The 100,053-nt window shown below is 66.9% G+C and carries 71 protein-coding genes and 1 riboswitch; of the genes, 38 read left to right on the plus strand and 33 right to left on the minus strand.

The features are described 5' to 3' along the window. Window positions 1-1,041, plus strand: a 1,041-nt coding sequence (locus VF167_04075) for a hypothetical protein (GenBank protein HEX6924576.1), incomplete at its 5' end; no start/stop codon positions are given. A gap of 33 nt (window positions 1,042-1,074) precedes the next feature. On the opposite strand, the gene VF167_04080 is transcribed toward VF167_04075, so the two are convergent. Next, window positions 1,075-1,950, minus strand: coding sequence for a PmoA family protein (locus VF167_04080; GenBank protein ID HEX6924577.1), 876 nt, complete (start codon window positions 1,948-1,950; stop codon window positions 1,075-1,077). Between the two features lie 259 nt (window positions 1,951-2,209). Here VF167_04080 and VF167_04085 point away from each other — a divergent pair, with 259 nt between their 5' ends. Further along, window positions 2,210-3,094, plus strand: a complete 885-nt coding sequence (locus VF167_04085; GenBank protein ID HEX6924578.1) for a DNA-formamidopyrimidine glycosylase family protein — start codon at window positions 2,210-2,212, stop codon at window positions 3,092-3,094. Window positions 3,095-3,142: 48 nt separating this feature from the next. Here VF167_04085 and VF167_04090 read toward each other — a convergent pair whose 3' ends face one another. Then, window positions 3,143-3,934, minus strand: coding sequence for an NIPSNAP family protein (locus tag VF167_04090; GenBank protein HEX6924579.1), 792 nt, complete (start codon window positions 3,932-3,934; stop codon window positions 3,143-3,145). 321 nt (window positions 3,935-4,255) lie between these two features. Here VF167_04090 and VF167_04095 point away from each other — a divergent pair, with 321 nt between their 5' ends. Then, window positions 4,256-6,931 carry a PVC-type heme-binding CxxCH protein gene (locus tag VF167_04095; protein HEX6924580.1) on the plus strand — a complete coding sequence of 892 codons (2,676 nt, stop codon included), beginning with the start codon at window positions 4,256-4,258 and terminating at the stop codon, window positions 6,929-6,931. A gap of 43 nt (window positions 6,932-6,974) precedes the next feature. Here the strand turns inward: VF167_04095 and VF167_04100 are convergent, their stop codons facing one another. From VF167_04100 to VF167_04135, 8 genes are all read right to left on the minus strand, one after another. Next, window positions 6,975-7,742: a FadR/GntR family transcriptional regulator gene (locus VF167_04100; GenBank protein ID HEX6924581.1), complete on the minus strand. Its 768-nt coding sequence runs from the start codon at window positions 7,740-7,742 to the stop codon at window positions 6,975-6,977. Continuing rightward, window positions 7,739-8,251 carry a cupin domain-containing protein gene (locus VF167_04105; protein HEX6924582.1) on the minus strand — a complete coding sequence of 171 codons (513 nt, stop codon included), beginning with the start codon at window positions 8,249-8,251 and terminating at the stop codon, window positions 7,739-7,741. Before VF167_04105 ends, VF167_04100 begins: the two co-directional genes overlap by 4 nt. A 32-nt stretch (window positions 8,252-8,283) precedes the next feature. Then, window positions 8,284-9,840, minus strand: coding sequence for a hypothetical protein (locus tag VF167_04110; protein ID HEX6924583.1), 1,557 nt, complete (start codon window positions 9,838-9,840; stop codon window positions 8,284-8,286). Beyond that, window positions 9,837-11,003, minus strand: a complete 1,167-nt coding sequence (locus VF167_04115; GenBank protein HEX6924584.1) for a hypothetical protein — start codon at window positions 11,001-11,003, stop codon at window positions 9,837-9,839. The genes VF167_04110 and VF167_04115 overlap by 4 nt, the downstream gene beginning before the upstream one ends. 65 nt (window positions 11,004-11,068) lie before the next feature. Further along, the gene (locus VF167_04120) at window positions 11,069-12,277 is read right to left on the minus strand and encodes an enolase C-terminal domain-like protein (GenBank protein ID HEX6924585.1); all 1,209 of its coding nucleotides are present in this window, start codon (window positions 12,275-12,277) and stop codon (window positions 11,069-11,071) included. Window positions 12,278-12,560: 283 nt separating this feature from the next. Continuing rightward, window positions 12,561-14,732 carry an alpha-glucuronidase family glycosyl hydrolase gene (locus VF167_04125; GenBank protein HEX6924586.1) on the minus strand — a complete coding sequence of 724 codons (2,172 nt, stop codon included), beginning with the start codon at window positions 14,730-14,732 and terminating at the stop codon, window positions 12,561-12,563. A 96-nt stretch (window positions 14,733-14,828) separates the two neighbouring features. Continuing rightward, window positions 14,829-16,070: an enolase C-terminal domain-like protein gene (locus VF167_04130; protein ID HEX6924587.1), complete on the minus strand. Its 1,242-nt coding sequence runs from the start codon at window positions 16,068-16,070 to the stop codon at window positions 14,829-14,831. A gap of 168 nt (window positions 16,071-16,238) precedes the next feature. Further along, window positions 16,239-16,394: a hypothetical protein gene (locus tag VF167_04135; GenBank protein HEX6924588.1), complete on the minus strand. Its 156-nt coding sequence runs from the start codon at window positions 16,392-16,394 to the stop codon at window positions 16,239-16,241. A 305-nt stretch (window positions 16,395-16,699) separates the two neighbouring features. Between VF167_04135 and VF167_04140 the strand changes: the two genes are divergently transcribed. Further along, entirely contained in the window at window positions 16,700-17,950 is a 1,251-nt protein-coding gene (locus tag VF167_04140) for a tetratricopeptide repeat protein (protein ID HEX6924589.1), read from the plus strand. Window positions 17,951-18,084: 134 nt separating this feature from the next. Beyond that, the gene (locus VF167_04145) at window positions 18,085-18,921 is read left to right on the plus strand and encodes a helix-turn-helix domain-containing protein (GenBank protein HEX6924590.1); all 837 of its coding nucleotides are present in this window, start codon (window positions 18,085-18,087) and stop codon (window positions 18,919-18,921) included. Between the two features lie 192 nt (window positions 18,922-19,113). Here VF167_04145 and VF167_04150 read toward each other — a convergent pair whose 3' ends face one another. Then, window positions 19,114-19,737: a hypothetical protein gene (locus tag VF167_04150; GenBank protein HEX6924591.1), complete on the minus strand. Its 624-nt coding sequence runs from the start codon at window positions 19,735-19,737 to the stop codon at window positions 19,114-19,116. 199 nt (window positions 19,738-19,936) lie between these two features. On the opposite strand from VF167_04150, the gene VF167_04155 reads away from it, so the two are divergent. Continuing rightward, the gene (locus VF167_04155) at window positions 19,937-21,481 is read left to right on the plus strand and encodes a methyltransferase (GenBank protein HEX6924592.1); all 1,545 of its coding nucleotides are present in this window, start codon (window positions 19,937-19,939) and stop codon (window positions 21,479-21,481) included. 101 nt (window positions 21,482-21,582) lie between these two features. Then, window positions 21,583-21,855, plus strand: coding sequence for a hypothetical protein (locus VF167_04160; protein HEX6924593.1), 273 nt, complete (start codon window positions 21,583-21,585; stop codon window positions 21,853-21,855). A 17-nt stretch (window positions 21,856-21,872) separates the two neighbouring features. On the opposite strand, the gene tssI is transcribed toward VF167_04160, so the two are convergent. From tssI to tssB, 10 genes are all read right to left on the minus strand, one after another. Next, a complete protein-coding gene (gene tssI / locus VF167_04165) occupies window positions 21,873-24,050 on the minus strand; it encodes a type VI secretion system tip protein TssI/VgrG (GenBank protein HEX6924594.1) in 2,178 nt (725 codons plus the stop codon). 30 nt (window positions 24,051-24,080) lie between these two features. Continuing rightward, window positions 24,081-26,825: a type VI secretion system ATPase TssH gene (tssH, locus tag VF167_04170; GenBank protein HEX6924595.1), complete on the minus strand. Its 2,745-nt coding sequence runs from the start codon at window positions 26,823-26,825 to the stop codon at window positions 24,081-24,083. Between the two features lie 13 nt (window positions 26,826-26,838). After that, window positions 26,839-27,852 carry a type VI secretion system baseplate subunit TssG gene (gene tssG / locus VF167_04175; protein HEX6924596.1) on the minus strand — a complete coding sequence of 338 codons (1,014 nt, stop codon included), beginning with the start codon at window positions 27,850-27,852 and terminating at the stop codon, window positions 26,839-26,841. Continuing rightward, window positions 27,834-29,672, minus strand: coding sequence for a type VI secretion system baseplate subunit TssF (gene tssF / locus VF167_04180; GenBank protein ID HEX6924597.1), 1,839 nt, complete (start codon window positions 29,670-29,672; stop codon window positions 27,834-27,836). Before tssF ends, tssG begins: the two co-directional genes overlap by 19 nt. Beyond that, on the minus strand, window positions 29,665-30,150 hold the full coding sequence (gene tssE, locus VF167_04185; protein ID HEX6924598.1) for a type VI secretion system baseplate subunit TssE: 486 nt from the start codon (window positions 30,148-30,150) through the stop codon (window positions 29,665-29,667). The genes tssF and tssE overlap by 8 nt, the downstream gene beginning before the upstream one ends. Beyond that, the gene (tssA, locus tag VF167_04190; GenBank protein HEX6924599.1) at window positions 30,147-31,964 is read right to left on the minus strand and encodes a type VI secretion system protein TssA; all 1,818 of its coding nucleotides are present in this window, start codon (window positions 31,962-31,964) and stop codon (window positions 30,147-30,149) included. Before tssA ends, tssE begins: the two co-directional genes overlap by 4 nt. A gap of 12 nt (window positions 31,965-31,976) precedes the next feature. Further along, window positions 31,977-32,687, minus strand: coding sequence for a type VI secretion system accessory protein TagJ (locus tag VF167_04195; GenBank protein ID HEX6924600.1), 711 nt, complete (start codon window positions 32,685-32,687; stop codon window positions 31,977-31,979). A gap of 21 nt (window positions 32,688-32,708) precedes the next feature. Next, the gene (locus tag VF167_04200) at window positions 32,709-33,191 is read right to left on the minus strand and encodes a type VI secretion system tube protein Hcp (GenBank protein ID HEX6924601.1); all 483 of its coding nucleotides are present in this window, start codon (window positions 33,189-33,191) and stop codon (window positions 32,709-32,711) included. 96 nt (window positions 33,192-33,287) lie between these two features. Continuing rightward, window positions 33,288-34,769 carry a type VI secretion system contractile sheath large subunit gene (gene tssC / locus VF167_04205; GenBank protein ID HEX6924602.1) on the minus strand — a complete coding sequence of 494 codons (1,482 nt, stop codon included), beginning with the start codon at window positions 34,767-34,769 and terminating at the stop codon, window positions 33,288-33,290. Beyond that, window positions 34,756-35,280, minus strand: coding sequence for a type VI secretion system contractile sheath small subunit (gene tssB / locus VF167_04210; GenBank protein HEX6924603.1), 525 nt, complete (start codon window positions 35,278-35,280; stop codon window positions 34,756-34,758). Before tssB ends, tssC begins: the two co-directional genes overlap by 14 nt. Window positions 35,281-35,623: 343 nt before the next feature. On the opposite strand from tssB, the gene tssK (VF167_04215) reads away from it, so the two are divergent. Next, window positions 35,624-36,976 (plus strand): type VI secretion system baseplate subunit TssK, encoded by a 1,353-nt coding sequence (gene tssK / locus VF167_04215; protein ID HEX6924604.1) that lies wholly within the window; start codon window positions 35,624-35,626, stop codon window positions 36,974-36,976. A 7-nt stretch (window positions 36,977-36,983) separates the two neighbouring features. Here the strand turns inward: tssK (VF167_04215) and VF167_04220 are convergent, their stop codons facing one another. Continuing rightward, window positions 36,984-39,035 (minus strand): hypothetical protein, encoded by a 2,052-nt coding sequence (locus tag VF167_04220; protein ID HEX6924605.1) that lies wholly within the window; start codon window positions 39,033-39,035, stop codon window positions 36,984-36,986. A 215-nt stretch (window positions 39,036-39,250) separates the two neighbouring features. Between VF167_04220 and tssK (VF167_04225) the strand changes: the two genes are divergently transcribed. The 6 genes from tssK (VF167_04225) to VF167_04250 all read left to right on the plus strand — a co-directional run bounded on the left by tssK (VF167_04225) (window position 39,251) and on the right by VF167_04250 (window position 48,535). Further along, window positions 39,251-40,576, plus strand: a complete 1,326-nt coding sequence (tssK, locus tag VF167_04225; GenBank protein HEX6924606.1) for a type VI secretion system baseplate subunit TssK — start codon at window positions 39,251-39,253, stop codon at window positions 40,574-40,576. Between the two features lie 82 nt (window positions 40,577-40,658). Then, the gene (locus VF167_04230; GenBank protein HEX6924607.1) at window positions 40,659-41,402 is read left to right on the plus strand and encodes a DotU family type IV/VI secretion system protein; all 744 of its coding nucleotides are present in this window, start codon (window positions 40,659-40,661) and stop codon (window positions 41,400-41,402) included. A gap of 40 nt (window positions 41,403-41,442) precedes the next feature. Then, window positions 41,443-44,844 (plus strand): ImcF-related family protein, encoded by a 3,402-nt coding sequence (locus tag VF167_04235; protein HEX6924608.1) that lies wholly within the window; start codon window positions 41,443-41,445, stop codon window positions 44,842-44,844. Then, window positions 44,844-45,443 (plus strand): hypothetical protein, encoded by a 600-nt coding sequence (locus tag VF167_04240; protein ID HEX6924609.1) that lies wholly within the window; start codon window positions 44,844-44,846, stop codon window positions 45,441-45,443. Before VF167_04235 ends, VF167_04240 begins: the two co-directional genes overlap by 1 nt. After that, a complete protein-coding gene (locus VF167_04245; protein HEX6924610.1) occupies window positions 45,440-47,119 on the plus strand; it encodes a protein kinase in 1,680 nt (559 codons plus the stop codon). The genes VF167_04240 and VF167_04245 overlap by 4 nt, the downstream gene beginning before the upstream one ends. Before the next feature lie 42 nt (window positions 47,120-47,161). Continuing rightward, complete coding sequence (locus VF167_04250) at window positions 47,162-48,535, plus strand: FHA domain-containing protein (GenBank protein HEX6924611.1); 1,374 nt, start codon at window positions 47,162-47,164, stop codon at window positions 48,533-48,535. A gap of 32 nt (window positions 48,536-48,567) precedes the next feature. Here VF167_04250 and VF167_04255 read toward each other — a convergent pair whose 3' ends face one another. Continuing rightward, on the minus strand, window positions 48,568-49,275 hold the full coding sequence (locus VF167_04255) for a CsgG/HfaB family protein (GenBank protein ID HEX6924612.1): 708 nt from the start codon (window positions 49,273-49,275) through the stop codon (window positions 48,568-48,570). 448 nt (window positions 49,276-49,723) lie between these two features. Between VF167_04255 and VF167_04260 the strand changes: the two genes are divergently transcribed. Beyond that, window positions 49,724-51,010, plus strand: coding sequence for a DUF5723 family protein (locus VF167_04260; GenBank protein HEX6924613.1), 1,287 nt, complete (start codon window positions 49,724-49,726; stop codon window positions 51,008-51,010). 79 nt (window positions 51,011-51,089) lie between these two features. Here the strand turns inward: VF167_04260 and VF167_04265 are convergent, their stop codons facing one another. Further along, window positions 51,090-52,214 (minus strand): LacI family DNA-binding transcriptional regulator, encoded by a 1,125-nt coding sequence (locus VF167_04265; GenBank protein ID HEX6924614.1) that lies wholly within the window; start codon window positions 52,212-52,214, stop codon window positions 51,090-51,092. Window positions 52,215-52,940: 726 nt separating this feature from the next. On the opposite strand from VF167_04265, the gene lgt reads away from it, so the two are divergent. Beyond that, on the plus strand, window positions 52,941-53,801 hold the full coding sequence (gene lgt / locus VF167_04270) for a prolipoprotein diacylglyceryl transferase (protein HEX6924615.1): 861 nt from the start codon (window positions 52,941-52,943) through the stop codon (window positions 53,799-53,801). A gap of 182 nt (window positions 53,802-53,983) precedes the next feature. Beyond that, window positions 53,984-54,910, plus strand: a complete 927-nt coding sequence (locus VF167_04275; protein ID HEX6924616.1) for a hypothetical protein — start codon at window positions 53,984-53,986, stop codon at window positions 54,908-54,910. A 15-nt stretch (window positions 54,911-54,925) separates the two neighbouring features. Here VF167_04275 and VF167_04280 read toward each other — a convergent pair whose 3' ends face one another. The 4 genes from VF167_04280 to VF167_04295 form a co-directional block, all read right to left on the minus strand. Next, window positions 54,926-55,825: a hypothetical protein gene (locus VF167_04280; GenBank protein ID HEX6924617.1), complete on the minus strand. Its 900-nt coding sequence runs from the start codon at window positions 55,823-55,825 to the stop codon at window positions 54,926-54,928. Then, a complete protein-coding gene (ppk1, locus tag VF167_04285; GenBank protein ID HEX6924618.1) occupies window positions 55,822-59,004 on the minus strand; it encodes a polyphosphate kinase 1 in 3,183 nt (1,060 codons plus the stop codon). The genes VF167_04280 and ppk1 overlap by 4 nt, the downstream gene beginning before the upstream one ends. Window positions 59,005-59,053: 49 nt before the next feature. Then, on the minus strand, window positions 59,054-61,630 hold the full coding sequence (locus VF167_04290) for a BamA/TamA family outer membrane protein (protein HEX6924619.1): 2,577 nt from the start codon (window positions 61,628-61,630) through the stop codon (window positions 59,054-59,056). Window positions 61,631-61,743: 113 nt separating this feature from the next. After that, on the minus strand, window positions 61,744-62,880 hold the full coding sequence (locus tag VF167_04295) for a DUF4956 domain-containing protein (GenBank protein HEX6924620.1): 1,137 nt from the start codon (window positions 62,878-62,880) through the stop codon (window positions 61,744-61,746). A 118-nt stretch (window positions 62,881-62,998) separates the two neighbouring features. Between VF167_04295 and VF167_04300 the strand changes: the two genes are divergently transcribed. Continuing rightward, window positions 62,999-64,732, plus strand: a complete 1,734-nt coding sequence (locus tag VF167_04300) for a RecQ family ATP-dependent DNA helicase (GenBank protein HEX6924621.1) — start codon at window positions 62,999-63,001, stop codon at window positions 64,730-64,732. Between the two features lie 62 nt (window positions 64,733-64,794). Further along, window positions 64,795-65,871: an O-antigen ligase family protein gene (locus VF167_04305; protein ID HEX6924622.1), complete on the plus strand. Its 1,077-nt coding sequence runs from the start codon at window positions 64,795-64,797 to the stop codon at window positions 65,869-65,871. A gap of 169 nt (window positions 65,872-66,040) precedes the next feature. Here the strand turns inward: VF167_04305 and VF167_04310 are convergent, their stop codons facing one another. The 5 genes from VF167_04310 to VF167_04330 form a co-directional block, all read right to left on the minus strand. Continuing rightward, window positions 66,041-67,189 carry an acyl-CoA dehydrogenase family protein gene (locus VF167_04310; protein ID HEX6924623.1) on the minus strand — a complete coding sequence of 383 codons (1,149 nt, stop codon included), beginning with the start codon at window positions 67,187-67,189 and terminating at the stop codon, window positions 66,041-66,043. Continuing rightward, entirely contained in the window at window positions 67,189-68,766 is a 1,578-nt protein-coding gene (locus VF167_04315; GenBank protein ID HEX6924624.1) for an amino acid adenylation domain-containing protein, read from the minus strand. Before VF167_04315 ends, VF167_04310 begins: the two co-directional genes overlap by 1 nt. Then, window positions 68,763-69,017 (minus strand): acyl carrier protein, encoded by a 255-nt coding sequence (locus VF167_04320; GenBank protein ID HEX6924625.1) that lies wholly within the window; start codon window positions 69,015-69,017, stop codon window positions 68,763-68,765. The genes VF167_04315 and VF167_04320 overlap by 4 nt, the downstream gene beginning before the upstream one ends. Before the next feature lie 68 nt (window positions 69,018-69,085). Continuing rightward, on the minus strand, window positions 69,086-71,686 hold the full coding sequence (locus VF167_04325) for an SGNH/GDSL hydrolase family protein (GenBank protein HEX6924626.1): 2,601 nt from the start codon (window positions 71,684-71,686) through the stop codon (window positions 69,086-69,088). An 81-nt stretch (window positions 71,687-71,767) separates the two neighbouring features. Further along, on the minus strand, window positions 71,768-73,786 hold the full coding sequence (locus VF167_04330; protein HEX6924627.1) for a nucleoside-diphosphate sugar epimerase/dehydratase: 2,019 nt from the start codon (window positions 73,784-73,786) through the stop codon (window positions 71,768-71,770). Window positions 73,787-74,411: 625 nt separating this feature from the next. Then, window positions 74,412-74,499: riboswitch (cyclic di-GMP riboswitch) on the plus strand. A 66-nt stretch (window positions 74,500-74,565) separates the two neighbouring features. On the opposite strand from VF167_04330, the gene VF167_04335 reads away from it, so the two are divergent. The 19 genes from VF167_04335 to VF167_04425 all read left to right on the plus strand — a co-directional run bounded on the left by VF167_04335 (window position 74,566) and on the right by VF167_04425 (window position 100,005). Then, complete coding sequence (locus VF167_04335; GenBank protein HEX6924628.1) at window positions 74,566-76,284, plus strand: hypothetical protein; 1,719 nt, start codon at window positions 74,566-74,568, stop codon at window positions 76,282-76,284. Window positions 76,285-76,487: 203 nt separating this feature from the next. Beyond that, entirely contained in the window at window positions 76,488-77,492 is a 1,005-nt protein-coding gene (locus VF167_04340; GenBank protein HEX6924629.1) for a sulfotransferase, read from the plus strand. A 519-nt stretch (window positions 77,493-78,011) separates the two neighbouring features. Next, a complete protein-coding gene (locus tag VF167_04345) occupies window positions 78,012-79,700 on the plus strand; it encodes a hypothetical protein (protein ID HEX6924630.1) in 1,689 nt (562 codons plus the stop codon). Between the two features lie 551 nt (window positions 79,701-80,251). Further along, window positions 80,252-82,105, plus strand: coding sequence for an ABC transporter ATP-binding protein (locus tag VF167_04350; protein ID HEX6924631.1), 1,854 nt, complete (start codon window positions 80,252-80,254; stop codon window positions 82,103-82,105). A gap of 101 nt (window positions 82,106-82,206) precedes the next feature. Further along, window positions 82,207-83,103, plus strand: coding sequence for a glycosyltransferase family A protein (locus tag VF167_04355; GenBank protein HEX6924632.1), 897 nt, complete (start codon window positions 82,207-82,209; stop codon window positions 83,101-83,103). Between the two features lie 9 nt (window positions 83,104-83,112). Next, window positions 83,113-84,198, plus strand: coding sequence for a hypothetical protein (locus VF167_04360; GenBank protein HEX6924633.1), 1,086 nt, complete (start codon window positions 83,113-83,115; stop codon window positions 84,196-84,198). Next, window positions 84,195-85,217: a glycosyltransferase family 2 protein gene (locus VF167_04365; GenBank protein ID HEX6924634.1), complete on the plus strand. Its 1,023-nt coding sequence runs from the start codon at window positions 84,195-84,197 to the stop codon at window positions 85,215-85,217. Before VF167_04360 ends, VF167_04365 begins: the two co-directional genes overlap by 4 nt. Window positions 85,218-85,259: 42 nt before the next feature. Further along, window positions 85,260-86,480 carry a glycosyltransferase gene (locus tag VF167_04370; GenBank protein HEX6924635.1) on the plus strand — a complete coding sequence of 407 codons (1,221 nt, stop codon included), beginning with the start codon at window positions 85,260-85,262 and terminating at the stop codon, window positions 86,478-86,480. A gap of 18 nt (window positions 86,481-86,498) precedes the next feature. Next, complete coding sequence (locus VF167_04375) at window positions 86,499-87,284, plus strand: hypothetical protein (GenBank protein ID HEX6924636.1); 786 nt, start codon at window positions 86,499-86,501, stop codon at window positions 87,282-87,284. Window positions 87,285-87,291: 7 nt separating this feature from the next. Next, window positions 87,292-88,416, plus strand: coding sequence for a glycosyltransferase family 4 protein (locus VF167_04380; protein ID HEX6924637.1), 1,125 nt, complete (start codon window positions 87,292-87,294; stop codon window positions 88,414-88,416). After that, the gene (locus VF167_04385; GenBank protein ID HEX6924638.1) at window positions 88,400-89,542 is read left to right on the plus strand and encodes a glycosyltransferase; all 1,143 of its coding nucleotides are present in this window, start codon (window positions 88,400-88,402) and stop codon (window positions 89,540-89,542) included. Before VF167_04380 ends, VF167_04385 begins: the two co-directional genes overlap by 17 nt. Further along, window positions 89,532-90,569 (plus strand): GNAT family N-acetyltransferase, encoded by a 1,038-nt coding sequence (locus VF167_04390; protein ID HEX6924639.1) that lies wholly within the window; start codon window positions 89,532-89,534, stop codon window positions 90,567-90,569. Before VF167_04385 ends, VF167_04390 begins: the two co-directional genes overlap by 11 nt. Before the next feature lie 52 nt (window positions 90,570-90,621). Beyond that, complete coding sequence (locus tag VF167_04395) at window positions 90,622-91,935, plus strand: hypothetical protein (protein ID HEX6924640.1); 1,314 nt, start codon at window positions 90,622-90,624, stop codon at window positions 91,933-91,935. A 7-nt stretch (window positions 91,936-91,942) separates the two neighbouring features. After that, window positions 91,943-92,983 carry a hypothetical protein gene (locus tag VF167_04400; GenBank protein ID HEX6924641.1) on the plus strand — a complete coding sequence of 347 codons (1,041 nt, stop codon included), beginning with the start codon at window positions 91,943-91,945 and terminating at the stop codon, window positions 92,981-92,983. A gap of 26 nt (window positions 92,984-93,009) precedes the next feature. Continuing rightward, complete coding sequence (locus tag VF167_04405) at window positions 93,010-94,230, plus strand: glycosyltransferase family 4 protein (GenBank protein ID HEX6924642.1); 1,221 nt, start codon at window positions 93,010-93,012, stop codon at window positions 94,228-94,230. 40 nt (window positions 94,231-94,270) lie between these two features. After that, complete coding sequence (locus VF167_04410; GenBank protein HEX6924643.1) at window positions 94,271-94,900, plus strand: sugar transferase; 630 nt, start codon at window positions 94,271-94,273, stop codon at window positions 94,898-94,900. Beyond that, a complete protein-coding gene (locus tag VF167_04415) occupies window positions 94,897-96,777 on the plus strand; it encodes a NeuD/PglB/VioB family sugar acetyltransferase (GenBank protein ID HEX6924644.1) in 1,881 nt (626 codons plus the stop codon). Before VF167_04410 ends, VF167_04415 begins: the two co-directional genes overlap by 4 nt. 59 nt (window positions 96,778-96,836) lie before the next feature. After that, a complete protein-coding gene (locus tag VF167_04420) occupies window positions 96,837-97,487 on the plus strand; it encodes a polysaccharide biosynthesis/export family protein (GenBank protein HEX6924645.1) in 651 nt (216 codons plus the stop codon). Between the two features lie 7 nt (window positions 97,488-97,494). Continuing rightward, entirely contained in the window at window positions 97,495-100,005 is a 2,511-nt protein-coding gene (locus VF167_04425; protein ID HEX6924646.1) for a polysaccharide biosynthesis tyrosine autokinase, read from the plus strand. Window positions 100,006-100,053: the final 48 nt, after the last annotated feature.

Consider the following 100,053-nt stretch of genomic DNA (forward strand, 5'->3'; position numbering starts at 1 on the left):
CGCTTCGTGAGCCGGGGCGGCAAGGGGTGGATCACGGTGGCGCTGGGGGCCTGGGTGCTGGTGGGGCTGCTGGGGGAGAGCGGCGGCTGGGTGGAGGTGGTGCGCAGGGGCACCGAGCAGGTCGCGGTGCGAGAGGCGGTCGACACCGGGAGCGCCGAGACCTCCGGCAGGGGCGCGAACGCGAGCCCCGGGACTGCTGGAAGCGCCCGGACCACCGGGACCCCGACCCTGTCCCCTACCGCAGTGGCCGGCACCGACACGGCCCCCTCCACTCCGCCCGCGCTCGCCGACACCCCTGACTCGGCCAGTACCTCCGATACGCGGAGCGAGCCGACCGAGGGCCCGCGTCCAGCCTCACCGGAGGATACCTCCCCCGGTACGGAGGACACGTCGGAGGCTGAAGCTCAGGGGGAAGGCGACGCACCGGCGGCCGCCGGAGCCGCTTCGGACCGGCCCTCCGCCGGAGCCGTAGCCGATACGCCGGTGGCCACCCGGACGCCGGCCGAGACGGCGGCGGCACCGCCCGAGCGCGGCGGGAATGCTCCATGGGCGTCGGTGACCCTCGACGACATCAGGCGCGACATCAACTTCGACGCCCTTCCTCCCGACGGTGGCGTGGTCACACCCATCGCGGCCGAGGGGACCGAGCCGGATCGGTTCATCGCCGAGCAGCTCGATTGTCTGCAGCAATGGCTTCCCGAGTGGGAGCCAGCCCAGGTGCGGGACCCGGTGCAACGCGCGAGGAACATCCTGGACGTCGCCGCGGCGGCCGACCTGTACCAGATGGAGGCGATCGAGAGCCTGGTCCCGCACATCGTGTTCGATCAGCTCCGCGACGAATTTCCGGAGGATCAGCTCGTCAAGATCCTCTACTGGATCGCGATGCACCCGGACGAAGGGGATCCCCCGGCGGTCGACAAGCTGAGTCTCGTTTGCCTCGACGCATACGGCACCGTCAACATGGACGAGTTCCGCCTGCGCACCGCCATCTACGCCGTGAAGCTGCTCGGCCGGCTCACCGGCTTCATCACCCCGCGCTGATCGGCGCTGAGCGCCGAAGCCGCTGACCGCAGGCTATTCGCTCCCGCCCGCGTAGTCGTTGTAGAGATCGGCGATGCGAGCCTCCTCGGTCGTCCCGCCGTGCACGATCACCCGGTAACGCAGACGCAGCGGCTCTCCCTCGGCGAAATCGAGATGGCCTTCCTCCATCCAGTTGAAGGGGGTCGGAGAAAAGAAGCCGTAATCGCGTGTGAACCACGGCGGCGGCGACCAGGGGTTCGCGGGGTGGTTGAAGATCGCCAATCCCTCAACGACCCCATTGCGCGACCCGTAATAGTCGGCCCACTCCGCCACCTGCCCGAAAGTCCCCTCCTCGCTTTTCGCTCCGCGCGAGTTCACCAGCGTCCCCCCGCTGTCCACCGACAGAGCGGGTACCATCCGGGCGGAGAAGAGCGAATGGTTCGTCTGCTCGATGCGAACGTCCATCAGGGGGACGAGGGTGATTTCGAAGTCGATGACGTTGACGTCCTCGCTGGGACTGGAGATCCGGATCGTGCGCTCGTCCCGGAAGGGCGACTCAGCACCCGGCCGGCTCCAGAGGTTGCTCTGGGTGATGACGACTTCTTCCCCCTCCGCCTCCACGATCCGGGTCTCCTGTGCGACGATCTGCCCGCGGCTCAGCGAGTCCTGCCAGTAGTTGCCCCCGTTGACGCGGTCGGATCCGAAGAAGAGCGAATGATGGTGCGGGTAAGGCTCGGAGGTCTCGGTGGTGACGCTCTGACCGCTGCGCGGCCCGACCACCGGGTAGAAGTAAGGGTACTTCTGGTCCCGGGCATATCGGTACTCGGTGAGCAGCTCACCGTCGACCGTCACGCGGATGCGATCCTCGAGCTGCTCGGCGCGAAGCGTCCGGCCGCTGCCGGCAGCGGGCGCGCACGCCGGGAGCAGCAACAGGACCGCACCTGCAATTACTCCCTGACGGAAACGCACGCGGTTTGTCGGGGACAACTCTGGAGGCATGGTCGGCATCGATCTACACTCTCTGACAGGCGAGGGGTGGCGTGTACAGAGTATCCGGGTAGGTTCTGAAGATGCCCCGCCGGTAGGGAAGGGGCGACGGTCGGACATGGATTCGGTCCCGCACGGAACGGGGATTCTAGTCCCACACCCCACGATCCGACAACCGCGACGCCACGGCTCGCTCTGCCAGATGCCTGAGTTCCCCGAGATCTCTCTGTACCTGCACGCTCTCGAGCCGCGGGTCGTGGGCGAGGTCCTGGAGCGCGTCCGCATTCGCTCGCCCTCCCTCCTGCGCACCTTCGACCCGCCGGTCTCGGCGTGCGAGGGGAAGCGCGTAATCGGGCTGCGGCGGATCGGCAAACGAATTGTCTTCGCGCTCGAGGACGACCTCTTCCTCGTCCTGCACCTGATGATCACGGGCCGCCTGCAGTGGAAGAGTGCCGGGTCGGCGATCCCGAAGAAGGTCGGTCATGCGGGGCTGGACTTCGGCTCGGGCACGCTGCTCATTACCGAGGCCTCCAGCCACAAGCGGGCCTCGCTGCACGTGCTCCGCGGAGAGGAGGCGCTGGCCGCGCTCGATCCCGGCGGAATCGATCCTCTCGCGGCCGATCGGGCGGAGTTCGACGCTGCGCTCGACCGGGAGAATCACACCCTCAAGCGGGCACTCACCGATCCGCATCTCTTCAGCGGCATCGGCAACGCGCACTCCGACGAGATCCTTCACCGCGCCCGCCTCTCTCCTTTTCAGCGAACGCGGGACCTCGACGAGGAGGAACGGCAACGCCTCTACGAAGCCGTTCGGACCTCGCTGCGAGAGTGGGCGGATCGGCTGATCCGGGAAGCGGGTGACGAGTTCCCCACCCGGGTCACCGCTTTCCATCCCGCCATGGCGGTACACGGGCGCTTCCGGCAGCCGTGCCCGGTCTGCGGCACCCCCGTGCAGCGCGTGGTCTACGCAGACAGAGAGTTCAACTACTGTCCGGGTTGCCAGACTGGCGGCCGGCTCCTGCGCGACCGGGCGCTGTCGCGCCTCCTGGGCGAGGATTGGCCGAGCCGGGTGGAGGAGATCGAGTGAAACGGGCGCGGGCGCGACCATTCCATGCGCCAGCGCCCGCCGCGAGCTCTAGATCTGCGAGTACTGAGTGGGCCGCAGGATCTCGTCCGTGATGTTGGAGACGGTGTCGGCGAAGTAGCTATCGCCAGAGAGCCGACGCCACTCCGGATCGTTCTGGAAGGTGGACCAGGCGGCGTCACGCGCGGCCATGTCCGGGAAGGTGAGCATGTAGGTCAGGTTCGGCATCCTGGGGCCGATGACGGTCTCTCCGAAGAAGACCGGTGTCAGACCGGTTCGTCGGAAGATCTTGATCTCTCCTCCGCGCTCGTTGAACATCTCGATCTTCCGTAGCGCCGCGGCGTCGTTATGGCTCTCGTATCGGCGCAGCTCGAAGATCCGCGGTGATCGCTCGGCCGCGGTGGCGGGCGCCTCGAGCCGGGGCATGTCCGCGAAGGCTCGCAGAAGGGAGCTTTCAACGCGAACGAAGGCGGGGTCCCCGAGCGGTGCATCCAGCACCTCCGCTCCGGCCTGGCGGTATTCGCTATCCGCCATGAGCCGCTCGCGCAGGGTCACCACCGACTCGAGCGTCGGGTGGACGAGCAGGAGGATGATCGTCGGACGGTTCTCACCGTACGTGACCGTGAACGCCCCGACCGGCCCGACCCCCGCCCGGTTCATGGCGGGAATGGCCACCTCGCCCAGAAATCTTCCCATCGCCCGTTGCTTGGGCCCGGGAATCGCCTGGTAGCGGCGGATTTCGAAGTACTGGCGCTCGTCCTGTCGGGCTGCAGCGGCGGAGATCCCGCCGAAGGGCGCCAGACCGGCCACGGCGGAGGCGCTGAGGAAGTCGCGTCGATTCATCCTGAGCTCGGCTTCGTTCGAGAGAAAGGGCAGGAAGCGATGATCCGCCGAAGACCGGCGCGGGCGCGCACAGGATAACACGCTGGCGGTGGACACGCCACTGGAGTCCACGGGACTTCCGCGGGCCGAGCTGACCTCAGCCGTCGACCAGGCATCCGCCGCAAGGAGATCCTGTTGAGCGCTGGGTCCACGTCCGGGCCGCGCGCAGACTCGCAAGTGCATCCTGCCCGGCATCGCTCGATCATGGGCTGTCGCCCGTTCGGCCGCGGGCCTATCATGGAAGCTCCGCCCGCAAGGTCCGAAAAGTTCGTCCTGTTGCCCATGCTTCTCCGCCTACTTCGCTTACCGCTGCCGGCGGCGGCGATTCTGGTCTTGCTCGCCGCTCCGCTGTCCGGGCAGAGTGACCGCTCGATCCCCATTCCTGCCCTTCCCGACTCCACCCGTTCGCGGATCCTCGGGGAAATCACGCCGCCGGCCGGCTTCGAGCTGACCATCTTCGCTGCACCGCCTCACCTCACCTACCCGACCTGTCTCTACCCGGCTGACGGAGGCGTCGTCTACGTCTGCACCGACCCCAACCTGCTCTTCGGGCGCGAGCGTTATCTGGGACGCGTGTTACGGTTCGTGGACGCGGACGGCGACGGCATTGCCGAGCGCTACACCGTCTTCGCGGACAGCCTCGACAGCGTGCGCGGGATCACCGTGGTGGGCGACGAGGTCTTCCTGATGCACGCCCCGGTGCTCGCCGCCTACCGGGACAGCGATGGCGACGGTGTCGCCGACTCCCGCCGGGTGGTGGTCGAGGGGCTGGGCTTCGGGCTCGATGACCGGAACGGCGACCACACCGCGAACTCGTTGCGGCTGGGCCTGGACGGCGCCATCTACGTGGCGGTGGGCGACTACGGATTCCTGCGCGCGACGGGCACCGATGGCAGGCAGATCTACCTTCACCGCGGCGGGGTCATTCGCGTCCGCCCGGACGGGACGGAGCTCGAGATCGTCGCCCGCGGGACCCGCAACATCTTCGATCTAGCGCTGGATTCCCACCTGCGGATCTTCACCCGCGACAACAACAACAACGGGCAGGGCTGGAATTCGGTCTTCCACTACCTGCCGGTGGGTGCCGACGCGGGCTATCCCTCTCTCTTCCGCAACTTTCGGGAGGAGATCCACCCGGTGCTGGCCGACTACGGCGCCGGGGCGGCCACGACCACGCTCTGGCTGGACGAGCCGTCGTATCCCGCACCACTGTCGCGAGGGCTCCTGTCCGCCGACTGGGCCCTCAACCGGATCTTCCACCACCAGGTGACTCCGGTGGGTGGGACGTTCCGGATCACCCAGGAGGAGGTGATGACCGTTCCGCGGCCGGTGGACGCGGAGGTGGGGCCGAACGGCTTCCTGTATGTCGCCAGCCTCTCAGGAGGATCCTACGACTATGCCGGCGAGCACGTGGGGTACGTAGTGCGGCTGCGTCCTTTGAGCACGCCCGCGCCACACCCTTCGCTGGACGATGCGGACGAGGCCACCCTGGTGAACGCCTTGCTGGCTCCCTCCCAATCCCGGCGGCTGCAAGCCCAGCGAGCGATCCTCGACCGCGGCGCGACCGCGGGATTGCGGCGGCGCCTGGAAGCGGCGGTCTCCGAACGCGATGCGCCGGTTGCGGGCCGCATCGCGGCGCTCTTCACGCTGAAGCAACTGACAGGACCCGCGTCGCATGCGACCCTGCTGCGCGCGGCCGAAGATCCTGCGTTGCGGGAGGCAGCCCTGCGTGCGCTGGTGGACCGACAGAGTGAGCTCGGGGGCGTGCCCCCATCGCTCTATCTCGAGGCGTTGAGTGATTCCTCTGCGGCCGTTCGCCTCCAGGCGATCCGCGGCCTCTCCCGCCTGGTGCCACCCGAGGCCGCGGGCGCGCTGATGCGCGCGGCCGTCGACCCTGACCCGACCGTCGCGCACGTCGCCCGCAACGAGCTCGCGGCGCTGGGTCCCGCTGCCGTCCCTGCGGCGCTCAACGCTCTCGATAGCGGAGATCCCTCGGCGCGATCGGCAGCGCTGCAGGTGCTCTCGCGGCTGCATGCGCCTTCAGTCGTAACCGAGCTCGCCCGGCGGTGCGATGGGGTGGATGCAGAGGCCCGAGTCGAGATCCTCGGCGGTCTCGCGCGGCTCTATCATCGCGAGGGATTCTGGGACGGAGCGTGGTGGGGAAATCAGCCGAGCACGGAAGGGCCCTACTTCGCACCCGTGGAGTGGTCGGAGAGCCCGCGCATCCGGACGCGCTTGTTGGAGGGGATCCTGGAGGCGGAGGAGGAAGTCCGCACCTCTCTGCTCGAGCGCTTTGAGCGCGAAGGCGTACTCCCGAGGGAATCCTCGACTTTGCTCCAGGTCGCCGCACAGGCGAATCGCAAGCAGTACGCCGAGCTGGCGGAGCTCCTCCTGGGCGGCCGGGAGTTGGCTCCCGTGGCGCTGAAGCGGCTGGCTCAGCTCAGCTCCGCGCAGCCGGCCCTGCGCGAGGCGGCTGTGCGCGTCGTTACCGCCCTCCCCTCGCCACCCTTGGAGGCGGCCCCGCTCCTGGCCGAGGCCGCCGCCGCTAACTCGCTACCGGCTGCACTACGCGCCCGTGCGCTCACGGCCGTCACCCGTACCACACCGGCGGATCACGACCGCGTAACCGTCGCCTTCGCCGCAGTAATACCCTCCCTCCCCGATCACCCCGAGCTGCTCCAGGCCTGGCGGCGCTACGTGGGCGATCGTCAGCGGGCCGAAGAGCTCGATCATTTCCTCGCTCTCGCTGCCGGCGGGGATGAGAACATCCGCACGCTCGGTTTTGCGGTGCTCGTGCAGGTAGCCGCCCTTCCCCGAGTCGATGAGAGGATCAGAGACCGCGCCCGGGACGCTATCGCGGCAGGGTGGAAGGATGCCGAGGCCGCCGCCGCGCTGCAGCGGGCCATCCGGCTCATGGAGGCAGAGGATCGCTACCCGGAGCAGCTCGGAGGAGGTTGACGGCGAGGCAAAGCCAATCCCGGGCGCCCTACTCTGTTCCCCCTTACCCTACCGGCACAGCCTCCGGGTCCCAGCGGTTGATCACCTCGCGAACCCCCTCGAGGTGCGCCTGCATGCGGCTAACCGCGAGCTCCTCGTCCCGATGCTCCAGCGCGTCGAGGATCCCGAGGTGCTCCTCGTAGTCGCTCTGCGGTGAGCCGTAGATGTTCAGGATCGAGCGCTGTTCCCGCTGGAAGTGCTGGCGCAGCACGTACAGCAGCTGCGCGAGCACGATGTTCCCGGAGGCTCGGGCGATCTCCTGGTGGAACGCCATGTTGGTGGCGCTCAGAGCTCTCGGGTCGCCAAAGCTGTCGGCCGCCTTCGCGAGCAGCGAGCGCATTCTGGCGAGGTGCGCCTCGGTGGCAGATGTTGCGGCACACCTTGCCGCCTGTACCTCGATCGGGAGGCGGGCCTCGATGAGGTCGAGCAGGAGCTTCTTCTGCAACGGCCCCCCGTACGCCCTGCTCGCCAGCAGCAGGGCATCCTCGGCGCGCCTCACGTACACGCCGGAGCCGTGGCGGATCTCCACCAGACCCATCGCTTCCAGCTTCTTCAGCGCCTCGCGGAGGGTGGGATGACCCACTCCAAAATGGCGGGCCATCGCCATGATGGCGGGAAGGCGATCGCCCTCCCGGTACTCTCCCCTCAGGATGGACCTGCGGATCCGCTGCGCCAGCTCATCCGGGAGCGACTGCCGCGGAGCGCTGGCGGAAGTCCATCGCCCGCTTCGCCCCGTCGCTCGCGTTGCTGCCGCCCTCCGCGAACGGCTCACTGGCGTCTCGGTCGCCCCCAGTTCACGGCGTTTTCGGGATAATCCGGCTCACCGTTCATTCCCGGAGAGGTCCACATCATCTCCAGGAAGGTGACCGGCTCGGTCCCGCCGTTCTTGATTGCATGCCATTGGTTCGGCGCCAGGAAGAGAGCGGCGCCCGCCTCCAGGCGCTCGGTGGCGGGATCGTCCTCCTTCAGCTGCACCTCCAGCACACCCTTCTCCACCACCAGCAGCATCTCGACCGGCTGGGAATGCGGCCGTGCGGGATACGGATTCAGCCCGGGCTCCATCGTCACCCGCCGGAGGCCCAGACTGAGCAGAGTGGAGGTCGGCGCCTGGAAGTAGACCTGCATGCTCCCTTCCTGGCTATCGATCGTGCGCAGATCCGCCGCGCGCACGATGCGGGTCCCCATCAGCTCGGGCTTCCAGTAGGCGGGCAGTTCGGATGCGGCCAGGACCCCACCCACACCGAGTGCCAGGAAAATCGCGATACGGTTCCGTCGCTTCATGATCGTTTCTCGACTCATCGGGTGAGTTCGGGTCACTCCTCGGTGCCCGTCGCCTGATACGCAGGGGCAGCCGCGCCTGCCTGCTTCAGCTGGTTCAGCGTGTAGTAGATCCGCGTGTTGACCATCGGGTTACCCTCGGCATCGACGAGCCCTTTGAGGTTGAGCTCGTAAACATAGCCCGGGACCAGCTCGGCCAGCCGAAGGCTCACCTTCCGTCCATCTTCCGAAACCTGGACGTCCTCCACCGCGACCGGCTGCTTGTCGTGCTGCGGCGACCCGTAGTTGATGCTGTACTCGTAGTAGTACCGCTGGAAATCATACGTCGCAGCCTGTGATGCCACCTGCCGATCGACCGGCTTGGTGAACGTCAGATCAAAGCCGTGCTCGGTGAGGTTCATCCGGAGGATCTCCATGGGCATCTCGCCCGTCCACACGATCCTCGTGATTCCCTCCGCACCGAGCCAGCCGTGATCGGTGTGACCGACCCAGAGGGATCCGTCGGGGGCAAAGGCAAGGCGGTTGCTGCCCAGACGGAGCGGCTCGCCCTCGATGAACGGCGCCACGGCGCCCTGGAGCTGGTGGTTTACTTCCTCCAGCATCACCCGCATGATCACGGGGTGGTTCATCTCACCCACGAACATCTGCCCCTCGAACGGACCGAACTTGCCGCCCGTGTAGTCGAACACGGGCTGCGTGGGCGAGTTGGCCAGCACGCCCGTGGGGAACTGCACGATCTCCTTCACCCGCATGCGATCCAGCACCGGCACCGGGATGGCTAGAGGGATGGTGGTGATCCCCTCCTCCCAGGCCAGGCTCGGTGGATGGCCGTGAAACCCATGCGGCTGCACATGGAAGAGCTTACTCGTCCCCAGCCAGTCGCCCTGGTTGTCGGTGACGAACAGGTTCCCTTCGCGGTCCAACGCCAGACCATTGGGGGAGCGGAAGCCGCTGGCCCAGGGAATGGTCTTCCCGTCCGGGGTGATCTTCATGACCCACCCGCGGTACTCGACCGCGGAGAACATCCGCCCGATGCGACCCCGCGGGCTGTAGTCGCCGCGAATGATCGGTCGTACCGGCCCGTTGTTGGAGGCGGTGTTCAGCGAGAAGTAGAGGCTGCCGTCCGCGGCCATGATGGGGCCGTGGAGGAACTCGGAGTAGTTACCCGACATGCCGAACTCATCGCTGATCGTCTCGAACAGGTCGGCCTTCCCGTCACCGTCCGTATCCACCACCCGGGTGACCTCCGGGCGCTGGCCCACGATCATCTCCCGCTCGTTGATCACCACCACTCCGAGCGGATCGTGAAGCCCGGTGGCGAAAACCGACCACTCGGACGACTTCGGGTCGTAGATGAGGATCTCCCCGTGGTGGAACACCGCCACCACCCTGCCATCTGGCAGGAAATCGATGCCACCGGTCTCCGGAACCTGTCCCGGCGGCGTCGGGATCTCCTCGATCCGATACGGAGGTCGGGGCAGATCCTCGCCTCCCTGCTGTGCCGGCGCGTCCGTGCGGATGAGGGCGGTGGCGACGAGGGCCGCCAGCGCGGCGGACGCGCCGAAACGGATGCGGTCTCTCACGCCGTTCATCGGGCGCCTCCCCCGTTGGGAATCATGGTGATGGTGAATTCACGCGCCTGGGCGGGCGTCAGGGTAAGCACGCCTTCCTGCCAGCGACCCGCGGAGCTCTCGATGCGAACCCCCGCGTCCGGCTCGGTGAGGAAGCGCACCGGCTCGTTCGTCTGAACGCGGAACCTGCGCACCAGCCCTCCCCCGTTGCGCGGCTCTATCCGTTCGCGGATGTCGGCGCCATCCACCGTATAGTGGAACTCGGGGATGTCCCGATCATCCAACTGGTAGCCGAGGAACTCCACTTCCTCCGCCTCGGTCCGGCTGCCGACGCGGAACGGCACGCCGATGTGGCTGCGGTAATAGATCTCCCCCTCCACTGTCGCGTACGCGTTGCCGTTCCCGCGCCAGTGAGGCCAGTTGTCGACGAAGCCGCCACTCCACGCATAGCGCAGGAAGACCTCGCCCGCGTCGAAGTTGTACGACTCCCCTCCCTCGAACCCGACCGCGATGGAGGCGGGTCCGCTCTCCGGCAGGAAGGTGCGCGAGATGGCAGGGAAAGTCGTCCCGTAGGAAAGGGCGGGCCCTTCCTCCTCGGGCTGCGACGGTCCCCCGGACGGACGGCCGCCACCGCCACGCTGAGCACGCGGCGCCTGCGCCGGAGCCTCTCCGGCCGCTTCAGGAGTGCGCTGGCCGGGTGGCACGTTCTCGTCGCTCGCCAGCGCCGGCGGCTCCTGGCCCACGTACATCACCCCGTACATGACGAAGCCGTGCCCAGGGAAGGTACAGACGTAGGGGTAAGCCCCCGGCTCGCTCGGGGCGGTGAAGCGAAGCACGTAGCTGCCACCCCGCTCGACCTGCGGAGTGAAAGCGATCACCTGAGGAATGGAGGGCACATAGTCCTTCTCCACGCCGGCCTGCATTCCCGCCTGGACCACTTCCATGCGCGCCCCTGGCCGAGTGACCACCAGGTTATGGCTCATGTCCGCCACATCGTCGCGGTTCTGGAAGAGGATCTTGACGGGAGCACCTGGAGGGGCCTGGAAGCGCACACGGTCGTAGCGGATCCCCGGAACCGCGTTGATCTCGACCGTGACCGTATCCGATGTCTGCGCCGTGGCCGCCATCGGGGCGCCTGCCCCCATCGCAATCAACAGCAGAACGGCGCGGCTTCTTGAGAGCATGTATTGGTACTTGGAGCCGGGATTCAAGGTTGTAGGGTCATCAGTCGCGCGTTGGAACCGGAATCCTATGAGGCTTCACCCTCCACCACCATGGACCGCAGCTTCTCCTCATCAACCTCCGCCCCGAGACCAGGGCCGGTGGGGACAGCAATCGTTCCGTCGGCGGCGGGCTCGAGGGGAGTGCGCAGGATGCTGACGTCCATGAACTGAGGACCGTTGAGGGCGGCCGGGAGCTTGTACTCGAAAGCTCCGTAGAGAGCCAGCGTACCGGCCAGCGAAACGTCCGGGTCGGTCAGGCCGCTACCGACGATCATCAACCCGGCGTCCTGCGCGATCTCGTACTGCCGCTTGGCCGGGAAGAGACCGCCACAGCGGGCGGGCTTCATGGCGATTCCGTCCAGCAGATCGAGCCGGATCATCTCCATCAGCGTCGACGGGGAGGTGAGCCCCTCGTCCATGAGGATCGGGAGCGCTCCTTGGCGGCGAAGATCGCGGTAACCGGCCAGCCGGTTCGAGGGCAGGGGCTGCTCCAGGATGTCCACCCCCACGTCCGCTAGTTTCGGGGCCGCCAGTAGGGCGGTGGTGGTGTCGTAGCCGCCATTCGCGTCCGCCCAGAGGAATCCGTCCGGGAGCCGCTCCTTTACCCGCCTCGCCAGCTCCACGTCGAACTTCGGGTCCGGGCCGACCTTGATGTTGACGTGGCGGTAGCCGCGCGAGATGCCGTCGTCGAGCAGGGGATCGAGATCGTCGAGGCTGACCGGGTTGGCGGTCCAGCTCATCACGATCTTTCCACCGGTGGGGCGTCCCCACAGCGTCGCGATCGGCTCGTTCATCAGCTTGCCCACCGCATCGTGGAGCGCCAGGTCGATCCCCGCCTTGGCCATCGGCTGACCGGTGGAGAACGAGGGCGCGATGTTCATCTCCATGATGCGGTGCGCCCCCGCAATGTCGAAGACGTTGTGGCCGATGAGCTCGGGCGCGATGTAGTTGCGCAGCGTGCTCGTGACCGTCTCCCGCGTCTCATAGCTCCACTTGGGGATCGGCACGCTCTGCCCCCACCCCACGACCCCGTTCTCCGTGGTCAGCTTGACCACGACCGACGATCGGCCCGTGGGCGTCCCTTCCGGTCCCTCGAAGAACTTGAACCGGCCGACCATCGGGTAGGTGATCGGAAAGAGCTCGATCGAGGCGATCCGTACCGGCGCGAGATCCCGCCAGGCATTGCCCCCCAGCCCCAGCGCCGCGCCGAAGGCCCCCAGCGATAAGCGGCTCACGAACTCTCGTCGGCTCTGGGGCAGCTGCGCGGAACGCTGAATGGATCGAGATGATGGCATGGCGGTTATCCGTTGTCCGTTATCCGTTATGGGACGGGCTATCGGCTATCGGCCGGAATGGGATGCTGCCAATGCGACCACAAGCGCCGCGTCCGCGACTTCTGGCTCCTGGCTTCTGCCCCCCTTCTAGCTTCCAGCTTCTAGCTCCTAGCTTCTCATCCTCAACTTCTCGAAACCTCAAGGAATTCAGAAGAATGCCGGGCAACATTCCGCAGAGAATTCCTCAAATTCCCGGAGCATACGGAAACTCCAACCCCATATAGTACTGCAGCGTATGCTCCGGCCGCTCGTACTCCTCCGGAATTGGCATCCGCGAGAACTGCTGAAAGTACAGCAGCACCGCGTCGCGCCACCAGCGCGCCTCCTTTTCCTGGATCGCGAGGAACGCTCTCACGTCGGCGAAGCGTTGCTCGTCCACCTTCCCCTGCATCGAGTCCCACAGGCGCTGCATCCCACGAACCTGCTCCACGCCCAGGTTGTAGCGGTAGCAGAGCTCTTCCCAGAGGGTGCGCCCGCTCCGCAGCCGCTCGTCCCACCGCACGCGATGGAACCAGAGCAGGTACTCGTCGGGGACCGTCTCGCGGTTGGCGAAGCGGTCCCGGACCTCGGGAAAGTACTGCTCCACCGCGTTGCTGCCGCTGGCCGTTCGATCGAAGCCGAGGCCCAGAGTATCCGCCCGGTGATAGTAGACCGACGTCCAGTCTGGTCGGCCGCCCCTCACCCAAGGCGCAGGGCCGTAGTGGTGGCTCCGCCCCATGATGTGCACAAGCCCGAGGGGCGTCATGTAGTTCACCACCGCCTCCCTTGACTCCATCATCATCTGCACGACGGGCGCGACGAAGGAGGGGTCGTTGCTGAAGGTCATGCGCACCCAGTCTTCGGCGATCTCCCGGGACGAGGCGTACGGATCCCAGGCGAGCCGCCCGAACGCGTACCAGTTGGCCTGGTTGAAGTGCGACCCGCACCAGTTGAAGTCGGTGCCGATGTTCGCCACCCCCGCCATCCCCGTCATCGGATAATCGTGGAGGCTACCGTCGATCACCCGGGCAACGGTGGACCCCTCGCCCTCGGCGTAGGTATCCGCCTTCAGAACTTCCTCGAAGAGAGCACCCAGGTACACCAGGTGTGTCGCCTGCCCGGTGTACTCTTTCGTGATCTGGAACTCCATCATCAGCGGCGTCTCCGGCATCGCGCCGAAGAGGGGGTGAAACGGCTCGCGCGGCTGGAAGTCGAGCGGGCCGTTCTTCACCTGCACGAAGACGTTGTCGCGGAATTCCCCGTCGAGCGGCTTGAACTCATCATACGCCTGACGGATCCGATCCGTTGGCACCTCGTTGCTGTAGACGAAGGCGCGCCAGATCACCACGCCGCCGTACGGAGCGACGGCGTTCGCAAGCATGTTCGCTCCTTCCGCATGGCTGCGGCCGTAGTCCTGCGGCCCGGGCTGGCCCTCTGAGTTCGCCTTGACGAGGAACCCGCCGAAGTCCGGAATGAGCGCGTAGATCTCCTCCGCCTTCGCCTTCCACCAGGCCTGGACGGCCGGATCGAGGGGGTCGGCGGTCTCCAGCCCACCGATCTCGATGGGCGCGCTGAAGCGAGCCGTGAGGAAGACGCGTATCCCGTAAGGCCGGAAGACGTCCGCCAGCGCCGCAACCTTATCCAGGTACATGGGGGTGAGCACCTGGGCATTGGCGTTGACGTTCGTCAGCACCGTCGCGTTGATCCCGATCGAGGCATTCGCCCGGGCGTAGTCCGTGTAGCGTGGAGAGAGATAGTCGGGGAGCTTGTGCCAGTCCCAGAGGGAGAAGCCCGCGTAGCCGCGCTCGACCGTGCGGTCCAGGTTGTCCCAGTGATTCAGCATCCGATACCGCACGCGCGGTGCGCTGCTGATGTCGAGCCGTGATACCGGCTGCTGCGTCTGCAGCAGGCGGAGCAGGTGAAAAGTGCCGTAGAGCGCGCCCACCGGCGTATTTGCCGCCACCACCGTCATCGGTCCCTGGCCGCGCACGTCCAGCGTGCGGAGCAGGTATCCCTCGTCTCCCACTGCGCGCAGGTCCTCGCCCCATGGCTGCGACGCGATGAAGGGCGACGTTCCGGGCGTCCCGACAATGAGCGCGCCACCTCCGGAGGGTGAACCCGCGAGGGGCAGCTCCCGGTCGATCATCCCGCTGAAGGCCCGCACCAGCTCGGCGTGCGCGACCGCCAGCGTCGGGTTCGACGTATCCACCACCAGCTCCGCGAACCTCTCGCGGTACTCGCTCAACCGCTCGGCGTTGCTGACGGGGACGTAGCGCAGCCAGAGGTCGTAGCCGTTCTCGGCGCGAAGCGTCTGCGGCCAGAGGGCCAGCGCTCCGCAGAGCACAATGATCTTCCGGGTAGCGATGCGGAGAGGCATTCCGGTGCTGGGGAACGTAGTATTCGGGCACGGCGAAGGGGCGGGACGGATGGAGAGATGGCCGCCCCTCCGTAGCCCCGGGAGACCGGCGGACCGCTACCAGCGCATCGACGGTCGCCTGTCGTCCTCGGGATCGGCCCAGCGATCGTTCGGGATCAGCGGCGTCCAGCCCGGGCGCAGCGGATCCTGGTCGTAGAGGTACGGCCCGAGCTCCAGGAAGAGCTCGTGATACTCGCGCAGCTTCTCGCGATCGAGCGTTACCCCCAATCCTGGTCCGTCGGGGACCTCGAGGGTGCCTCGCTCATACCGGAGCTTGCCCCCGACGATGATGTCGTCCTTGAGGTGGTGGTAGTGCGCATCGGCCGCGAAGCTCAGGTTGGGCAGCACCGCCCCCAGGTGGAGCATCGTGGCGAGCTGGATCCCCAGCTCCCCTGAGGAATGCACCGCCACCCCGATCTGGAACGTCTCGCAGACGGCGGCCGCTTTCACGCACTGCCGGATGCCACCCCAGAAGGTGGTATCCAGCAGGACGACGTCCACCGCCGGGTGGCGTACGTTGGCCGCGAGTTGCTCGAAATCCACCACCACGGTATTGGTCGCCAGGGGCACGCGCACTTTTTCCCGCACGCGGCGCATGCCGCTGAGGCCGAACACCGGGTCTTCGAAGTAGTCGTTGCGAAGATCTTCGATCTGCTGGCCGAACCGGATCGCCTGCTCGGTAGACCAGACGCCGTTCGGATCGAAACGGAAACGATCGTCCGGAAAGGCGGCCGCGAGCGCACGATAGCACTCCAGCTCGTACTCGGGCGGGAAGACACCGCCCTTGAGCTTGTGGGTCGTGAAGCCGTGCGTCTCGCGCAGCGTGCGCGCCTCGGCGACGAGCTGCTCGACCGTACGTACCTCACCGCTCCCCGATTGATCCGGGTACCTGAAGAACAGGTAGGAGGCGAAGGACACCCGGTCCCTCAGGCGACCTCCCAGCAGGTCGTGCACGGGAGCGTTCCAGGCCTGCCCGAGCAGGTCGAGGCACGCAAACTCCAGCGCGGCGAGGATCTGCGTACGGTTGTTATAGAGTGAGGCCGTGGGGTTGGCGATCAGGAAGCGCAGCTCCTCCAGATCGACCGGATCCCTGCCGAGCAGGTAGGGCTTCAGCCCCTCAAAAGCCGCCACGGCGCTCTGGCCCCCACCACCCATCTCCCCCAACCCGAGCCGGCCGTCGTCCGTCTCCACCTCGACGATCGTGCGAACGAACCGCCCCCAGTGGCACCCGTTTGCGTGCCGGAGCGGAGCGTACAACGGGACGGTCACGGGCGTCGCCCGGATCTCGGCGATCTTCATCGAGGAAAGGGCTCGCGATGGGTACCGACGGCCCGGCGACCCGGCTGGCCGCAAGAGCCGATGGCGGCGAACGGCCCCCGCCCGCGGAAGAAAGAAACGGCCTGAGCGGCGGGCCAGCGGGGCAGTCAGCCCCGAGGTCAGATGATCAGATGACCTGCGCGTGTCAACCTATTCGGGCGCGAGTGCGGGTGTCAAGCAGCGGTCGGCGTGCTGAAAACCTGCCCGTTTCTCCCCTTCCACCACGGCCTTGGCCAGGCCCTGAACCCCCAGCCAACCCGCGCCCGCAATCAGGATCGCCACCCTCTCCCCGGAAGACATACGCATCCCGAGCTCGGGCGCTCCGGGGCGTCGGATAGGCGCCGCCGCGAAGTCCGGCGGAAACGCCGCCCAAGGTCCGCGACCACGCGGCGGAGAGGTCCGACCGAGTCCTCGACACTTCTCCACCCGACCATGGCGGAAAAAGATTGACGGGTAATATGTGACTCTAAGGGTCTGACCACAAACTTCCCGCCGTTTATTGGGTAATCGGTCATGAATTGGCACCAAGACGCTGGCGGCTCTTATGGGGACAGGTTACATTGAGGGCCAATCACCCCCGCGGTTCACCCATCCAGCACCGGAATCCGTACATGAGTCGTCGACGCCAGCCGCATAGGATCCCGCCCCCAATCTCTTACGGGTCTGAAATTCTCGATTCCGAGATAGTTCTCCACGAGTTCCCGGATGACCTGGGGCTGTACCTGTGGAAGAGTGTGCGCACCGTGCGCCTGTGGGGGGAGGTCGGAGACCGGCGATCCCACGTCTTCGACCCGGAGGCTTTCGCGCGCAGAATCACACAGCTGCGCGCCTTACCGCTCGATCGAGACCTGCGGGAATCGCTGGAGACGGCCGCATCGATCCTGGGCGGAGACGACGTGGGACTGGAGACCATCGTCACTGCCTGCCGGCACATCGCCTCCTGGGCGGAAGCGCGCGGCGCGCTGGGTACGGCGCTGGAGTTCACCCAGGCTGCAGCGCTGCTCCAGCCGGGTGACGCCGAGCTGGTGCATTCGGTGGCGCAGCTTGCCCGCCGGCGTGGCGAGTATGCACGGGCGGAATCCTGGTACCGCCAGGCGATTGCGACCGCCCGACGCACCCACGAGTGGATCACCCTGGCGACGGCGTACCTCGAGCTCGGCCGTACCTTCCTTCAGCGGGGCAACCTGCCGGCTGCCCGCCAGACACTGATCCGTGGAGTGCGCGCGGCTACCCGACACTCGCTCTGGGAGGAGCGGGCGCTGCTGAGCCACGAGCTGGCCCGGTTGGCGATGCAGACGGAGCGACCCGCCGAAGTGGTGCGTAGTGGCCGGGCGGCGCTGGAAGCTTACGGCGCGGACCATCCGCGGCTGGCGCGGCTGGCCGCCGATCTCGGCGTCTTCTGGGTGCGGTCCGGCTACCCGCGCGAAGGGGCGCGCGTCCTGGAAGCCGTCGACACCAGCCGGCTCGATCCCGTTGAGCGGTTGGAGCGAGCGGCGGCGTTCGTCAGGGCCGCCGGGGCATCGCACCAGCCAGAGGAGGTGCGCGCCGCCTGGGACGACGCGATGCTCGCCCTCGAGGAGCCGGGCGTGGCGCGGGAGGCTGCCCCCGCCCTGCTGGATCTCGCCCTGGGAGCCGCTGCTGCCGGCGAGCTCGACCTGGCCCGGAAGGCGGCGGAGCGGGCATGTCGTGCCGCCGAGCTGCGATCCGATGGAACCACCCGGGAAGCGGCCGAAGCGCTGTTGCGCGCGGCCCGCGGGGAGGAACCCGCCCCGTCACTTCCCTCCCGACGCGCCCCACGCGAGCTGCGCAGCCTGGCCGACGACCTCGTCGCCATGCTGGGCTCTCCGGCGCAGGCAGCCTGACCATTGAGCGACTTCTCTCTGCGTTCCACCACCACCAGTCCACTCCTCCCCCTAGACCAGGTCGGAACCACGGCTCAGCCGGTTCCGACCATCGGCCTCCACGTGCTGCCGCGCCCGAACGACATCAGACCAATATGCAGTCAATCCCCTCGCCGCTCCTGGTTCTGCATTCCGACCCTGTACTGATCTCGCGACTGAATTCAGTCGCCCAGCAGCGCGGTTACGAGCTTCGTCGCTATCACGGTTGGGCGGAGCTCACCGAGGCGGCTCGCTCCGCGCCCGCCTCCGCGCTCATCATCGTGGACCCGTACGAAGGGACGCTGGACCGGAGCCAGATCGCGCCCGAGCTCGCGCGCCTTCTGGACGAACTCCCCTCACTGGCGATCACCGCCGCGATGCATCTCGTGCCGGGCACGCAGGAGCACGTGCGACGGCTGGGGGCGATGGGGGTCGTGCAGGTAATCGACCTGGAAGAGGAAACGACCACGACCGCCGTCGCCCAGCGGCTCGACTCCGCTCGGGGTCGCCCCCTGCGCGCGCTGATGGATCGGGCGCTGCCCGACTCCACCTCCGGCGCCGCTCGCGCTATCCTCGCCGCGGCCACCGCAATCGTAGCCGAGGGCGGGCAGGGTCAGGACCTTGCCGAGTTCCTGAATGTGACCCCACGGACCGTTTCCCGCTGGTGTCGCCGTGCCGCGCTTCCCCCACCCAAGCGCCTCCTTGCCTGGATGCGGATTCTGCTGGCCGCCGAGCTCCTCGACGACCCCGGCCGCAGGATCACCGAGGTCGCCGCCTCCTGCGGCTACGCCGCGGACAGCAGTCTCCGGCACACGTTGCGCACCTTCGTCGGCATGACCCCCACCGAGCTGCGGCAGCGCGGTGCCTTCGCCGTGAGCTCACGCCTCTTCCTGGAGGCGCTCGCCGAAGCCCGCTCGGCGGACAAGCGCTATCGCGCGCCTTCGGCGCGGTAAACGGCGGAGGGTGCGCGGGCACTCGGGGGGCACGGCAGGAAATCAGCCTGTAGGGGCGGCCCGTGTGGCAGCCCGCAACTCGATACTGCGGGTTTCAGGGAGGCCGTCCGCAGCATCAGCGCGCGGACGCCCACAAAGGGCGCCCCTACAGTCCGATCTCGAGGACGAACCCGCGGGGCCTCTGACGCGGCCTCAAGCCGGAGCCGTCGCGGTGGCCGATCGCGCCGCGCGGTCGATCGATTCCCAGAGAGCGATCCGTTCGGCGAGCTCCAGCCCGTACTGGAGAAAGGCGCGGAATTTTTCCGGGGCCTTCTCGGGCTCCACGGTGACGGCGGAGAAGACCAGGCTACCGTAAACCGCCTTGGCCGCCGCATACCGGGGCGGCGGAATCTCCGCCATCCCCGGCGGCGCCAGGCTGCCACCACTCAGAAACGCGGCCAGCGCCGCGCACCCCGCTGGCGACTCCAGGCTCGCCGCGTTTGCCGCTTCCAGCGCCGCCCTCCGGTGCTCGTCGGTCGGCTCCGAGATCCACTTCTCAGTGGCCAGCAACGCCGTCTGCTCCTCCTGCGGCGGCACCTCTCCCAGCCCTTTGCGAGCACAGAGCCAGGCCCACCAGACCGCCTCGCGGCGGGGGAGCAGGTGCGCCAGAAACTTCACCGCGTCGGCCAGATACTCCGCCTCGATCAACGCATCCAGGTACTCCCGCGGCCCGAACGCCGGTCGCTGTAATCCCAGCGCCGGTGATTCCAGCTCGGCCATGGAGGCAACCTGCGCAACGACGTACGCTAGCGGATTGGTGGATGCGGGTTCAATCATCGGAGGCGGGACAGGAACGAGAGGCGTGGTGGCGGGACACGGGGGATCCCAGCGGCCAGACACCTGCTGTCAGCATCTAATCGTTTGCTGCCGGCAGACGATTGTCAAGCACGGTGGGACTCCAACGCTGTCGAGAGACAGAGTTGCCGCATATCTTCTCCGGGTCCCGCCACCGCCACCTCGTCGCAAACACACGACTATGCTGCCCTTCCTCGCTGCGACCATTGAAGAATTCGCTGCTATCCGCTCCCTCTTCGCCCGCTCCGGCTACTCGGAAGCCAACGTTTGCGCACGTACCGGCGTTGAGCGTATCGAAGACGTAGAGACGCTGCTCGAGGGCCGCGCGGGCAATCCGAATGTCGCCGACGCCCTCGACGTGCTGATCCGCCTTTTCATCGACTGCCTGCCGGTTCCTATCCCGGCGGTCGACACACTGCTCGCCGGCGACGGTCTCGAAGCCCTCAAACGCCTCAGCCTCCTGGCCGAACACCCCCGACAGCCTGGCCATTACGCCGCCAGCGTGCGTCTCTATCCCACGCACGGCCTCTACATTGCTTCGGACCTGGAGACCGATGCCCCGGGCCTCGCCCAGCCCGAGGAGCTGGGGCAGCCCGACCACGTTTTCTCCGCGATCACCTCACTCACCGGCACCTTCCTCAGCCAGCTTCCCACCTCCCCCTGCGAGCGCTTCCTGGAGCTCTGCGGCGGGACAGGGATCGCGGCCTTGCTGGCGGCACGTACCGCGAGAGAGAGCTGGACCGCCGATATCACCGAGCGCGCCACCCACTTCGCAACCTTCAACGCCCGACTGAACGACCTGCCCAACGTGAAGGTGGCACAGGGCGACCTCTACGAACCCGTGCGCGGCCTGACCTTCGATCGGGTCGTCGCCCACCCGCCTTATGTGCCGGCGACGGAGACGCGATTCCTCTACCGTGACGGCGGGCAGGACGGGGAAGAGATCATCCGTCGGATCCTGCACGGTTTGCCCGACTACCTGGAGCCGGGCGGAAGCTTCTATCTCACCTGCGTCGCCACCGACCGTCGGGAAGGGCCGCTCGAAGAGCGATTCCGCCGGATGCTCGGCCATTCGGAGAACGAATTCGACCTGCTCCTCGTCGTCCATTACGAGATGCCGCCGCCCGAGTACTACGGACGCCTGGCTGCAGCGGGTAGGATTCCCTACACCGCCGCCGAAGAGCGGACCGAGCAGTTCCGCGAGCTCGGAGCGGAGCGGGTCGTCTACTGTAGCATGGTGCTGCGGCGCCAGACTGCTGAGCGTGCACCTTTCACCCTGCGAAGGGAGCGCGGCGTGAACGCAGCCAACAGGGAAGCCGAATGGCTGATCCGTTGGTGGACCCGCGCGATCGAAGAAAAGGACCTGCTGGAGCGTCTGCTCGACTCTCGAGCAAGACTGCTCCCCCACGGGCGCCTCGAGGTCATCCACCGGGTCGAGGATGGCGAGTGGCGCGTGGAGTCGTCGCGAATGCGCGTCGGTTATCCATTCGTGCGCACGATCGACCTGTCCCTGAATGCGGCCATGCTGCTCACCCTCTTCGACGGAGAGCGCACCGGACGTGAGATCTTCGACCGGTTGCAATCCTCCGGTGCGCTACCGCAGGAGGCGACGCCGGAGGGGTTCGCGGAGTTCATCCGCGAGCTGGTGACGGAAGGAGTGCTGGCTCTGGAGGAGACCGGCGAGCCCGAGCAGATGCCCGGAAGTGCAACCGTGGCATCAATCTAGCGAATTGAACTCTCCTGTTCGGCATCGATGGCGGCCATGAAGCGCGGTCGCGGCGACGAATCGTCCGCGACCGCGGCGGTCACGAAAGCAGGAGGAGTTCGATGCAGCGATATACTTCCGAGCAGCGACGGCGCTATGCCGATCAGCTCTGTGCCATGATCAGGGAGTGGATCGGCAACGAAGAAAACCACTTCGAGTTCAGCGTCCAGCGAGGTGTCGAGTGGCGGCCCGAAATGGGCACCGGCGACCGTCATCCGCGACCCAATCCGAGCCTGACCTTCACGCTGTTGATCAACGGAGGTGCCAGGGACACGGCGGGCGAACCGATCATTCCCGCACCACGTGTGTTTGGCGATAACGACGTCATCAATTGACCATCGACAACTGATCATCAATTGATCATGGTGACCGCCCCCTTCACCGTCATCATGGCGTCGGCGGTCACCTGAGTCATCAGACCCTTCACCTGCGTCTGCACCTGGCCCTCGATCTTCACCATCATGCCTTTGATGGTGATCCCCGTCTGGTCGATCTTGATCGAGTTCTGGCCCACTTTCATCTCGATGCCCTGCATCGCCTCCTCGGAGATGGAGCCGAGCTTCGCCTGCGTCGTCGCGTTGCCCATGTTGAGGACGAGCGAGGCGTTGCCCATCTTCAGGGTGGTCGTCAGGTTGCCTTTCTCCAGCGTCAGCTCGTCGTTGCCCACGGCCAGGCTGACGCTACGGTTCCCCTTCTTGATCTCGACCGTCTCGTTACCCTGATCGAGGGTCACGCTGCGGTTGCCCTGTTTCAGCGTGATTGCCTGGTCGCCGGTTGCGAGGGTGATCGTCTGATTCTTGTAGACGTCGACCTTCTGGCTCCCGTCCGAGGCATTCGAGCCGCCGACTCCCACCTCGATCGTCTGGTTGTTGAAGATCTGGACCGTCTGGTCGCCTTTGTCCTTCTTCTCGAAACCCACCTTGCGAGTTTCGTTGTTCTCCACCACCGCGTTCAGATTCTTCTCGGCGTGGAGATAGATCTCCTCCTCCCCTTTCTTGTCCTCGAAGCGGAGCTCGTTGAAGGTCTCCGGACTGCCTTTCGGGGTGCTCCGCGTCTTGATCCCGGTCTGCGTCGCGTTGTCGGGTAGCTTGTACGGGGGCATCGTCTCGGGGTTGTAGACCATGCCCGTGATCAGCGGACGATCCGGGTCGCCCTCGAGGAAGTCCACCACCACCTCAGAGCCGACGCGCGGAATCGCGACCATTCCCCAGTTCTTACCCGTCCACGGCGAGGACACGCGAAGCCAGCACGAGCTGGCGTCGTTCTTCTTCCCCTCCCGGTCCCAGAAGAACTGCACCTTCACCCGGCCGTACTTGTCGGTGAAGATCTCGGCGTCCTTCGGGCCGACTACCACGGCTGTCTGAGAGCCGTAGACCCGCGCCTTGGGAGTGACTCGCGGCGGCGCGAAAGGAACGTCCGCGGGGATACAGCTGAAGGAGTTCTCGTATTTGAAGGGCGCGCCGTCCACATTCTCGTAGTTCTCCACCGACGCGACGTGGCGAACGCTGACCAGGTAGTACTCGCGGTTGGCATCCCGCCGATAGTGACGCTCGATGCCGAACTTGTGCCCGGGAATGAGCATCGGGTAATTGCTCGCTCCGCTCAGCCGCGTCTGGAGAGCGCCGGCCTCGCGGGCCCGAATCTCAGCCGTGCGGGAATTGTCGCTGAGGATCTTCTGCAGCTCCGAGGCCTGGTCTCCCCCGCCAGGGCTGACTCCGTCGAAACGTTTGGCGTACTCACCGGGGTAGTCGTAGAGCTCGGCTGCTGGTGCGCCATTCTCCACTTCGTCCGCTGCCGAGACATCAGTGGACGGGAGCTCGAAGTTGTGATCCCACAGCGTCACCTTTCCGCTCACCATCGAGCTCTCGAAGTCCAGACCCAGGATGCGGGGCTCCGTAAGCCCCTCCGGCACGGTGGAATCGGGTGAGACAGGGATCTTCGTGGTACTGCCCGGAATCGTGGGTGCCTGCAGCGAGATATTGCCGAGCACGAGATCGTGGCTGCCGGACGCGTGCTTGAAGAAGTAGAAGATCCCCTCCTCCTCCATCAGCCGCGAGAGATAGGCGAATGAGGTCTCGCCGTACTGGACACAGTAGTTCCGCGGCTCGAACTGGCCGTTGATCTGATTGGTGTGATCGACGCCGAGCTGCTTCAGAACCTTGGTAAGGATGTCCGGGACCGCCACGCCCTGGAAGATCCTGTTGTCTCGCACCAGTGTGCCGAGCCACAGCTTGGGCACGACCTCGGCTCGGTAGCGCGCCAGTCGCACCAGCCGGGGGCCCTGCCCGAAGCGGCTGATGATGCCGTTGATGTAGCGGGTCTCGCTCCCGAAGTCGATCTCGATGGTGACCGATTGCCCGAGTAGCTCCGCGGGATCCAGGTCGCTCTTCTCCGAGAGCAGGTCCAGCTTGAATCGGAAGAGGGAGGAGACGTACTCCTCCCCTTCGAGCCGCTCGAGAAGGAGGACGTCCTTGCCGAGCGGAGTGCTGATCCGTAGCGGTCGGTTCGCCTGTGTCAGTTCTCCCGCCATTACGCCATCCCGTGCGAAGATGGACCGCCCTCAGGCGGAGGCCACCGGGACGTTCACCGCCACCGGTTGAAGCTCGTCGAAGTGATACTCGAAGGCGCCGTCCTGACCGACGGCAACGCGGATCCTGTCCGGCTTCTTTCCTTCCACCATCCGGGAGAGCAGGAGCCTGGAGAGGTCGGGCAACAACGTATTCGTCAGAATGTTGTCGACATTGCGCGCACCGCTCTCCACCTCGGTGCAGCGCTCCGCGACCACGTCGATCAGCGCACCATCGTAATCGAGCTGGAGCCGGTGCGCCTCTGCCATGCGTCGCTGGATCTTGCCGAGCTTCAGCCGGATGATCTGCTTGAGGTTCTCGTCCCGGACGGGGAAATACGGAATGATGACCAGTCTGCCGAGGAACGCAGGCTTGAAGATCTTGTTGAGCTCCGGCTTCAGCGCCTTCACCAGGCCTTCATGGCCGGGCATGGTCTCGGGATCGGCAGTGAGCTTCATGATCGTATCGGTTCCCGCATTGGTGGTGAGGATGATCACCGTGTTGCGGAAGTCGATCTGTCGCCCCTCGCCGTCCTCCATCACGCCCTTATCGAAGACCTGGAAGAAGAGCTCGAGCACGTCGGGGTGCGCCTTCTCCACCTCGTCCAGGAGCACCACCGAGTATGGCCGGCGGCGCACCGCCTCCGTGAGCACTCCCCCCTCACCGTAGCCCACGTATCCGGGAGGCGATCCCTTCAGCGTCGAAACGGTGTGTGCCTCCTGGAACTCCGACATGTTGATGGTGATGAGATTGTGCTCACCGCCGTAGAGCAGGTCGGAGAGGGCGAGGGCGGTCTCGGTCTTCCCGACACCCGACGGGCCGACCAGCATGAACACGCCCTTGGGCTTGTTCGGATCCTCGATTCCTGCTCGTGACGTCTGAATCCGCCGGCTGATATACTCCAGCGCGTGATCCTGCCCGATCACCCGTCCGGCGAGGTGCTTCTGCATGTCGAGTACGGCCTGCAGCTCGTCGCGCAGCATCTTGCCGACCGGAATCCCCGTCCACCCGGAGATCACGCTGCCGACCAGCCGTGAGTCGACGCAGACCGGGATCAGCGGCGACTCCCCCTGTACCTCTTCCAGCTCGGCATTGAGGCGGTCGAGCTCGGCGCGCAGGCTCCGCAGGTCGGGGGTGTTCGGCGGATCAACGGGTTCGCTGCCGTCTCCGGCCGTTTCGTGCCTGGCGACGGAGGCAGCGCGCGCGGCCACCAGCGCCTCCTCCACGGCCTCGCGCGCCGCCCGAACTCGCTCGACCAGCTCACGCTCGCGCTCCCAGGCCGCCTCTAGCTTCTCCAGCCGGCTCTGTGTCTGCGCCCGGAGGGCGGCGATTGCCTCGAGTCGCTGCGAGTGATCCACCCCCAGCGCACTCTCCCGCTCCAGCACCCGCTGCTGCACATCCAGGTCGTCCAGAGTTCGCCGCGCATCCTCGATCGGCGCGGGAACCGTAGACTGTCCGAGCGCGAGACGTGCGCACGCCGTGTCCAGGACGCTGACCGCCTTGTCCGGGAGCTGCCGATCGGGGAGGTAGCGGTGGGACAGCCGCACCGCAGCCTCCACCCCATCGTCCAGGATGCGCACGTTGTGATGCCGCTCGAGGGCCGACACGATCCCCCGCATCATCACCAGGCATTTTTCCTCCGACGGCTCCTCCACCTTCACGAGCTGGAATCGGCGGGCGAGTGCGGGGTCCTTCTCGAAGTACTTCTTGTACTCCGACCAGGTGGTGGCGGCGATGGTGCGAAGCTCACCGCGCGCCAGCGCCGGCTTGAGCAGGTTGGCCGCGTCGTTCTGCCCGGCCTGGCCGCCGGCTCCGATCATGGTGTGGGCTTCGTCGATGAAGAGGATGATGGGCGTGGGTGAAGACCGCACCTCCTCGATCAGGCCCTTCAACCGGTTCTCGAACTCACCCTTGATTCCCGCCCCCGCCTGGAGCAGAGCCAGGTCCAGAGTGCGTAGGGTGACCCCCTGAAGCGGCGGCGGCACGTCGCCGTGGGCGATCCGCATCGCGAACCCCTCCACCACCGCCGTCTTCCCCACCCCCGCCTCGCCGACCAGGATCGGGTTGTTCTGTCTGCGCCGGGTGAGGATGTCGACCACCTGGCGGACTTCGAAATCGCGGCCCAGGACCGGATCGAGCTTGCCCTGGCGAGCGCGCTCGGTGAGGTCGATGGTGAACTGATCGAGGTTGGGGGTCTGTCCCGAGCCACGTACCGCGCCCTCGCCGGCGGAACTCGGCGCCGCGGCGCCGGTCGCCCGCGACTCCTCGACAGATTCGGCGACGGTGGTGGCGAACTGCCGCTGGAGGTCCTCGGCGCGGATCTTTTCGAACTCCCGGCTGATCCCGCGGACCATGCGCGCCAACTCCTCGTTGGCGACGAGCGCCAGGATCGTGTGCCCGCTGCGGATCTGCGATGCCCCGAAATCCAGCGAGCCCAGCGTCCACGCATCGCTCAGCATCTTCACCAGGCTGGGGCTGAGGGAAGGAGTGCGCGCGTTGCCCGAACGCAGGCGATCGACGCTGGCGGTGAGGTCGGCAGCCAGGCGAGAGCGGTTCACCTCGTAATGGCGGAGGATCGCGGCGAGGTCGGCGTCCGGGACGTCGAGCAGCTTGAGCAGGTAGTGCTCTACCTCCACGTCGTAGTTCGTCCGGGACAGGCAGAGACCCGCGGCTGCCTCGACGGCGTTGCGGGTGGTGTCGTTCAGCCGTCCGATCAGCGATCGCAGGTTCACGTTCATCGATGTCTCTCCGCTAAAGCTTGAGGATTGTGTCGTCCGCGTCGCGAGAGAACTCCGCCGACCGGATCCAGGTCGCCCACCCGAGTGGCTGGCGATGCGTGTCGTCACCCAGGACGACGCCGGGAACCTCCTGCGCCGCGAGCACGAGCTGGAGCTCGAATTCGTACTCGTCGCGGCCGTAGAAGCGGGTCAGCTCGCGCAGCCGCGCGTAGGCATCACCAGTGGGGAGAAAGCGCTCGTACTGATCGAACGGGAGTGGTCCGATACGGATGCGGACGCGACTCTGTGGATCCCAGATCTCGTCCCCGACTACCGCGCCTCGCCCCAGGCAGGAAGAGGGGCCGGTTCCGTCCTCGGAGAGGGCACAGAGATCGTGCTCCGGCAGCGGGTACCATCCTCCCTCGAACTGACTCACCTGGACGGGCACGCCGAAATAGTCCTCGAGGAGCTGCTCCAGCGCCACGGCGCTTCGCTGCGGCGCGGCGAGCAGACCAGCATAGAAAACGAGCGCCTCCTCCTCGAAGGGCAGGCCTTCGCGGGTCGCCGGAAGCCCCATCCCCACCAGGTCCAGCAAATGCTCTCGAAGGGCATCGCCCTCCTTCCCCACCTCCACCGCCACCCGGTATTTCTTCCACGCCCGGTAGAAGAGGGAGAGGATCCGGTGGTGGAACAGATCCAGGAAGTCGCCGAGGGGCGACTCCCGGATCCTGCCTCGCTCGATGGTGAGCTCGGTGTAGTGATGAGGCAGAACTCCCTGAGGCCCGATCAGCCCCAAAAAGTTCACCCGCATCGACGCAGGTCCTGAGTCGTCCCAATCGAGCGAATGGATCTCGCCGGGAGGGAACGCGATGCTCCTATGGGCGCTGAAGCGCACCACCTCCCGGGACGGATCCACGAAGTGGCCGACCGGCTCCCGATCCGGCCTCAGCTCCTCCAGCAGGCGAACCGCCTGGAAGAACCCGAAGGCGCTGGGATCTTCCCGTAGCGCCTCCTCGAGCGCGCGCCGCGCTAGAGCAGCGTCTTCCATCCCGCTCGTGGCGCCCACTCCGCCAGCACACCGCGCCTCTGGCGGGACCTGGCGGTGACCGCACAGAAGCTGTTCATGGAGACGGCGAGGGCCAGGAAGTGGTGCAGCACTGAAGCCAGCAGGTAGACGCCTCCCCCCGCAAAGTGCTCCTCGTCGAAATCGATCTCCACCCGATGCCCCCGGGCGAAAGTGAGCCCGAACTCCCCTTCCACCCGCGCGTGGGTGGGCGCACTTCGCACGTCGACGATCCCCGAGATCTGCGCCTCACCCGCGGCGGTCTCGCCCACGTTGTGAAGCCTTAGAAGTTGCTTGAGCGGCTCCGGGCCGCCGGAGACCAGCGAAGTGTAGTTGAGCGAGAGCTGGGTGATCAGCTTCCACAGTTGAGCGGTTCCGAGCGCCGGCTGGAGTGCCTCGGTGGGCTTGACGAGCGCCACGATCCGGTGGATGGGACCGCCGCCCGGCAATTCGAAGTCTCCCGCCGGGTTTCCGAAGGGAAGGCGGCTAGGGAGGTTGCCATTGTGGCAAAGCAGTCGCGCGGTAACCGCGGTGGCGTTGGGCCGGGCGATGGCGCCGGTGCGGTCCACGAAGGAGAGGTACACGTCGGTGCCCTCGTCCGCGCGCCAATGCACCGGCTTCCGGCGCGCATGCCAGTAGCGCTCAGCCGTGCCGCGCCTCGCATGCCCCATGGAGTAGAAGGGCTCGAAGCGAATGGGAGAGGCACTGTCGGGCGTGGTCGCGACCACTTCTTCGATCGAATAGATCCCCGTGTTGCTTCGCCGTTTCAAGTCCGGGACGAGGAGGTATTCCTCGCGAGTATGATCCAGCAGAATGGGCTCCGAGACCTGCGGGAAGAGGTTGACGATCGGAGCGCAGTTCAGGCGGATCGTGTCGGCCGCAACGCCCGCCTCGAGCATCGCCCGGCGCTCACTTCGTTCGAAGCTGGAGATCAGGAAGACCACTTCGATCCGCGAGCCGAAACCGGCGGCGCGCACCCGCTCGAAGCCGGTCAGATCGAGGAAGAGGAACTTGCCCGGGAAGGTGAAATACTCCTGCAGCAAGCGGTAGCCGACGAAGGTGCGGCCTTCCGACGGAAGCATCCCTTCGTTGCGTGCGAAGCCTACCGGCCGCAACGCGCTGGGTGGCAGGCTCACGACCGGAGCCGAGCTGTCCGGCGTGCGATCTCGAATGACGATCTCGAGGCAGTTGTTGCACAGCAGCTCGTACAGCGTGGTCGCCAGGTTTGGCTCGGCGCTGAGGTGCAGGCGTAGCTCGTCGATCTCCAGCTTGTCGAACCCGAAATCGGAGGGAGCGCGGAGATCCACCTTCAGCGCCGCCACCGCACCTCTGGTCGCCAGCGGCGGATCGAGCTGGTAGGGAACCGACCACCGCGCCGCTTCCACTTCCACGGGCCAGAGTCGGGTCGTGTAGCTGCAGCGAAAGCGGCAGGGAACGCCGCCGACCGGACGCGAGTGGAGAAGCGCGTCCGCGGGCACCTCCAGCCCGCGCGGGAGCTTGGCCTGTTCCTCGTCGAGCTGGAACTGCACCAGCGACATCGAGGGGGTCGGACGGACGTAATGTGGATAGACGACGTCCAGCAGCGCCTCACTGAACTGCGGCAGGTCGTCCTCCAGACGGAGCTGCACCCGCGCGGCAAGGAAAGCAAAGCCCTCCAGCAAGCGCTCAACGTGCGGATCATCGCACTTGGTCGGCTCGAGCAGCAGCCGGGACGCCACCTTCGGGTAGCGGCGGGCGAACTCGGCGCCGGTCCGCCTGAGGAAGCTCAGCTCCTCCTCGTAGCGGGCAAGCAGGGCGTCACGCACCGTCGCCTCCGTTCACGAAGATCTTTCCGGAGGCGGTTTCGAGCACCGTGTCGAAGACCACGCGCTCGGGGTTCGGCTCCATTCTCAGTAGGGCTTCGATCACGAAGCGGGCAAGGCGCGATCCCTTCTCCTCGGCCGGGTGTATCGTCACCCTCACGTCGGCGAGGCGGGGCTCGAAGAGACGGATGCACTCCTCTATGTCACGAGCCAGGGCCTGCAGGGCGTCGGGCGAGTCGGCGCTGCGTGAGCTGACGTCCGGCAGCCCGAAGTGATAGACGGACCGCTGGACCTCCCGGTACGCCTCGGGAGCCGGCTCCGAGATCCGGCGAGTGTTGAGAAGCCATTCGAGGTCGCGGACCAGCGACTGCTTCAGCGCCTCCACCGACCCGACCCAGGAAGAGCCCGCTTCCCAATCGGCGGGCTGGATCAGCCGGTCGATCACCGAGAGGCGAAGGGTGGGCTCCGGGCCGGTGCTCATTGCTCAGGTGATCCCCGTCCAATCTGCATACCCTGGATCGGATCGAGGCGGCAGACACGGACGAAGAGGTGCTGCACTGACGAGGTGTCGCCGTCGATATCCACATTGGCCCGGTAGAGGAGCCCCAGCGCTCGCGCCACGATCCCCGCCTCTTCCCAGGTCTCCAGGTTGTGCTCGGTGATCGTCTCGGAGAGCTCTTCCAGGATCGGCAGCGCCACCATTGGCTGCCCCGCCTCGACCAGGATGGACGCCGCCTCCATGCGCCGCAGGAATCGTCCGCGCTGGCTGCGCTCCTGCTCCGCCTCTCGCATCAAAAGGTCGACCGCGTCGTTGTGACGACCGGCCTTTGCCAGCTCCCGAGCGCGCGCAAGCGGATCGAACCGCGTGCGGCGCGGCGGAGGTGGAGGCCCGTCTTCCTCCGCGGGAGCGCTCTCCGGGAGCAATCCCTCAGCGCGCAGCCAGGCCCGCGTCTCCGCGTTGGCGGTGGGCGTGTCGTCGGCGAGGGTCAGCGAGGGGAGCTCGGGGATGTCGGCCAGAAGCTGGCCCAGCGCACCCCGGATCAACCGTCCCACGACGAGGTGGTCGTCGCCGAGGGCATCGGTGGCAGTGACCACGTAGCGCTGAAGGTCGAGCCAGCCGCGGCCGTACGGGGTGGCCATGACCTCCTCGGCCGCTTCCAGCAGCTCGGGCCATTGCTCCTCGAGGAGCAATGCCTTCAGCCGAGAGCGCAACTCGGTCGGGGGCGCGGCGAGGAGTGTCGGTTCCACCCCGTCCCCACCGGCGCGCAGCTCGCCCCAGCGGAGACCTCGCAGCATGAGGTAGGGGCCGGGATCGGCCGGATTCTCGCGGCGCAAAAGCCGCGCGGCCGCCGCAATGCTCGCTTCGGCGCCAGCGCGGCCGACGGGGGCCATGGCGGGAGAAGCGGCCAGGCTCGCGACCTGGCCAGCGGCAGCGTCGATCGTTCCGCCGCCTGTCGCTTCGGCGTCGAACAGCGGAGCCACCACAGCCTCGGTAACCACCTCCGGTTCGACAACCACCGGGTCGGGATCGGTTTCCAGCTTCCGGTCCAGCAGCTCGCTGGCCACCTGGCGGACCTCGCGCAACGCATCGGCGAGCGAGCTGTAGTTGGGCGCATCGACGCCGAATAGCTCGTCGCTCACGCGCTCCAGCTGAGCGAGCGATTCCGAGGCCTGGTCGATCCCCTGGATCAGCGTCCGGTACCACGTCTTGGGAGTCGCCGCAAAAGCCGCGTCGAACTCCTCGGCGGTGAGCCGGCCGGCCGCGATCGCCGCGTTACGGGCGTCGCGCGCCTCGTAGGTGGTGGCGTTTTCCTCGTAGCCCACCACACGCGAGTCGCGGTACGCCGCCATGTCGTAGCCCTCCTGAACCACCGGCATGGTGCGCACGGCGGGACCGAGGTACCCTCCGAGCCAGACGAGGGGAGCGGCCCGCATCTCCGCGTCGCCGTCCTCCAGCTCGGGGTGCAGGTGATCCCAGAAATTCTCCAGCAGCCCTCGAATGAGGTCCAGGCCGGCGGCGAACGACCCGAAGCCCTCCTGCTTCAGCAGAGCCTCCGCCAGCCACGCGGCTATCTGGAGGTCTTTTGACCGTTCCCGCAGGACCTGAGTCGCAAGTCGAATGACGAGGCCGTAGTCGGCGGTCTTCCGCTCGCGCTCCCACTCGCCGCTGGGGAGGTCCGCCTCCTCCGTCCTGGCGACTCGGATCTGATCGTAGACCGGATCGTAGCGCAGGTATTCGCCCCCGGGGTTCTCCCCCGGGATCGCTTCCAGCAACTCCGCGGCTTCCAACGGCATCGTTTCGGGGCTTTACGCTTCCGGGGAGTTGATCACGAGCTCGCGCACCTCGAGGATGGGAACGAGCTCATCGTCGACTCGGAGGAGCTTCTGGCCGATCGGAACGACGGTACCGTCCGGAAGCTCCTCCCAGTCGGTGACCCTGCCGAGGCGCACCTCCTCGTCGGAGCTGCGCCAGGCAAGGGGAGTGGTGGCGGGGACGAGGACTTCACCCAGCTCGGCGCGGGTGAAGGACTCGCCTGGTCTGACTACGGCGGGGATCCATAACAGATCGCGCAACCGCTGTGGGAGAGGCGCGGTCACGGAAGCGATCTGCGCGAAGGGAATCCAGGTGTACTGGCCCGCGGCGTAAACCTCCAACCGTGCCCCGATCCGCGGGTCGGCATCGGAGATCGAGGAGAAGGGCTCTCCGTTGAGAGTTCCGGACAGCCGCTCCGGCGCGGGAGAGCCCGAAGCGGCACGATTGTCCAGGAAGAGCTGCTGCCGCGTGCGTTCCGCGTGCAGGGCGCTGCGGTAGAGCAGCGCCCCCATTTCCGCCTCCCGACTGGTTTGCGCGATCAGGTCCAGTTGCTTCTCGGCGCGATCGAACTCGCCGGCGAAGCAGAGGAGCTCGAACAGGAAGGTCCGCTCGCGCACGAGCGTCGGATCCTGTCGAAGGTTTCCTCCCAGCACCTGGATGGCTTCGGAAAGCCTTCCCTGCTCGTAAAGCTGCTGCGCGTTCATAGCGAGAGGCAGAGTCCGAGATCACTCCGGAGCGTTCGCGGCGATGTCCCACGAAACCGACGGTGCCTTGGCCTGCGCACCCTTCGGCGCCTGTTCCTTATAGGTCATCTTCACCTTGGCGAAGTTCAGCGTGACGCTCTCCGTAAGCCGGTCCTCACCACCGCTGCCACCGGTCGAGTAGGACGTGACGAGCACGTCCGCCATGTGGATCGTGAGGTACTCGAGGGGCGTCTCGCCCGCCTTGCGTACGACCAGCGTCGCCTCGGGGAAGTGCTTGCCATTGCAGCAAGCGAGGAAAATCTCGGTGCTCGCCAGGTCGACGTACTTGGTGAAGGAGAGGTCCTGGACATTCACCTTGCCGGAGCCACCGCCGCCCCCTGTATGGAAGCTTCCCGCGTTGCTGGCTCCCCAGCTCCAAGCGAGAATGTCAATCTCGTCCTTATGAGTCTTGTCTTTGGACTCGCCCTGAATGTCGCCCAGCTTGAGGAACATGTCGACTGCCATGACCGTTTCTCCCGTGATGGAGTGAAGGGATGGAACTGCACGACAAGGAGTGATTGCGGGCGGGCGGCTGCCCCCCCGCAATCACTCCGAGGGGCGCTACGCCTGAGCCGGCGGCGGAAGGTCCGCGACGAGGCGCATCGATACGGACAGCTCGTCGAGTTGGAAGTGGGGCCGCAGGAAGGCGACGGCACGGTAGGCTCCCGGCTTGCCGGGAATCTCCATCACGTCCACACGGGCTTCCTTCAACGGCTTCTCCGCCTTGACGCTGAAGCTGGCGCTGTCGTTCGTGACCACGTAGTTGCCGATCCAGTTGTTCAGGAACTGCTCCATCTGGTCTCGCGAGCTGTAGCCGCCAATCTTGTCCCGCATCATCGCCTTGAGATAGTGGGCGAAGCGAGAGACGGCGAAGATGTAGGGGAGCTGCGCAGACACGCGGGCGTTTGCAGTCGCGGCAGGCTTGTCGTACACTTTCGGCTTCTGGCACGACTGGACGCTGAAAAACGCGGCCTTGTCGGTCCCCTTCTGGTGCACCAGCGGAATGAAGCCCAGATCCGCGAGCTCCTTCTCCCGACGGTCCGTGATCGGGGTCTCCGTCGGGCACTTCATGATCAGCTCACCTGAATCAGTGCGGAAGTTGTGGACGGGCAGCCCCTCCACCAATCCTCCGCTCTCCACGCCGCGAATGGTCGCACACCAGTTGTATTTCGCAAATGAGTTGGTGATACGCGCGGCGAGCGCCCAGACGGCGTTCCCCCACAGATACCGGTCGTGGTCGGTCCCGTCGACCTTCTCATCGTAATCGAAAGCCTCCACCGGTACCGTATCACGCCCGTACGGCTCGCGAAGGAGCATGCGGGGGGCGGTGAGCCCCACGTAGCGGCTGTCCTCGCTGTCCCGGAAGGTCTTCCAGCGGGCGTATTCGGTGGTATCGAATACCTTGGCGAGATCACGCGGGGCGTCGAGCTGGGTGAAGCTCTCGAGATTGAACATGCTCGGCGACGCGCCCGCGAGGAACGGCGCGTGCGCCGCCGCGGCGACCTGCGAGACCTTCTCGAGCAGCTCGATGTCCTGTCCCGACTTGCCGAACTCGTAGTTGCCGATGAGTGCCCCGAACGGAGCCCCACCGAACACTCCGAATTCCTCCTCGTAGACCTTCTTGAAGAGAGCGCTCTGGTCGAACTCGGGGGCGCGCTGCAGGTCGCGCAGCAGCTCCTTCTTGGAGGCGTTGAACACCTTGATCTTCAGCATCGTGCTCGTTTCCGTGTTGTCGAGCAGATACTTCAGCCCCCGCCAGGCCGCCTCCAGCTGCTGGAATTCGGGGTGGTGCATGATCTCATTGAGCTGGATCGAGACGAGGTGATCCAGCTGCGCAATGCGGGCGTTGATCATCGCTTCCGTGTCGGGAGCGATGCGGATCTCGCCCTTCAGCACCTCGTCGACGAAGCTCTTGATCAGATTCCTGCCGCGCTCGCGAGCGGCGGGCTCCGTGCCGAAGCGCCCCTGCTCGACGATCTGATCGAGCAGGCTCAGCTCTGTGGTCTCGGTCGCCTGCTGCAGCTCAGCTTCACTCTTCGCCATCGGTCCCTCCCTCCGGGGTAATCTCCGCCTTCAGCTTCGCGAGATCCTCCTCGCTGGCCAGGGTCGCCTGCAGAATCTCCTCGAGCTTCTCGTTCCCCTGGAGACTGCCGCGCAGATCCGCCAGCTGCTGTCGCAGCTCGAGAAGCTTACGCAGCGGCTCCACCTGCTGTGCGACCCGCTCCGGCGAGAAGTCGTCGAGACTCTCAAAGCGCAGATCGACCGCGAGCTTGCCAGCGTCGGCGTCCTCGGAAAGCAGATTGTCAACGGTGAGGGAGAGGTGGGGACGCATGCTCTTCAGCACGTCGTCGAAATTGTCCGGCGTTACCTCGACGAACTTGCGCTCCTTGAGCTTGGCGAGGGGTTCTTCCGGATGCCCGGTGAAATCGCCGAGGACGCCCATGACGAAGGGAAGCTCCTTCATCTCGATGGCACCGCCGGTCTCTACCTCGTACTTGATGTGCACCCGAGGAGCGCGGACTCGCTCGAGTTTCGCGTTTACGCTCTCGGCCATTCACAGACTCCTGTCTGGAGGGTGATCGTTTGGCGGGTTGAACGAGGTGTAAAACTGGTCGGATTCGAGGTCGAGACGGGATGGCGGGCGGTCAGCTACTTGGAGATACGTGGTGACGCAGGTGGGGCTTGGCGTCACGCGCCGGCATCCCGAACCCCGAAGGGCCAGGGTGGTACAGGTTAGGGAGCTGCGCACAGAATGTCAAGAAATCGCTGTCGGGATACCCTTGCCGCGCGGGGGCCGGCGGCCCAAGGTTTAGGGTTGTCCCACAGCGGGGCGACCGCGCCACGCGCCGCCCGGCCCACTTGCCTCATCGTTTGATCCCGACATTCCGGAGCTGCCCATGCGGCCATTGCAGAAGGTGCTGTGGACGAAGGGAGTCCTTCTCAACCCGCAGCACCTGCAGCTTCAGGACGGCTACCTCGAGGCCCTGGTCGCCTTCCAGCTCGGCGTGCTTCGGCACGCTCCCTGGGGGTTCACGCGCCTGGAGATCGATCAGGAATCGCTGGCTGCAGGGTCGCTCGCCATCCGCTCGGCTTCGGGCCTCTTCCCGGACGGGCTGCCCTTCCTCATCCCCGAGTCCGACCAGCCGCCTCCGCCCAAGCCGTTCCAGGATCATTGGCGGCCCGACCAGCAGAGCATGCAGCTGTACCTGGCCGTCCCCGAGTTGCGGGAGGGCGCGCAGAACGTCGCCATGCGTTCGGAGGGACAGGGCACACGCTTCGTGGCGGAGGCCGTGTTGCGCAGGGACGAGAATACCGGCCTGGCAGAGAAGCCGCTCCAGCTCGCTCGCCGGAACCTGCAGCTGCTGGCGGAAGGGGAAGCATTGGAAGGCTTTTCGCTGCTGCCGGTGGCGAGAGTGATCCGCTCCGAGGCAGGCACGCCGCAGCTCGACCCGCACTACGTGCCGCCGGTTCTCGACGTTGCGGCCAGCGGCTACCTGGTAACGCTGGCGCGGCGACTGTTGGAGATTCTCTCCGCCCGCAGCAGCACGCTGGCGGGAACCCGTCGGCAGCGGAACCGCGGCCTGGCCGATTTTGGCTCGTCCGACGTCGCCAACTTCTGGCTGCTCTACACCATCAATCGCCACCTGCCGGTCGTGCGTCACCTCTCCGAGAGTCGCCGCACGCACCCGGAGTCCCTCTTTCGCGAGCTGCTCGCCCTGGGCGGAGCGCTGACCACCTTTTCGCAACGCTATCATCCGCGCGACCTTCCCGGATACGATCACGACGACCTGGGCGGGTGCTTCGGGCGACTCGACGCAATCATCCGGGAGCTGCTCGAGACGGTGGTGCCGATCCACCACGTGGTGATTCCGCTGCGCTCCACTGGAACCCATGTCTACGCGGCCGCACTCGACGAGGAGCGGCTCTTCGCGGGCACCCAGCTCTTCCTAGGGATTCGCTGCGAAGCCTCTGCGGAGGAGGTGGCGCGCCGCGCCCCGCAGCTGGTGAAGCTGAGCTCGGGAGACCAGATCGAGCGGCTGATCCGCCACGCCCTCCCGGGTCTCCCCATGCGATACCTGGCGACGCCCCCGGGAAGCGTGCCGATCAAGCTCGACTACCAGTATTTCCAGCTCGAGCGCACCGGGAGCGACTGGGACGCGATCCGCACGGCGCGCAATCTGGCCGCGTACGTTCCGGCGGACTTCCCGGAGGCACAGCTGGAGCTGGTCGTCCTGCTGCCTTCCGGCTGAGCGCGGCTCAGCCGGAAGGCGCGGCAGTGGGGGCCTCCGCCGCCGGCAGGGAGTCGGGTAGCGTCTCCCCCGTATTCGGGGCGAGGGCGGTGCGGAGCACGAGGTAGAGTACGAGCGCAATCGCCAGGATCGCGACGAGCACCAGGCCGACGATGATCCCCGGATGCGTTCCCTTGCGAGATGAATCCGGGGCGAGAGCGGCCCCCGCTGCCGGTTGTGTCGGAGGCGCCGGGGGCGGAGAGCTGACAGGCGGGGGTGCCACCGGCGGCACAGGCGTCTGCGCCGAGATGATGCGGGTATATTCGCCCGCTGGCGGAGGCGGCGGTGGGGCGGGCGGCGCCATCTCGGCAGGGAGCGGCGGCAGCTCGGGATCGACCGGGTGGCGTGGCGGGGCCGCGCTCTGCGCCGACGGAGCGGGCGATGGCGGTGGCGGCGGGGGAGGAGGCGCACTGCCGTGGAGGCGCTCGCGGTAGCTGTCGTCGCCCAGGGGCGAAGGCGGCCAGGCCGGTGGCTGAGCGGCACCTCCCGCGGGGTGGGTCAGCGGGGGGTGCGCGGGTGGCGCGGGGGGCGTGGGTGTTCCGCTCAGCTTCTGGAACATGCGGGTGAACTCCCCCTGCCCCGAGGGCGCCTGCGACGCCGCGCCCGGATGCGGGGACGACGCCGGGGGCGCCGGCGGAGGGGTGGTCGGCGGTCCGGCGACCGGGGGGCGCGCGGGCCCCGCCTCCACAGGTGGCGGCGAGCCGGCTACACGCGGCGGCTCCGCGGGGAGGGACGGGGTGACGGGCGGCGATACCGTCGGGGTGGGTGTTGCCCCGGGTGTGGCAGGGGGCACCTCCGCCGACGCAGCGGGGGGTGTCGCCGCGCGGAAGAGCCGGGTGAACTCGCCAGGACCTTCCCTCGCGGCGGACTCCGCGGCCGAGGCGCCCCGCTGCGGAGGCGCGGCCGCTTCAGACGCCTCGGCAGTAGGGGCAGGGGCATCGGGCTGGGACACCGGTGTGCTGGCCCCCGGAGCGTGGGGTGGCGCCCCGTAGCTGGCGGGTGGGGCACCCAGGCTGGTGGGCGACGCATCCGCCGCGGAGTCTGGCGGGGTCGCGGCGCGGAAGAGCCGCGTGAACTCACCCGGTCCCTCCTGCCCGCCGGCCTCCGCGGTCGGGGTGCCTCGCTCTGGAGGCGTGGACGCGGAGGGCGCGCCCACAGGAGGGACGGGGGTCGTGGGTTGCGACCCCTGGGTAGAGGGCGTTGCACCCGGGGTGGTAGGCACTGACCCCGATGTGATGGGCGTTTCCCCTGGTGTGGCGGGTGGCGCCGCCGCAGCGGGGTCGGGCGGCGTTGCCGCACGGAAGAGTCGGGTGAACTCGCCGGGGCCTTCCTGCGCAGGGTCGTCCGACGCCGGAGAAGCATGCCCAACAGCCGTAGCCGGGGGCGCCGAATCGGGGTCTCGCGCCACCGGTGGTGCACCGGTCGACGGCGACTGCATGTTCGAGGGCGCCTCCGTCGGGGAGGCCGGCGTGGTCGGGGAGACTGGATCCGCCGGTCGCAAGGGCTGCGGGGTCGCCCCGGCCGCAGGACCGGACGGCGGTGGGGCCGCCGCAGCGCTGGACGGGGGCACCTGGGTGGGCGGAAGGTCGAAGTCGATCGACGCGGCGGCCGGCTCGACATTCCGCTCCCGGCTCCAGCTCCCCGCGCCCTCGTCCGCCAGGGCGTCCAGGGGAGGGGCCACGGCGCGGCCGAAGAGCCGCTCGAACTCGTCCGTCGCCGGCGGCGGTGCCGGCGCGGCGGCCGGCCCCAGCCACTCGTCGAAGGTGCGGAAGTCCATCAGGAAGCGGGTCACCACCACCGCTCTCCCGTCGACATCCAGCACCTCCAGGATTCGCTCGCGGCGATCGACATCGATCTCGCCGAGCCGCGTAAGGATGCCACCCCGCCAGGCCGCGAGTGAGGCGTCGAGAAAATGCACCATCACGATCGCTCCGGTCCTGCTGCGCGCGAGGTAGGTTTGCGACCCCTCGACGACCGGTCGGATCAGGGGATAGCGCGATTCGAGCTCGGTGCGGTTCATGGCGGGGCGGAAAACGAGCGGAGAGGCTGTTCGGTGGCGGCAAGCTTCACTGGCCCATGGCTGGCCTCGCCCGTATCATTCGGGTGGGCTGCCCATCCTTGCAACTCTACACCTGGCCTAACCACGGCGCAAACGACTGTCGTGTATCTGGAGACTGTCCGCGACCTTCCACGCTCGTCGCTATCCGGCCCATCCTCGAACCCGATCGTCCTGTCGTGAGCTCGCTCGGCCGTGTCGTCTGGCATGAAGGCATGCACCTGTCGCAGCACCACTTCCAGGCGCAGAGCCGATATTTCGAGGAGCTCATCCGCTTCGTCGCCACCTCGCTGGCGCCGGAGACCTGGGGTCTGGCGGGCTACGAGCTCGACGCCGAGGCGCTCCGGAACGACACCGTTGCGCTGGTACACGCACGCGGCCTGATGCCGGACGGCCTCCCGTTCCAGTTTCCGGAAGATCCGCTTCCGAGCCCGCTCCCGATTCGCGAGCTCTTCTCCCCCACGCGGGACAGCCATCTCGTGCTGCTGGCCATCCCCCCGTTCGTGGAGGGGCGGCCGAATCTCTCCTCGGGGGAGTCGGAAACGGCCGGAGTACGTTTCGCCTCGGCGACCAAGCTCGCGGTGGATGAGGCGGGCGGCGTCGACACGCGGGAAGTGCTGATCGCCCGCAAGAACTTCCGCCTTCTCCTCGACGCCGAGGTATCCGAGGATCTCGTCACCCTCCCGCTAGCGCGCGTGCGGCGAGACGGCTCCGGTCATTTCGTCTACGATCAGGCCTTCATTCCGCCGCTGCTCCGGATCGGGGGGAGCTCGAGCCTGCTCTCGGCGCTCGATTCCCTGATGGAGAAGCTCTCCGCCCGCGCAGCATCGCTCGCGGAGGCGAGCGGATCGCCGGAGACGGAGGTGGCCGACCACTGGCTGGCCCACACGCTCCACGAAAGCCTCGGAACGCTCGGCCACTATCGGCGCTTGCGGCAGGCGCATCCGGCCGCACTCTTTGCTGAGCTAGCACGGCTGGCGGGAGCACTCTGCACCTTCTCCATGCACGCCCATCCGCGCGACCTGCCGACCTACGATCACGCGCGGCCGTGGGAGTCGTTCGGAGACCTGATGCGCCGCATCGTTGAGCTGCTGGACGTGGTAGCTCCCTCCAACACCATTCGCATCCCGGTGCGGCCGGTAGCCGAGGCGTTCTACGCGGCTACTGTTACGGATCCGCGGGCGTTCGGCAACTGCGACTGGTACCTCGCGGTGCGGTCCCGCCTGGATCCGGCAGAGCTGGCCGGTGCTGTTCCCCGGCTGGTGAACATCTGCTCGGCACGGCACATCGACCGTCTGGTGCGCGAGGCAATTCCCGGATTGATCCCGAAGCACGTACTCTCACCTCCACCCGGGGCTGCGCCGAGGGCAGGCACGGAGTACTTCTCCATCCCCCGCACCGGGCCCTGCTGGACCTCCATCGTGGACACCCGGGAGGTGGGGCTGTACGTGCCCGCAGCGCTCGCGGAACCTGAGTTGGAGATTATCGTGACCTTACATGTTTGAGGGACGGGGTGGTCCGGCGCCCGTCGCCCCGGTATATTGACGCGGCGACGCCCCCCTCCTCTTTTCCGCCTTCCCAGACTCTATGTCGACCGTCGCCCCACCGACCCTCCAGCATCGATCGACGCCTCCCGCGACGACCCGCCGCGGCGCGCTTGCGCTTGCGCTGCAAGAGCCCTTGACGGCGGGTGCCCGGCTGCGCGCGAACAGGCAGGTGGCCTCCGACGGTGAGGCCTTCCGCACCCAGATCAAGCACCTGATTGCGCGCGCCGACCAGGAGGCTCGTGCCCAGGGTTACGATCCCGCCGATGTGAAGCTGGCGGTCTACGCTTATGTGGCGTTTCTCGACGAGTCGGTCCTCAACTCCGGCCAACCGATGTTCGCCAACTGGGCGCGTCAGCCGCTCCAGGAAGAGCTGTTCGGCGATCATCGCGGCGGCGAGCTCTTCTTCCACTACCTCGATGAGCTGCTCGCCCGCCCCGATTCGGAAGACCTCGCGGACCTGCTCGAGGTGTTTCAGCTCTGCATGCTGCTCGGATTCCGCGGCCGCTATGGCGCCGTCGACGATGGCGGACTCCGCACACGGTTGCAGGCAGTTCATCAGAAGATCGAGAGAATTCGCGGCCGTCCGGGCGCGCTCTCGCCGATCGCCGCGCTGCCGCAGGACGACCGCCTGCCCGAGCTACGGGATCCATGGCTGAGACGGCTACTGCTCTTCGTCGGGGCGCTGCTGCTGATCACCGTCGTGCTCTACGTCGTGTTCCGGCTCTCCCTCGGAGGGCAGGTCAACGATCTCCGCGACCTGGCAACGGAGCTGCTCCGACAGTGACCTCCCTGACACCGACCTCTGCTGCCCTGTCGGCGACGACATGAAGACTCGGAAGGCCTGGATTGCCGCGCTGGTGACGCTGGCGGGTTTTCTCTTGCTGGCCGTGGTTCTCGACTGGCTCCTCCCCATAAACGGCGCCGATCGCGTCCTCCTCTGGGTCGGGATGCTGCTACTGGGCGGAATCGCCGCTTTCCTGCTCTACCTGCAGCTCGCACCACGGACGGCAAAGAAGAAGGGGCAGAGCGACGTCGAGCTGCTCCTGGCCGCCGCCCGCGAGCGTCTGAAGAAGGCGGGGATCTCAAAGGGTAAACCGGGACGTCTCCCGGTCACGCTGGTGATCGGCCCGACCGGCTGCGCCAAGACGACCTCGGTTCTCCAATCGGGGCTTGGAGCCGAGTTGCTCGCGGGAGAGACCTCCGGCCCAGCCGGAGTCGCACCCACCGAAGCCGTCAACATCTGGTACGCTCGGGGTGGCCTGATCGTGGAGGCGGGTGGGAAGGTGCCGGGCGATGCGGAACGCTGGCGTAGGCTGCTGCAGGGCCTGCGACCGGCACGGCTGGCCGCGGCACTCGGCAGAGGCAAACAGCCCCCGCGCGTGGCGGTCGCCTGCGTGAGCTGTGACCTCCTCCAGACATCCGGTAGTGGAGCGGCGCCGTCGGCCACCCAGCTGCGAGATGCGCTCGCCGAGGTCGCGCGCCAGTGGGGCGTTCGACTCCCGGTCTACGCGCTTTTCACCAAGGCCGACCGCATCCCCCACTTCGAGGAGTATGTGCGTGGGATGACGCGGGAGGAGACCCAGGAGCTCCTGGGGGCTACTCTGCCGTTAGCGGAGGTGACCCCTGGCGACTACGCCGACCATCAGGCGCACCGGCTCCGCACCGCCTTCGGCAACATCTTCGGCTACCTGGCGGCGCGACGCCTCGAGCTGCTTCCCCGTGAGCAGCGCGAGGCGGATCGTGGGGGCGCCTACGAGTTTCCACGGGAGATTCGCAAGCTCACCGAGGCCGCGTCGCTGTTCCTGACCGAGCTGTGCCGGCCCAGCCAGCTCGGCATGAACCCCTTTCTCCGGGGGTTCTACTTCGCGGGCGTTCGACCGGTGATCGTCAGCGACACGCCAGCCGCCTCTCCCCAGCCGCAGCAGCGGATTTCTCTGGAGGCGACGGGCGTATTCGGCATCCCGTCGCTCACGGCGCCGCAGCCGGCGGCACGACCCTCCGGGGGCCGTCGTGTGCCCGACTGGGTCTTCCTGCGCCGGCTCTTCCCCGAGGTGATCCTCGCGGATGAGCGCGCCCACGCGCTCACCGCAGGCGGCCGTCGGGTGGACCTGCTGCGCCGCAGCCTGCTCGCCGCCGCGGCGGTGCTGCTGCTGGTGCTGTCCACCGGGTTCACGGTGTCGTACGTGAACAACCGGGCGCTGCTGGCCCGGGGTCGCGATGCGCTGGAGGCGGTCCGACCGCTGGCGGCCGCGGTCGGCGAGGCTCCCCCGGAGCCCTCGCTGGTGCGCCTCGACTCCCTGCGCGCCACGGTCGATCGACTCAGCGACCACCTGCGAGGTAGGCCGCCTCTCCGCCTCCGCTGGGGGCTGTACACGGGCGACAAGGCGCGGTTGCCGCTGCGCCAGGTCTATTTTGACCGCTTCACCGAGCTGCTCTGGGGAACCACCCGTGGCGATCTGCTCGCCACACTCCAGTCGCTGCCGGATCAGCCGCAGGCAACCGAAGACTACTCCAGGATCTACGAGGCGCTGCGCGCATACCTGGTCACGACCAGTCATCCGCAGGAGAGCACTCCCGAGATCCTCACGCCGGTCCTGCTCCGCGAGTGGAGGTTCGGCGACAGCCTCGACCCGGCTCGTCGCGAGCTGACGAGCCGCCAGTTCGACTTCTTCGCCCGCGAGTTGCCCCTCGGACACCCGTTGCCGGCGGAGCCGAGCGAGCCAGTGGTGATCGCGGCGCGCGAGTTCCTGGCGAAGTTCACCGGGGTGGAGCCGTTCTACCGGGCGCTCCTCTCCGAAGCAGCCCGCGCTGGAGAGCCGATCCGCTTCGCGGAGCTGTATCCCCAGGCGAGCGCGGTGGTCCAGAGCTCTCAGGCGGTGCCGGCCGAGTTCACGCAAGCGGGTTGGGCACGGGTGGATTCGATCCTCGCCGACCTCGATCGGCTACTCACCCGCGAGGATTGGGTCCTGGGCGAGCGCGCCGCCATCGCCCCCTCCGACCGCGAGCGGCTGGCGGCCGACCTGCGCACTCGCTACGTGACCGACTATGCGGACGCCTGGCAGCAGTTCCTGGAATCCGCTTCCGTGGCCGGTTTCTCCGGGCCTGCTGATGCAGCGCGGAAGCTGGATCTGCTCGCGAGCAACCAGTCGCCGCTCCTGCAGCTGATCGCCCTGGCCTCTCGCCACACCTCGGTGGACAGTACAGTGTTGCGCCAGCTCTTCCAGCCGGTCTACGCTGTCATTCCGCCCGGTGAGTCAGACAGCTACATCAACGACGCGAACGCGCCCTATATGGGCGGACTCGTTTCGCTCCAGTCGGCCATGGCACAGGTCGCCGACGCGACTGGACCGGACCGCACGGAGGCGCTGGCTCAGGCGCAGATGAGCGTCCAGCAGCTCGACCTGAGGGTGAGCGAGCTGACCCAGGGCTTCAGGACGGAAGGGAGGTCCGTGCTGGTGGGGAACCAGGTGCAGCGACTGCTGGAGTCACCGGTCGTTGCCGCCCGAGGGCTCGTGCGCGGGCTCCCGACCGCGCAGGTGAACGCGGCGGGGGCAAGCTTCTGTGCCCCCTTCCGCGCCCTCGAAGCCAGGTATCCGTTCGACGAGCGGGCGGTAGAGCCAGCCTCCATCGACGACCTCAGTGCACTACTCGGGCGCCCCAACAGCCGTCTGTGGAGCTTCTACGAGGAGCAGTTGAGTCAGCTCCTTATACCGCAGGGGAACCAATATGCCGCGCCTCCTGCCGCCGAGCCCCGCCCGACGGAGGCCTTCACCGCGTTCTTCAACCGGGCTGCCCGGATCTCCGAGGCTCTTTTCCCGGACGGGGCCGAATCGCCCACCGTGCGCTTCGCGCTCCAGGTCTCGACCTCGAACGACCTCCCTGAGGTGCGCGTCACGATCGACGGGCAGACGCATGCGTTCACGCGAACCATGCCGGCCGCGCACACTTACGTCTGGGATGGAGCCCGCGCCCGCACCGTACGCGTGACCAAGGTGGTGGACGGGGTGGAGACCACGCTGCTGGAAGGCAGCGAGGGGCCGTGGGCGCTGCTTCGGCTCCTGCACCTTGCGAGCTGGGAGCAGACGGGTGCCCAGCAGTACCGCCTGCGCTGGCTTCTCGCCGAAGCTCCCGGCGAGTTGACCGCCACGCTGACCTTCGCGTCGCGTGTGCCGATCTTCGCGCCCGGCCAGCTCCGGCTGGGCTGCGTATCTCAGATTCTCCGCTGATGCGATCGCTCACTGCCTCCATGGCCAGCTACAAGCTTCGCTCGCTCCTCCTTCTGCTCGGCATCGCCCTCGTCCTGCCGGCCTGCCGGCGCAGTGGAGGAACGCAAGCTCCCGCTGGCCCGCCACCGCCCGCGCCGCTCGCGCCTACCGCCCTGCTCTACTACGACAACAGCGGCGGCATCCAGGATTCTCTGCGGGTGGTGATCCGCGATGCGGAGGAATTCGAGCGCACCTGGCGCCGTGCCACCTCGACCCAGTCCTCGCCCCCGCCGATGCCGACGGTTGCGTTCGACCGCGCAATGGTGCTGCTGGTCGCGGCCGGGCGCATGAAGCCGGACGATGTGGTCCGCGTCGATAGCGTGGGCATCCACGACGAGGTGACCGCGACCGGCGAGCGCGAGCGGGTGATGCAGGTCATCGTCCGCACCGTGCGAGGCTGCGGCGGCTTCAGCAGCGACGCATATCCGCTGGCGCTGGTGCAGGTCGCGCGCTTCGAGGGGCCGGTGCGATTCACCGAGCGGAGCGAACGGGCAGCCGGTTGCGCGGGAGCGGCCCTCATCGAGAGCCGGCCGCTATACGCATCGAAGCATTCTGAATGACCACCCATCACGAACAGACCGGCCCGCAGGGCCCCGAGTTGCCGCCTACGCTGGCCAACGGCGCGGAGACCGACGCCTCGACTTCGGGCGACCTGGTAGGCCGCGTGCTCGCCGGCCGCTATCGCATCCTGCGAAAGCTCGGCGAAGGGGCCATGGGCGCCGTGTACCTGGGCGAGCACCTGAAGATTGGTCGAAAGGACGCGATCAAGGTCCTCCGCGATCAGCTCGCCAGCGACCCCGATGCGATCGCCCGCTTCGTCCGCGGGACCCGCAACGTGTCGATGATCCGGCACCCGAACATCTGCACGATCTACGACTACAGCGACACGGCGGATGGTATCCAGTTCGTGGCGATGGAGTTCGTGCCGGGCGAGACGCTGCGCGACCTGCTGAACCGCGAGACGAGGCTGCCCGTCGATACCGCGGTAAAGATCGCCATCCAGGTGGCCGAGGCGCTCGACGCCGCTCACCAGGTGGGGATCGTCCACCGAGACCTCAAGCCCGCCAACATCATGGTCGTGCAGGGGCGGCAGGGCCTGGAGGTCAAGGTGGTCGACTTCGACATCGCGAAGGGTTCGCAGGAGGGGGAGGGCGAAGAGGTCACGCGAATGGGATTCGTGGTGGGCACGCCCGAGTACATGAGCCCCGAGCAACTCATCGGCGATCGTCTCGACGGACGGAGCGACGTCTACTCGCTGGCGCTGGTACTCTACCGCATGCTGACAGGCACGCTTCCGTTCGCCGCTCAGGACACGCAGGACCTGATGGTCAAGCGCCTGACCGAAGAGCCGATGAGCCTCGCCGGCGGCCTTCCCGGGGCGTCCTTTCCGCTCGCCCTCGAGATGGCGATTCGCCGCGCGCTGCAGCGGAAGCCGGAAGACCGCCAGCGAACGGCCGCCGAGTTCGCGCAGGAGGTCGCTGCCGCGGTTTCCCCGGTCGTCAGGGATCGGCGTTCGGCGCCGCGCGGCGACACAAGTGCCTCGACGCGCGAGACGGAGCGCTCACGCACCGATTCATCGGAGACTGACGGGCGGCGGCGCTTGGTCCTGCTGTGGGGCGGAGGGGCCACCGCGGCGGTGGCGCTGGTGGCCCTCGGCCTCTTCGCCTTCGGAGGGGAGGGAGGAGAGGGAGGCGAGGAGCTCGCGACTGACACGCCGTCTCCGCAGACGCCGATGGTCGAATACAGCGATCCGGTGTCGACAGCCGAGGACGAAGCCTCCGGCAGTCCGGCCGAACCGGAAGCCGATACCGCCGCACTCGGCTCTGCTCCAAGTGCTCAAGGCACCCGGCAGACTACCTCCGTGGCGGCAGAGCCGGCGGGAAATCCACCGGAAGAGGCGAGGGCTGAGGGCGCGCCGGCGGAACCGTCGACCGCTGTATCTGCCTCGCCCTCGCAGGACGAGCTCCTCTCCATGCTGGAGCGAACGATGGACCCCGGCTCGAGCGGACCCGCGCTCCGGGAGATTCACCAGCGCGCGGCCGATGCCTGGAACGACCGGACGATCCCGAGTGAACATCGGGCGCTGGCGGCGTACGTCGCTAGCAACAGCCTGATCGCTCTGGGCGACACGACGCAGGCCGTGACCTGGCTGCAGCGCGCCGTCGATCTTCGCCCTGACTACGACCCGTACCGGACCGAGCTGAATCTCTACCAGCAGCTCCTCCGCGGATACTGACCTCCACCGCCCCCATTTCCCGGCACGATTCGGAGACTCCCTTTGGACGCACAGCTCGGAATCCTCACGGGAGCGCGCGCGGGCGAGACGCTGAGCTTCTCGCAGCGAGCGATCTCCGTAGGACGGCACCCCGAGGTCGATCTTCGCTTCGACCCCGCTTCCGACCGGGCAGTGTCAGCTCGGCATGCATTGCTCTTCTACGAAGACGGCAACTGGTACATTCGCGACCTCGGCAGCCGGAACGGGACCTTCGTCAACGACCGGCCGGTGAGGGAGGATCTCCGTCTGAGGAACGGGGATCGGATCACCTTCGGCGTGCAGGGCCCCACGGTACAGTTCGCCACCGATCGCGCCTCCTTGACCGGGTTCGCCGCGGCGAGTCCTGCGGCAAGGGACTCCCGCGGCCCCTCAACCGTGGAGCGTCTGCGAATCGAGCTGGTTCGCCGGACCCGCCGCTATCGCGCAGCGGCCATCGGGCTCGTGGTGGTGGCCGCCGGAGTCGTGGGAACGATTCTCTTCCTTGGCGATCGTCAGCGCGCCGCCTGGGATCGAGAGCGCACGGCGATGCGACTGCAGATCGACAGCCTGCACTCCGCGGGCAGCCGGGCGATCGAGAGTTTGGAGCAGCAGTTGAGCGCGCTCACCAGCTCCCTGCGCGCTTCGGAATTGCGCATCCAGGAGCTCCAGGAGGCGATCGCGGCCGCTGAGTCGCGCGGCAATATCGGCGAAGCCGAGGGGCTGCGGCGTGAGCTGCTCGCCGAGAGCACCGGATTGCGCAACCGGCAGGTCGCGGCGGGCCTCGACTTCGAGCTCATCCAGGATCGCAACCGGCACGCGGTTGCTCGCATCTTCGTCGAGTACGAGAGCGGAGAGGTCGCAACTGCCACGGCCTTCGCCATCCGCCCGGACGCCACCCTGCTGACCAGCCGTCATGTCATGGTCGACGCCCAGGGTGTGCTGCGGCCGCGCCGCATCGCCGTCCAGTTCTCGGATTCCGAGCAGGTGTGGCCAGCCCGGCTGCTGGCCGTGTCCGACGCGGATCTGGCCCTGGTCAAGGTGGACAACATTCTGGGGCGAGTCCCGGTCGTTCACGGTCTCAACCTGCGCGGCGATACGCTGCCACCCGGTAGCCCGGTGGCCATGATCGGATTCCCGCACGGAGGCGCCGTGGCGGATCCGGATCTCACGGTGGGCTACGCCCGACCTCTGCTCTCGGCCGGGGTGATACAGGAGACCTCGCCGACCCGGTTCAGGGTGCAGGGCTACGGGGCCGTAGGGGCGAGTGGCAGTCCGGTGCTGGACGCCAACGGCGACGTGGTGGCGATCGTCTTTGGAGGGCGGGCCGAGCCCGATGGGCATTCTGTTTACGCCGTGCCGGCGGCGGCAGCAGAGCGCTTGCTCACAGAAGTGTTTTGATTTTTTTCGCCTGGCCGCAGGCGCAATCTACCTCAACTTCCAGTCAGCTGGCGAAGCGCCTCCCTCGCCTCGGTCATCTCGGGGAACCGCTCGGCAATCTGCCGATACAGCTCGATGGCCTGCTCCTGCCGGCCTCCGTCCTGGAAGACCTGCGCGCGGGAGAACATGGTCACCGCCTCGGGTGGGATCTCGCGCGAGCGGCGCTCCTGGACCAGGGCGACCTCGAGCGGAGGTAGGTCGATTCCTTCGGTGATCTCATTCGCGAAGTCGACCAGCATCTCGTAGAGATTCTCCTTCCGGTTCCGCAGCTCCACCGGCTGCATCACCTCCCCCGTCTCCACGTTGATGATCCGTCCGTCGAGCCGGAAATTCCCATACAGGTCCATGAAGACGCCGGTTACGGCATAGCGGGCGCCGACCAGGCGACCGATGCGAGCCGCCGTGCCGGGGTCCACCTGCCCGGTGCGCACCAGCCCCTGCTCTTCGAGGATGGCTCTCAGCTGGCTCCGCTCCACCACACGCAGGTTTGTGTTCTGCGCCAGCTCCGTCAGCATCAGCTGCTGGATACCCACCTCGAGTGGCGCGAGGTCCTCCCGATCCGGACCGAATGATCCGCCATTCGTAAACGGAAAGACCGCCACGCCGGGCCGCGTGTCCGTCGCTTGAGCGAACAGCTCCACGGTGGCCAGGGGCAACAGCAGAAGCGCAAGAACAACCCGACGAGTCCAGTTGCAATGCATGTGAGCCTCCCCTGAGGAAGTCGTAGCGGCCGATCAACCTTCCGTTCCGATGACGATCCTTCTTCTCCGATGGGCAGCGATCGCGTTCTCGCCCACTTCGCCTATCGGCCGCTCTGCGACGAAGGGATCACCACCGCAGCCGGGACCTGCCGATGGTATCGACATCTTGTCGGAGGATCAGTGCGCGTAGGTCAGCACGAGCCACGAACGATGACGAGAGAGGAGACGATCGAGGTCCGGTCAGGAAAGGTCGCAGAGGTGACGTGTGCGGCCGTTGGGGTCGTTGATTCGGCTACAAAGACCGCTCCACAGACCGATACTAAGTCTCAGAACGGTCGGCAGGCAAAGTAATCTCGGCTCGTCCTTTGCGGTAGCATTTCGAGTCCCTACTCCTGCCCCCGACCCCCGATCTCGCCCGAAAAGGCCCCACCCCGTTCCACGATCGACAATGTCGAGGAAGTCGAATCTGCCGACGCTCCTGCTCGCGCTGGCGACCATGACAATGGTTCCGGAGGTTGCGAGCTCGCAAGTGCCGCTCACGCCTCGCTCCCTGGGGATGGGAGGGGCGCTGGACGCGGCAGCCCGCGGTCATGAAGCCATCTTCCTGAACCCGGCAAACCTGGCCCTCCCTGACTCACCGGACTGGTCGGTGGCGCTGGCGGGAATCTCTGCTGCGGCCAAGCTCGAGGGAGTCGACCTCGACGAGGTGGTCGACCTGTTTGGTTACGAGGACCTATCCGACGCGGAGCGGGCTGATCTGCTCGCGGAGATCCCGGCAACGGGCGTGCGGGGGAAGGTCGACGTCCGAGCTCCCGTGGCGGCAGTCCAGGTCGGGCCGTTCGGTCTGGGTGCCGCATTCGTGACGCTCGGCGATCACGGAATCTCCCGCGACATGGTCGAGCTCTTCCTCAACGGCTACGAAGAGGGGCGCACGAATTACTCCGTGGACACCACGCGCGGTCAACGTGTCTCTCTGTGGGATGTCGCCGTCGCCTACGGCGCCAACGCCGGGCCTGTGACTGTGGGTGTCACCGGGCATCTGCTGCTTGGAGGCGTGCTCGTGCGGACCTTCACGGCGGATCCACAGATCGACCTCGTCAGGAACGAAATCGACGTGGGCTATCGTGGGCTGCGCTCCACGGGCGGCTCGGGGATGGCGTTGGATTTCGGCGCTGCCTACCAGCCGCTTCGCAGCGTGACGTTGAGCGCCGCCGTGACCGGAGCGTATTCGCGCCTCGACTGGTCCGACGACGTGCGCGTTCGTGAGTTGACTCTGACCCGGGAGGACTTCGACAACCGGGAAGGGCTCTCCGACTTCATCGAGCGCTACGAGGAATCCGAGCGAGCCCTGCAGCCCGAAGACGAAGCGCTGCTCGGCGTAAGTGCGACGGAGTTTCTTCAGGCCGGATCGGAGCTGCCTACCCGGGCAACACTGGGCGTAGCCTGGCAGCCCACCCCTTCGACCGACTTCGTCGCCTCCTACTCGGACGACCTCACCGAGGGACGGCTGGGTGGCGACTGGACGCGACGCCTGGGCGTCGGCTTCGAACACCGGTTCTGGCTCGTGGCCCTGCGCGCAGGGGCGGCGACCGACGCGGACGAGGAGCGGATGCTGACCGGCGGACTCTCGGTCGGCCCGGTGAACCTGGGGATCGCGCGGCTCACCGGAGGAGGTGACGCAGGCGATCACGTAGGCTGGGTCGGTGTCTTCGGCTTGAGCACGAGCGTGCACTGAAGCCGGTCCATAAGTGAGCACCGCCGCTCGCTGCTCCACGCAGCGAGCGGCGGCTCACTTATTCGGCTCAGCCGATCGCTCAACCGCCTCCCGCCATCCTCCGCCGACGCTTCGCCGCGGACCCGCCGCCGTTCACCAGCTCTACGTCGATCTGCGGCTGCACCACCCGGTTGTCGAGGAGCGACCGCGTCGACCCCCGCACTACCAACTCGGCCTCGAACTGGATCTGTCTGGGCGGAATCACCTGCTGCGCCTGAATATGCTCCAGCAGGATCTTCGCGGCCTGCTCGCCCATCTCGAACTTCGGAACGTGCACCGACGTGAGCGGGATCGAGAGGTAGTCCAGTATGGGCAGGTTGTCGTAGCCCACCACCGACACGTCCTCCGGTACCCGCAGCCCCAGCTCCGTGAGAGCGCGGCAGAGCCCCAGCGCCACCATGTCGTTGAAGCAGGTGACGGCAGTCGGCCGATCCGCGGCCGAACGCTCCCCGAAATACTGCAGGCCAACGCGGTAGCCGTCCTCGAGGTGCGCACCGGTCGGGACAATGGCGTCGTCGGAAAAGGCGATGTGCGAGGCGCTGAACGCCCGGTAGAGACCGTCGATGCGCTCTTTGCCGTGCATCGAATAGGGCGGCCCCGCAAAATGAACGATGCGCGTGTGTCCGAGCGAGATGAGGTGCTCCACCGCGCGCCCTGACGCCGCCACATTGTCCACGCCGATCAGGCTCGCGTTCAGCCCCCAGATCGACTCCAACAGTATGAAGGGGAAGTTGCGCCGCTTCAGCTCGAAGAGCGGAGAGAGGTCGGTTTCTTTATTGAGAACGGGGTACAGGATCAGTCCGTCGACATTCATCTCCTGCAGGAGATCGAGCGCCCGGCGCTCCTCCTGGTAGTCCCCCTCCGAGCTCGCCACCAGCACCGTGTACTCGTGCTTCGACGCGTAGGCGCGGACGCCGGCCACGACCTCCGAGTAGAACGGGTTATCGATCTCCCGGATGAGCACGCCGATGCTACCGTTGCGTCGGGAGCGGGATCGCCCCGCGCGATCCGACGGCCGATAGTTGAGCTGGTTCATCACGGCGAGCACCCGCTGACGGGTGATGTCGCTCACCGAGTCACGCCCGTTCAGAACCGCCGAAACCGTTCCCTTCGAGACCCCGGCTTCCCGGGCCACGTCGTTGATCGTTGGTCGCTTCGCTACCATTCCAGCCCCCGGTCCCATGCTCCAGGACTGGACCTGGAGGCAGAGTAGTTGAGTGTCTCCGACATGGAGGAGTGAGGTCGTGCGAAGGTCGATCTGGTGGAAGCCTGATATTGCAGATTCTCGACGCGTGGTGCAAGCCGATCAAGTGATCGGATGACTGTCGGAAGACAAAGCCCCATCCCCGGTTGGAAGCACCGGCACCGGGATCCCCGTCGTGAGGAAGCCGGGCGAAGCGCTCGGTGAGGCTTCCCTCGCCGGGGAAGTGTCCCTCCCGCACAATCGCTGCTCTCTTCCGAGACCCGCGGACTTCTGCCAGGCGGGCCATCTGGACGATGATCTCGCTGGCTACCGCAACCTCCAGACCCGGAAGATCCGCACCGCAAATGACGAAGGAGACAGAGGCTACGATGGAGCGGAGGCGAGCCAGCTCCGAATCCTCACGTGCACGGCCACCCCGTTACGGCTCGTGGAAGCGAGCGGGGGCTCGAAGGTGGGCAGAGACTGCGGAGGCGTTGCGGCCTCCTCACCGGCAATACTGCGTAGTCTCGCTGCCCTGTCAATCGTGGATTTTTGCGGACGAGAATCGCTCGAGCGAGGGCCGGCCGGAACGCCAATCGGCGAGGCGGGTATTTCGGCTCGAGTCTCACCTTTCGCACGACGCGCGCGCGCGGCAGATTTCCGTGCGCGCGTTTGCATGTTTACCGGCCCCACTCGACCGCGAGATCGATGTATCCCGTCCTCTTCCGAATCGGCGACTTTGCCGTCACCTCGTTCGGGGTGATGATGGCACTCTCCTTCCTCGTCGGCGGCTGGATCCTGTCGAAGGAGCTGAAGCGGAAAGGGGAGAACCCGGATGTTGCCTGGGAGGTGGTGTGGTGGGCAGCGATCGGCGGAATCGTCGGCGCCCGCCTTTACTACCTGATCCTGACCTGGCCGCATACCATCGCCGATCCGTGGGGTGCGATCACCTCTCGCGGCGGACTGGTCTGGTACGGCGGGTTCATCGGTGCGGCGCTGCTGATCTACTGGCGGCTGAAAAAATCGGGGGTGGCGATCCCCCGCGTGGCCGACGCCGTGGCACCCGCGCTCGCCGTGGCGTACGCGATTGGACGGCTGGGATGCTTCCTCGTGGGAGACGACTACGGGCGGCCGACGGATCTTCCCTGGGCGATCGCCTTCCCCAACGGAGCGCCGCCATCCACCGCCGAGAACCTGCGGGAGCAGTTTGGCATTCCCATCCCTCCAGGAGTACCGGGGGATACGGTGATGGCCGTGCATCCCACGCAGCTCTACGAGATCGCGATGTCGCTCCTGATCTTCGCGATCATCTGGCGGTTGCGCGAGCGCATCGCACCCGCGGGCGCCCTCTTCTGCATCTACGTGGCGCTGGCCGGCGTGGAGCGGTTTATCGTCGAGATCTTCCGGGCCAAGGACGATCGCTTCTTCGGCGCCTTCACGATGGCGCAGCTCATCAGCCTGGCGCTGGTCGCCGTGGGAATCGCCGGCGCCACCTACCTGCTCCGGCGCCGCAGCGACACCTCGCTAAGCGGCGCCGAAGCGCCGGAGCGGGCGCGTAGCCGCGGCTGACGAGGCTCGTTCTCCCACATCACCCCGGTCCTTAGCGCCCCGGTCTTCCGGCCGGGGCGGCTCTACATTTTTCCGACGTGGTCTTTCTGCCGACTGAACACCCGCCGATGCTTGCCAAAGGCTGAATCCTCGGCGCATCTTCCTGGCCTTCCCCGTTCCCGCATCCCCAACTCGAACGACTCATGAAGAGCCGCTCATCTTTCCTCGTTCCTGCAATGCTCCTGCTCGCCGCCGGCTGCGCTGGCGAGCCCGAGACGAACGATCAGGCCGCCGGGGCTGCGGCGGATACCGCTCCGGCTTCCGCGGCCGGGTCGCAGGTCGCCCTGGTGGATGGGTTCTCCGGTCCCGAGTCGGTCCGGTACGACGAAGAGGCCGACGTCTATTTCGTGGGCAACTTCAATGGAAATCCCGCCGAGCTCGACAACAACGGCTTCATCAGCCGCCTTTCGCCGGATGGAGAGATCCTGGACCTGCAATTCATCGCAGGAGGGCAGAACGGCGTCACCCTCCACGCCCCGCGCGGAATGACCATCGTCGGTGACACCTTGTGGGCGTGCGACACGGACGCCGTACGCGGCTTCAACCGCACCACCGGCGAGCCGGTGGCGGAGGTGAGCTTCACGCAGTTCGAGCCCGGGTTCCTGAACGACATCACGGCGGGGCCCAATGGAGAGCTCTACGTTACCGACAGCGGCCGCAACCGCATCTACCGCATCGATGGTCGCACCCCCTCCATCGCCCTCGAGGACGAGGCGCTGAATCGCCCGAACGGGATCACCTGGGACCGGACGACCGGGAATGCGGTGGTCGTCCCCTTCGGCGGAAACCAGGTCCTGAACCGCTGGGGAGGCGGTGCCCCAGGCCTGGAGCCGATCGCAGAGGGGCTGCAGGGCGGGAGATACGACGGGGTGGAGGTGCTTGGCTACCGCCGGTTGATGGTCGCCAGCCAAGCGGATTCCAGCATTCACATCGTGCAGGACGGACAGATCGCGTCCAGTCTGAAGACGGTGGGAGCGCCCGCGGACATCGGCTACGACCTCCGCCGCAACCGCGTCGCCGTGCCCTTCGTGGCGCTGAACCAGGTGGAGATCCTGCAGCTGCCTGAGTGAGGAGGGGGCGGGAGGTTACGACTCCAGCCAGCACTGCAGCACGGCCAGCGTACCTCTCGCCCCTGGAAATCCTCCTTCGCTCGTCAGCACGACGCCACCATTGTCGAGCAGCGCGACCGCCTCTCCCTGCACTTCGCCGAGCTGTTGCAGGTCCACCGTCACGGCCGGCGAACCGCTGCCGAGGAGGTCGGGGGTCCTCCAGATCCGCAGGCGCTTGTAGGTGCGGATTGCCACCCACTCCCCCGAGAGGGACGTCGACGCGCCGGTCACCTGCTCCTCCAGGGGCTGCGCACCCCGGGTCAGCGTACGAACGAGCTCCAACGTGGCCGGTTCGCCGTGAGGGATCACTGCTGGATATCGGTACAGCTCGACCGACTCGGCTCGTCCTTTGGTGACCAGGTAGATCTCGCCCTGGGGCAGCACGAAGATTGCCTCGGTGTCTCTCGGCCCGCCCGGATAGCGGGCCGGTAGGAACTCCGCCTCCACCACCTCGCCCGACGTCGGATCCGGCTCCGGGAAGCGGTAGATCACGATCCGGTCCCGGCGGGCCGCGCCGTCCCCTGTATCGCCAACGTACAGACAGGTGCCGGCCGCACAGGACGCCAGAGCCAGATCCTCCCAGTCGTTTGCCAGGGCGCGCCCCACCGGAACGCGGGCGAGGATCCCCTCGTCACGTCGGAACGCCACGAGTTCTGGTTCCGATCCTGAGTCGTTGTGAGACCAGATGACGCCGGGGTACCGGCGGCTCACCGCGACCCCGCTCGTCTCCTCCAACCCGTCGGGAAGGGGCGTTGGCGGCTGGACGACCTCGCACCCTTCGGTCCGCGCATCGCTCTGCCCGCAGGCAGACAGCACCACCAGGACGGCGAGCTCAATAGCGACGTCCCGCAGTCGCCCCCATCTACTTTTCTTCATGACGTCCGGAAAGCGGTCCCCGCCTGGTGATAACTTCCGTCGGCGTGCAGGACCCAGCCTTTGGGGTTAGCCAGATCTTCGGTAAGGATGCTGGCCAGGGTGGCACGATGCCGCGGATCGAAAATCGGCGTGATGATCTCCACGCGGCGACTCAGGTTCCGCGGCCGCCAGTCGGAGGAACCGATGAAGTACTCGGGATCACCCCCGTTCCAGAACTCGAAGATGCGGGCGTGCTCGAGGAATCTCCCCAGGATGCTGCGCACGGTGATGCGCTCGGACAGTCCCGGTACGCCTGGACGAAGGCAGCAGATACCCCGAACCACCAGGTCACAGCGGACACCCGCCTGCGAGGCGCGATAGAGGGCCGCGATCACCTCGGGATCCGTGAGGCCGTTGATCTTCACGCGAATCCGCCCCTCGCGTCCAGCACGGGCATGGTCGACCTCCCGTGAGATCAACTCCAGGAAGCGCTCGCGCATGTTGAATGGCGCCACCAGCAGGTGCTCGAACTGCGTGGGTGCCGAGTAGCCGGTAAGGCCGTTGAAGACGTCCTGCAGTTCCTCGCCGAGCTCCTGATTCGCGGTCAGCAAGCCGAGGTCGGTGTAGGCGGCCGCAGTGGCCGCGTTCAGGTTTCCGGTCCCGATGTAGGTGTAGCGCTTCAGGCCCGCCGGCTCGCGCCGCACGATCAGCAGCACCTTCGCGTGCACCTTGAGGTGGGCGGGCCCGTAGACGACGTGAATCCCCGTCGATTCCAGCTTGCGAGCCCACTCGATGTTGCGCTGCTCGTCGAAGCTCGCCTTCAGCTCGACCAGCGCCAGCACGTCTTTCCCCTGCCGACGCGCCTTGCGCAGCAGGTTGACCACCTGCGACGAGCGGCTCGTCCGGTAAAGCGTGATCTTCACCGAGACGACCTTGTCGTCGCTCACCGCCGCGGAGAGTACCCGCTCCACGCTCTCTTCGAAGGAATCGTAAGGGAAGCGAACGAGGATGTCCCCCTCGGAGAGCTGCTGCCACACCGAACGTCCGTCCAGGGGCTGCCGCCGTTCGAGCGGCGGATAGTGAAGCTCCTCCACCGGCAGGTCGGCGATTTCGGCGAGACCGAAGAGGTCCACCAGCCGGTCGACTGCGTAGACGTCCGCGGGGCCCAGGGTGGAGACAGATTCGCCCGCGGCGAACTGCAGCTCGCGTAGCAGCGAATCACGCATCTCCTCAGGCATGGAGTCCTCCACCTCGAGGCGCACGATGGGCCCCAGCGAACGACGGAGGAGCTTCTCCTGCACCGCCTGCAGGAGATCCGGGGTGTCCTCGTCGATGTCGAGGTTCGCGCTGCGTGTCACCCGGAAGACGTAGGCGTGCGCGACGTCCAGACCGCGGTACAGCTCCGGAAGACCGGCCCGGATCACCTCTTCGATGGGGATGAAGCGACGCCCGCCGGGCAGCGGCACGAAGCGCGGGAGCTCGCCGGGCAGCTCGATGGCCGCGAAATGCTCGGCTCCGTCCTCCGCGGAGCGGACCACCACGGCGAGCGCGGGGCGAAGATTCCGGATGTGCGGGAAGGGGTGGCTGGGATCCGCGGCCAGCGGCGTCAGCACGGCCGCGAGCTGCATCGCGTAGTTGTCCTCCAGGTAGTCCCGGTCGTACTCGTCGAGGTCGTCCCAGCTCAGCAGCTCGATCCCCTCGTCCCGAAGGTCCGGGATCAGCTCGTTCCAGAGGAATGCGTACGTATCGGTGAGGATCTGGCGCACGCGCAGACCGATTGCCTCGAGCTGCTGACCAGGCGTGAGCCCGTCCAGGGTGAGCTTGCGGCTACCGGAGGCGAGCTGCTTGTGAAAGCCGGCGACACGCGTGCGGAAGAACTGGTCGAGGTTCGACCCCAGAATGGAGACGAAGCGGACGCGCTCGAGCAGCGGAACGGTGGGATCTTTAGCCAGCGCGAGAACCCGCTCCTGAAAGGCCAGCTCGCTCAGCTCCATGTTCAGGAGCGCCTCGGGCGGCGGTCGGTCGAGACCCTTCGTCTTCTGCCGCTCGAAGGCACCCGTGGGCCCGGTCACCTGGGCCGACTCGTCCCGACTCAGCAGTCGGAAGGGCCTCTCAGGCACGGCTGGCCGAGCCTGGTGCTGCTCGTGCTCCGGCTCCGATCGCACGGTCGGTGCGCTCAGGAACGCGGTCCGGGAAATCGTGTGCAGTGCGGTGAGGGTCGACGTATCGCGCAGCTCGAGCGAGGCGGCGCGCCTGATCGCGGAATCGAGCGGCACCCAGACGATCTCGTCCGCGCATTCTTCCTCTCTCACCGGGGTGTTGCGCTGCGCGAGCCAGACCTCGAGAGCCGGCCGATTCCCGAACCCCGGGTTGGTACTCAGCAGCCGCACCTCACCGTGCGAGGAGCCGAAGGTAGCACGGAGTACTCGCCGGCACGCCTCCTCGCCCCAACCGGGACCTACCGGGATGCGCAGCCCGTCTTCTTTTCGCACCAGCGCCAGCTCCTGGCCGCGCTGCAGCACCACCGCCACCTGGCGGGCGCTGACCAGCTCACGCTGCAGCCGCTCGACCTCCACTTCGTCGAGGATGTCGCGCGCCCGCGCGATGCGCGAGGAAAAGGTGGGCGCCAGGCCGTGCGCGGTCCGCAGCTCCGCCACCAGCTTCTTGATCGGCCCGTCGTCCTCGACCGGGATCGTGACCTCCAGCTCGTCGAATTCGACAGCGATATCCCCCTGGCGGAGGGTAACGGCGTCCAGCGCGAGCACGATGTCCTCGTCAATCCCGTCCAGATGGGCGGTTCGCTTCCAGCGCATCGTCTCCAGCTCGAGGCGTACGGTGAGGCTGTCGGGCTCTAGCATGGAGCGGAGAAGCCGCGCCGGCTCGGAGTCGCGGGCGAAGAGCTCCTCCGGTTCGGCGCCGTTCACCTCCGCGATGGAGTGGCTTCGCACGCGGTCCCCCTCCGGCCCTTCACGCTCCTGGACGTCGACGGATAGGGTGCGCACTCCGTCGGCGCGGATCGTGAGCCGCGCCGTCACTCCGCGACGGTCGAGATCGGCGGCGAGGGTATCGAAGTAGATCTCGCGGAAGAATTCCTTGCGGGCGTGCCCCGCGCGCAGGCCAGGCACGATCTCGCCCATTGCGAGATGCTCGAGCAGCTCGCGGGAGGGAACCTCGAAGCGGAGCACCCGTTCGGAGGTCATCGGACGGCTCGGCTGGGGCTCATCTGGAGAGAGGCCATGCGCTGAGGGGTCAGAAAGGAACGCCGAATTTGAAGTAGATCGTACCGTGGTCGCCTTCGGCGTAGAGAGCAGACGCCGCGATCAGAGTCGAGCGCACGCGGAAGCGAAACCAGAGGCCGCCACCGTAGGCGGTGTGCCATCCTCCCGGCGATTCACCGTCGACGTATACCCGGCCGGCGTCCGCCAATCCAAGAACTCCGAGATCACCCCTAACGATCCACTTTACCTTCCCGAGCGGCAGGCGAGCCTCGGCATTCCCGAACACCATCGCGTCGCCTGCATACCGCTGAAAGCGGTACCCCCGCACCGTGGCGGAGCCGCCGAGAAACGCGGCTTCGTGGATCGGGAAGTCACCCCACAGGTGCATTCCCCCTGCCCGCAGTGCAAGCGTGGGGGAGCCGCGAAACAACGGCGTCAGGTACGCGGAGGCGACGGCGTGCGCCTCGCCGAAGGCTTCATCCGCGTCCCAGAATGCCGGATATCCGCTCCCGCCGACCCGCAGGGACACCCCACGCGTCGGAAAGAGGGTGGCGTCGCGCGTGTCCACCACCAGCTCCGATCGTCCCCCCACCTGCCCGTAGTTCCGCCCACCCTCGTGGCCCGCCGCGAAGGGAGTTCCCTCCGGCTCCTGAGTGCGCGTGAACTCGACGACAGGCCCCAGCGAAAACCGTGCGGCCCTCCCCAGCTCCTGATACCAGGACACACCCGCCAGCAACCTGTTCTGGCGCACCACGTAGAAATCCGCGTTCTCGCTGGCTTCCGACTCGTTCCCGAACCCGTAGAAGTGGAGCGGGTCGAGCTGAGACACGAAGAGCTCGACCTCCATTCCTGCTGACGATCGGGGCCGCCGGAAGTCACCCCGGACCCCACCGGCAAACGCGCCGGTCAGCGTGCCTACCTCCAGGCCGACGTCGAGCCGGAAATCGTACGGGACCTGGCGAAATCCGTAGCGCGTATAGCTTCGGGTCAGGCCGAGGATCAGACCTTCCGACGAGTGGTAATCGAGCGAGGGAATCCACCGGCGCAGCGCCCCCCAGTCGCGGAACGATTCGCCGCTCAGCGACTGAACCGCCTCCGGTGCTTCGTATTCTGCCGTATCAACGATCGTCCCCCGACCGCGAACCAGCTCGTTCTCACCCCCGGTATCGTGCAACGAAGTGTGCCCCCCCACCGTGGACGAATCAGTCAGGTGGTCGTCCCCTCCCCCGCCGATCAGGCGAACTCCAATCGATCTGCCTTCCCCGCCACGCACCACCGCGCGATCGTCGCCCCCGTGGAGGTAAATGCGTATCTCGCGCGTCTCTGACCGGCGGAAGACGCGGTCGAAGAAGGCATCTCCTTCGTCAGGCGAGGACTGCCCCTCTTCGCCCGGAAAGAGGCGCACGCGCACCTCGCCGTCGCCGATCCGCTCCACCAGCGCGAAGTCGTCCTCGTCCGTCGCCGGCACATCGACCTCGGTGGAGATGAGGTCGTAGAACTCCTCGGCGGCTTCCGGCAGTGCGTCCCGACGCCAGCGGAGGATCTCCCCGATCTCCCGCGAGGTGTCGCCTACGTACTCGGGCGGGAGGCGGCTCATCGCCTCGTCGATGACCTCATTGGTCACGCGGGAGACGACGAAGGCAGCGACTGAATCCCACGTGCTGCGGTCGAGACCGGAGAGCAGGCGTCGGTCCAGCTCGCGGCCGTTGAGCGTAAGTCCCTCCAGGTAGTACCCCCTGCCAAAGCGCACCGCGTTGGGCGCGAAGGTCCGGCCCAGAACCATGAGGAGACCGTCATAGTCCACGAACGCGTAGTCGCGGTCCCGCGGGATCGGTCGATAGCGTGTGATGCCCCCGGGCTCCTTCACCTCCGCCCAGCGCCACTGATCGTCGTGCCGGTCCCAGTCGCCGATCATCAGGTCCACCAGACGAGCGGTCAGGAACTCGGTCGCGTCGACCCGATTGGTGCGATCCTCCTCCAGGCGTTCCAGAAGCGTCTCCGTCCCGACGATCCTGGAGAAGCCACCGAATCCGGCCGTGCCTCCCTCGCCTTCTTCGGGGCGTTCCTCGATGATTCCCAGCATGCCCGCGAACTCTTCGCGAAACTCGCCCAGGGCGGGGTCATCGGGCATCACCGCCAGCGACGGTTCGGGATGCAGCACACCGACCGCATCCAGAATGGGCGGCACCATGAGCGCGCCGGCCGGATGTAGGGAGCTGACCTGATCCTGGATCGCGGTGCCTACCAAGGTGCCATGCAGCGCCGGTTCATCCGATAGCTGAGGGAACTTGTCCACCGAGCGGAAGGTGTACTCGCGCCCGTTGTGGGACAGGAAGCGTAGCGAGATGGTCTGATTGCCGCCGCCGCGCTGGGTAGGGGTGAGCCCGCCCGCGAAGGTGTCCAGCGCGAGCACGGGGACGCGAATGGGGGTGGCCCACGCCGCGCGGTAGTCGTCCCCGAAAATTAATCCCCGCAGTCCCGAACCGGCGTACTGCGGCCCGGGGACGACGGTGACCGAATCCTGCGCTCGCGCCGGGGCATCACCTGTGACCAGCGCGAACACGCCGAGCGCGAGAGCGAATCCCTGTCCAGGACGAAGTGGGATCATGCGGTGCCCGCCGGCGTGTCTGTGTTTTCGAGTCGCAATCGTACCGGAAGGCCGGTCGATGCATCGCCAGCGCGGCGCACAGAAGCGCAAACCATGCCGGCGGGCGGTCGGTGTCAGGACCGATCCTCCGCGGGGACGCGAGTGGAGCGGGCGCGCGAGCGGAGTCTGAAGGGAATGTACTCCGCGGCCTCGACCTGCGCCGACCAGCGCTCGTCGAGGGCGCCGACGAGATCGATCGGGCTGATGTCCTCCTTCATCCGTACGAGATACTCGAGTGTCGTGATCCCCTCTTCACGTGGCGCGATCCGCACCAGTCGCCAGTCCATGGCCATGTCGGCCAGGGCTTCCTGAACCGTGTGTCGCGCCACCTCGGGCCGCTCCGCGTGCACGAGCAGGATCCCGTCCGTCCTCATGTCCTCCGCCTCTTCCAGCAACGAACGCCGGATCTCCTTGCGCCGCTCCGGGGTCTGGGCGACGAAGAGCTCGGAGGAGCCGGTGGAGAGAATCCCCGTCTCACCGTACCGTCCGCCGTAGATCGACCCGATGTTGAAGCGCCACAGGATGAGTACGACAAAGTTGAAAATGATGGACATCACCAGCGCCACGTCGAGCGCCTGGACGCCGGCCGACAGGCCGATCGCGATGACCAGGAATATGTAGACGGCGTCGCGGGGATCTTTCAGTGTATTGCGGAAGCGCACCGCCGCGACGATCCCGGCGAGGCTGAACGCCAGTGCGAGGCTGTTCTTGACCACCAGAGCGATCCCGGCCACGACGATCGGTAGGATGACCACCGCCCTCACCAGCGCGGGGTCGTACTGTAGGCGCTTGATGCGCATGTACACGCCGGCGACCGGCACGATGAGCGCGAGGGCGCCCAGGATGGCCAGGGTCGTCGCGTAGGCGCGATCGAGCGCCATACGCACCATAGCCCTCTCGGCCGACGTCGCGTCGATCGTCTCGCCTCCGATGACCTGACTCGCCTCATCGCTGATCGCGGGGAGCGTCACCGGACTGAGAAACGCGCGTCGGGTCGAAGGAAAGTAGTGGGTGAGCGCCGCGACCAGGGCGATCAGCACCACGTAGTAGAGGAAGAGGCGAAGGAAAGGGGAGTCCCGAACCCAGGCGAGAAACTCGGCTCCCGGACCGCGACGGGTCGGCGCCACAGGGGGGATCGGATCCTTTTCCAGGCCGGGGGCATTCGCCTCCAGCTCCGCCAGCTCGTCGATACGGATCCGCTCTTCGTCCATGGGATTATGTGGGAGTGAGCCGCCGAACTCGGCAAGAAGCGTGCTGCACGTGGCCCACCTCTTGCCCCTCCCTCCGTCCGGAAGATGGCGGAATTTCATCCATTTCGCGCGAGGAAGCTTGAGCGAAACCCCGACAGAGACCCCGCCGGAGCAACTCTACGCAACCCTTCGGGACCGCTTCTGTCTCGACGAATTCCGAGAGGGGCAGAAAGAGGCGGTGGAGGCCGTGCTCGCCGGGCGGGACACCCTGGTCATCATGCCGACCGGCTCAGGGAAATCGCTGATCTACCAGCTCCCTGCCCTGCTCCTTCCCGGGCTCACCGTGGTCGTCTCGCCGCTCATCGCGCTGATGAAGGACCAGACGGACAAGCTCGAGGAGCTGGGGGTGGACGCGCGGGCGATCAACTCCTCGCTCAGCGATCGGGAGCGCGCGGCGGAGGAAGAGGCCGTCGAGCACGGTGAGGGCAAAATCCTCTACGTGACGCCCGAGCGCTTCCGCGACCGCGAGTTCTTCGAGGTGCTGCTGGGGCGCAAGGTGTCGCTCTTCGTGGTCGACGAGGCGCACTGCGTCAGCCAGTGGGGCCACGATTTTCGCCCGGACTACATGATGCTGGGCTCCATCGCCCGCCGCCTCGGCCGACCCCCGATCCTGGCCCTCACCGCGACCGCCCCGCCGGAGGTCCAGGACGACATCGCCACCCAGCTGGGAATGGTCGATCCGTTCCGGGTGGTCGGCGAGCTGATCCGCCCGAACCTGTTCCTCGAGGTGATCCCCACCGTGAACGACGAGGCGAAAGACGTCGCCCTCGAGCAGATCCTCCGGGACACGGAGGGAAGCGGGATCATCTACACCGCGACCGTGCGAGAGGCGGAGCGGCTCTACGCGGAGCTCGGCTCACGCTGGCCTGTTGCACTCTACCACGGAAAGCGGCCCGCGCGCGAGCGCGAGGAAGCACAGGATGCCTGGTCCACGGGCGCCGTGAAAGCGATCGTCGCTACGAACGCATTCGGCCTGGGGATCGATAAGGCGGACATCCGCTTCGTGGTCCACTACCAGTTCCCCGGATCCCTGGAGGCGTACTACCAGGAGGCGGGTCGGGCGGGGCGTGGCGGCGCCGCCGCGCGCTGCACAATTCTCTACCGCGAGGAAGATCGCGCGGTGCAGGGCTACTTTCTCGGCGGCAAGTACCCGGATATCGGCGAGGCGGCCCAGGTGGCGCGCGTCGTCAATGCAATGGATGCGGGCGAGCGCCGGCCACTGGTTGAGATCGCGGAGGCAGCAGACGTCCCCAGACGAAAGACTCGCATCGTCCTGACGCTGCTCAAGCGGCAGGGGATGATGCGGGAGATCCGCGGTGGCTCCTGGGAGAGGCTGGCCGACGACGTGACGCGCGCGGACCTCAGCAGGGATCTGCGTGATTACGAGGAACGGCGCGCAGCAGACCGGCGCAAGCTGCAGGCAATGGTCCGCTACTGCCGCACCGCTCGCTGCCGCACGCGGGTGATCCTGGAGTACTTCGGGCACGCTCCGATGCAGGACTACCGCTGCGGGCACTGCGACAACGATGGCGCTGCCGCCGGAACGCTTTCGCCTCCCGCCTCCCGCGAAGGGGCCGTGCCCGCCTCCGACAGGGGGACGCCCGGCGCGATTGTGAACGGTAGCCGGGCGCTGGCCACCAGCCGCGCGCCAGCCGCTGAGAAGAAGGCGTTTGCGGCATCGGAAGGGGACGAGGTGGCACACGGCACCTATGGTCGCGGCGTACTGCTGGAGCGGCGGGGTGAGCGCGGTGAGGTGGATTTCGGCGGTCACGGCATCCGAGTCGTCCGGCTGGACGAGCTGAGCGAGGTCTGACGGGATCTTCTTTTCTCCCCTTTTCCCCGCCTTCGCCTCTCCCGCATCCACTGTCTCTCCCGGTGACCGCTTCTTCCCGTCCTTTCGCCGAAGCGCCTACGCCTTCTCACCGCAAGGCTCCGAGGTCCCGCCTGCTGGGCATCTCGGGCTTCGCCCTGCTGGCGGTCACCGTGCTCTGGCTGGCCGGCGTCGTGGGAGGCACCCCCCAGGCTGTACAGCTGGTCCTGGTTACGGCTGCGCTGGCAGCCATCGCTTTCGCTGTGTCGCAGGGTGTATCCAGCGTTCACGACTGGGCGGTACCGCTACTGCTCGTGGGAGGGGCGCTGCTGTTCGGATACCTGCGATACGAAGCTTTCTTCCGCCGGGGTCCGGGACAGCCCCTCGGCTACTCGAACGCGACCGGGGCACTGTATCTGCTCGCCGCGGCAGCCGCGCTCCAGCTCCTCGCTCGCGCACGAACCCGCCCTGGCCGGTTGCTCGGTCTCTTTGCCGCGCTCGCTTTCGCGGGGATCCCCTGGCTGATCGGCACCATTTCGGCGGGCGTGCTGCTGTGCCTCCTGCCGCTGGGCCTGCTGGCGCGGGGTCGCAAGGGCGTCCGGCGGTGCATCGTGGCCGGCGCAAGCGCGATCGTGCTGACGCTCGGCGTCGCCGTCGCCCTCGGCTCCACCTACGATCCGGCGACGCGGGACGGGTGGACGGAAGGGCTGGCGGCCCGTTCCCTCAGCGAACGGCGCCTGATGTTGTGGGGCGACGCGCTGCAGATGGTTCGCGAGCACCCGGTGAGCGGAGTGGGCCTGGGGCGGTTTCCGGAGGTGAGTCCCACCGCGCTCGCCAACGCCGATACGCGCTGGCCGCACAACGAGCCTCTCCACCTGGGGGCGGAAGCCGGTCTCCCCGGGTTGCTGCTGCTCCTGATGCTGTATGGTTGGGGCTTTGCCAGCTTGTGGTGGGAGGGAGACGACGGTGCCGCGGCGGTCGGGGCGCTGGCGCTGGCCGCGGTGGCCGTGCAGGCGAACATCGACTACATCCTGCACTTCCCCGCAGTTGTCGGTATGCTCGCCACCACGGTGGGGGCGGGGACGCGTCGGTCGCTCCGCCACGCGCGAACATACGGGCCGTCACGCGTCTACCGACGCTGATCGAAGCCAACAAGCTCAGCCGGATGGGGCGGCGGTGGTTAGCCTCTTCCTGCCAGCCGAGCAGGTGAAGGAAGGTAGCGGCGGCTCGAGGCGCGACGCGCCTGAAGTCCCGGAGCGGATTGGCCGCAGACCGCGATGCGACCATATTCGCAGCCGCGACCAGTCGGCATTACAGACCGAGCCACCCCGCGATGATGTTCTTCTGGATCTCGGACGTGCCGGAGTAGAGGGTGCTTCCCACCGAATCCCGCAGAACCCGCTCGATGCCATACTCCACCATGTAGCCGTAGCCGCCGAACACCTGGAGCGCATCGAGCGCGCTCGCCACCAGCGATTCGCTCACCAGCACTTTCGTCATCGACGACTCCAGCGCGAGACTCCTCGCCCGGCCTAGTTTGGAAGCGGCTCGATACGTCATCAAACGCGCCGCCTCCAGGCGAATCTTCATGTCGACGATCCGGTGCGACACCGCCTGGAACTTGCCGATCGCCTGCCCGAAGGCGGTCCGCGTCCGGGCCTGGGTGACGGCGCGCTCGAGCAGTCGCTGCATCGTACCCACGTGCACGGCCGCGATGCAGATCCGCTCCCACTCCATCGATTCCGTGAACACGCCTGCCCCACCGCCCACCTCGCCGACCACGGCGCCCCGCGGCACCACCACGTCCTCCAGCACCAGCTCGCTGATCGGAGAGCTGCGCAGCCCCATCTTCTCGAACCGCTGTCCGACGCGAAAGCCAGGTGCGGAGGTCTCGACGAGAAAAGCGGTCACCCCGCCGTAGTAGCCCCGCGACGGGTCGGTCACCGCGTAGATGAGCGCCAGATCCGCGACGGGTCCATTGGAGGCGAAAGTCTTCGTCCCGCTGATGCGGAAGCCGTCGCCGTCAGGCACCGCGCGGGTGGTCATGGCGAAGGCGTCGGACCCGGAGCCGGGTTCCGACATCCCGTTGACGGCGATGCGCGCCCCCCGGGCAAGCTCGGGGAGGTAGCGCTCCTTCAACTCCTCGCTCCCGTGCTTCCAGACCGGCACCACGCACGCGAGCAGGTGCGCGCAGACGGAGAAGACCAGCCCACCGTCCTCGCACCCGTAGCCGAACGCCTCCAGGGCTAGCGCCGTGGTCAGCGGATCCTGTCCCACGCCGCCGTACTCCTCTGGCACCGGAAGCCCCGTCAGCCCCATCTCTCCGCAGAGACCGAAGAGCGTTCGCGAGAACTCCCCCGCCCGGTCGCGCTCCTCCGCCCCGGCATTCAGCTCGCGCCGCGCAAAGGCGATGATCTCGCGGCGTAGCAGCTTCTGTTCGTCGGTATACTCGAAGTCCATCAGAGGGCGGCCTTGAGCGCTTCCAGGTCGGTTTTGGCGGTCGATGTCTTCGGCAGCGACGGGAGGAAGGCGAAGCGGTCCGGGATCATGTACTGCGGCAGGTGATCGGTCAGGAACCGCTTCATTTCGATCTGCGACGCGCCAGCGCCGTTCGCCATACTGAGGAAGGCATGGATGCGCACGCCATTTTCCTCATCGAGGACGGCGATCACCGCAGCCTCCTCCACCGCCGGGTGCCGGTAGAGCGCCGATTCGATCTCCCCCAACTCCACCCGGTATCCACGGCGCTTGACCATGCGGTCCCTCCGGCCGGCGAACTCGTACACGCCGCCACCGCTGTCGCGCACGATGTCGCCCGTGCGATACCAGTGACGGCCCGCGTGCTCGACGAAGGCGGCAGCTGTGCGCACGGGATCCTGCCAGTACTCCTTCATCACCGATCCCCCCGCGATCAGCAGCTCCCCCTCCTCGCCCGGTGCGACATCGTTCCCGTCGGCATCGACCACCCGAGAGAGGTCGTTCGAGCAGGTGACGCCGATCGGATACGGCACCGTCCGCTCCTCCGGGACCATGCCCGGCACCTCGAAATAGGTGCAGACGTTGGTCTCGGTCGGGCCGTAGAGGTTGAAGTAGCGCGGGCCACGCCACAGCCGCTGCAACGCTCGCAGGTGCTTGACCGGGAAGACCTCGCCGGCGAAGAGCACGAGCCGCAGGGAAGAGTAATCGTGCTGCTCCATCCGGCCGAACTCGGTCAGCATCCGCAGGATGGAGGGCGTCGAGTACCAGACTGTTATTCCGCGTTGGGCGATCAGCGGCGCCAGGCGGAGCGGCTGCTTGCCCGCCTCCTCGCCGATCAGTACCAGTCGCGCGCCGTGCTTGAGCGGGACGTAGATGTCCAGGATGGACAGATCGAAATGGAACGGCGCGTGGGATGAGAAGCGGTCACTGGGTCGAGGCTCGAAGGTCTCCGAGCACCAGTTCACGAAGGAGAGGGCGCTCGCGTGCGTGTGCACGACTCCCTTGGGCAGCCCCGTCGATCCCGAGGTGTAGAGGATGTACGCGAGATCATCCGCGCCCCCCGCGACCTCCGGCGGCGGGGCCGTATGTGCCTGGCCGGCAGCCCCCTCCGCGGTGATCACGAGGAGCTCCACGCCGAAGTCGTCCAACTCGGTGAGCGGGGTCGCTGCGAGCGGCTGCACCCCTCCCCAGACACCGCGGAGCTCGTCGCACCGGGCTGCGTCGGCCACCACCGCGCGCACGTCGCAGTTGCCGAAGATCAGGGCGCAGCGCGAGATCGGTGAGAGCGGATCCGCGGGCACATAGGCCGCTCCCGCCTTGAGGATTCCGAAGATGGCAGCCACCACACCGACCGATTTCGGGGCCAGGATCCCCACCCGGTCGCCGGGCCGGACCCCGGCGGCGATCAAGCGCTGCATCACCGCCTGCGAGCGGGTGCGGAGCTCGGCGTAGGTGATCTCGACCGACCGATCTGGATCCTCGATCGCCACGCCGATGGGGTTGATGGCTGCACCCCGGTCCAGCACGTGATGCAGCCGCTCCGGCGCGGGCGCGTTCATGTGGGTTGACGCTTCGACTCGACGGTCCGCGCCACCCTCGCGATGGTATTCAGGTGGTCCGGACTCATCTCGTGAGCCTCGATGGAGACCCCGAACTCCTCTTCCAGGAACATCACCAGCTTCATCGTGGAGATGGAATCGAGGATCCCCCCGGTGATGAGCGGTGTGTCCTCGGTCAGCAGCGCGGGATTCTCGCCCGGCAGGCATTCGTCGAGGATGTACTGCTTGATCCTCATCTCGGTGTCGGTCATTGTCGCCTTTCGTTGAGGAGGTTTACGCCGGAGGGTTACGCCGCACGCCGGAGGAGCCGGCCGTACCGTCACCGTTCTCCCATCAACTCCGGGAGACTTTCGGTCAATCGCGCGTAGAGCGCCTGCGACAGGAGCAGGTGCCCGCGGGCATTCGGGTGCGTGTCCCAGGTGGCGAGCCGGAGCTCGCTCGGATCGTGACCGGCGTAGGTGCCACCAAGGTCCCAGATGATGAAGCCCGCCTCCTCCGCGAGCCGTCGCAGGCGCCGCGGCGACGCCAGGTCGTCCGCTTCTACCACCGGCACGTAGATCCATACCGGCACGGCGCCCATCGCGCGCGCGGCCGACACCATCGTGCGGAAGCTCCACGCGAGAACGTCGTTACCGACGGTGGCTAGCCGCCGCTCCACTTCGCCGCGGCTCATCCCCGCCGTAGCGCCGGATCGCGCCACAATCTCCGCCAGCTCCGGATAAGGGATGGGATGTCCGACCTGAACAGCGATCGCCAGCCGGCGGACCGCCCGGGTGCGCTCGTTCGAGTGGGCCGTGTAGAAGACTGCGTCGGGCTGGAACGCTGAAAGCTTGTTGAGCGCCTGGATCGCGCTCTGGTGTGCCGTGTAGCCGGCGACCGCGAAGTTCAGGATCTCGAAGCGGGTGCCCAGCTCGGCTGCCATCTCCCGGTTCAGCCGTTCCTCGGTCAACGACTCGAAAATCTCCTCGGCGGCGACGCCCGCGCCCATGGTATGGGAGGCGCCGAGCAGGGCAATGCGGTAGGTCCCCGGCGGCTTGGCCTGAGTGTACTCGCGATCGCGCATCCCCCAACGGTTGGTGTGGAAGGGAATGCGCAGGATGGTCACCTGGAAGGAAGGGATCAGCTCGAACTCGAGGAGGTCGTGGGTCCAGATGACCGCCCCCGCCTCCCGGACGCCGAGCCAATCACCCGGCTGACGCTGCGGTGAGACCCGCCAGAGGGCGCTGGCGAAGTTCTCGGCATCGAGCAGCCCCTCGTAGTAGCCCCGCTCGAGCGCTTCGGCGTCGCGAGCGTTGAGCCGCGAATCCTGGAGCGAGGCGATGGCGGTCGCCACCTGCGGCGTGAAGGTCGACTGAATGGAGGGGAGCCCGACCAGCACCAGGGTCAAAGCCGTCCCACCCGAGACCACCACCGAGCGGCCGAAGCTCGGCCGATCCCCCAGCGGCGTCAGCGGCCAGCCGCGGTGCCGCAGATACTGCGCGACCACGCCCAGGGCGACCAGCAGCGCCAGCGCTCCGAATAGGGCGGCGACGCTGATCGCACTGACTCCTCGCGCGCTGCCGACCAGTTCCAGCCACTGCGACAGGCTGCCGCTGCTCCAGAGCGACCAGAGCACAGTGATGGTCACCAGCATCGCCGTGACCTTGAGCGCATGAGCGGTTGCCGCGGGCAAGCTCCAGTGCGGCCTGGACAGGGCGCGCCGCCGGCCACGGCGGGCTTCCCAGAGGGAATTCACCACCACCAGCCCACCCAGTATCCCCCAGAACAATGCATCGGGAACGGTGATCGGGAAGGTGCCGCGCAGCCAGAGCCACTGGTACGAGTGCAGGATCCACGTGCCGGCAAAGACCACCAGCGTGGCCCCGACCATCGCGGGTTGCAGGCCATACCGCTTCAGGCGCATCAGCGACGGATAGTAGAAGATCTTCATCATGAAGTCCTTCCAGTAGATGTTGATCCGCCGCCAGTAGTCGTTGAAGCTAGAAGCGAGAAGGTAGGCGTGGTGGGTCTCGGGAAGGTTGAAGCCGAAGAGACACAGGATCCCCACGATCATGTGGAACTGGCCCGAGATCCGGAGATAGAGCAGGTAGGTCGAGACCATCGACTGCACGACTCCACCCAGTCCCACGACCTCGGCCGCGGTCGGCACCAGGTGGTAGTAGACCGCACGGTAGATCAGGAGCTGCACTAAACCCCGCACGATCCAGTTGAGACCCTTCTGGTAGATGGCCTCGGCGTCGGTGTCGTAGTAGGTGCTCCGGAATCGCTGGTAGTCGACTACGGGAAAGAGGGGGAAGCAGACATTCGGCAGCAGGAAGAAATAGCTCAGTCGCTGCCACAGGGACGTCTGCCCGTGCTCGTGGCGGAGGTCGTAGAGGTAGATGATCAGGCGGAACATGAACATCGACCCCAGGATCGGCAGGACCAGGGTCGCGAACTCCGGCAGCGGAGCGGAGATCCATTCCAGGCGTACGGCCGCGAGCAGCGCCGCGGCCGCCAACACCACCCCAACGCGGTAGGCGAAACCGATCGGCAGATGGCAGATACCCAGCAGCGTCAGCCCGAGGAGGATCAGCGCCATCCCGTGGACGAAGCCGAGCACGCCGCCGATGGCCGCCATCGAGATCAGCACGAAGAACGGCTGGCGCAAACGGAGCGGAAGCAGGGTGTGGACGACGAAGCCGACGAAGATCAGCGGGAGGAGTTTGCCGAAGCCAAAGGTCTCTTCGATGCGAAAGACCTGCAGGGCATACAGCACCGCCCCCAGCTCCGCCACGATGATCCCCAGGCGAAGCCAGCGGCGGCGGTCCGCTTCGGGACGGGTCTCCGGCGGGGTCGGCGGTGCTTCGAAGACCCTCCCAACGCCGACCGGTGGCGACGCGGCTGGAGCCGGACTCGGCGTTTCGATCTGGTGTGCCATGAGGCGGTTGAGCAGGGCGGATGGCCAGCGGGCAACAGGACGCTTCGGCTTCCGTTCGCCGCCGGTCGATCAGGCCGAGCGCTAGGCAATCTCGGCCGTGGGACGTGGCGTCGCGGCCAGCGGCGCGTGCTCCGGCACTGGCGCTCGGGGCTGCCCGTGCGCGCGCAGTGGCTCGATGCATTCGGGGACCATCGCGCAGACGGCGCCCGCCAGCTCGTCGACCCTACCATCCACCAGCAGGCGCAGGAGTCGCTCGAGCCCCTGCTGCAGCTCGTCCGCGCCCCCTTCGGACCTCTCGACGATGCGAATCTTGTCGATGGTGGTGGGGATCGTCCTCTCGAACTCGGACATCAACTCCTCGTGGAGCTTCTCGCCCGGGCGGATGCCGGTGAAGACGATTGGCATCTCCGTGTACGGCTCCAGACCGGAGAGCCGGATGAGGTTTTCGGCCAGGTCGAGGATCCGGATGGGCGGTCCCATGTCGAGCATCGAGATCCGATTGGCAGCTTCGGGTAGGGCCGCCGCCTGGAGCACGAGCTGAACCGCCTCGGGAATGGTCATGAAATAGCGGGTCATCTCGGGATGGGTGACGGTGACGGGGCCGCCCGCGGCGATCTGCCGCTGGAACACCGGCACCACACTCCCCTCCGAGCCCAGCACGTTGCCGAAGCGCACCGCTCGGCAGTCGGTGCGTCCGCCGTCCGTCGCGCGGGAGGCGAGAACGATTCGCTCGGCGATGCGCTTGGTCGCCCCCATCACACTCGAGGGATTGACCGCCTTGTCGGTGGAGATCAGGACGAACTTGCGCGCCTCGAAATCCGCGGCGGAGCGGACCACGGTAAGCGTGCCGAAGACGTTGTTGCGGACCGCCTCGGAGATGTTCGCCTCCATCATCGGCACGTGTTTGTACGCCGCGGCGTGGAAGACGTAGGTAGGGCGGTACTGCTGGAAGATCTGCCGGACGCGCTGACCGTCGGCGACATCGGCGATGACCGGCACGACCTCCAGGTCGGGGTGTGCGCGCCGCAACTCGAGGTGCACGTAATACAGCGGGCTCTCCGCCTGCTCCAGCAGGAGTAGCCTGGCGGGGTGATGGAGGGCGACCTGGCGGGCGAGCTCCGAGCCGATCGATCCACCCGCCCCCGTGATCAGCGCGACCTGTCCTCGCAGGTCCACGGAGACCTGGTCGAGGTGGAGCCTGACCGGTTCCCTGCCCAACAACTCTTCCAACCGCACGGACCGGAGCTCGTGCAGGCGCACGCGGCCGTCGAGCATCTCGCGCAGCGTGGGAACGATCTTGAACTCGACGCCGAGGTTGGCGCAGTTCTCGGTGATGCGCCGCATCTCCTCGCGAGTGGCCGAGGCAATGGCCACCACCAGCAGCTCGATGTGATGCTCGCGCGTCAGCGCGGGGAGGTCACGGGTGCCGCCGAGGACGCGCACGCCGTGAATCTCCATTCCCACCTTGAGCGGATTGTCATCCACCAGGCCTACCGGGCGGATCCCGCTCCTGGGATCCATGCGGATCTGGCGGAGTAGCTGCGCCCCGACGTTGCCAGCCCCGATGATCAGGGTCCGCTTCCCCGTTTGGCCTGCCTGCATCGTTCCGCGCTCGCGAATCCAGCGCACACCGAAGCGGATCCCGCCGAAGAACAGAACGGCGAGCATCCAGTCCAGAGCCAGGATCGAGCGCGGGAACTTCCCCAGGTAGCCGGCGAGGAAGAGCGCGGAGACGAACAGGGCGGACCCGAAGGTCACCGCCTTGATCAGCGCGACCAGGTCATAGAGCCCGACGTGCCGCCACCAGCCGCTGTACAGGCGGAAGACGGCAAACCCCATCAGCCGCATGCACAGGAGAAAGGGCAGCGTGATCCAGAAGAGCTCCCGGTACGCAGGCGGAACGTGAAGGTCGAAGCGAAGCGCGAAAGCGATCGCATAGGCCAGCGGGATCAGCACGAGGTGCAACGCCAGCACGATCGCACGTCTGTGATTCAGGAGGGGATCCGGCAGGCGCTCCAGACTCGCCAGGGAGGAAGCACGGACAGCCGCATCCTCGCGCGATCGAGGAGCGGAGACGGAGGAGGACGGCGTGGGGTTCATGGGCATCCATCTGCGAAGCAAGGTGGTTCGACCCCTTGTCCGAAATAGTCCCATCTTCGGTGGCCACTCGGAGCTCCCGGTGGCCTCTGCGAGCTCAAGTCGACGTCGATCCGGATCCGGGTTGGGGTGGTCGGAATGCATGATTCCGATGGCATCGGGAGCACAGCGACGCCGGAGCGACCGGGGCGAACCGCTCCGCAACGTGCCGGATTCCCGGCGTAGCTGAACCACGTCGGGCAAGGGGAGGACCAGCGGCGGGAAGAAGTAAGAAGCTAGGAAATGCGGGAAAATCCAGGAAAGGCGACTGATCAGAAACGCGGAGGTGAGGCCAAAATCTGATGCAAAAGGTCAACGGAATCAAGCACGCCTACCACACCCCCAGGGCGGATCCGCCCCCGCGCCGTCGCGCGGCTCGTGGCTTCCTTCATTGTTGCTTGGTTATTGCAAAATGCAAGAACTCTTGCAGGAGACAAGACTGTCTGAGTCATCTCCTGTCTACTTTGTAGCTTCCTATCTAATTGCCCCTAAACTACCTACGGCCATTTTGGGTCCTTTCGGGTTTTGCGGTCCCGCCCTTGCGCCAGGCGGCAGACCGTCCGTCCAGGTCGCAGAGACCCACGACCGACGCTGCTCAGAGCAAAGCCGTCGAAAGGCGGTGACGCAGAGTCACGGGGCTAAAGCGGTGTAACCGCCACGCTCGCCGGTCCGCCAGCGCATTCGATCTTCGAGCGCTGGCGTTTTTTTTTTGTGTTCTCCCGTCGTTTTTTCACCGAACCGCCATGCGACTCTCCTCCGAAAGCCGGACAGTTGGTCGTCGTCGGATCGCCGCCGGGCGCGTACGCCGCTGGGCGGCGGTCGCCATCAGCTCGAGCTTTGTCCTGGGGGGCTGCGACGCCCCCGCCCCCACCGAAGTGCCTCAGGAGACGCGCGCCGATACCACGCAGTCGGCACAGGCGCCCGCGGAGCCGGAGTGGGATCGGGTGCTGGAGAACGTGACGCTGGAAGGAGACGTGGTGGTCCCGGCAGGTGAGCGCTGGTTGATCGGCCCTAACGTGCGCATCGCCGGGAACCTGCGCACCGATTCGGGCACCATCGCGATGCGCCCCGGCTCCAGCCTGCACTTCGTGGGCGCCGATCCCGAGAAATACGTCGGCGGCGGAATGGGCTACGAACCGCAATTCGCCAACGACATCGGCCTGTGGATCGGGCGCTACGGAGTTCTGGACATCCGCGGCACACCCAAGACGGGCTGGAATCGGACGGGGACCGACCCGACCTGGAAGCCGGACGACGAGTACTACATCGCCCCGACCGAGCCCGGTGACTACGCGCCGAAGCCCTGGAAGCCGGGAGACCCGATCCCGCAGGTCGATCCGCGCGTTCCGCCGGCGGAGGTGCTGAACGTTACTCGAGACATCCTCATCGAAGGGCCGGGGCACATCCACATCCACTCGGTCAAGCCCCAGCGCATCGAGTACGTCACGCTGAAAAACCTGGGGGTGAGCAACAAGGCCTCGCGGGGACCGGTGACCGGTCGCTACGCCCTCCACTTCCATCATGCAGGAGGGGAGGGAGAGAGCATCGTGCGAGGCGTCGCGGCGGTGAACAGCCGTGGTCGGGTGTTCGTACCGCACATGTCCAAGGGGATCACCTTCGAGGATGTGGTAAGCGTCAACAGTTGGGGAGACGGCTTCTGGTGGGATCTGGGCGACCGCAGCCAGGAGATCCAGGTCGATCACATGGCCGTGGTGGGGGTGAACATGCCCCGCAAGGTGAGCGGCGCGACCAGCCAGTACTCGGCGATCGTGCTGGGGGGTGGCGACAACATCTCCATCCGCAACAGCGTCGCGGCAGGCTCACGGGGGACCAAGATCTCACATGGCTTCGACTGGCCCTCCAAGGCGGACAACAAGGGCCCGGCGGTGTGGGACTTCTCCGAGGGGAACGTAGCGCACAACAACCAAGGCTCGGGAATCCGCTTCTGGTTCAACAACGCGGATAACCACGTCGTCGAGAACGCCATCACCTACCGCAACGGCGCGGCCGGTGTCGAGAACGGCGCATACCGCAACGCCCATCGCTACATCAACGTGTTGATGTTCGACGACAAGTTGGTCGAGCATGCCTCCTCCATGCCGCACCGACTGGACGGAAAGGGAGCCCGCTTCGAGAAGATGACCGTCGTCAGCCCGAAGGGGCCGGCGCTCAGCATCGGCCGGTTGCGGCTTCCGCCGATGGTGCCGACCGAGTTCGTCGACTGCGACTTCGAGACGCTCGACGGCTCGCCCAAGGTTTCGCTGGACGCCCGGCAGGCGGAGAACCCGTTCATCGCGGTCTTCCGCAACTGCGACTTGACGCCGGATGATTTCAGGATCTCCGCGCCCTTCGCGAAGGGGTTGAAGGGCACGAACATCCGGATCGAGAACGCGGATGGCACCGGCTGGGAGATCACCCTCGACATGGCGGGCGGCCAGAAGGTGGTGCGGGAGCTGAACTGAAGCGGGGAAGGGTCGGAGCGAGCAGAGAGGGTGGGCGGCGAAGGCGCCGTCCACCCTCTCTGCGTCCGAGGGTCGAAGGTCACGTGGCGCGGCATGCTTTTTCCCAAACGGGTCCGCTCAGCCGACGTGCTCTCCCCGGGACTTTGAGCCGATCCCCTCGACTGGAAGTCCGAGCGCTCCTGACCCTGCTCACCGCATCCTCCATGAATACCCGCCGAAATGACCCGAGGATCATCTTCGTAGTCGGCATGGCCAGATCGGGGACCAGCTGGATCGCGAAGGTCCTCTCGTTCGACTCCACCTTCAACTACTTCTGCGAGCCGGACAACCACGTGCATGTAGCGGGCGCCCAGCGCTACTTCCACTCACTGTACCTGACCCGGGATCGGGGTGACGAGGCCTTTGATCAGCTTATCGACCGGGCAGTGCGCGGTGAGGTCTCGACGGCCTTCACCAGGAAGGAGGACGTCAGGGTCCTGGTGGAACGCATGCCGTGGCTGGGAATCCTCCGTCCATACCTGCACCGGCTGCTTCCGAGACGCCGCAGCGTCCTGCTGAAGCTGATCGCCTCCAACCTCGCCTTGGACCGTCTAGCGGCGCGGTACCCGGATGCCAGGCAGGTGTACATCGTCCGACATCCCTGCGGCGTGTTTGCCAGTCGCAAGAGACTCGGCTGGACGCCCCAACCGCAGCGACTGCTCGAGGATGCCGTACTGGTGCGCGACCACCTGGAACCCTACCAGGAGTTGATCGCGTCCGCCGGTACCTACTGGGAAAAGGCGGGGGCGTACTGGGGCGCCATCAACTACGTGGTCATGCGGCAGACACCACCCAATGGGCCACGAACTATCCTGCATTATGAGTGGCTCTGCGCGGACCCCGTACCGCACTTCCAAGCGCTCTACCGACATCTCGGTCTCGAGTGGAACAAACGAGCCGAGGCGTTCCTCTCGAACAGAGAAAGGCTCGACCATCGCCCGTATTCCCTGCGACGGTACCCCCCGAACCAGATTGCAGCGTGGCAGAAGGAGGTGACGCCGGAGGACCAGGCAGCGTGCCGCCAATTCGTCGAGCCCTTCGGGTTACCCTACTACCGCGATTTCCAGCCTGATGTAGACCAACCTGCGTGGTTCACATCAGAAGCCGAGTCGCTGACATCGAAGGGAGTTGCGGTCGATCAAGCAGAAGTGCACCAGACCACGATTTGAAATCGTTTGGTCGGTGAGGGTGTATTCAGGTTCGGCTGGAAGGGGAAAGCATACAACTTCGTCATGCAATCCTTCGGTACCGATCCGACGTAGCACGACTTTCATGACTTTATAGATCTACGCCCTTCTCACGGAACGGTACGCGGGAGCATCACTGCGGTTCCTGAGGACGCTCTGCAAGCCTGGCTTCGGTGCCCCCGGGGATGCGTGCGGAGAGCTCGAGCGGGGAGTGAATCGATCTCTCTATCGCCCGAAGGCTCAAGTGTCTGGCGCCTTGCCCGCAACACCGTGAAAGAGTGCGGGTACACCCAGGGACTACCCGACTGGTTCGGAGCGAGGAACGTGCACTGGTAGAGATCAGCGCGGACGAGATTAGCCGAAGCGCGCAGAGTGGGGCAGCACGCCAGGTGTGCCACTCGACCGCTCCTGCCTGGCATGCCGGATGGAGGAGTGATGCAGGAGAACAATCCATCCCGAAGCAAGGCGAGACATCGCTGGATCCCAGCGACGCTGTGCTTCGTGCTGCCGATCGCGTCGGGGGCTTTCCTCCTGGCCGCATCGCCGCACCCCGTGACCTCGTCTGGCATTCGCCTTCGACCGTCACACGCATCGAAGCCTTCCGTTCTCCGGCAACAGGTCGAGTGGGACAGCGTTCTTGCGAACGTGGAGATCCGTGGAGACGTCGTCGTACCCGCCGGAGAGACCTGGTTGATCGGGTCAAACGTCCGCATCGCGGGCAACCTGCGTACGGATTCCGGCACCATCGCCATGCGACCCGGATCCAGTCTCCATTTCGTTGGCGCAGAGCCCGACCGCTACGTGGGCGGAGGAATGGGGTACGAGCCGCGCTTTGCCGACGACATCGGCCTGTGGGTAGGCACGATGGGCGTTCTCGACATTCGAGGAACGCCCAAGACCGGCTGGAACCGCACGGGAACGGATCCGACCTGGAAGTCGGACGACGAATACTGGATTGCTCCCACCGAGCCCGGAGATTATCAGCCCCGGCGCTGGCACCCAGGCGAGCCCATCCCCCGCGTGGACCCCCGAGTTCCTCCGGCTGAAGTCATTAACGTCACCCGGGACGTTCTCATCGAAGGCCCAGGTCACATTCACATACATTCGCGTCGCCCGCAGCGGATCGAATACGTGACGCTCCGCGGGATGGGCATCGGGAATCGGGCCTCCAAAGGACCGGTGAAGGGGCGATACGCCTTGCACATCCACCACGGCGGCAACGGAACGCGTGGAACGATCGTTCGCGGAGTTGCGGCGATCGAAAGCGGAGGGCGCGTGTTTGTACCGCACGAGTCGCACGGCATCAGCTTCGAGGACGTCGTGAGCGTCAACAGCTACGGCGAGGGGTTCTGGTGGGACGTGGGAGACCGAAGTGACGACATCGTCATCGACCGGCTCGCCGTGATCGGAGTGCACATGCCGCGTGGACAGAGCGGACGAACAAGCATGCACTCGGCGATCGTCCTCGGGGGAGGTACCGGCATCGCGATCCGCAACAGCGTGGCGGCAGGTGCCCGGGGGAGCAAGATCTCGCACGGCTTTGAATGGCCTTCGCGAGCCGACAATCACGGGCCGGCGGTGTGGGAGTTCAACCGGGGGAATGTGGCCCACAACAACGAGGGTTCAGGGATTCGGCTCTGGTTCAACAACTCGGAGAACCACGTCATCGCGAATGCCGTTACCTACCGCAATGGCTTCGCCGGGGTCGAGAACGGGGCCTATCGAAATGCGCACCGATACGAGAACCTGCTGCTGTTCGAAGATCGCCTGGTACAACACGCGTCATCTCGACCACAGTCTATGGATGGCCGCGGCGCGCGATTCGACAACGTGACAGTAATTGCGGATCGCGGACCAGCTCTGAATATCGGGCGGCTCCGCCTCCCCCCGATGGTTCCCACCGAGTTTTTCGATTGCACGCTGGTGCCCGGTGACGGCGCTCCGAAGGTGTCGCTCGATGCCAGGCGGGCAGCCAATCCCTTTACTGCGATCTTCCGGAATTGTGACCTCTCACCGGAAGACATTCACGTCGCCCCGCCGTTTGCCCCTGGCCTGGCGGGTACACGCATCGTGCTGGAGGACGGCGATGGGACCGTCTGGGAGATCACGCTGGACATGAAGGCCGGCAAGAAGGCGGTGCGGATGATTCCTGCAGCAGACTCGGCAGCAAGTCTTACTACTCTGCGCTGATCGGAAGCCCGGGCGACGCAGGGTCAAAGTGGGCTCACGTTAGATCTTGCTTCGCCTGGATGCAGGTTCGATCGATGCCTCTCGCCTCAAAGCCCGGCTGAGAGGACCCGAGGCCACGATGCCGACGCTGAGCATTCGCGAGTTCAGGTCCCGGCTCGTCCTTCCGTGGTGGAGCCCAGCCGAGAACTGGGATACGACCTGACGCCGCGGCTCAAGAGGTTGATGTGGCATGCCTTGCGCGGAAGCCTGCTGGGCGGAAAACGCCTCATTGCGCAGGACTCGAGTCTGGGTGCCGGACCGCCGACGAGGGGTCGATTGGGAGCCGCTCGCACTCGTCCTATACAGCGGATCTGGTCCAGAGTCGAGAGTCCGTCCGCGCCCTGGGAAGGTGTGGTATCGGGCCAACGCCCTGTGGCGTCGCTCCGGCGCTCAGTGATTCCTACACCGCGATGCTGGCGGAAAGCATTGAGGTGCAGAGGTGACGGAACGCGTCTCTGGGCAGATCCTGCGTCGACGACCACAGTCACACCATTTGTCGGAGGCAGGAGCGCGTGCTGCAAACCATTAGGAAGATCCTCGACCTGTTCGATGGGGCCGGGAAATGGAGGCTTGCATGGCTGTTCGGGGTGTCCGTCGTTGCCGGCCTCGTGCAGATGCTGGGTGTCGCCTCCATCCTCCCCTTCCTCGCGCTAGCGGCGAACCCGAGCGCGGTTCATAGCAACTCCGCCCTGAACCTGGTTTACACGAAGCTGAATTTCTCCAGTGAAACGGCCTTCCTGGTCGCTGCCGGGACGGCCGTCTTCGTCATGATGGCGCTAACGAATGGGGTGGCGGCACTCACCACTTGGTTGATTCACCGCTTCACCTATGAGAACTATCGTTCGCTCTCCATCCGCCTGCTAGCCAAGTATATCGAGCAGCCCTACACCTTCTATCTGAGTCGGAGCACAACGGGTCTGACGAAGAACATCCTGGCAGAAGTGAACGCCGTCGTCACGGGTGTTCTGGTTCCGGCTCTCAGGATGATGGCCAAGCTCGTCGTCACCCTGCTGATCACGGCGCTACTGGTAGCAATCGACCCCATCCTCGCTCTCGTTTCTGCAGGCGTGCTCGGGGGGCTGTATGGCGCCGTCTACACGGTCATTCGTAGACGGCAACTTCAACTGGGTGTCGATCGAGTGGAGGCGAGCAGCCTTCGCTTCAAATCTGCGCAGGAGGCGCTGATCGGTATCAAAGAGGTCAAGGTCCTGGGACGCGAAGCCGAGTTCGTGCGGCGCTTCTCCGAAGCCTCGCGGACCTACGCCTCCACGCAGGCATCGAACGCGGCAATCAGCGAGCTTCCTACGTTCGCGTTGGAAACGGTTGCGTTCGGCGGCATCCTCCTGGTCGTCCTCTATGCCTTTACACGCGGAGGAGAAACGGCGACGGTTCTGCCCACGATCGGCCTCTATGCCTTTGCAGCCTACAAGCTGAAGCCCGCCCTGCAAACGATCTTCTCCTCGCTTGCGAAGATCCGTTTCAACAATCCATCGCTTGACATCCTCCACGCCGACCTGCTTGGCGCCGGCACCAGTGCCGGGGTTCAGGCCGAGGATCCAAAGCCTATCTCGCTCAACCGTGCCATCGAAATCCGAGGCGTGTACTTCCGGTACCCCACCTCGCCGGATTGGGTGCTGCGGGATGTGAACCTCGTGATCCCGAAGAACAGCATCGTCGGATTCGCCGGCAGTACTGGCGCCGGCAAGACCACGTTGGTCGATGTCCTGCTCGGGCTCCTCGAGCCACAGGTTGGCCGGGTCCTGGTCGATGACGTGGAGATCACCAGTCAGAATGTTCGCGCCTGGCGTCGCAACATCGGCTACGTGCCTCAGCACATTTTTCTGATGGATAAGTCGGTGACCGAGAATATCGCCTTCGGTATTCCGAAATCAGAGATCGACCAAGCAGCAGTGGAAGCCGCGGCTGCTGCCGCGAATATCCACGAGTTCATACGCTCGCTACCAGACGGCTATGACACATCGGCCGCCGACCGCGGGCTACGGCTGAGTGGTGGTCAACGTCAGAGAATCGGGATCGCGCGAGCACTCTATCACGATCCGGAAATTCTCATTTTCGACGAAGCGACGAGCGCGCTCGACAGCGTGACGGAAGACGCGGTGATGCAGGCGATCAACAACCTCGCCCATCGCAAGACGATCCTGTTGATCGCCCACCGGCTCACCACTCTGCGCGAATGTGACACAATCTTCTTTTTCGAGAATGGGCGGATCGTCGATCAGGGAACATTCGCCGAGCTCACGATGCGCAACCGCACCTTCCAGGAAATGGCACGACTCTCGGTTTCGATCATCGAGCCGGACCCGCAACTGCCTGAAGAATCGCCGAGCAGGGCCTTTGTACAATGAGATGCTGTTCGTTCTGCCCCGCGCTCGACGCGGCAACGCGGTAAACTTCGAACCACAGGTATCTCCAGTCACTGCCGGAACCTGCTAGCTCCACCACCCCGATGCTCTCCCTGCTGATCTGCACCCGAAATCGCGCGCGTCAGCTGGAGCGCACGCTTCTGCACGTCGGTCAGCTCGTCTTCGACGGGGAGTGGGAGGTGATCGTGGTGGACAATGGCTCTACTGACGATACGCAAGCGGTGGTGGAGGCTTTCGCCCGCGCGACGAACGTCCCCGTCCAGTACGCGGCCGCAGCCCAGCCTGGCCTGTCCCTCGCCCGTAACGTCGGAGTCGCTCGCGCCCGCGGAGAGATCGTCTGCTTCACCGACGACGACTGCTACCCCGCGCCCGACTACCTACAGCGCATAGACGACATCTTCTCGCGACAGCCCGAGGTGGCTTACGTCGGCGGGAGGGTGCTGCTCTACGACCCCGAGGATGCCCGCATCACACTACAGGAATCGATGGAGCACCGGACCTTTCCGCCCGGTGCCCTGCTGGAGGCAGGGACGATCCATGGCGCTAATATGGCCGTCCGGCGCAGCGCCATGGACGCGATCGGGGTCTTCGACCCGCTGCTCGGCGCCGGCGGGCCGCTCCTGAGCGGGGAGGACATCGACTTCCTGGCCAGGCTCGCCGCGGCCGGCTTCACCGGTCGCTACGACCCCGCCCCGGTCGTATACCACCACCACATGCGTCGGCGCGGACCGGAGTTGACCGCGCAGAAGCGCGGACACGATCTCGGTCGAGGAGCAGTGTACTTCAAGGCTTTGCTGCGCCCCACGACCCGCCGAACCTACGCCGCCTACTGGCTGCGCCGTCTCTGGCGTCTCCCTCCCGGCAAGGCCCTCCGCGAGCTCCACGGCGCCGCGCTATACTGCCTCTACTTCGCGCGGGCCCGGATGACCCGGAGTGCCACGGCATCCTCCGCGACCGCAGCCTCGCTGCCCCCTGCCTGATCGCCGCAGATGAGGATCCTCCTCGCGGCTCGCCCCAGAGGAAACCCGGTCATCGCCGAGATGGCGTCGGCCCTGGAGCAATCCCCGGAAGTGCGCTCGGTCGAGATCGGTCCCGAAGCCTTCTGGTCCGCCCGACCCGGTGAGTTCGACGTCCTGCACCTCCACTGGCCGGAGGCGCTCTTCTCCTGGCGCGAGCCCTCGTCGGCGCAGCTGAATGAGCTACGCCAGCGGCTCGCCTGGTGGCGCGAGGCGGGCCCCATCGTCGCCACCGTCCACAACCTCCGCCCCAACGATCCTGGGCGGCGCAACGTCTTCGGCCCTGCCTATGAGGCCCTGCTCGCAGCGTGCGACGGGCTGATCCACACGGGCCGCGCCTCTCTCCGTGCGCTCCTGGCGACCATCCCTGCACTGTCCGAGAAGGCACACACGATCGTACCGCTGCCCGTCTTCACCACCTTCGCCGACGGCATGCCGCGCGAAGAGGCGCGCCGTTCCTTCGGTTTGAAGCCGCAAGCCAGCGTCGCTCTCTCATTCGGCACGATCCGGCGGCTGGGAGAGGTATGGACGCTTCTGCAGGGCTTCCGCCGCGCGCGACTGCCGTATAAGCGCCTGCTGGTGGCCGGCAACCTGTCCTCGCAGCTCGACGGCTCCGCCCGAGTCACCACGAAAGCCATGCTGCACACCTCTCCGAGGACGATCGCCCAGGTCGGCAGGATTCCCGACGACGAGGTGCAGCGATTCTTCAAGGCCGCAGATCTGCTTGTCATTTCCCGCCTGGAGACGCTGAACTCCGGCAACGTGCAGCTCGGCTTTGGCTTCGGGAAGGTGGTAGTGGGACCCGATACGGGGGTCACCGGGGAGATCCTCCGGGCCACCGGAAATCCTGTTTACCGCCCGGGTGACGCGGACGACCTTGCCGGAGCAATGGAGCGCGCGCTGGAAGCGAGCCGCGCGGGCAAGGGAGAGGACAACCGCGCATTCGCCCACCGGGAGTGGGCCCCTGGGCGAATTGCCACGATGCATGTGCAGTTCTATCGCGACCTGCTGGGAAAGCGGGTACGCAGGACCGACTTCGCCACCGGGGCATCATCATGAGCTCGAGCGACATGAGTCCCAGCGACATGAGCCCCAGCGAGGTGAACCCGAGCGATGTGAGGCCCAGCAACCCGGACCCGAGCGATCCGTTTCGCGCGGCGGCCCCGCTCTTCAGCGTGGTGATCCCGAGTCACAACCGGGCCTCGCTCCTGCCGCGCTCGATTGGGAGCGTCCTGACGCAGACGATGCCCGATTTCGAGCTCTTGGTGGTCGACGACGGCTCCACCGACGACACCCGGGAGGTGGTGCGCCGGATCAACGATCCGCGCCTCCGCTACGTGTGGCGCGAACAGGCAGGAGCAGCGGCTGCCCGCAACTTCGGAGCGCACCTGGCCGCCGGTCGCTTTCTCACCTTCCTCGACAGCGACGACGAGGCGCTCCCTCACTGGCTGCAGTCGTTCCAGCAGGGCTTCGCGGAGAGCGGCGCCGCCGTGGTCTGCTGCGGTTGCGAAAAGGTCGGGAACGGGCCCGAGCTGCGGAAGAAGAGCGGAGTTCTCCTGCCGCAGGATCTCGGGCCGATGTTCGGCCGGACGGTGGGAAAGTTCACGAACGGCGGCGTCTTCGCCATGCGCCGCGAGGTCTTCGAGGCAGTGGGGGGCTACGCGGAGAACCTGCGCTCGGGGCAGCACACCGAGCTCGCCATGCGGCTGGTCCCGATGGCCCGCAAGCGGGGGTGGATCATCCACAACGTCATGGAGCCCCTCGTGAGGGTCCACGTTCACCCCGGCCCACGCATCCGCGGCGATCCCGAGGCGCTTTACGAGGGGACGGCGTACATCCTGGACGCCCATCGGGCGCTCTATCGATCCGCTCCTCGGGAATACGCCAAAACGCAGGCGATCGCGGGGGTGAGCGCGCTGCGGATCGGACGGAACGGTGCCGCTCGCCGGCACTTCCTGCGCGCGATCACCGCCGACCCGACCCGCGCTGAACACTGGGCTCGGTTGATGCTCTCGCTGCTTCCTCCCCTCGCGCACCGGCGGTGGGAGCGCGCCCGCGCCACTGCCCCGGAGCTCTGAAGCCCGGCCACCCCAAGGTGCGCGCGCACGCGCGAAAACGGGATGAAGCTGCTGTACCTGATCAACAGCCTGGGTGCGGGCGGCGCCGAGCGGTCCCTCGTGGAGTTGCTGCCACACTACCAGTCCTCGGGAATCGACATCTCGCTCGTCTGCCTCGAGCCACGCCGCGTCGGGGTGGAAGCGGATGCGCGCCTCCTCGGTACGGACCTCGTCTACCTATCCGGCGCGCTTCCCGGTTGGATCGCCAGCTTCCGACGCCTGATCTCGCGTCGCCATCCCGACCTGATCCACACCACCCTCTTCGACGCCCACCTGGTCGGCCGCCTCGGCGCGATGGGAACCGAAGTACCCGTGCTGAGCAGCCTGGTGAGCACGCCGTACGTCCCCTCGCGCAAAAAGGACCGGAACCTGAACCAGACCGCCTTTCGCCTGGTGAAAGCGCTCGACGGGTGGACCGCGCGTCATCTCACCTCCCGCTTCCACGCCATCAGCCACACTGTGCGCGACGCGTACGTGGCCTCGCTCGGGCTTCCCCCGGAGCGGATTACCGTCATCGAGCGCGGCCGCGATCCGCAGCGTCTCGGGCAGCCCGACGAAACGCGGCGTCAGCGCGTGCGGCGGGCGCTCGGGATCGATCCCGCAATTCCCCTACTCATCAACGTCGGGCGGCACGAGTACCCGAAAGGGCAACCCGTGCTGCTTCGCGCCATGGCAATCCTGCGGGAGCGGCATGCGGATGCCGTCCTGCTGATTGCGGGACGAGACGGACACATGACCCGCGAGCTCGAGCGCCTGCACCAGGAGCTTCGCCTTGGAGGCCGGGTCCGCTTCCTCGGCCACCGGACGGACGTCCCTGACCTGCTCGCCGCGAGCGACCTGTTCGTCTTCCCGTCGCTCTACGAGGGGCTCGGCGGCGCTGTACTCGAAGCCATGGCGCTCGAGCTCCCCATCGTCGCCTCGGACATTCCAGCCATGCGAGAAGTGGTGGGGTCCGCCGGCTGCGGCCTGCTGGTGGAGCCGGAGGACCCGGCCGCCCTCGCGACGGCGATCGAGCGGCTGATCACGGACGCCGAGCTGCGCAGGATTCTCGGAGTGCGCGGCGGACACCGGTTCCGTGAGCGTTACGCAATCGATCGTTGTGCCCGCCGCATGGTCGATCTCTATGGCGAGGTCGTGGAGGAGCACGACGCCCGACAGCGAAGCTGGAGACGACGGAAAGCGGCAACTGCCGGCGCGGATACCTCCCCGATTCGACCCGCGTGACCGAAGGCCGCCGCGATCATGCGCTTCTCCGCTCGCCCCTCCGTCCGGTCGGATTCGCCACGGGCCGCGCCCAGCCACCCAGCGCTCGTCGAGCTGGTGGGCCCCCCAGGGGTCGGCAAGAGCGCCGTCGCGCGGGCGCTCCGGCAATCGGGGGATGAGGGGGATGAAGTCCTGTCGACTACGCGCCCACGCCACGCAATCGGATGGGGAGGGCTGCTGCGATGCGCGGTCACCGGTGCGGTGCGCTTCGCGCCGCAGTTCGTGCGACGGCCGACGCGCCCCGGCTACCGTCTTTCCGTGCTCGTCCAGCTACTCGCCCACGCCGAGCTGGTGCGGGGCTGGCGAGGCCGCGGAGGGATCGCGGTCCTCGACCAGGGGCCGGTCTATCTCCTGTCGATTCTCCAGCGGGCGCTACGCCACGACGGACGGAACAGCCGGCTTTACCTCCGCTACTGGAACGGGACGCTGCAATTCTGGGCAGATGCGCTGCGGATGATTGTACTCCTCGAGGCGACCGACGACGTCCTGCTCACAAGGATGCACGAGCGCGGCACCCCCCATTCGTACCTGGCACATGGATCGGAGGAAGCTCGGCGTGCCCTCTCTGCCGATCGCCGCAGCCGCGAAGACATCCTGAACGCATTGAAGGAGCGAAACCCGGAGCTTCGCGTGCTGCGCTTCGATAGCGGTGCAGACCCTCCCGGCGTGCTCGCCGGCAGAATCCTGGAAGAGCTCGCGCAGGTCGGCTCCCCCACCACCGGCGGGTCGGCACACGACCCTTCGGGCGCCGGATCGCGGCGCTGACGCGCCCATGAAGATCCTTCAGCTGGTCACGGTCCGGCAGCGCCGCGGTGCGGAGGTGTTCGCCACCCAGCTCGCCGACGCGCTGGTCACACGAGGCGCCGAGGTGATCGTCGTCGGCCTGCTTCCCCCTCCTCCCGACCCGCTCACTCCGGAGCGGGCGCAGGTGGTGGACCTCCTCAGCCGTTCCGAGAGCCGCTTCGATCCGGTGCGACTCCGCGAGCTTACCCGGCTCATTCTGCATCTTCGCCCCGACCTCGTTCAGGCCAACGGTTCGCAGACCTTCAAGTACGGCGCGCTCGCCCGCCGCTTTGTCGGTCCGCGCTTTCCCCTCGTCTACCGAAACATCAGCGTCGCCAGCCACTGGGTTCGCAATCCGGCACAGCGCCTCCTGGGGCGCTGGCTGGCCCGATCCGTCGACCACGTCAGCTCGGTCAGTGAGGCGACCAGTCTCGACTTCGGGGTGACGTACGGCGTGGCACCCGAGAGACGCTCGGTGATTCGCCGCGGAATTCTGATCCCCGCACGCATCGAGGGCGCGGTGGCCCGTCAGCGACTGACCGAGCTCGCCCAGCTCCCCGCCGACGCGCGCATCCTCCTGCACACCGGCAGCTTCAGCGAGGAAAAGAACCAGGCCTGGCTGATCGAGACCTTCGCGGAAATCCGCGCGCAGCGCCCCGACGTGCACCTGTTCCTGATCGGTGAGGGGGAGCTCCGGCCGGCCGTCGAGCGGCGGGTGACGGCGCTGGGCCTGGCGAATTCAGTGCATCTGCTGGGAATGAGGCGGGACGCCGCGGAGCTCGTGGCCGGCGCGGACCTCTTCGTTCTGCCCAGCCGCATCGAGGGAGTGCCCGGGGTCGTACTCGAGGCCGCGGCCCAGCAGGTGCCCGCGGTTGCCACGAATGTCGGCGGTATGGCTGAGGCCATCGTGGACGGCAGCACGGGAGTGCTGGTGCCGCTGGACGACCGCCCCGCCTTTGTCCAGGCCGTCCTCGACCTCCTCTCGAACGAGGAGCAGAGACAGAGACTGGGGTGCGAAGCCCGCAAATTGGTGAGTGAGCGCTTTAGCATGGATGCAACAGCGGCGGCCTTCGAGGACCTATACGGTCGGCTGCTCCGTGAACACCGCCACTGAGCCGATCCGGGTCTTTCACCTGATCAAGAGTCTGGGTCGCGGTGGGGCGGAGATGCTGCTCGTTGAAACGCTTCGCTTCGCCGACCGGAACCGCTTCGACTACCGCTACGGCTACTTCCTTCCTTGGAAGGACGCGATGGTGCCGGCACTCCGCGAGCAGGGGGTCGACGTCACCTGCTTCGGCGCCCGGAGCAGCGCCGCCATCCTGCTGGCCGCGCGCGCCGTCGCCCGGCACCTCGAGCGACAGGGGGCCGACGTGCTGCACTGTCATCTGCCGGTGGCCGGCGTGGTCGGCCGGTTGGCGGGACGGATGGCCCGGATCCCGGTCGTCTACTCCGAGCACAATACGCAGGAGCGCTATCACCATCTGACGCGCCGCCTCAACCGTTCCACCTGGAGCTGGCAGGCGGGTGTAGTGGCGGTCTCGCGAGAGGTGGCGGAATCGATCCGTGCGAATATCCGCTCCGATGTGCCGGTACGGGTGATCCTGAACGGCGTCGACGTGCAGCGCTTTCGCCGCGAATGCGGCAACGCCGAGTCGATCCGTTGTGAGCTCGGCATTCCCGCCGGCGCGCCGGTGGTCGGTTGTGTCGCGGTGTTCCGAGTGCAGAAGCGCCTGCGGGACTGGCTCGAAGCGGCGGCGCTGCTGCTCGAGCGGCACCCGGATCTCCACTTTCTGCTGGTCGGAGACGGCCCGCTGCGCGACGAGGTGACCTCCATCGTCGGCGCTCGCGGGCTCGCCGATCGGGTTCACCTCCCCGGCCTCCAGGAAGACGTCCGGCCCTTTCTCGCCGTCATGGACGTCTACCTGATGTCCTCGCTGTTCGAGGGGCTGCCGATCGCGCTGCTGGAGGCGATGGCGATGGAATGCGCCCCGGTCTGCACCCGTGTCGGGGGGATCCCGGAGGTGATTCGTTCCGGCACCAACGGCTTGCTCACCGAGCCGCGGCAGCCACAGGAGCTCGCCCGAGCAGCCTCGGAGCTCCTCTCCTCACCCGAGCTGAGGATGCGGCTGGCCAGGGAGGCGCGCCGCACGGTCGTCGAGCAGTTCAGCATGGAGCGTATGGCCCGGCAGCTCGAGGAGACCTACCTGGACGTGCTTCAGCGTCGCGCCAATGGCCGCTGACCTCGAGCTGAGACCGGCCGAGCCGGACGACCTGGACGCGATCCTTTCGCTGATGCGTGCCAGCCTCGGCGTGGGATCGATCCCGCGCGAGCGACGCTTCTGGGAGTGGAAGCACGAGCGCAATCCATTCGGCCGGTCCCCGGTGCTCGTCGCCTGCGCGGGGCAGGAGCTGGTCGGAATGCGAGTCTTCATGCGTTGGGAATGGGTTTCCGGTGGGCGCACCTACCGAGCGGTCCGGGCGGTCGACACCGCGACCCATCCCGCTTGGCAGGGAAAGGGGATCTTCAAGCGTCTAACCCTCACGCTCGCTGACCGGATGGCCGAAGAAGGGGTGCATTTCATCTACAACACCCCGAACGACCAGAGCCGCCCCGGCTACCTGAAAATGGGATGGACCTCGGTGGGGCGAACCGACCTGTTGATCCGGCCGCTCCACCCTGCCCGCCTGGTCCGCGCGGTCGCCGGGCGAGGGACCGCGCGCTCGGCGATCCCGGCCCCGCTGGTCAGCGGAGACGGCTCCGAGCCAGCAGCCGTGGCGCTCGCGCGCAACGAGGTGGCAGCCTTCGCCGATCGAACGGTGGCGGAGTCGCCAACCGGCCGATTCACGACCGCGAGATCGGCTGCATACCTGCGCTGGAGGTACGGGGATGTGCCCGGCTTCGACTACCGCCTGACCGCGGCGGTAGAGGGTTCGGAAGGCGCAGTGATCATCCACCGGGACCGCGAGCGAGGTCCCTTGCGCGAGCTGAGGATCTGCGATCTGCTGATCGGAGATACGCCCTCCTCACGAGCCGCCGCCCGCGCGCTGCTCCGACGCCTGCACGCCCGACCCTACGTCGACTACGTCTCCGCGATGGCTGCCCCCGGAAGCGCGGCGCGCAGCGTCCTGCTGCGGGCCGGCTACCTGCCGGCGTGGCGGCTCGGGCCGATCCTGACCGTGCGTCCCCTCAACCCGGCCCCCGGGGCGCCGAATCCGCGCCTTCGCTCCGCGTGGGCAGCCTCGATCGGCGATCTCGAGCTTTTCTGAAGGAACCCTTTGAAGGAGCTCCGGCCGACTTGCCGGATGCGGGCTGACCCCGATGGGCGACTTCCTCCCTTACACCGACGACGGCGACATCCTGCTGGATCCCCTGGGGACGATGGTGTCGCTCGCGGTGCTGGTCGTGCTCGCGCTGGCAGTGAGTCGCTCCCGCACGCCGCGCGATCTCAAGCGCGTGCTCTACCTCGCCATCGCGCTGCGCGGTGCGGGCGCGCTCGCGCGTTACATGATCCTCTTCGGGATCTACGGCGGCTCTGGGGATGCCCGACTGTACTACCGTGGCGGCCTCATCTACGCCGGAGAGCTCTGGAAGCTGAACCCGGGTCCGCTGTTCAACCCGATCAACTGGCAGGGCGGCATCTGGCACGGAACGCAGTTCGTCTACTTTCCGGCAGCCTTTGTCACCGCCTTCACCGGCCCCAGCATGCTGGGGGCGTTCATCATCTTTTCGCTGTTCGCCTTCGCCGGGCTGTATGGGTTCCTGGTTGCGTTCCGTCGCTCGTACCCCCACGTCTCCGCAGCCAGATACGCGCGCTGGCTCTTCTTCTTCCCCGCCCTCTGGTACTGGCCGTCGAGCATCGGCAAAGAGGCGATCGTCCTGTTGGGTCTGGGGATGTGTATCGCCGGATACATCGGGCGGAGCGAGCGCATCAACTGGCCCCTATTCCTCGCCGGCCTCTTCCTGATCTACGGCGTGCGTCCGCAGGTGCTGGTCGTGGTCCTCGCCTCGCTGATAGCGGGGCACGGCCTCTCGCTGCTCTCTCACCGGTGGACACCCAGGCACATCCTGCAGGCGGTCGCCCTCGCGGCGGCAGCGGTCGTGGGTGTGGGCGTCGCCATGCAGGCGGAGGGGGTGGAAAGCTTCAGTGTGGAGGGGGTCCAGGGCTACATCGAGGAGGAGGGGGCTCGGGAGCTGGGCGGCGAGAGCGCCATCGCACCGGTCGAGATCGGCGTGGCCGGCGCGCCGGTGGCGCTGATCAACGTCCTGCTGCGCCCGTTCCCGTGGGAGGCGCACAACCCGATGGCCCTCTTTGCTTCGCTGCAGATGATCGGCTTCTGGGCCATCGTCTGGGTTCGTCGACGCCAGTTCGTGCAGGTGCTCAGGCACTGGCGCAGCGACCGCCTCATCCGTGTCGCCATTCCTTTCGTCCTGCTGTACTCGCTGGCGCTCGGCTTCGTGGTGGCCAACATGGGGCTCATCGACCGCCAGCGGATCTTCATCTTCCCCTTCCTCTTCCTTCTGGCGGAAGCGGCGCCGGTTTCCCGCATTCGAACTGCGCCGGTCGTCCGTCGCGCCTGGACTCGGGAGCCGCGGAGGCGAAGGGCCGAGGCGGCGGAGCAATCCTCCACATGAGCGGGCGATGAGTGGCGAGCCCCGTCACCCCGGTGCGCTCGTCCTCTCCCTCGACTTCGAGCTGCACTGGGGGGTGCGCGACCACTGCCCGCCCGGCTCGCCCTACGAGCGCAACCTGCTCGCCGCGCGAGAGGTGATCCCGAAAATCCTCGAGCTGTTCGAGGACTACGACATCGCGGCCACCTGGGCGACCGTCGGGTTCCTCTTTGCGCGCAACCGGCAGGAGCTGGAGCGGTTCAGGCCCGCCGTATTGCCACGTTATCGCAACCCGCGCCTGGATCCCTACCTGCAGCCGGTGGGGGAGGATGAGGAGACCGATCCGCTCCACTACGCTCCTAGCCTGATCGCCCGCATCGCGGCGACGCCGCGCCAGGAGATCGCCACCCACACCTACTGCCACTTCTTCTGCCACGACGCGATTTCCGGAGCAGAGAGCTTTCGCGCCGACCTGCGTTCGGCGGCGGCGATCGCGGCGGAGCGCGGCTTCGTGCTGCGCTCGATCGTCTTCCCGCGCAACCAGCGCGACCCGGCCTACGACCCCTGGCTGAAGGAGGCGGGGATCGTTGCTTACCGCGGCAACCCGCACACGCGCATGTGGAGCTTCGTGGGCACCGCGGAGGGGGCGAGCCCCGGCCGCAGAGCAGCTCGCCTGGCGGACACCTACCTCCCCGTGAGCGGGGACGGGAGTGTCGGGTGGGACGAGCTCGTCCGGCCGTCGGGCCTGGTCGACGTACGCGCCAGTTTCATCCTGCGCCCGTTCCATCCCCGGCGGGCACTGCTCGAGCCGCTGCGCCGCGCCCGCCTTCGCGCAGCGGTCCGCAGCGCGGCCAGGCGAGGACGAATCCTGCACCTGTGGTGGCATCCACACAACTTCGGCGCACATCCGAACGAATCTTTGGAGACACTTCGCGCACTGCTTGAGGAGGTATGCGAGTGCCGAACCCGGTATGGAATGCGATCCATGACCATGCGAGATGTCGCAGAGCGGGTGTTGCAGCCGGGTCTGGCGGATGATCCCGGTGGGTATGCCGCCGCTCTTCGGGGGTGACATGATCCGGTTCTCCTCTCGAGAAGATGAGCTTCGCGCTCCTTCACGTGACGACCGTCTCGATGTCGCTGACCTTTCTTCGAGGTCAGGTCGCCTTCATGAAGGAGCGCGGCGTGCGCGTGCACGTCGTTTCCTCTCCCGGGCCTGAGCTCGAGGAATTCACCGCGCGCGAGGGCGTCACCGTCAGCGCCGTGGAGATGTCCCGGCGCATCACCCCCCTGCAGGATCTCGTCGCCATCACTCGCCTCGTCCGGGAGCTTTCGCGCGTCCGTCCGGTCATCGTTCACGCCCACACACCCAAGGGCGGGCTGCTAGGGATGATCGCGGCCGCGGTCCGCGGCGTCCCCGTTCGCGTCTACCATCTGCGGGGCTTGCCCCTGATGGGCGCGACCGGCTGGAAGCGCCGGCTCCTGTGGACGACCGAATGGCTCGCCTGTGCGCTCGCCCACCAGGTCTTCTGCGTCAGCGGCTCGGTCTGTCGGGAGGCGGTGGCGCAGGGGATCTGCCCGGTATCCAAGATCAAGGTGCTGCTGGGCGGAAGCGGCAACGGGGTGGATGCCAGAGGACGCTTCGACCCCGGCCGCTTGGATCCCGGCACGAGAGAACGGGTGCGAGAGCGCCTCGGGATACCCACGGGCGCGACGGTGATCGGCTACGTCGGCCGGATCGTGCGGGACAAGGGGGTGGTGGAGCTGGTCCAGGCCTGGAGCGAACTGCGGGAGACCCATCCCGATCTACACCTGCTGATCGTCGGGCCCTTCGAGCCCCAGGACCCGGTGCCCGAGGCAGTGGCGCGCCGGCTTCGCGAGGATCCTCGGATCCACCCGGTCGGGCTGGATTGGAATACACCGCCGCTCTACACGGCCATGGATGTCGTAGCCCTCCCCAGCTACCGCGAGGGCTTTCCCAACGTGCCGCTCGAAGCCGCTGCGATGGAGCTTGCCGTGGTGGCCACCCGCATTCCCGGATGCGTCGACGCGGTGGTGGACGGGTGCACTGGCACACTCGTGCCGCCCCGCGACGCCGCGGCTCTACGGGATGCCCTGCAGCGCTATCTCGAAGACCCCGACCTGCGCAGGCGTCACGGCCGCGCGGCTCGTGCACGCGTGCTGGCCGACTTCGAACCCGAGGCCATCTGGAGCGCGCTCTTCGAGGAATATCAGCGGCTGCTGCGGCAGCGGGGCAGGATGCCACCCACGCTCACTGTCGGCGACCGCAGGGCGGACGAGGTGGTGTCCACGACGTGAACGCGGGGGAGGAGCGCCTCGGAAAGGTAGGTCGACGCCGATGGGGACCTCGGTACGCGCGCCAGTTGGCCGGGAGATCGTCAAGCGCACACTCGACGTCTCGGTGGCGCTGGTCGGCTTGATCCTCCTGCTGCCGATTCTGTTGGCCGTGGCGGCGGCCGTGCGGCTGACGCTGGGCTCGCCCGTGATCTTTCGACAGCTCCGTCCCGGACTGCACGGACGGCCGTTCATGCTGTTGAAGTTCTGCACCATGAACGACCGCCGGGATGTCAACGGGCAGCTATTGCCCGACGAGCTCCGGTTGACCCGGCTGGGACGATTCCTTCGCGCGACCAGTCTGGACGAGCTCCCGCAGTTGTGGAACGTCCTGCGTGGAGACATGAGCCTGGTGGGGCCGCGTCCGCTGCTGATGGAATACCTGCCGCTCTACACGCCTGAGCAGGCGCGCCGCCACGAGGTGCGCCCGGGGGTGACCGGATTGGCGCAGGTCAGCGGACGCAACGAGCTGGATTGGGCGGAACGCCTGCGACTGGACGTCTGGTACGTCGACAATCGCTCGACACTGCTCGACCTGAAGATCCTCCTGCGAACGGTGGGGAAGGTTCTCACCGGCGCTGGAATTCACCAGCGGGGCCACGTCACCATGGAACGTTTCACGGGGACCGGATGAGCGCCTATCTCGTCTGGGGCGGTGGCGGACATGGCAAGGTAGTGGCCGACCTCATCCGCGCCGCCGGGCACGAAGTCGCCGGCTTCATCGACGCCGATCCGGACAGGTTCGGCGCAGTGGTCGAGCCCGGAGGCGGCCGCGTGACGGCATTGCAGGAGCCCTTCATTGCCACGCTGCGAGCCACGCGGCGGCTCCCCGAAGGCGTCGATGCGGTCGCGGTGGCGGTGGGGGACAACCGACGCCGCCTGGAGCTCTGCGACCTGCTGGGGGATCTGATTGCACCGGCCCTGGTGCATCCCCACGCCACCGTCAGCCCCACCGCCCGAATCGGCGGTGGCACCGTCGTCTTCGCGGGGGCGGTGGTCAACTCCGGAGCCGAGGTCGGCCGGGGCGTCATCGTCAACACCGGTGCGATCGTAGAGCACGACTGCCACATCGGGGACGGGGCGCACCTCTCGCCGGGGGTCGCGCTCGGCGGTGGCGTCTCGATCGGACGACGTAGCTGGATTGGACTGGGCGCCTCGGTGATCCACCGCGTTTCCGTGGGCCACGACGTCACGGTGGGGGCCGGCGCCGCGGTGATCCGGGACGTAGAGGATTCCTCATGCGTGGTCGGCGTGCCGGCCCGCCCTATCCTGCGCTCCGGCGAGACAGCCATCGAGCGACCCAAGCGGATTTACCTCTCCCCACCGCACATGAGCGGGTTGGAGACGCAGTTCGTCTCCGAGGCGTTCCGCTCCAACTGGGTCGCCCCGCTGGGCCCGAACGTGGATCAGTTCGAGGCGGAGTTCTGCGACGCGGTGGGCGTAAGCCACGCGGTCGCGCTCTCGTCGGGAACCGCCGCGCTCCACCTCGCCCTGCGCCTTATCGGTGTGGGGCCGGGAGACGAGGTGCTCGTCAGCACGCTCACGTTCGCCGCCAGCGTGAACCCGATCCTCTACCTGGGCGCCTCACCGATCTTCATCGACAGCGAGGAGGTGTCGTGGAATCTGGATCCGGCCCTGCTCGCGGAGGTCCTGGAGGAGCGCAGCCGGAACGGGCCGATGCCCCGTGCCCTGGTCCTGGTCCACCTGTACGGCCAGACCGCGAATCTCGATCCGATCCAGGAGATCTGTCGCCGCTATGGCGTGGCTCTGGTGGAGGACGCGGCAGAGGCGCTGGGAGCGACCTATCGTGGGCGCCCGGCGGGCAGCTTCGGTCAGGCGGGGATCTACTCCTTCAACGGCAACAAGATCATCACCACGTCGGGCGGGGGCATGCTCGTCTCCGATGACGAGGAGCTCGTCGAACACGCCCGGATGCTGGCGACACAGGCGCGCGACCCGGCGCCCCACTACCAGCATTCCGAAATCGGCTACAACTACCGCATGAGCAATGTCCTGGCCGGCATCGGTCGGGGTCAGATCCGTGTGCTTCCGGAGAGGGTCGAGGCGCGTCGGCGCAACTTCGAGCGGTATTACGAAGCCTTGCGCTCCGTCCCCGGCATCGGCTTCATGCCGGAGGCTCCCTGGGGACACGCCACTCGCTGGCTCACCTGCATTACGGTCGACCCGAAGGAGTTCGGCCGCGACCGGGAGGACGTGCTACGGTGCCTCGAGGCGCTGGACGTCGAAGCCCGACCGGTCTGGAAGCCGATGCACCTGCAACCCGTCTTCGCCGGGTATCCCTCGGTGGGAGGGGCCGTGGCGGAGAGACTCTTCACGGCCGGACTCTGTTTGCCGTCGGGCTCGAACCTCGCGGAGAGCGACATCGCCCGGGTGATCGACGCGATCGTGCGGCTCTCCAGGGTGCGACGGTACCGCACGCGGCGGCGAATGCTTCCGCGGAGGGCCCCGGAGCCCGTCGCCCCGGAGATGACACCCCTGTCTGCCTCATGACGTCCCGTTGCCCCAGCCCGGGCTCGTACGCTCGCGCCCACTTCCACTCCGGCTGGCTCATGAGATCGCTGACCGCGCTCCTCCTCGTTCTGATCTGGACTGTCGCCGCCGCCCCGCTCGCAGCTCAGTTCCCGGGAACCGCGACCTCGTCGGAAGACGAGCTCGTGCCCGCCTTCAGCGTCGGAGACGCCATACGCATCTCCGTGTGGGGCCATCCGGAGCTGAGCGGCGAGTTCGAGATCGGCGCGGACAGCACCATCATTCACCCGGTCTACCAGACCATCCCGGTAGCGGGGCGATCCCTGGAAACGGTTACGGAATCGGTGCGAACGGTGCTCCGCCGCTTCCTGGCGGAACCGGAGTTCGTCGTGGAGCCGCTCATCCGTGTGAGCGTGGGCGGAGCGGTCACCTCTCCCAACATCTACACCTTCACCTCGTATACCACCGTCGCGCAGGCGGTTACCAGGGCGGGGCCCCTGCGGCACGCCGCGCTCGAGCGAGTGAGGGTCCTGCGAGCGGGTGGAACGATGTACGTGGACGTGACCCGTCCCTACATCGAGATATCGCATCTGCGCCTGCGCACGGGCGACCAGGTCATCGTCGATCCCAAGCACAACATCTGGCGGGAATACATCCGCCCGGCCGTCCAGACTGCCGGCTCGGTGGCGTCGCTGGCGTGGCTGTTCCTGCGGATCACCCGCGTCCTGTAGGTGACCGATGAGCGGCTACCTCAATCCGGAGGGACCATCCGGAAGCAACGGAGGAAGCCTGGTGCGGGGCGCACTCCCGCCAGCGGACGAACCTGCGCAGGGGATGGACGCGGGGCAGCTGCTGCGTGCGCTCCGTCGAAGGTGGTGGTGGGTCGTCGCCTCTGTGGTGATCGTCACGGGCATCGCCTGGTACGTCGTGCCGGAGGATGTGGTCGTCTACCGGGCGACGGCCTCCCTGGTGCTCAACGATACCCGGGGCCAGCTCCCCGCGGGCGTGGTCGGCGGCCCCGCCGCTAACGTACAGTCCCCGGAATTTCTCACCTCTCAGGTCCAGGTCCTCCTGAGCCGAACGGTACTGGGCGACGTGGTCGACACCCTGGGGTTGCAGCTGTCGCCTTCCTCGGAGCTGTCGCCCCGGCTGCTGAAGTCGGTCTCGGTGGACTCGGTCAATGAGCCGATCACCCTGCACCTGCGCTTCACCTCGAACGAGTACATGGTTGCGCTCACTGATGATGTCGAAGCGAGGCGGGTGCGGGCGGCCTACGGCGACACGGTCAGCATCGCCGCGGTGAGCTTCGTGATCACCGAGGCGCCCGGGGTCTCGCAAGCAACGCTGCAGGTGCTCCCCCGGGACGCTGTGATCACTCGGGTCCGCCAGCGCCTCCGGGCCGCGCCGCGGGAGCGCGCCGCGATCATCGACATGGCGTACACCGATCCGAATCCGGAGCGGGCCATCGAGGTGGTCAACGGGGTCGCGGAAGCCTACCGGGATTTCAACCTGCGCGCGGTGCGGGAAGGGGCGCGCCGCCACCGGGAGTTCATCGAGCGACAGCTGGCGCAGGCAGAGGTCCGGCTCGCGCAGGCGCGCGAGGCCCTCAATGCCTTCCGAGAATCGAGCCCCTACTACAGCTCGCAGGAGCGGCTACGGGTCGAACAGGCGGAGCTGCTCAGCCTGGACACCCAGCGCGAGCAACTCCAGGCCGACCGTCAAGCCTATGCGAATTTCCTGCAGCGCGTGCGGCAATCCAACGACGAAGCGATCGACGCCGAGCTGCGCACGCTTATGTCGGCCACCAGCAACTCCGCCGGCCCGCTTCTCTCGCAACTGTTCACTCAACTCGGCCAGTATCAGAACGAACGCGCACAACTGCTCGCGGGCGGTGCCGCGGCCACCAACCCGGGCGTCCTTCGGCTGAACACGCTGATTGACTCTGCCCGCGTCGCGGTGGTGGAGGCCGCACAGATCCAGGTGCGGGCACTCGCCCAGCGCATCGCGGCGCTGGAAGACCGGCGGGCGCGCACGATGGCCACCCTCCAGACGCTCCCGGCGCCGGAGGCCGAGGAGAGCCGACTGCTGCAGGAGGTGACGCTGGCGGAGGGAACGGCGCAGACGCTGCGGGCCGAGCAGCAGCGCGCGGTGGTGTACGAATCGATGGAGCTGGGGCAGGTGCAGGTGCTGGATCCCGCGGTCGGCGTGGTCCCGGAGATGAGCGGAAATCGAGCGCGCAGCTTGATCTTCGCGCTGATCCTGGGGGTGGTGCTGGGGGGAGGCGGCGTGCTGGCGCGGGAGTACAGCGACCCTTCGATTCGCCGCCAGGGCGAGGCGGAAGCCCAGCTCGCCGCACCGGGGCTGGGGATCATTCCTCCCATCGTGCGCGACGCTCGCCAGATCGCCGGCGGCGGCTCTCGCTCCGGGGCCTCGGAATACGCCCCCGGCGACGGTACTCTCGCAACCGGAAGCGGAAAGACGCCGATCGGCTTCCGCTGGCCCTCGCTGCTGGCACTCCTGCCGCTGCGCCCGGCCGCGGCTGGATCCTCGCCCTCACCGGAGCCTCTGAATGGCGGACGATCGAGCACCTACTCCGGGTACGGTGCAGCCGCCGACGCGTATCGGAAGCTGCGCACGAACATCGCCTATCTCCGTCCGGTGGAGGAGCTGCGGACGCTGGTGGTGACCAGCCCCTCCAGCGACGAGGGGAAGACGACCACGGCCGCCAACCTGGCCCTGGCATTTGCCCGCGAGGGTCGCAGGGTCCTCCTGGTCGATTGCGACCTGCGTCGGCCGCACCTACACAAGCTCTTCGGCGTGGGCAACCGCGTCGGCTTCGTCGACCTGGTGCTCGAGCGCGTGCCCCTGGACCGGGCGGTCGCCGCTACTACCGAGGAGCGACTCTTCCTGCTACCCCGCGGCGATTTCGACGAGGTCGTGGTGGAGCTGCTGAGCAGCCCACGCATGAAGGCACTGGTGGCCGCCCTCCGCTCCGAATTCGACCTGGTGATTTTCGATACCTCTCCGATGCTGCTGACGGCCGACACGGCACCGATCGCCGCAGTGGCCGACGGGGTGTTGGTCGTGGTGCGCGCGGGTCGCACGCCCCGCGCGGCGCTAGCCCAGGCCGCTCACGAGCTGGAGGTGGTGGGAGCGGAAGTCCTCGGCTTCGTCCTCAACGACCCGGACGCGATCGCGGCCCGATACGGGGAATATTATCCCGACCGGTATTACGAAGTGGAGGCGTGACCAGTCCAACTGTAAAAGAAACTATGAAAGAGAAGGCGTCGGCCGGGG

The sequence above is a fragment of the Longimicrobiaceae bacterium genome (genome assembly GCA_036375715.1).
Taxonomy (GTDB): Bacteria; Gemmatimonadota; Gemmatimonadetes; order Longimicrobiales; family Longimicrobiaceae; genus DASVBS01.

Bases quoted from the DNA above. Each gene is read 5' to 3' on its own strand.
- VF167_04325 (HEX6924626.1), bottom strand. From the start codon at position 71,686: ATGGCACACCAGATCGAAACGCCGAGTCCGGCTCCAGCCGCGTCGCCA.
- tssC (HEX6924602.1), bottom strand. From the start codon at position 34,769: ATGGCGAAGAGTGAAGCTGAGCTGCAGCAGGCGACCGAGACCACAGAG.
- VF167_04160 (HEX6924593.1), top strand. From the start codon at position 21,583: ATGCAGCGATATACTTCCGAGCAGCGACGGCGCTATGCCGATCAGCTC.
- VF167_04330 (HEX6924627.1), bottom strand. From the start codon at position 73,786: ATGAACCCCACGCCGTCCTCCTCCGTCTCCGCTCCTCGATCGCGCGAG.
- VF167_04290 (HEX6924619.1), bottom strand. From the start codon at position 61,630: ATGATCCCACTTCGTCCTGGACAGGGATTCGCTCTCGCGCTCGGCGTG.
- VF167_04360 (HEX6924633.1), top strand. From the start codon at position 83,113: ATGAGGATCCTCCTCGCGGCTCGCCCCAGAGGAAACCCGGTCATCGCC.
- VF167_04255 (HEX6924612.1), bottom strand. From the start codon at position 49,275: ATGCATTGCAACTGGACTCGTCGGGTTGTTCTTGCGCTTCTGCTGTTG.
- lgt (HEX6924615.1), top strand. From the start codon at position 52,941: ATGTATCCCGTCCTCTTCCGAATCGGCGACTTTGCCGTCACCTCGTTC.
- VF167_04340 (HEX6924629.1), top strand. From the start codon at position 76,488: ATGAATACCCGCCGAAATGACCCGAGGATCATCTTCGTAGTCGGCATG.
- VF167_04140 (HEX6924589.1), top strand. From the start codon at position 16,700: ATGAGTCGTCGACGCCAGCCGCATAGGATCCCGCCCCCAATCTCTTAC.
- tssE (HEX6924598.1), bottom strand. From the start codon at position 30,150: ATGAGCACCGGCCCGGAGCCCACCCTTCGCCTCTCGGTGATCGACCGG.
- VF167_04315 (HEX6924624.1), bottom strand. From the start codon at position 68,766: ATGAACGCGCCCGCGCCGGAGCGGCTGCATCACGTGCTGGACCGGGGT.
- VF167_04355 (HEX6924632.1), top strand. From the start codon at position 82,207: ATGCTCTCCCTGCTGATCTGCACCCGAAATCGCGCGCGTCAGCTGGAG.
- VF167_04260 (HEX6924613.1), top strand. From the start codon at position 49,724: ATGTCGAGGAAGTCGAATCTGCCGACGCTCCTGCTCGCGCTGGCGACC.
- VF167_04125 (HEX6924586.1), bottom strand. From the start codon at position 14,732: ATGCCTCTCCGCATCGCTACCCGGAAGATCATTGTGCTCTGCGGAGCG.
- tssG (HEX6924596.1), bottom strand. From the start codon at position 27,852: ATGGAAGACGCTGCTCTAGCGCGGCGCGCGCTCGAGGAGGCGCTACGG.
- VF167_04095 (HEX6924580.1), top strand. From the start codon at position 4,256: ATGCTTCTCCGCCTACTTCGCTTACCGCTGCCGGCGGCGGCGATTCTG.
- VF167_04135 (HEX6924588.1), bottom strand. From the start codon at position 16,394: ATGCGTATGTCTTCCGGGGAGAGGGTGGCGATCCTGATTGCGGGCGCG.
- VF167_04155 (HEX6924592.1), top strand. From the start codon at position 19,937: ATGCTGCCCTTCCTCGCTGCGACCATTGAAGAATTCGCTGCTATCCGC.
- tssH (HEX6924595.1), bottom strand. From the start codon at position 26,825: ATGAACGTGAACCTGCGATCGCTGATCGGACGGCTGAACGACACCACC.
- VF167_04145 (HEX6924590.1), top strand. From the start codon at position 18,085: ATGCAGTCAATCCCCTCGCCGCTCCTGGTTCTGCATTCCGACCCTGTA.
- VF167_04295 (HEX6924620.1), bottom strand. From the start codon at position 62,880: ATGGACGAAGAGCGGATCCGTATCGACGAGCTGGCGGAGCTGGAGGCG.
- VF167_04335 (HEX6924628.1), top strand. From the start codon at position 74,566: ATGCGACTCTCCTCCGAAAGCCGGACAGTTGGTCGTCGTCGGATCGCC.
- tssA (HEX6924599.1), bottom strand. From the start codon at position 31,964: ATGCCGTTGGAAGCCGCGGAGTTGCTGGAAGCGATCCCGGGGGAGAAC.
- VF167_04365 (HEX6924634.1), top strand. From the start codon at position 84,195: ATGAGCTCGAGCGACATGAGTCCCAGCGACATGAGCCCCAGCGAGGTG.
- VF167_04265 (HEX6924614.1), bottom strand. From the start codon at position 52,214: ATGGTAGCGAAGCGACCAACGATCAACGACGTGGCCCGGGAAGCCGGG.
- VF167_04320 (HEX6924625.1), bottom strand. From the start codon at position 69,017: ATGACCGACACCGAGATGAGGATCAAGCAGTACATCCTCGACGAATGC.
- VF167_04280 (HEX6924617.1), bottom strand. From the start codon at position 55,825: ATGAAGAAAAGTAGATGGGGGCGACTGCGGGACGTCGCTATTGAGCTC.
- ppk1 (HEX6924618.1), bottom strand. From the start codon at position 59,004: ATGACCTCCGAACGGGTGCTCCGCTTCGAGGTTCCCTCCCGCGAGCTG.
- VF167_04415 (HEX6924644.1), top strand. From the start codon at position 94,897: ATGAGCGCCTATCTCGTCTGGGGCGGTGGCGGACATGGCAAGGTAGTG.
- VF167_04115 (HEX6924584.1), bottom strand. From the start codon at position 11,003: ATGCTCTCAAGAAGCCGCGCCGTTCTGCTGTTGATTGCGATGGGGGCA.
- VF167_04220 (HEX6924605.1), bottom strand. From the start codon at position 39,035: ATGAACCGCACCGAGCTCGAATCGCGCTATCCCCTGATCCGACCGGTC.
- VF167_04375 (HEX6924636.1), top strand. From the start codon at position 86,499: ATGCGCTTCTCCGCTCGCCCCTCCGTCCGGTCGGATTCGCCACGGGCC.
- tssI (HEX6924594.1), bottom strand. From the start codon at position 24,050: ATGGCGGGAGAACTGACACAGGCGAACCGACCGCTACGGATCAGCACT.
- VF167_04235 (HEX6924608.1), top strand. From the start codon at position 41,443: ATGAAGACTCGGAAGGCCTGGATTGCCGCGCTGGTGACGCTGGCGGGT.
- VF167_04200 (HEX6924601.1), bottom strand. From the start codon at position 33,191: ATGGCAGTCGACATGTTCCTCAAGCTGGGCGACATTCAGGGCGAGTCC.
- VF167_04085 (HEX6924578.1), top strand. From the start codon at position 2,210: ATGCCTGAGTTCCCCGAGATCTCTCTGTACCTGCACGCTCTCGAGCCG.
- VF167_04400 (HEX6924641.1), top strand. From the start codon at position 91,943: ATGAGTGGCGAGCCCCGTCACCCCGGTGCGCTCGTCCTCTCCCTCGAC.
- VF167_04420 (HEX6924645.1), top strand. From the start codon at position 96,837: ATGAGATCGCTGACCGCGCTCCTCCTCGTTCTGATCTGGACTGTCGCC.
- VF167_04105 (HEX6924582.1), bottom strand. From the start codon at position 8,251: ATGAAGCGACGGAACCGTATCGCGATTTTCCTGGCACTCGGTGTGGGT.
- VF167_04390 (HEX6924639.1), top strand. From the start codon at position 89,532: ATGGCCGCTGACCTCGAGCTGAGACCGGCCGAGCCGGACGACCTGGAC.
- VF167_04240 (HEX6924609.1), top strand. From the start codon at position 44,844: ATGCGATCGCTCACTGCCTCCATGGCCAGCTACAAGCTTCGCTCGCTC.
- VF167_04130 (HEX6924587.1), bottom strand. From the start codon at position 16,070: ATGAAGATCGCCGAGATCCGGGCGACGCCCGTGACCGTCCCGTTGTAC.
- VF167_04275 (HEX6924616.1), top strand. From the start codon at position 53,984: ATGAAGAGCCGCTCATCTTTCCTCGTTCCTGCAATGCTCCTGCTCGCC.
- VF167_04310 (HEX6924623.1), bottom strand. From the start codon at position 67,189: ATGGACTTCGAGTATACCGACGAACAGAAGCTGCTACGCCGCGAGATC.
- VF167_04195 (HEX6924600.1), bottom strand. From the start codon at position 32,687: ATGAACGCGCAGCAGCTTTACGAGCAGGGAAGGCTTTCCGAAGCCATC.
- tssB (HEX6924603.1), bottom strand. From the start codon at position 35,280: ATGGCCGAGAGCGTAAACGCGAAACTCGAGCGAGTCCGCGCTCCTCGG.
- VF167_04410 (HEX6924643.1), top strand. From the start codon at position 94,271: ATGGGGACCTCGGTACGCGCGCCAGTTGGCCGGGAGATCGTCAAGCGC.
- VF167_04245 (HEX6924610.1), top strand. From the start codon at position 45,440: ATGACCACCCATCACGAACAGACCGGCCCGCAGGGCCCCGAGTTGCCG.
- VF167_04370 (HEX6924635.1), top strand. From the start codon at position 85,260: ATGAAGCTGCTGTACCTGATCAACAGCCTGGGTGCGGGCGGCGCCGAG.
- VF167_04230 (HEX6924607.1), top strand. From the start codon at position 40,659: ATGTCGACCGTCGCCCCACCGACCCTCCAGCATCGATCGACGCCTCCC.
- VF167_04395 (HEX6924640.1), top strand. From the start codon at position 90,622: ATGGGCGACTTCCTCCCTTACACCGACGACGGCGACATCCTGCTGGAT.
- VF167_04150 (HEX6924591.1), bottom strand. From the start codon at position 19,737: ATGATTGAACCCGCATCCACCAATCCGCTAGCGTACGTCGTTGCGCAG.
- VF167_04425 (HEX6924646.1), top strand. From the start codon at position 97,495: ATGAGCGGCTACCTCAATCCGGAGGGACCATCCGGAAGCAACGGAGGA.
- VF167_04380 (HEX6924637.1), top strand. From the start codon at position 87,292: ATGAAGATCCTTCAGCTGGTCACGGTCCGGCAGCGCCGCGGTGCGGAG.
- VF167_04110 (HEX6924583.1), bottom strand. From the start codon at position 9,840: ATGAACGGCGTGAGAGACCGCATCCGTTTCGGCGCGTCCGCCGCGCTG.
- VF167_04090 (HEX6924579.1), bottom strand. From the start codon at position 3,934: ATGAATCGACGCGACTTCCTCAGCGCCTCCGCCGTGGCCGGTCTGGCG.
- tssK (HEX6924604.1), top strand. From the start codon at position 35,624: ATGCGGCCATTGCAGAAGGTGCTGTGGACGAAGGGAGTCCTTCTCAAC.
- VF167_04405 (HEX6924642.1), top strand. From the start codon at position 93,010: ATGAGCTTCGCGCTCCTTCACGTGACGACCGTCTCGATGTCGCTGACC.